At 38.3% G+C, this 115,343-nt stretch carries 116 protein-coding genes, 1 pseudogene, 1 riboswitch and 1 other annotated feature (1 of these 119 running past the window's edge); of the genes and pseudogenes, 76 read left to right on the forward strand and 41 right to left on the reverse strand.

Annotated features, from left to right (window positions below; all coding sequences use genetic code 11):
- Positions 1-411 precede the first annotated feature (411 nt).
- On the reverse strand, positions 412-1,260 hold the full coding sequence (locus tag ACI48O_RS10900; protein WP_435561834.1) for a pentapeptide repeat-containing protein: 849 nt from the start codon (positions 1,258-1,260) through the stop codon (positions 412-414).
- Positions 1,261-1,474: 214 nt separating this feature from the next.
- Here ACI48O_RS10900 and ACI48O_RS10905 point away from each other — a divergent pair, with 214 nt between their 5' ends.
- From ACI48O_RS10905 to ACI48O_RS10915, 3 genes are all read left to right on the forward strand, one after another.
- Positions 1,475-2,245 (forward strand): ABC transporter ATP-binding protein, encoded by a 771-nt coding sequence (locus ACI48O_RS10905; RefSeq protein WP_435561835.1) that lies wholly within the window; start codon positions 1,475-1,477, stop codon positions 2,243-2,245.
- On the forward strand, positions 2,220-4,160 hold the full coding sequence (locus ACI48O_RS10910; RefSeq protein ID WP_435561836.1) for an ABC transporter permease: 1,941 nt from the start codon (positions 2,220-2,222) through the stop codon (positions 4,158-4,160). Before ACI48O_RS10905 ends, ACI48O_RS10910 begins: the two co-directional genes overlap by 26 nt.
- A gap of 372 nt (positions 4,161-4,532) precedes the next feature.
- Positions 4,533-4,901, forward strand: a complete 369-nt coding sequence (locus ACI48O_RS10915; RefSeq protein WP_435561837.1) for a YbaN family protein — start codon at positions 4,533-4,535, stop codon at positions 4,899-4,901.
- Position 4,902: 1 nt separating this feature from the next.
- Here ACI48O_RS10915 and ACI48O_RS10920 read toward each other — a convergent pair whose 3' ends face one another.
- The 3 genes from ACI48O_RS10920 to ACI48O_RS10930 all read right to left on the reverse strand — a co-directional run bounded on the left by ACI48O_RS10920 (position 4,903) and on the right by ACI48O_RS10930 (position 7,992).
- Positions 4,903-5,673, reverse strand: a complete 771-nt coding sequence (locus tag ACI48O_RS10920) for an alpha/beta fold hydrolase (protein ID WP_435561838.1) — start codon at positions 5,671-5,673, stop codon at positions 4,903-4,905.
- Between the two features lie 170 nt (positions 5,674-5,843).
- Positions 5,844-6,983: a sensor domain-containing diguanylate cyclase gene (locus tag ACI48O_RS10925; protein ID WP_435561839.1), complete on the reverse strand. Its 1,140-nt coding sequence runs from the start codon at positions 6,981-6,983 to the stop codon at positions 5,844-5,846.
- 190 nt (positions 6,984-7,173) lie between these two features.
- Complete coding sequence (locus ACI48O_RS10930; RefSeq protein ID WP_435561840.1) at positions 7,174-7,992, reverse strand: hypothetical protein; 819 nt, start codon at positions 7,990-7,992, stop codon at positions 7,174-7,176.
- Positions 7,993-8,221: 229 nt separating this feature from the next.
- On the opposite strand from ACI48O_RS10930, the gene ACI48O_RS10935 reads away from it, so the two are divergent.
- Both ACI48O_RS10935 and bluB read left to right on the forward strand, forming a co-directional pair.
- Positions 8,222-9,313: a metallophosphoesterase gene (locus ACI48O_RS10935; protein WP_435561841.1), complete on the forward strand. Its 1,092-nt coding sequence runs from the start codon at positions 8,222-8,224 to the stop codon at positions 9,311-9,313.
- A 14-nt stretch (positions 9,314-9,327) separates the two neighbouring features.
- Entirely contained in the window at positions 9,328-9,975 is a 648-nt protein-coding gene (bluB, locus tag ACI48O_RS10940) for a 5,6-dimethylbenzimidazole synthase (RefSeq protein WP_435561842.1), read from the forward strand.
- A 98-nt stretch (positions 9,976-10,073) separates the two neighbouring features.
- Here bluB and ACI48O_RS10945 read toward each other — a convergent pair whose 3' ends face one another.
- Positions 10,074-10,295 (reverse strand): hypothetical protein, encoded by a 222-nt coding sequence (locus ACI48O_RS10945; protein ID WP_435561843.1) that lies wholly within the window; start codon positions 10,293-10,295, stop codon positions 10,074-10,076.
- 211 nt (positions 10,296-10,506) lie between these two features.
- Between ACI48O_RS10945 and ACI48O_RS10950 the strand changes: the two genes are divergently transcribed.
- Positions 10,507-11,877: a TrkH family potassium uptake protein gene (locus ACI48O_RS10950; RefSeq protein WP_435561844.1), complete on the forward strand. Its 1,371-nt coding sequence runs from the start codon at positions 10,507-10,509 to the stop codon at positions 11,875-11,877.
- Between the two features lie 453 nt (positions 11,878-12,330).
- On the opposite strand, the gene ACI48O_RS10955 is transcribed toward ACI48O_RS10950, so the two are convergent.
- From ACI48O_RS10955 to ACI48O_RS10970, 4 genes are all read right to left on the reverse strand, one after another.
- Positions 12,331-13,308: a glycerophosphodiester phosphodiesterase family protein gene (locus ACI48O_RS10955; RefSeq protein WP_435561845.1), complete on the reverse strand. Its 978-nt coding sequence runs from the start codon at positions 13,306-13,308 to the stop codon at positions 12,331-12,333.
- Positions 13,309-13,383: 75 nt separating this feature from the next.
- Entirely contained in the window at positions 13,384-13,599 is a 216-nt protein-coding gene (locus ACI48O_RS10960; protein ID WP_435561846.1) for a hypothetical protein, read from the reverse strand.
- 66 nt (positions 13,600-13,665) lie between these two features.
- On the reverse strand, positions 13,666-14,523 hold the full coding sequence (locus ACI48O_RS10965; RefSeq protein WP_435561847.1) for an SDR family oxidoreductase: 858 nt from the start codon (positions 14,521-14,523) through the stop codon (positions 13,666-13,668).
- A gap of 432 nt (positions 14,524-14,955) precedes the next feature.
- Complete coding sequence (locus tag ACI48O_RS10970) at positions 14,956-15,150, reverse strand: small, acid-soluble spore protein, alpha/beta type (RefSeq protein WP_435561848.1); 195 nt, start codon at positions 15,148-15,150, stop codon at positions 14,956-14,958.
- Between the two features lie 277 nt (positions 15,151-15,427).
- On the opposite strand from ACI48O_RS10970, the gene bioB reads away from it, so the two are divergent.
- Positions 15,428-16,423 (forward strand): biotin synthase BioB, encoded by a 996-nt coding sequence (gene bioB, locus ACI48O_RS10975; protein WP_435561849.1) that lies wholly within the window; start codon positions 15,428-15,430, stop codon positions 16,421-16,423.
- A 60-nt stretch (positions 16,424-16,483) separates the two neighbouring features.
- Here bioB and ACI48O_RS10980 read toward each other — a convergent pair whose 3' ends face one another.
- Complete coding sequence (locus ACI48O_RS10980; protein WP_435561850.1) at positions 16,484-16,873, reverse strand: hypothetical protein; 390 nt, start codon at positions 16,871-16,873, stop codon at positions 16,484-16,486.
- A 185-nt stretch (positions 16,874-17,058) separates the two neighbouring features.
- Between ACI48O_RS10980 and ACI48O_RS10985 the strand changes: the two genes are divergently transcribed.
- From ACI48O_RS10985 to ACI48O_RS10995, 3 genes are read left to right on the forward strand one after another with little or no spacing between them, the layout of a single operon-like run.
- Positions 17,059-18,207, forward strand: coding sequence for an iron-containing alcohol dehydrogenase (locus tag ACI48O_RS10985; RefSeq protein ID WP_435561851.1), 1,149 nt, complete (start codon positions 17,059-17,061; stop codon positions 18,205-18,207).
- A gap of 12 nt (positions 18,208-18,219) precedes the next feature.
- Positions 18,220-19,857, forward strand: a complete 1,638-nt coding sequence (locus ACI48O_RS10990) for a sensor histidine kinase (protein ID WP_435561852.1) — start codon at positions 18,220-18,222, stop codon at positions 19,855-19,857.
- The gene (locus ACI48O_RS10995) at positions 19,854-21,296 is read left to right on the forward strand and encodes a sigma-54-dependent transcriptional regulator (RefSeq protein ID WP_435561853.1); all 1,443 of its coding nucleotides are present in this window, start codon (positions 19,854-19,856) and stop codon (positions 21,294-21,296) included. The genes ACI48O_RS10990 and ACI48O_RS10995 overlap by 4 nt, the downstream gene beginning before the upstream one ends.
- Before the next feature lie 71 nt (positions 21,297-21,367).
- Here ACI48O_RS10995 and adhP read toward each other — a convergent pair whose 3' ends face one another.
- Positions 21,368-22,381, reverse strand: coding sequence for an alcohol dehydrogenase AdhP (adhP, locus tag ACI48O_RS11000; RefSeq protein WP_435561993.1), 1,014 nt, complete (start codon positions 22,379-22,381; stop codon positions 21,368-21,370).
- Positions 22,382-22,726: 345 nt separating this feature from the next.
- Positions 22,727-22,769, forward strand: a riboswitch (PreQ1 riboswitch).
- A 42-nt stretch (positions 22,770-22,811) separates the two neighbouring features.
- Between adhP and queC the strand changes: the two genes are divergently transcribed.
- The 6 genes from queC to ACI48O_RS11030 all read left to right on the forward strand — a co-directional run bounded on the left by queC (position 22,812) and on the right by ACI48O_RS11030 (position 27,193).
- The gene (gene queC, locus ACI48O_RS11005) at positions 22,812-23,480 is read left to right on the forward strand and encodes a 7-cyano-7-deazaguanine synthase QueC (protein WP_435561854.1); all 669 of its coding nucleotides are present in this window, start codon (positions 22,812-22,814) and stop codon (positions 23,478-23,480) included.
- A gap of 3 nt (positions 23,481-23,483) precedes the next feature.
- Positions 23,484-23,966, forward strand: a complete 483-nt coding sequence (gene queD, locus ACI48O_RS11010) for a 6-carboxytetrahydropterin synthase QueD (RefSeq protein WP_435561855.1) — start codon at positions 23,484-23,486, stop codon at positions 23,964-23,966.
- Positions 23,959-24,687: a 7-carboxy-7-deazaguanine synthase QueE gene (queE, locus tag ACI48O_RS11015; protein WP_435561856.1), complete on the forward strand. Its 729-nt coding sequence runs from the start codon at positions 23,959-23,961 to the stop codon at positions 24,685-24,687. Before queD ends, queE begins: the two co-directional genes overlap by 8 nt.
- Positions 24,688-24,783: 96 nt before the next feature.
- Entirely contained in the window at positions 24,784-25,350 is a 567-nt protein-coding gene (gene folE / locus ACI48O_RS11020; protein WP_435561857.1) for a GTP cyclohydrolase I FolE, read from the forward strand.
- Between the two features lie 131 nt (positions 25,351-25,481).
- On the forward strand, positions 25,482-26,270 hold the full coding sequence (locus tag ACI48O_RS11025) for a divergent polysaccharide deacetylase family protein (RefSeq protein ID WP_435561858.1): 789 nt from the start codon (positions 25,482-25,484) through the stop codon (positions 26,268-26,270).
- Positions 26,271-26,383: 113 nt separating this feature from the next.
- Entirely contained in the window at positions 26,384-27,193 is an 810-nt protein-coding gene (locus ACI48O_RS11030) for a Cof-type HAD-IIB family hydrolase (protein ID WP_435561859.1), read from the forward strand.
- A 547-nt stretch (positions 27,194-27,740) separates the two neighbouring features.
- On the opposite strand, the gene ACI48O_RS11035 is transcribed toward ACI48O_RS11030, so the two are convergent.
- A complete protein-coding gene (locus ACI48O_RS11035; protein WP_435561860.1) occupies positions 27,741-28,877 on the reverse strand; it encodes a CAP domain-containing protein in 1,137 nt (378 codons plus the stop codon).
- A gap of 329 nt (positions 28,878-29,206) precedes the next feature.
- Between ACI48O_RS11035 and purT the strand changes: the two genes are divergently transcribed.
- Both purT and ACI48O_RS11045 read left to right on the forward strand, forming a co-directional pair.
- Positions 29,207-30,385, forward strand: a complete 1,179-nt coding sequence (gene purT, locus ACI48O_RS11040) for a formate-dependent phosphoribosylglycinamide formyltransferase (protein ID WP_435561861.1) — start codon at positions 29,207-29,209, stop codon at positions 30,383-30,385.
- A 103-nt stretch (positions 30,386-30,488) separates the two neighbouring features.
- Complete coding sequence (locus ACI48O_RS11045; protein ID WP_435561862.1) at positions 30,489-31,298, forward strand: YitT family protein; 810 nt, start codon at positions 30,489-30,491, stop codon at positions 31,296-31,298.
- Positions 31,299-31,363: 65 nt separating this feature from the next.
- Here the strand turns inward: ACI48O_RS11045 and ACI48O_RS11050 are convergent, their stop codons facing one another.
- The 3 genes from ACI48O_RS11050 to ACI48O_RS11060 all read right to left on the reverse strand — a co-directional run bounded on the left by ACI48O_RS11050 (position 31,364) and on the right by ACI48O_RS11060 (position 34,082).
- The gene (locus ACI48O_RS11050; RefSeq protein ID WP_435561863.1) at positions 31,364-32,281 is read right to left on the reverse strand and encodes a polysaccharide deacetylase family protein; all 918 of its coding nucleotides are present in this window, start codon (positions 32,279-32,281) and stop codon (positions 31,364-31,366) included.
- A gap of 148 nt (positions 32,282-32,429) precedes the next feature.
- Complete coding sequence (locus ACI48O_RS11055) at positions 32,430-32,957, reverse strand: MerR family transcriptional regulator (protein WP_435561864.1); 528 nt, start codon at positions 32,955-32,957, stop codon at positions 32,430-32,432.
- A 30-nt stretch (positions 32,958-32,987) separates the two neighbouring features.
- The gene (locus ACI48O_RS11060) at positions 32,988-34,082 is read right to left on the reverse strand and encodes a MerR family transcriptional regulator (protein ID WP_435561865.1); all 1,095 of its coding nucleotides are present in this window, start codon (positions 34,080-34,082) and stop codon (positions 32,988-32,990) included.
- Between the two features lie 287 nt (positions 34,083-34,369).
- Between ACI48O_RS11060 and ACI48O_RS11065 the strand changes: the two genes are divergently transcribed.
- Complete coding sequence (locus ACI48O_RS11065; RefSeq protein ID WP_435561994.1) at positions 34,370-34,792, forward strand: ferritin-like domain-containing protein; 423 nt, start codon at positions 34,370-34,372, stop codon at positions 34,790-34,792.
- Between the two features lie 98 nt (positions 34,793-34,890).
- On the opposite strand, the gene ACI48O_RS11070 is transcribed toward ACI48O_RS11065, so the two are convergent.
- A complete protein-coding gene (locus ACI48O_RS11070; RefSeq protein WP_435561866.1) occupies positions 34,891-35,991 on the reverse strand; it encodes an AbrB family transcriptional regulator in 1,101 nt (366 codons plus the stop codon).
- A 188-nt stretch (positions 35,992-36,179) separates the two neighbouring features.
- Between ACI48O_RS11070 and ACI48O_RS11075 the strand changes: the two genes are divergently transcribed.
- From ACI48O_RS11075 to ACI48O_RS11095, 5 genes are all read left to right on the forward strand, one after another.
- The gene (locus ACI48O_RS11075; RefSeq protein ID WP_435561867.1) at positions 36,180-36,806 is read left to right on the forward strand and encodes an NAD(P)-binding protein; all 627 of its coding nucleotides are present in this window, start codon (positions 36,180-36,182) and stop codon (positions 36,804-36,806) included.
- Positions 36,807-37,033: 227 nt separating this feature from the next.
- Positions 37,034-37,453 carry a hypothetical protein gene (locus tag ACI48O_RS11080; protein ID WP_435561868.1) on the forward strand — a complete coding sequence of 140 codons (420 nt, stop codon included), beginning with the start codon at positions 37,034-37,036 and terminating at the stop codon, positions 37,451-37,453.
- Between the two features lie 189 nt (positions 37,454-37,642).
- Positions 37,643-39,004 carry an aspartate kinase gene (locus ACI48O_RS11085; RefSeq protein ID WP_435561869.1) on the forward strand — a complete coding sequence of 454 codons (1,362 nt, stop codon included), beginning with the start codon at positions 37,643-37,645 and terminating at the stop codon, positions 39,002-39,004.
- 75 nt (positions 39,005-39,079) lie between these two features.
- Positions 39,080-39,299 (forward strand) — a binding site (T-box leader).
- Between the two features lie 103 nt (positions 39,300-39,402).
- Positions 39,403-40,494: a glutamate 5-kinase gene (proB, locus tag ACI48O_RS11090; RefSeq protein ID WP_435561870.1), complete on the forward strand. Its 1,092-nt coding sequence runs from the start codon at positions 39,403-39,405 to the stop codon at positions 40,492-40,494.
- 15 nt (positions 40,495-40,509) lie between these two features.
- Positions 40,510-41,757 carry a glutamate-5-semialdehyde dehydrogenase gene (locus ACI48O_RS11095; protein WP_435561871.1) on the forward strand — a complete coding sequence of 416 codons (1,248 nt, stop codon included), beginning with the start codon at positions 40,510-40,512 and terminating at the stop codon, positions 41,755-41,757.
- Positions 41,758-42,065: 308 nt separating this feature from the next.
- On the opposite strand, the gene ACI48O_RS11100 is transcribed toward ACI48O_RS11095, so the two are convergent.
- Positions 42,066-42,500: a DUF1284 domain-containing protein gene (locus ACI48O_RS11100; protein WP_435561872.1), complete on the reverse strand. Its 435-nt coding sequence runs from the start codon at positions 42,498-42,500 to the stop codon at positions 42,066-42,068.
- Between the two features lie 250 nt (positions 42,501-42,750).
- Here ACI48O_RS11100 and ACI48O_RS11105 point away from each other — a divergent pair, with 250 nt between their 5' ends.
- Positions 42,751-44,820 carry a bifunctional 2',3'-cyclic-nucleotide 2'-phosphodiesterase/3'-nucleotidase gene (locus ACI48O_RS11105; protein WP_435561995.1) on the forward strand — a complete coding sequence of 690 codons (2,070 nt, stop codon included), beginning with the start codon at positions 42,751-42,753 and terminating at the stop codon, positions 44,818-44,820.
- Between the two features lie 320 nt (positions 44,821-45,140).
- Entirely contained in the window at positions 45,141-45,917 is a 777-nt protein-coding gene (locus ACI48O_RS11110) for an enoyl-CoA hydratase/isomerase family protein (protein ID WP_435561873.1), read from the forward strand.
- 58 nt (positions 45,918-45,975) lie between these two features.
- Here the strand turns inward: ACI48O_RS11110 and ACI48O_RS11115 are convergent, their stop codons facing one another.
- Positions 45,976-46,764 (reverse strand): Cof-type HAD-IIB family hydrolase, encoded by a 789-nt coding sequence (locus tag ACI48O_RS11115; protein ID WP_435561874.1) that lies wholly within the window; start codon positions 46,762-46,764, stop codon positions 45,976-45,978.
- A gap of 566 nt (positions 46,765-47,330) precedes the next feature.
- Positions 47,331-47,978 carry a glycoside hydrolase domain-containing protein gene (locus ACI48O_RS11120; protein WP_435561875.1) on the reverse strand — a complete coding sequence of 216 codons (648 nt, stop codon included), beginning with the start codon at positions 47,976-47,978 and terminating at the stop codon, positions 47,331-47,333.
- A 196-nt stretch (positions 47,979-48,174) separates the two neighbouring features.
- On the opposite strand from ACI48O_RS11120, the gene ACI48O_RS11125 reads away from it, so the two are divergent.
- Complete coding sequence (locus tag ACI48O_RS11125) at positions 48,175-48,783, forward strand: LysE/ArgO family amino acid transporter (RefSeq protein ID WP_435561876.1); 609 nt, start codon at positions 48,175-48,177, stop codon at positions 48,781-48,783.
- Between the two features lie 49 nt (positions 48,784-48,832).
- Here the strand turns inward: ACI48O_RS11125 and ilvA are convergent, their stop codons facing one another.
- From ilvA to ACI48O_RS11140, 3 genes are all read right to left on the reverse strand, one after another.
- Entirely contained in the window at positions 48,833-50,035 is a 1,203-nt protein-coding gene (ilvA, locus tag ACI48O_RS11130; protein ID WP_435561877.1) for a threonine ammonia-lyase, read from the reverse strand.
- Between the two features lie 298 nt (positions 50,036-50,333).
- Positions 50,334-50,468, reverse strand: a complete 135-nt coding sequence (locus ACI48O_RS11135; RefSeq protein ID WP_435561878.1) for a BA3454 family stress response protein — start codon at positions 50,466-50,468, stop codon at positions 50,334-50,336.
- Positions 50,469-50,917: 449 nt separating this feature from the next.
- Positions 50,918-51,271, reverse strand: a complete 354-nt coding sequence (locus ACI48O_RS11140) for a YqzG/YhdC family protein (RefSeq protein ID WP_435561879.1) — start codon at positions 51,269-51,271, stop codon at positions 50,918-50,920.
- 219 nt (positions 51,272-51,490) lie between these two features.
- On the opposite strand from ACI48O_RS11140, the gene ACI48O_RS11145 reads away from it, so the two are divergent.
- The 5 genes from ACI48O_RS11145 to ACI48O_RS11165 all read left to right on the forward strand — a co-directional run bounded on the left by ACI48O_RS11145 (position 51,491) and on the right by ACI48O_RS11165 (position 56,361).
- Entirely contained in the window at positions 51,491-52,051 is a 561-nt protein-coding gene (locus ACI48O_RS11145) for a spore coat protein (protein ID WP_435561880.1), read from the forward strand.
- Positions 52,052-52,070: 19 nt separating this feature from the next.
- Positions 52,071-52,430, forward strand: a complete 360-nt coding sequence (locus ACI48O_RS11150; protein WP_435561881.1) for a hypothetical protein — start codon at positions 52,071-52,073, stop codon at positions 52,428-52,430.
- Positions 52,431-52,568: 138 nt separating this feature from the next.
- Positions 52,569-52,982 carry a hypothetical protein gene (locus ACI48O_RS11155; protein ID WP_435561882.1) on the forward strand — a complete coding sequence of 138 codons (414 nt, stop codon included), beginning with the start codon at positions 52,569-52,571 and terminating at the stop codon, positions 52,980-52,982.
- A 449-nt stretch (positions 52,983-53,431) separates the two neighbouring features.
- The gene (locus tag ACI48O_RS11160; RefSeq protein WP_435561883.1) at positions 53,432-54,394 is read left to right on the forward strand and encodes a carbohydrate kinase family protein; all 963 of its coding nucleotides are present in this window, start codon (positions 53,432-53,434) and stop codon (positions 54,392-54,394) included.
- Positions 54,395-55,005: 611 nt separating this feature from the next.
- Positions 55,006-56,361, forward strand: coding sequence for an amino acid permease (locus ACI48O_RS11165; protein ID WP_435561884.1), 1,356 nt, complete (start codon positions 55,006-55,008; stop codon positions 56,359-56,361).
- Here the strand turns inward: ACI48O_RS11165 and ACI48O_RS11170 are convergent.
- Positions 56,354-56,986, reverse strand: a complete 633-nt coding sequence (locus ACI48O_RS11170; protein ID WP_435561885.1) for a LysE family transporter — start codon at positions 56,984-56,986, stop codon at positions 56,354-56,356. The two genes, ACI48O_RS11165 and ACI48O_RS11170, sit on opposite strands and share 8 nt — an antisense overlap.
- 158 nt (positions 56,987-57,144) lie before the next feature.
- Here ACI48O_RS11170 and ACI48O_RS11175 point away from each other — a divergent pair, with 158 nt between their 5' ends.
- The 3 genes from ACI48O_RS11175 to ACI48O_RS11185 all read left to right on the forward strand — a co-directional run bounded on the left by ACI48O_RS11175 (position 57,145) and on the right by ACI48O_RS11185 (position 60,895).
- Entirely contained in the window at positions 57,145-57,987 is an 843-nt protein-coding gene (locus ACI48O_RS11175) for a tyrosine-type recombinase/integrase (RefSeq protein ID WP_435561886.1), read from the forward strand.
- A 179-nt stretch (positions 57,988-58,166) separates the two neighbouring features.
- The gene (locus ACI48O_RS11180) at positions 58,167-59,834 is read left to right on the forward strand and encodes a DUF6044 family protein (RefSeq protein ID WP_435561996.1); all 1,668 of its coding nucleotides are present in this window, start codon (positions 58,167-58,169) and stop codon (positions 59,832-59,834) included.
- Positions 59,835-59,854: 20 nt separating this feature from the next.
- A complete protein-coding gene (locus tag ACI48O_RS11185; RefSeq protein WP_435561887.1) occupies positions 59,855-60,895 on the forward strand; it encodes a glycosyltransferase family 2 protein in 1,041 nt (346 codons plus the stop codon).
- Positions 60,896-60,912: 17 nt separating this feature from the next.
- Here the strand turns inward: ACI48O_RS11185 and ACI48O_RS11190 are convergent, their stop codons facing one another.
- Complete coding sequence (locus ACI48O_RS11190; protein WP_435561888.1) at positions 60,913-61,188, reverse strand: YqhV family protein; 276 nt, start codon at positions 61,186-61,188, stop codon at positions 60,913-60,915.
- Positions 61,189-61,307: 119 nt separating this feature from the next.
- On the opposite strand from ACI48O_RS11190, the gene ACI48O_RS11195 reads away from it, so the two are divergent.
- Positions 61,308-61,478 carry a hypothetical protein gene (locus ACI48O_RS11195; protein WP_435561889.1) on the forward strand — a complete coding sequence of 57 codons (171 nt, stop codon included), beginning with the start codon at positions 61,308-61,310 and terminating at the stop codon, positions 61,476-61,478.
- Positions 61,479-61,611: 133 nt separating this feature from the next.
- Positions 61,612-62,229 (forward strand): NUDIX hydrolase, encoded by a 618-nt coding sequence (locus ACI48O_RS11200; protein WP_435561890.1) that lies wholly within the window; start codon positions 61,612-61,614, stop codon positions 62,227-62,229.
- Positions 62,230-62,385: 156 nt separating this feature from the next.
- Here the strand turns inward: ACI48O_RS11200 and ACI48O_RS11205 are convergent, their stop codons facing one another.
- Entirely contained in the window at positions 62,386-62,481 is a 96-nt protein-coding gene (locus ACI48O_RS11205) for a YjcZ family sporulation protein (protein WP_435561891.1), read from the reverse strand.
- A gap of 207 nt (positions 62,482-62,688) precedes the next feature.
- Here ACI48O_RS11205 and ACI48O_RS11210 point away from each other — a divergent pair, with 207 nt between their 5' ends.
- The 5 genes from ACI48O_RS11210 (at position 62,689) to ACI48O_RS11230 (ending at position 67,834) form a co-directional block, all read left to right on the forward strand.
- On the forward strand, positions 62,689-62,916 hold the full coding sequence (locus ACI48O_RS11210) for an IDEAL domain-containing protein (protein ID WP_435561892.1): 228 nt from the start codon (positions 62,689-62,691) through the stop codon (positions 62,914-62,916).
- Positions 62,917-63,293: 377 nt separating this feature from the next.
- Positions 63,294-64,973, forward strand: coding sequence for a dihydroxy-acid dehydratase (gene ilvD / locus ACI48O_RS11215; RefSeq protein WP_435561893.1), 1,680 nt, complete (start codon positions 63,294-63,296; stop codon positions 64,971-64,973).
- Between the two features lie 187 nt (positions 64,974-65,160).
- Positions 65,161-65,937, forward strand: coding sequence for an SGNH/GDSL hydrolase family protein (locus ACI48O_RS11220; RefSeq protein WP_435561894.1), 777 nt, complete (start codon positions 65,161-65,163; stop codon positions 65,935-65,937).
- A 12-nt stretch (positions 65,938-65,949) separates the two neighbouring features.
- Positions 65,950-66,861, forward strand: coding sequence for an ABC transporter ATP-binding protein (locus ACI48O_RS11225; protein ID WP_435561895.1), 912 nt, complete (start codon positions 65,950-65,952; stop codon positions 66,859-66,861).
- Entirely contained in the window at positions 66,854-67,834 is a 981-nt protein-coding gene (locus ACI48O_RS11230) for an ABC transporter permease subunit (RefSeq protein ID WP_435561896.1), read from the forward strand. Before ACI48O_RS11225 ends, ACI48O_RS11230 begins: the two co-directional genes overlap by 8 nt.
- A gap of 88 nt (positions 67,835-67,922) precedes the next feature.
- Here the strand turns inward: ACI48O_RS11230 and ACI48O_RS11235 are convergent, their stop codons facing one another.
- Complete coding sequence (locus tag ACI48O_RS11235; protein ID WP_435561997.1) at positions 67,923-69,083, reverse strand: MFS transporter; 1,161 nt, start codon at positions 69,081-69,083, stop codon at positions 67,923-67,925.
- Between the two features lie 495 nt (positions 69,084-69,578).
- Between ACI48O_RS11235 and ppnP the strand changes: the two genes are divergently transcribed.
- Positions 69,579-69,890 (forward strand): pyrimidine/purine nucleoside phosphorylase, encoded by a 312-nt coding sequence (gene ppnP, locus ACI48O_RS11240; protein WP_435561897.1) that lies wholly within the window; start codon positions 69,579-69,581, stop codon positions 69,888-69,890.
- Positions 69,891-69,954: 64 nt separating this feature from the next.
- Here ppnP and ACI48O_RS11245 read toward each other — a convergent pair whose 3' ends face one another.
- Positions 69,955-70,437, reverse strand: a complete 483-nt coding sequence (locus tag ACI48O_RS11245; protein ID WP_435561898.1) for a hypothetical protein — start codon at positions 70,435-70,437, stop codon at positions 69,955-69,957.
- 258 nt (positions 70,438-70,695) lie between these two features.
- On the opposite strand from ACI48O_RS11245, the gene ACI48O_RS11250 reads away from it, so the two are divergent.
- From ACI48O_RS11250 to ACI48O_RS11265, 4 genes are all read left to right on the forward strand, one after another.
- Positions 70,696-71,415 carry a YebC/PmpR family DNA-binding transcriptional regulator gene (locus ACI48O_RS11250; protein WP_435561899.1) on the forward strand — a complete coding sequence of 240 codons (720 nt, stop codon included), beginning with the start codon at positions 70,696-70,698 and terminating at the stop codon, positions 71,413-71,415.
- A 217-nt stretch (positions 71,416-71,632) separates the two neighbouring features.
- Complete coding sequence (locus ACI48O_RS11255; RefSeq protein WP_435561900.1) at positions 71,633-71,773, forward strand: hypothetical protein; 141 nt, start codon at positions 71,633-71,635, stop codon at positions 71,771-71,773.
- A 186-nt stretch (positions 71,774-71,959) separates the two neighbouring features.
- The gene (locus ACI48O_RS11260) at positions 71,960-72,757 is read left to right on the forward strand and encodes a hypothetical protein (RefSeq protein WP_435561901.1); all 798 of its coding nucleotides are present in this window, start codon (positions 71,960-71,962) and stop codon (positions 72,755-72,757) included.
- Between the two features lie 86 nt (positions 72,758-72,843).
- Positions 72,844-73,455: a class I SAM-dependent methyltransferase gene (locus ACI48O_RS11265; protein ID WP_435561902.1), complete on the forward strand. Its 612-nt coding sequence runs from the start codon at positions 72,844-72,846 to the stop codon at positions 73,453-73,455.
- A gap of 60 nt (positions 73,456-73,515) precedes the next feature.
- Here the strand turns inward: ACI48O_RS11265 and ACI48O_RS11270 are convergent, their stop codons facing one another.
- Complete coding sequence (locus tag ACI48O_RS11270) at positions 73,516-73,815, reverse strand: spore coat protein (protein WP_435561903.1); 300 nt, start codon at positions 73,813-73,815, stop codon at positions 73,516-73,518.
- Entirely contained in the window at positions 73,812-74,018 is a 207-nt protein-coding gene (locus ACI48O_RS11275) for a hypothetical protein (RefSeq protein ID WP_435561904.1), read from the reverse strand. Before ACI48O_RS11275 ends, ACI48O_RS11270 begins: the two co-directional genes overlap by 4 nt.
- Before the next feature lie 325 nt (positions 74,019-74,343).
- Here ACI48O_RS11275 and ACI48O_RS11280 point away from each other — a divergent pair, with 325 nt between their 5' ends.
- From ACI48O_RS11280 to ACI48O_RS11305, 6 genes are all read left to right on the forward strand, one after another.
- Entirely contained in the window at positions 74,344-74,553 is a 210-nt protein-coding gene (locus ACI48O_RS11280) for a spore coat protein (protein ID WP_435561905.1), read from the forward strand.
- 14 nt (positions 74,554-74,567) lie between these two features.
- Positions 74,568-74,927 carry a spore coat protein gene (locus ACI48O_RS11285; protein WP_435561906.1) on the forward strand — a complete coding sequence of 120 codons (360 nt, stop codon included), beginning with the start codon at positions 74,568-74,570 and terminating at the stop codon, positions 74,925-74,927.
- A 17-nt stretch (positions 74,928-74,944) separates the two neighbouring features.
- Positions 74,945-76,081: a zinc-dependent alcohol dehydrogenase gene (locus tag ACI48O_RS11290; RefSeq protein WP_435561907.1), complete on the forward strand. Its 1,137-nt coding sequence runs from the start codon at positions 74,945-74,947 to the stop codon at positions 76,079-76,081.
- Positions 76,082-76,189: 108 nt separating this feature from the next.
- The gene (locus ACI48O_RS11295; protein WP_435561908.1) at positions 76,190-77,209 is read left to right on the forward strand and encodes a DUF3231 family protein; all 1,020 of its coding nucleotides are present in this window, start codon (positions 76,190-76,192) and stop codon (positions 77,207-77,209) included.
- Between the two features lie 304 nt (positions 77,210-77,513).
- Entirely contained in the window at positions 77,514-79,832 is a 2,319-nt protein-coding gene (gene helD, locus ACI48O_RS11300) for an RNA polymerase recycling motor HelD (RefSeq protein WP_435561909.1), read from the forward strand.
- Positions 79,833-80,012: 180 nt separating this feature from the next.
- The gene (locus tag ACI48O_RS11305; RefSeq protein ID WP_435561910.1) at positions 80,013-80,372 is read left to right on the forward strand and encodes a hypothetical protein; all 360 of its coding nucleotides are present in this window, start codon (positions 80,013-80,015) and stop codon (positions 80,370-80,372) included.
- 52 nt (positions 80,373-80,424) lie between these two features.
- On the opposite strand, the gene ACI48O_RS11310 is transcribed toward ACI48O_RS11305, so the two are convergent.
- Entirely contained in the window at positions 80,425-82,218 is a 1,794-nt protein-coding gene (locus ACI48O_RS11310) for a TIGR04190 family B12-binding domain/radical SAM domain protein (protein WP_435561911.1), read from the reverse strand.
- 327 nt (positions 82,219-82,545) lie between these two features.
- On the opposite strand from ACI48O_RS11310, the gene ACI48O_RS11315 reads away from it, so the two are divergent.
- Entirely contained in the window at positions 82,546-85,989 is a 3,444-nt protein-coding gene (locus tag ACI48O_RS11315; RefSeq protein WP_435561912.1) for a hypothetical protein, read from the forward strand.
- A gap of 180 nt (positions 85,990-86,169) precedes the next feature.
- On the forward strand, positions 86,170-87,276 hold the full coding sequence (locus ACI48O_RS11320) for a phosphatidylglycerol lysyltransferase domain-containing protein (protein ID WP_435561913.1): 1,107 nt from the start codon (positions 86,170-86,172) through the stop codon (positions 87,274-87,276).
- A gap of 236 nt (positions 87,277-87,512) precedes the next feature.
- Here the strand turns inward: ACI48O_RS11320 and ACI48O_RS11325 are convergent, their stop codons facing one another.
- The 3 genes from ACI48O_RS11325 to ACI48O_RS11335 are packed head-to-tail and all read right to left on the reverse strand — an operon-like array spanning position 87,513 to position 89,921.
- A complete protein-coding gene (locus ACI48O_RS11325; protein ID WP_435561914.1) occupies positions 87,513-88,370 on the reverse strand; it encodes a PhnE/PtxC family ABC transporter permease in 858 nt (285 codons plus the stop codon).
- Entirely contained in the window at positions 88,367-89,167 is an 801-nt protein-coding gene (locus tag ACI48O_RS11330) for a PhnE/PtxC family ABC transporter permease (protein ID WP_435561915.1), read from the reverse strand. The genes ACI48O_RS11325 and ACI48O_RS11330 overlap by 4 nt, the downstream gene beginning before the upstream one ends.
- 1 nt (position 89,168) lies before the next feature.
- Positions 89,169-89,921 carry a phosphonate ABC transporter ATP-binding protein gene (locus ACI48O_RS11335; RefSeq protein ID WP_435561916.1) on the reverse strand — a complete coding sequence of 251 codons (753 nt, stop codon included), beginning with the start codon at positions 89,919-89,921 and terminating at the stop codon, positions 89,169-89,171.
- Positions 89,922-90,201: 280 nt separating this feature from the next.
- On the opposite strand from ACI48O_RS11335, the gene ACI48O_RS11340 reads away from it, so the two are divergent.
- The 9 genes from ACI48O_RS11340 (at position 90,202) to ACI48O_RS11380 (ending at position 99,120) form a co-directional block, all read left to right on the forward strand.
- On the forward strand, positions 90,202-91,392 hold the full coding sequence (locus ACI48O_RS11340) for a glycine C-acetyltransferase (protein ID WP_435561917.1): 1,191 nt from the start codon (positions 90,202-90,204) through the stop codon (positions 91,390-91,392).
- Between the two features lie 62 nt (positions 91,393-91,454).
- Positions 91,455-92,408: an L-threonine 3-dehydrogenase gene (locus ACI48O_RS11345; protein ID WP_435561918.1), complete on the forward strand. Its 954-nt coding sequence runs from the start codon at positions 91,455-91,457 to the stop codon at positions 92,406-92,408.
- A gap of 164 nt (positions 92,409-92,572) precedes the next feature.
- A complete protein-coding gene (locus ACI48O_RS11350) occupies positions 92,573-93,454 on the forward strand; it encodes a peptidylprolyl isomerase (protein WP_435561919.1) in 882 nt (293 codons plus the stop codon).
- Between the two features lie 81 nt (positions 93,455-93,535).
- Positions 93,536-93,997 carry a hypothetical protein gene (locus ACI48O_RS11355; RefSeq protein ID WP_435561920.1) on the forward strand — a complete coding sequence of 154 codons (462 nt, stop codon included), beginning with the start codon at positions 93,536-93,538 and terminating at the stop codon, positions 93,995-93,997.
- A gap of 292 nt (positions 93,998-94,289) precedes the next feature.
- Positions 94,290-95,000, forward strand: coding sequence for a winged helix-turn-helix domain-containing protein (locus tag ACI48O_RS11360; RefSeq protein WP_435561921.1), 711 nt, complete (start codon positions 94,290-94,292; stop codon positions 94,998-95,000).
- Positions 94,990-96,399, forward strand: coding sequence for an ATP-binding protein (locus ACI48O_RS11365; protein ID WP_435561922.1), 1,410 nt, complete (start codon positions 94,990-94,992; stop codon positions 96,397-96,399). The genes ACI48O_RS11360 and ACI48O_RS11365 overlap by 11 nt, the downstream gene beginning before the upstream one ends.
- Before the next feature lie 242 nt (positions 96,400-96,641).
- Positions 96,642-97,868 carry a S1C family serine protease gene (locus tag ACI48O_RS11370; protein WP_435561923.1) on the forward strand — a complete coding sequence of 409 codons (1,227 nt, stop codon included), beginning with the start codon at positions 96,642-96,644 and terminating at the stop codon, positions 97,866-97,868.
- A gap of 33 nt (positions 97,869-97,901) precedes the next feature.
- The gene (locus ACI48O_RS11375; RefSeq protein ID WP_435561924.1) at positions 97,902-98,447 is read left to right on the forward strand and encodes a hypothetical protein; all 546 of its coding nucleotides are present in this window, start codon (positions 97,902-97,904) and stop codon (positions 98,445-98,447) included.
- A gap of 1 nt (position 98,448) precedes the next feature.
- Positions 98,449-99,120 carry a PspA/IM30 family protein gene (locus ACI48O_RS11380; protein ID WP_435561925.1) on the forward strand — a complete coding sequence of 224 codons (672 nt, stop codon included), beginning with the start codon at positions 98,449-98,451 and terminating at the stop codon, positions 99,118-99,120.
- Between the two features lie 217 nt (positions 99,121-99,337).
- On the opposite strand, the gene selD is transcribed toward ACI48O_RS11380, so the two are convergent.
- Positions 99,338-100,390, reverse strand: a complete 1,053-nt coding sequence (selD, locus tag ACI48O_RS11385; protein WP_435561926.1) for a selenide, water dikinase SelD — start codon at positions 100,388-100,390, stop codon at positions 99,338-99,340.
- A 219-nt stretch (positions 100,391-100,609) separates the two neighbouring features.
- On the opposite strand from selD, the pseudogene ACI48O_RS11390 reads away from it, so the two are divergent.
- A pseudogene (locus ACI48O_RS11390) lies at positions 100,610-100,795 on the forward strand (Rdx family protein); the annotation flags it as partial.
- 137 nt (positions 100,796-100,932) lie between these two features.
- Complete coding sequence (selA, locus tag ACI48O_RS11395; RefSeq protein ID WP_435561927.1) at positions 100,933-102,333, forward strand: L-seryl-tRNA(Sec) selenium transferase; 1,401 nt, start codon at positions 100,933-100,935, stop codon at positions 102,331-102,333.
- Between the two features lie 385 nt (positions 102,334-102,718).
- On the opposite strand, the gene ACI48O_RS11400 is transcribed toward selA, so the two are convergent.
- Positions 102,719-102,862: a small acid-soluble spore protein P gene (locus tag ACI48O_RS11400; RefSeq protein ID WP_435561928.1), complete on the reverse strand. Its 144-nt coding sequence runs from the start codon at positions 102,860-102,862 to the stop codon at positions 102,719-102,721.
- A gap of 107 nt (positions 102,863-102,969) precedes the next feature.
- Between ACI48O_RS11400 and ACI48O_RS11405 the strand changes: the two genes are divergently transcribed.
- Positions 102,970-103,230, forward strand: coding sequence for a hypothetical protein (locus ACI48O_RS11405; RefSeq protein WP_435561929.1), 261 nt, complete (start codon positions 102,970-102,972; stop codon positions 103,228-103,230).
- 64 nt (positions 103,231-103,294) lie between these two features.
- On the opposite strand, the gene sspO is transcribed toward ACI48O_RS11405, so the two are convergent.
- Positions 103,295-103,444 (reverse strand): small acid-soluble spore protein O, encoded by a 150-nt coding sequence (sspO, locus tag ACI48O_RS11410; protein ID WP_435561930.1) that lies wholly within the window; start codon positions 103,442-103,444, stop codon positions 103,295-103,297.
- Positions 103,445-103,791: 347 nt separating this feature from the next.
- On the opposite strand from sspO, the gene acnA reads away from it, so the two are divergent.
- The 7 genes from acnA to ACI48O_RS11445 all read left to right on the forward strand — a co-directional run bounded on the left by acnA (position 103,792) and on the right by ACI48O_RS11445 (position 109,125).
- The gene (gene acnA / locus ACI48O_RS11415; RefSeq protein WP_435561998.1) at positions 103,792-106,500 is read left to right on the forward strand and encodes an aconitate hydratase AcnA; all 2,709 of its coding nucleotides are present in this window, start codon (positions 103,792-103,794) and stop codon (positions 106,498-106,500) included.
- Positions 106,501-106,753: 253 nt separating this feature from the next.
- Positions 106,754-107,263 carry a peroxiredoxin family protein gene (locus ACI48O_RS11420; RefSeq protein WP_435561931.1) on the forward strand — a complete coding sequence of 170 codons (510 nt, stop codon included), beginning with the start codon at positions 106,754-106,756 and terminating at the stop codon, positions 107,261-107,263.
- A gap of 190 nt (positions 107,264-107,453) precedes the next feature.
- Positions 107,454-107,585, forward strand: coding sequence for an FbpB family small basic protein (locus tag ACI48O_RS11425; RefSeq protein WP_435561932.1), 132 nt, complete (start codon positions 107,454-107,456; stop codon positions 107,583-107,585).
- 67 nt (positions 107,586-107,652) lie between these two features.
- Positions 107,653-107,796, forward strand: coding sequence for an acid-soluble spore protein N (locus tag ACI48O_RS11430; protein WP_435561933.1), 144 nt, complete (start codon positions 107,653-107,655; stop codon positions 107,794-107,796).
- A gap of 175 nt (positions 107,797-107,971) precedes the next feature.
- Positions 107,972-108,199: a small acid-soluble spore protein Tlp gene (tlp, locus tag ACI48O_RS11435; protein ID WP_435561934.1), complete on the forward strand. Its 228-nt coding sequence runs from the start codon at positions 107,972-107,974 to the stop codon at positions 108,197-108,199.
- A gap of 188 nt (positions 108,200-108,387) precedes the next feature.
- Positions 108,388-108,810: an acyl-CoA thioesterase gene (locus tag ACI48O_RS11440; RefSeq protein WP_435561935.1), complete on the forward strand. Its 423-nt coding sequence runs from the start codon at positions 108,388-108,390 to the stop codon at positions 108,808-108,810.
- A 24-nt stretch (positions 108,811-108,834) separates the two neighbouring features.
- Positions 108,835-109,125, forward strand: a complete 291-nt coding sequence (locus ACI48O_RS11445) for a hypothetical protein (protein WP_435561936.1) — start codon at positions 108,835-108,837, stop codon at positions 109,123-109,125.
- 99 nt (positions 109,126-109,224) lie between these two features.
- Here ACI48O_RS11445 and ACI48O_RS11450 read toward each other — a convergent pair whose 3' ends face one another.
- Together ACI48O_RS11450 and ACI48O_RS11455 are read right to left on the reverse strand one after the other, a co-directional pair.
- Positions 109,225-109,512, reverse strand: coding sequence for a HesB/YadR/YfhF family protein (locus ACI48O_RS11450; protein WP_435561937.1), 288 nt, complete (start codon positions 109,510-109,512; stop codon positions 109,225-109,227).
- Between the two features lie 184 nt (positions 109,513-109,696).
- On the reverse strand, positions 109,697-110,848 hold the full coding sequence (locus ACI48O_RS11455; RefSeq protein WP_435561938.1) for a CapA family protein: 1,152 nt from the start codon (positions 110,846-110,848) through the stop codon (positions 109,697-109,699).
- A 281-nt stretch (positions 110,849-111,129) separates the two neighbouring features.
- Between ACI48O_RS11455 and ACI48O_RS11460 the strand changes: the two genes are divergently transcribed.
- The gene (locus ACI48O_RS11460) at positions 111,130-111,291 is read left to right on the forward strand and encodes a hypothetical protein (protein ID WP_435561939.1); all 162 of its coding nucleotides are present in this window, start codon (positions 111,130-111,132) and stop codon (positions 111,289-111,291) included.
- Positions 111,292-111,417: 126 nt separating this feature from the next.
- Here ACI48O_RS11460 and ACI48O_RS11465 read toward each other — a convergent pair whose 3' ends face one another.
- The 3 genes from ACI48O_RS11465 to plsY all read right to left on the reverse strand — a co-directional run bounded on the left by ACI48O_RS11465 (position 111,418) and on the right by plsY (position 114,317).
- Complete coding sequence (locus ACI48O_RS11465; protein ID WP_435561940.1) at positions 111,418-111,606, reverse strand: hypothetical protein; 189 nt, start codon at positions 111,604-111,606, stop codon at positions 111,418-111,420.
- 82 nt (positions 111,607-111,688) lie between these two features.
- Positions 111,689-112,804 carry an ATP-binding protein gene (locus ACI48O_RS11470; protein ID WP_435561941.1) on the reverse strand — a complete coding sequence of 372 codons (1,116 nt, stop codon included), beginning with the start codon at positions 112,802-112,804 and terminating at the stop codon, positions 111,689-111,691.
- Positions 112,805-113,732: 928 nt separating this feature from the next.
- Positions 113,733-114,317, reverse strand: a complete 585-nt coding sequence (gene plsY, locus ACI48O_RS11475) for a glycerol-3-phosphate 1-O-acyltransferase PlsY (RefSeq protein WP_435561942.1) — start codon at positions 114,315-114,317, stop codon at positions 113,733-113,735.
- A 167-nt stretch (positions 114,318-114,484) separates the two neighbouring features.
- Between plsY and ACI48O_RS11480 the strand changes: the two genes are divergently transcribed.
- Positions 114,485-115,343: the beginning of a glycosyl hydrolase family 18 protein gene (locus tag ACI48O_RS11480; protein WP_435561943.1), read on the forward strand. The gene runs 878 nt beyond the window's last position; only the first 859 of its 1,737 coding nucleotides appear in the window; its start codon is at positions 114,485-114,487; the stop codon falls past the right edge of the window.

Here is a 115,343-nt window from a genome sequence, read left to right on the forward strand (position 1 = left end):
GTTATGAAATTTTACGTCAATCTTAATAGAACCGCCGTATACCGAACGGTACGTACGGTGGTGTGAGAGGTCGGGGGTTAGTCACCCCCTCCTACTCGATTGGCTCTGTTAATTGGGCTGTTGATTTCCACTCCAGGTGCTCAGCGACCCAGCGGGGGAGTCCGGGAACCTGTCTAGCTGCAGCGGCTAGGGGCTCGGGGTCATAAGCCAATCCGTCAAGAAGGTCAAAGAACGACCTTCATGCCGGCTCGTCTTATGCCTGTCGCCTCTGGGCAAGCCGCTTCCTCTTTCCTTCTCCTCGGCGCAAGCGCCTGCGGGGTCTCCCGTGACACCTTCTCCCGCAGGAGTCTCGCACCTTCCGCTCCAATCAACAGAGTGTACAGAATCAACACAGATTTTTAGTTATTTTATTTAATCAATATCCTTCCAATGTAAAGGCATTTTTAAAGAGGGTGGCAGCTTCGTGTTTTGATTACCTTTTGCAGCATTTACTTGTGCTTGAGTAAGAAAGATGCTGTTGGTAAGATTAGCACCAGAGAGGTCTGCGTCTCTAAAATCTGCACCAATAAGGTCTGCCATTCTTAGATCAGCTTGTCTAAGATCGGCAGCTATGAGTAAGGCCCCTCTAAGGTTAGCTCCCTTAAGATCCGCCCCTTTGAGCTTAGCTCCAATCAGGTCACTGCCTGGTCCTACTTTTTTTGGTTGCTTCTTATTGCGATAGTCAGCCCGTACTAGTTCGCTTGTATGCAAAAGTAACCGGTTTACGCTCGTTCGATGGTCCGGAACATTGATTTGTAAAATGAACTCTGGGCTCTGTAAAGTGAGACGTTCCGTTTTTTCAAATGCTTCTTTTAAATCTGCATGAATAGCTTTGGCTGCTCCTAATGTAAGAGCTTCATGAATATACATAAGCATCTCGTGAAGTTGTTGGATAATCGGGAAAACAGCAAACATTTCCTTTGCTAAAATGGAATTGTTCCGCCAATCGTTTCCTTGATAAGTGAGTTGGGACACCTTTTGACCAGCACCAAAACATTCATAGGCGGTGCAACCTCGAAATCCTTTGGTTCTAAGGTCATTATGAATACTGCATAAATAATTGGTTTGTAAGTTTTGACAAGGAACACCCCCGTCTTTATTAAATGCAAAATCGGCTGATTTCGCATATGGTAAAGCTACACAGCATAAACCAAAACAATTTTCACAATCCGAACTTAAATGTTTGGGAATATTGTCTTTATTAGTATATTTAGTAGTCAACTTAAACACTTCCTTGTAATAACTTGCTTGAAAAAAAGAAAAATAATTGTAAATTTTAGCATTAAAACTTATCCGTAACAATTCTTATTTATTAGGGTTAATCATAATCTTACATGATTGTAAGGAAACTGACAGGTAAATCGATAGGTGAATGAGGATCATTTGGTTACACTTAGCTTAGATTTTAGGAAATGAAAGAGAGGGGACCAAATCTATGGAAATCCTTAAGGTTCAAAAATTAACGAAAATATACAACGGGAAAGTTTCCTATAAGGCATTATCCGGTATTGATCTTTCGATTAAAAAGGGTGAGTTTGTTGGGGTTATGGGGCCTTCAGGGAGCGGGAAAACAACTCTGCTAAATGTCATTTCGACCATTGATACACCAACATCAGGGGAAGTTATTATTAATGGACAAAATCCACATGCTTTAAAACCTGAAAAGTTAGCTATGTTCAGACGTCAGCAGTTGGGATTTGTATTTCAATCATTTAATCTTCTGCCTACGTTAACGGTAAAAGAAAATATTCTGCTTCCGCTGACATTAGATGGTACGAATCTAGCTGAAATGTATCGGAAATTAGAGAGTATTTCAGAAAAATTGGGAATAGCAGACATATTAAATAAACGAACCTATGAAATTTCCGGCGGACAAGCACAACGGACGGCTATTGCACGAGCAACCATACATCAACCGCAGATTTTGCTGGCGGACGAACCAACCGGAAATCTAGATTCAAAGTCAGCTCGTGATGTAATGGAGCTGTTGACCCGCCTAAACAAAGAAGAGGAAGCCACGATGATGCTTGTAACACATGATCCTCAAGCAGCGAGCTATTGCAGCCGTGTTGTTTTTATAAAAGACGGCGAGCTCTTTAATGAGATTTATAATGGTGATAATCGTCCTGTCTTTTACCAAAAAATTATTAATGTACTTTCGGTGCTGGGGGGAGACGCGCATGACTTTTCGCCAGTTCGCATTTAACAATGTCGCTAGGAATAAACGGGTCTATATTGGTCATTTTTTAAGCAGCACCTTTGCAGTGATTATCTTCTTCACCTTTGGCCTTATTGCTTATCACCCTGCATTAAAAGGGAATATAACCGAAATTAGCTCGACGATGAATACACTGGGAAAAGGTGGATTTAAAGTCTCACAATATATCATTTATATCTTTTCTATCTTTTTCATATTATATTCGGTTAGCTCGTTTTTAAAAAAAAGAAAGAAAGAATTCGGAATTCTGATGATTCTGGGCTTATCACCCCGGCAGTTTAATCGACTCGTCTTTTTTGAAAATATTATCATCGGGATTACGGCAACTGTCGTTGGGATTGGATTTGGGTTGGTTTTTTCAAAGCTAATCCTGTTAATCAGTGCCACCGTTTTAACACTTGATAAGGGATTGCCTTTTTATTTCCCGCTTAAAGCCATCGTGACAACAGGAATAGCTTTTATCGTTTTGTTTCTTCTAATCTCGCTATTTACTTCAAAAACGGTTAGAGTGACGCGACTGGTTGAGTTAATTAAATCAGAAGAAAAACCGAAGCCGGCGCCAAAGGCTTCTATCTTGCTGTCCATCCTTGCCCTTCTTTTCATTGGAGCTGGTTATGGAGTTGTTTTCTACTTTGCAAATCATATCAAACATGTGGGACCCGAGGAGTTCTTCGGCACAATTGGTGCAGGAGTTGGACTGGTCATCGCAGGCACATACTTCTTGTTTACCCAATTAAGTGTCTATTTGTTAAAAGCACTCCAACAAAGAGAACTGTTATTTTTTTTTAAAACAAATATGTTATCGATTTCTGATCTTATTTATCGAATTAAGGACAATTCGATTACCTTTTTCTTGGTTGCAATCATATCTGCAGTAGCATTTACGGCAATCGGGACTTCAGCAGCAGTAGGAGATGTATTATTAAGTCAGTTGGATAAAACTTTTGCGATAAAATATGAATCAACTGTCAAAAATCCGTTGGAGCAAAAGCATTTATCAGAAATTAACAAGCAATTAAACGATGCAAATATTCAATACACATCTATGTCTACTTCCTATAAAACGCTTGAAACCCGACAACAAATAATGAAACTTTCCGATTATAACAAATATGCAAAGAAACTGGGATACAAGCCCTTGGTATTAAGCGGTGATCGTGCAGCAGTTGTAATTAAGTCATTTGTACGGACGGATGCACCGAAAAAGGGGTCAACAGTAACGCTAATAAATAATAGCACTGTAACGATTGATCGAGTGGTCACCAATAAATACTACTCAGATTACTTCTACGGAATGGTTATTGATGATTCACTCTACACAAACATTAATATCGTTCAAGGCCCTGACGGTTCCGCGAATACTGACGAACAACATCGTCACGGTTTCATCATTAAAGATTGGCAGGAAACGAGGGAGGTTTCCGAAAAACTAGCCACTTTGCTTAAATATGATCAAGATCATCCTGATTATTATGTTGGATTTTTGAGTTTGGAGTGGCAGTTTATGAAACAGCTTAATGGAATCTTTTCGATTCTGACGGTATTAGTTGGGATTGTATTCTTTGTCTTTGCTTCGAGCTTTCTTTATTTCAGGTTGTTCACTGATTTGGAAAAAGATCAGGAGAAGTACAGTATGCTGTCTAAACTGGGAATTACGAAAAAGGAATTAAACCGTGTGGTGACACAGGAGATGGCCGTTTTATTTTTTCTTCCTTTTATCGTAGCTGTGATCCATAGCAGTGTCGCTTATGTTGCATTGCAGCAATTAGTAGTAAGAACAGTTGGTCCCATTTCGCTTGTTCACAACTCTATTATTGTGCTCGCAAGCTTTTTGTCATTCCATATCATATATTTTTTCATTATGCGAAGAACCTATTTAACGCAGTTATACCGAACGATATAATAAAAAAAGGAGCAGCGTTTTAGAGGGTGTTTACGAGGTAATTGTGCATTATCATGCAGTTATTAGGAGACGGACATAGGTTCCGCTATTTTCACAAAAAGCGTTGTTTTTATAGGCTAAGCGGACAACAGGTTCCTTATTTTATAATAAATTGGCATTTTTTAGTGGTTTTTATGTAAATAAGGTACCCTGTGTCCTCTTAAGTCTAGAAAAATGGTTATTTTAGCTAAATAAGGGCCTCTGTGTCCGGTAAATATCTTCGCCTAGTATTCAATGATGGTAAAAACGTTATGAAAAATAGTAAGGCAAAACATACTAACTATAATGATTTTTTATGGAGGACTTGTCCTTGCTTTGAAAGGATTGAAATGAATGAACATCATCGCGCGAGCTTTGTTAATTGTAATTGGGACCGTTGCAATTGTACTTGGAATTATTGGAATTATTGTGCCACTTTTGCCTACGACCCCATTAATTTTGATGGGAGCTGCTTGTTATGTAAAGTCTTCAGACAAGCTGTACCGTCTGCTTTTGAGAAATAAATGGCTCGGTGGCTATATAGAAGATTTTCAAAAGCGAAAGGGAATCACGCTTAAAAATAAAATAGTAAGCATTTCGATTTTGTGGATATCCTTAGGGATTTCATTGTACATGGCCATAAAGAGTTTGTGGTTAAGTATGATTATTGTTCTTATCGCAGCTTCTGTAACGATAGTTATTCTTTCCTTTAAGACGTTGTAATTTATGATTGTTTATTAATAAATTCCTTTATCAGATGATTAATTTCAACTGCCCATTTTGTAGGGAGCTGATGTTTCGCATTTTTTACAAAAACGAGTTCTTGGTTCGGCAACCTTTTACTAATTAAATCAGCATAGCGATGAAACTGCTTATCCTTTTCCCCATATAACAATAAAACGGGGTGGCTAATATTGTCTAACTGGGTCGTACAATTATAAATCAAACTGTATTTATAATATTGCTCAATATTTTTTACATTTCCTTTTTTAGCCTCCTGATATAAATCCCGGAACGTTGTTTTCTTATTCGAATTCCCATAACATATTGCCAAAGCAAGAGTGGTCACCAATTTATGTTTTGAAAGCATGGCAGCTAAAGAAATTTTATTTTTTAACATCCAGTCATTCACTTCTGACATCGGGCCTAAAAGGATCGCTCCACTTGATCGTTCAGGATAGTTAATTAAAAAATCAAGTGCAATTGAACCTCCAGTTGAATAACCACATAGGTATGCTTTATCAATTTTTATATGATCTAAAATATGTACCATATCTTTAGAAATGAGGGGATAGGTTAACGATTCTTCAGAGTAAGAACTGTTTCCGTGGCCGCGTATATCAAATATAATCGTTTGGAAGTCCTTGGATAGCTGCTCCACTTGGTATTTAAAATTTATACTCGTTAGCAATGGGGGATGGATGAAGATAATGGGGATTCCTTTCCCTTGAACCTCATAATAAATGTTCACTCCATCAATATTTACAGTTGGCAAAGGGGAACACCTCCTATTGATTGGTCAAACGAGTAGATGCTTGTAGTTATTTTTAGTCGGTTTGTTTAAATGATTTTCCAGTTATAATATTTCACATATCGATTAGGGTAATACATTTTTTGCGTCTTCAATCATTCCAAAATAAAAAAAACGACTAAACTGGAGTCAGTTTAATCGTTTTTTATTTTTTCAGGAAGATTGATGACAAAACTACAAACTCGATTACGACCTTCTAGTTTTGCCTGGTATAGTGCTTTATCAGCAGCATCAATTAAATCTTCCTGACTTGAATCTGAATGGGGAATGAGCGTCGCTACACCAATACTTATCGTAACAAACTGACTAACCAGTGAATGTTCATGAGGTAATTGCATGGATTCTACCGCTATACGTAACTCTTCAGCTAGACTACAGGCATTTTTTGCTTCCTGCCCGGATAAAATAACCGCAAATTCTTCTCCACCATACCTAGCTACCAAACGATCAGGAAAGGCTGTATATCGATTAAGAATTTCTGATGTATTCTTAAGACAAATGTCACCAACAAGATGACCATATGTATCATTAAATGCTTTAAAAAAATCAAAATCAAACATAATTAATGAGATTGGTTCTAAGTGGGTTTTAGCTTTTTCCCACTCTTGAACAAGATGCTGGTCAAAATAACGGCGGTTGGCTATTCCTGTTAAACCGTCTATATTTGACAATAGTTCTAACTGTTGATTTACTTTGAGCAGCTTTTCTTCTGCATTCTTTCGTTCAGTTATGTCGATGATCAAACCGATTACATAGGAGAGCTCCCCGTCATTATATGGAAAAAGGGAAGAGGTAACTTGCCCCCAAACGGTTGTCCCATCCTTTCGATAATAGCGCTTTTCTAATTGATAGGACTCAATTTTTCGGTCGGTTAATTGGTTTAAAAGATCATAATTAATTTTTGCATCATCCGGATAACTAAAATCACTGAGGGTCATTTTCTTCAACTCATTTTCAGTGTATCCGAGCATTTCCTGTAGTTTTGGATTGACCATAATGGGTCTGCCGTTATGATCAATAACAGTAATCCCTATTCCTGCTTTTTCAAAAATAGTTTGAAACCATTCATTACTCGTTTTTAATTCATTTGTTTGAATTTTATAATTGTCGTAAATTTTTCCTAACCACCAAAAGAAAGGCAAGCAAAGAAGGGGGAAAAATATTTTAAAAGCTACTGCTCCTTTTTGATCAAGATCAAGATGTTCATGAAAAATCCAAATTAATGAATTGGTTATAACAAGAAATAATCCAAACACTCTACCTTTATATCTCATGTTTCACCGGTCCAAATTTTATTAATATCATATTGTTCTTTAATAAAAGCATTCTATCATTTAACGAGAAGGAAATATTATCCTATTTCGAAACATTATTTGAATTTTTTCTGATAAATTTAAAGGCTGCAATCCAAAAGATTGCAGCACAAAATAATTATTGACTTTGCCAATTACGATAAATTGGTGTTTATTGTTTAGATAGCTTCGAAGGATTGTTAATTTTATAAGGAACAGATCCATTGATTAGCAAAGCCTCGTCTTCAACGTCTTTCCCTTTTGGCAAGGTCTTTTTGACGATTTTTCCGTCAAATTCGAGGGCTTCACCAGGACTAAGCTCAAATTTCTTTAATGTTTTACTGTGAGCACACCATGCAAGACCAACATCAATCGGCTCATCTAACTCAATCCGTACGTTTTCAAGAACTACGACCTCGTCATTTTCTTCGTTGAAGTGGTTCCAGCTTAGCGCAAATTGTTTCACTTTTGCAGTAAAGTGAACCTTTTCTTCGGGCAATACAAGCTTTGGAGCCTTTTCCTTTTTTTCTTTAACGGGTTTCGCTTTTGTTGCAACAGGTGAAACAGGTTTAACTGTTTCTAATTGGTCATTCAAGTTTGTCATATTTTTTTCATTATCATTTTCAGATTCAGTTATTTCAGGGGTGCTTGCTTCTAATTTCACGATTGTTTCTTTGCCATAGTTAGAGGACTGCATCTCTTTTAACAGGGCAGGGTGGATGCAGGACAAATGCCCATCCTTGAATTCAATGATGACCGTATTGTATTCACCTGTTATACCATAGGATTCATATCCTTTAATCGTTATGATACGTTGGTGTGTACGCTCCTTGTACCAGAATTCCTTCTTAACTTCCTTTGTGCCGCCGAGGCCCCATTCTCTTATTTTCTCAGCATAATCGGCCTCATCTATAAATTGTATGTATTCACCTTTTGGAGGAATATAGTGTGTCGTATTTGCATCCTCGATATGAGGTAATATAATCGCCATCGTTCCACTTCCTTTCTTGTTCATTTTACAACCTTAACAGTAAGAAAAAAAGTCCATCCACTGTTTTCAAGCTTAAAGTTCGAATAATTCCTCATTTGAAATAAAACTATCGTGTTAGTAAGATATATGTATATACTAAACATTCATTTTAACAATCTTTTGAAAAGCGGCCTTACATCGGTCCTTTTGGCAGAAAAAAATACAAAATAAAACGAGGTAGCTAACTTATATGACATCAATCATCGTCATTTCTATTATTATTGGACTGTTAATTTATAGTTTGATTTCTTTTTACATTGGTTATAATGGCTGGGCATGGCTTAAGTCTACTTTTTTAGCAAAATATAAAAAAACCTATATTTGTGTAATGATTCTTCTATCTCTGTCCCTTTTTGCAGGAAGATTATTACCTTTTGCTTTTTTGGAATGGATCAGTGGATATTGGATGGCTGTTTTTGGCTATAGCTTAATGATTCTTCCTTTGGCCAATATCATCTATTTTATCCTTAAAAAGAACCATAAGTTTTGGATCGGAATAGGGGTTATAGTCCTTTATTCATTCATTTTTATCTATGGTACTTACAATGCCTGGACCCCAGTGGTAAGAACGTATGAGATTGAAATCGATAAGAAAACAAATCTAAAAGACTTAAAGATTTTCATGGCCTCGGATATTCATTTGAGTGGTGTAGTTGGAACTAAGCATTTAGAGCGGTTAGTAAAGCTCGTTGATGCGGAAGACCCGGATATTGTTTTACTGCCGGGTGATATCATTAATGACAATATCGAACAATATCAAAAACAAAATATGAGCGATGTCTTTAAAAAAATTGATGCTCCGCTAGGTGTTTACGCTGTTCTTGGCAATCACGATTATTATGGAAATGATGATCAGAAGATTCTAGCGGAAATGGAAAAAATCGGTGTTGGTGTTCTAATGGATGAATTTATCAATATTGGCGATTATTTTTATTTAGCCGGCAGGAAGGAACATACCGATAATAGTCGAAAAGAACTAAGTAAGTATTTTAAAGGCTTGGATAAAAGCAAGCCGATTATTATGATGGACCATCAGCCGAAGGATTTAACTGAAGCCAAGGAAAATGGGGTGGATCTTCTTGTCTCAGGACATACACACCGTGGTCAAATCGCTCCTGCTAATTTCATTACGGATCGAATTTATGAAAATGATTGGGGACATATGCAAAAAGGAAGCTTTCATTCAATCGTCTCCTCCGGGTTTGGGTTATGGGGTCCTCCGCTTAGAATTGGTACTCAGGCTGAAGTGATGGTTATAAATGTTAAGTTTGTAGGGAAATAATTAGGGGGGATTATATGTTTAGTCATGGTGAAAGAGAATCTATTTACAAAGTCATTTATCACAGAAGGGATATTCGCAGTTTTTTACCAGATCCGATTCCTGATGAGACGATAAATCGAATTCTTAATGCTGCTCATCATGCGCCATCAGTTGGATTCAGCCAACCTTGGAATTTTATTTTAGTTACTTCAGCGGAAACAAAAGAACGATTAGCATGGGCAGCCGATAAAGAAAGAAGAGCTCTAGCGATTCATTATGAAGCGGAGGGAGAAAAAGAAACGAAATTCCTCGGTTTAAAAATTGAAGGACTAAAAGAGGCGCCGTTAACCATTTGTGTGACGTGTGACCCGACGAGAGGCGGATCCCATGTATTAGGACGAAATTCCATTCCGGAGACCGACGCTCTTTCCACGGCGTGCGCCATTCAAAACATGTGGCTCGCAGCTACTGCTGAAGGACTTGCTATGGGCTGGGTAAGCTTTTATAAAAAGAATGATGTTCGCGACATTCTTGAAATCCCGCCGCATATTGACCCATTAGCACTTATTTCAATTGGCTATACAGATCAATATCCAGCTAAACCATTATTAGAGTTGGCAAATTGGGAAAAACGTCATGAATTAGAACCGCTAATTTTTAATAATAAATGGGGAGAAAAATAAGTTTATCCTTTGTGATCGTCTTAGACGATTCAAAAAACCGTCATAAGTGGATGACGGTTTTTTGAACTTTCTTCTTTGGAACAATGGCTTGTCTTATATTATGAAGTTCTTTCTTCTTGCTCATCAATATAAATAAGCGAGCTTCTTTTAATCCAATATTGGAAATTATCGACGGGAAAAACACCTCTGCATGTAGAATTTTGCATTTGGACGACGATGCTTCCAGGTGTAACTTCTACAATCTTTAATTTTTCCGCGTTGCTTAAGTTTGGCACAAAGCTGCTTTTTATTTCAAACTCCATATCGTTCACTAAATCCATTATTTGCAATCCCCCTGAATGATAATATACTTTAACAGAATGCCATTATTATTTTCTCCAATATTTAAAGGTTTATCCATTTATTGGATGGATCTTAATGACATTATTCAACAAGTATATTATCATTTTGACAAAAGGGCAAAGTAATAGAAGCTATACAAAACTCTAAAAGGTTACATCTACTCATTCTAATGTCAGGAGCATAATACAAATGGAAAAAGGTTTACCGTTAGAACGCAGTTTTAAGAGTTCTTCTAAGTTGATCCGAATTAATCCGGCTCAAACATTGTCACTAGGATTTTTAGGTCTTATCGGAATTGGCACGTTTTTACTCATGTTGCCATTCGCTACGAAAGACAGACATCATTTATCATTTATTGATGCCTTATTCGAGGCTACATCAGCCGTTTGTGTGACTGGTTTGGTTGTTACGGATACTGAAACGACGTTTACGATATTCGGTCAAATTGTTTTAATGGTGCTAATTCAAATTGGCGGGCTTGGTTTTATGACAATCGGAATCCTGATTGCTCTTTTTCTAGGGAAAAATATCGGTTTACAAGGAAGACTAATGATTCAGGAATCGTTAAACCAGCTAACATTAGCGGGTATGGTTAGATTGGTTAAATTCGTAGTCGGTTTTACGTTTATAGTCGAAGGAATTGGAGCAGTGATTTTAGCAGCACGCTGGGCAAGTGATTTTGGACTTCCTAAGGCTCTTTATCTAGGTTTGTTTCATTCGATTTCCGCTTTTAATAATGCCGGCTTTGACATTATGGGAGATTTTCGCAGCTTGACCGAATATGTCGGTGATTTCACTGTGATAATGACGATTAGTTCGTTGCTGATTATCGGTGGAATCGGTTATACAGTTATTTTGGATATTTTGAGAAAAAAATCTTTAAAGAAGCTTTCCTTACATACGAAATTGGTCTTGATTATGACTTTGATACTTAATGTGGTTGGTACGGTCCTCATTTTGATCTTAGAATATAACAATCCTGGGACACTTGGTGGATTAGGGTTAAAGGATAAAATCTTAGGAGCTTATTTCCATGGTGTTGTTCCGAGGACGGCTGGTTTTAATTCTTTGAATACTGCTGAATTAAGCTTGAGTTCTCAATTTGTTACAATGGTGCTGATGTTTATTGGCGGGGGCTCAGGAGGAACTGCGGGTGGAATTAAAGTATCAACCTTTGTGATTATTATCCTAGCCGTTTGGACCTTAATTAGAGGAAAAGAAGAGGTCAATATCATGGAAAGGCGGATTCCTAAGGAACTTATCTTTAGAGCCTTTTCGATAACAGTATATTCTTTATTTGTTGTCTTTTTAATTTTATTTATTTTAACAATAACCGAAAACGCACCTTTAAATGTGCTGATATTTGAAGTGATTTCTGCGTTTGGTACGGTTGGTATGTCGATGGGGCTGACTCCGGATCTTAGCTTGCCTGGCAAGGTGATTATTGCCTTTTTAATGTTTATTGGTAGGGTAGGACCGCTTACGATTGCCTTTGCGCTCGCAAAAGCAAAAAAGAAAGTGCCGCTTAAATATGTGGAAGAGAAGATTATGATTGGGTAACGGTTTGGAAGTTTGCGACGGCAATCGACTCTTGGAATTAAGCGGACATACGATCTGTTATTTTGCCTAAAAATCGCCATTTCGCTTTTTAGCGGACATACATTCCGTTATATGCTTTAAAAATCGCCATTTCGCTTTTTAGCGGACATACGTTCCGTAATATGCCTTAAAAATCGCCATTTCGCTTTTTAACGGACATACGTTCCGTTATTTAGCAAAAAGCAGCTCATTTTGCTTCAGATTTTCACAAATAACGTACTTGATGTCCGGATAATGTTTCCTAACAAGCATTTTTAAGAAAATAACGGATTTAATGTCCGCAAAAAAAATTATCCAAACAAAATTGTATAGATTTTACACAAAAAAAGCATGGACTTACATTATCCATGCATTTTTTGTGCGCTTTTTATATACTTAATCGGAATTACTTAAAGCAACTCAGAAAGTCTTTTTTCATTTTTGAAAAATCGGTCCAATTTTATCAATTCGATTGGTCCAAATGCCTCCCGAATAGTGAGGAGGGAGCCGTTTTAGATCTTTGGCATTATCAAAACCTTCCGACCACCCGCCATCGCCAGCAACGACCATAACTCGAGTGTCCGCAGCCTCCATTCGATTAAGGAATTTGTTTGGCCAACCCCATAACCATGGTGCAATCGTTTCGGGAATATGTAATTGAGTACGCTCACAAGCGGAAGGTACGTATCCGGTCCAGCCGACAGCCATATAAGGAATTAAACAGCTTTTCATCGTGGATTTTGACATTACTCGAAGATGTGGCAGCTTTTCCTTAACCGCTTCAACCGGTTCATCTCCACCATATACAGTTAGGTGACTTAAGCGTTTATCGGGGAGTTTAGTCAAAGCTTGAGCAAGAAGCTTACCTTCCTCTGGATCGTTACTTTTCACATGAATTAAAAATTCTTGTTCAGGAAAATAGTCGAAAACCTCATCTAGAGAAGGGATAAGCCCAATTCCTTGCCCGCGAAACGGGTATGTTTTCCCTTTATCAGCAGTGTATCCGAACCCAATATCTAATTGCTTCAGCTCTGCCATTGTTTTTTCTCTTGTTATTCCTTTGCCGTCCGTTCTGCAATCGAGGGTCCAATCATGAAAAACGGCAATATTTCCGTCGGTAGTTGGTTGGATATCGAATTCAACAATTTCAGCACCTGATTTAAAGGCTGCTTCCATTGAAGGAATGGTGTTTTCTAAAAATGAATGTTCCGGCTTATAGATTCTCTCCGCAGTGCATGTTTCTCCGGTGATTCCTGACATCGGAAACGTTTGGGCCATCCCCCGATGTGCTAATAATAAAGGAGCTTTATTGTTTTCCTTCGATAACAGGGAGCTGTTATTTAAATAAATAAAAGCTATTAAAAGAATCAAAAAGTAGAATAATCTTTTGCTAAATTTCTTAAATCTTTTCATGGGGCCTCCAAGCACGGTTTGAAAAATAAATTCTAATAATAGCTTAACATAAAAAAATAGCGTAGGTTAGCTACGCTAAAGTTTTTGCATCTCCGCATCAAATAATTGTTTTTGGCGCGTAATAATATTAATCGCCTGATCCGAAATATGACTTAATTCTTGATACAAGGATTTAGAAGACTGGTTATCTCCTTCTTGTACCTCCTCAAATATTTGTTCGGCTAGTTGTCGTCTTTTATGGCCAATTTCCCTTAATTCATCTCCAAGTTGCTCGAGTTGTTCGCGATCCATTGAGTAACCTCCTCGAAACGAAATGGTTCACTACCTTCTTGCTTATTATGAACGGACAAATATGTATTATTCTTTTGGACCCGAAACTGTTTTCGAAATTTTATTTAATATAATCGATTCAAGCATCTTCCACGGAAGAATGGATTTCAAAAATAGGTTCATTTTTACCCCTTTGCCGATTGGATATCTAAGCTTAGGGCGGTTCGATTGTAAGGCAATTTGTGCAACCAACCGAGCAACCTCCTGAGGGTCACCATGTTTTGTTTTTCCTGCTTTAATTTCTTCCACAATTCCGTTTAAATAGGAGCGATAGGGGGAATCTGCTTTCATTTCGATCGCATCGACACTCGCCCAAATATTCGTTTGATAGGAACCCGGTTCCACAAGGACGACATCGATTCCGTAGGGACGTAATTCGAGCCTTAGACTTTCGCTGTAACCCTCAAGTGCATGCTTTGAGGCTGTGTAAGGGGATAAGCCAGGAAACCCAAATCTGCCGCTAATACTGCTCATATTAATAATTCGACCATGACCTTGTGCACGCATGATCGGGAGGATTGCCTGTGTAACGGCAATAACACCAAAAAAGTTTGTTTCAAATTGGCTTCGGTATTCTTCAATCGGGATTTCCTCGCTAAATCCTCCAAGCGCGAATCCGGCATTATTTAATAGCATATCAACATTTCGATAGTGAGACAGTGCCTTTTTCAATTGATGGATTGAATCACGTGAAGTAACATCGAGTGGATGTAGTGTGATGAGGTTAAAAACATCATTTTTCTTTGCCAGGTTTATAAGAGTTTCAGCGCTTTCTACATTTCGCATTGTGGCGATTACATGAAAGCCTGCCTTTGCAAGCTCGATCGTACAAAACATTCCGAAACCTCTGGATGCTCCGGTAACAATTGCTGTTTTCCTGCTCATTTATTTCTCCTTCACATGCTCTTTTTCTATATTCTAAACTGGAAGCTTGGGTATTCGCAACGAAATAACATGCAGAAAAGGGGGTGAAGAGAAGGATAAAATGTAAAGCGGTCTAACATTCATTTGACCGCTTTTATTGTTCAATCGAGGTAAAGAAACTGAAGCATAATGTGTAATATCTATTTTTTCTTCAAATTTTTTTGGAGATCCTTTTTTGTTATTTCGCTTCTAATATTCGTTTCGCTATCGAATTCAGTGTTATGTTTTATGTTGTTAGGATATTTACTTCTTCGTTCACGGTTATCATTTTTATTGGTCACTTGATAAAACCTCCTTTCACGAACTATATTTTGTTCATCGTTTATTTTTTATTCTCATGAAGCTTTTCAATGAAAGAGACCCAAAAAAGGGTCTCTTCGATAAGAATCAACGTTATTGCCCTTGTTGATTTCTTAATGATTGTTCTGCGTAGGCGATCAAACGTTTTGTCATCTCGCCACCGACAGAACCGTTAGCTCGTGCGGTCGTATCAGCACCAAGTTGAACTCCAAACTCGTTGGCAATTTCCTCTTTCATCTGCTCAAGAGCATTTTCCGATCCTGGAACCAAAAGTTTGTTTCTTGCCATGATACATCACTCCCGACGAATAGGATTGAGCTATTTTAAGACATAGCTCTTTTTTAATTTGGTTTGAATGAACTAGGAACATGAAAGGTAAATAGTTACAAAAAACAAATTATCGGATAAAAATTTCGCCTTTATGAAAATTCACAATTGTAATACTTGTTATTTTATGGTACTTTTTCTTTATGTTAACTAAAATAGAGTTAAGGTTAACGAAACTCGAAAATTTAGTGCAAAAGGTTAACATCTTACTTTTTAGAGAAGAAAAGGGGAAACAAACATGGAAGTTTTATCAAAGAAAGACTGGAGAAAATTAGCGGAAGACATTATTGGTGGTTACCAAATAAGTGAGGAAGAGGCACTGGCAATTGTTCAGGCAGGGGATGATGAAGTGCTAGAAATATTGAACGCTGCGTTTATCATTCGGAAGCACTATTTTGGTAAAAAAGTAAAATTAAACATGATCATTAATACAAAATCAGGACTTTGTGCGGAGGATTGTGGTTATTGCTCGCAGTCCATTGTTTCGGATGCACCAATTGAAAAATACGGTTGGTTAACGAAGGAAGAAATTATTGATGGTGCGCAGGAGTCGATTCGCCGAAAAGCAGGTACATACTGTATTGTTGCCTCTGGTCGCCGTCCAACCGATAAGGAAATTGATCACGTCGTTGAAGCGGTTGAAGAAATCCGCAAAACGACCGATCTTAAAATATGCTGCTGTTTAGGTTTCCTTAATGAGGAACATGCGAAAAAGCTATCAGAAGCCGGTGTCCATCGCTACAATCATAACCTTAATACAAGTAAGGGAAATTACGAAAATGTTTGCTCTACTCATACATATGAGGATCGTGTTGATACAGTAGAAACCGCAAAAGGAGCCGGGATGTCACCTTGTTCCGGTGCTATTTTTGGAATGGGTGAATCTGATGTGGAAGCGGTACAGGTTGCCATGACATTACGTCAATTAGATACCGATTCTATTCCGTGTAACTTTTTAAATGCGATTGATGGGACGCCTTTAGAAGGTCAGAAGCATTTGAATCCGCGTAGATGCTTAAAGCTCCTTTCGATGATGAGATTTGTAAATCCTGCAAAGGAAATTCGTATGGCCGGGGGACGGGAGGTCAATCTTCGTTCAATGCAAGTCATGGGTCTCTATGCAGCAAATTCCATTTTTGTTGGAGATTATTTAACCACTGCGGGTCAGGAGCCTACAGCTGACTGGGGCATGATTGAAGATTTAGGCTTTGAAATTGAGGAATGTGCTCTTTAATTTATATTCTAGCCTAAATGAAAAACCGCCAGGCCCTATAGCATTGGCGGTTTTTCCCCATTAATAATAATAAGGGTATGGGAAGATAAACGGATAGACGAAAATGTTATATGGGAAGCGGCGCCGTCGGAACCGTCGGAATCTTCTTCTTCCGTAACCACCACCATATCCTCCATATCCACCATACCCACCATCGAAGCCGCCATATGGATCCAAGCCAAACTGGCGAGAATCATCTCCATCTTCTACCATTTCAGGTACAAGCATGGTGACATTTTGATCATCCATATCTTCTACGATCCCTTCGACTTGCGACCCGTCTGCCATTTGTCCAACTACATAATAATTCATATAGCGTTGACATGCTGATTTTACGTCTCTAAAATCTTGATCTGCTGAAAGTTGTTGGTCCGGATTATGGACCGGGTACATTCCGAATTGATGATACATATTAAATCCCTCCTCTATGGAAACAGATTATTCTTATAGGCTTATGTTTGTTCTGACCTTCTTTTTTTCTTCTTCTAATAGATTGAAAATAAATAATATTTTGAAAAAAATTGAAAATTAGACAGGAATATTCCTTATTAATCGAGTAATTAAAACGTAATAAATAATTAATATAGGTGAAAATCATGCATATAAGTAAATTTGTCGCACCCGAAATCATCTTTGGAAAACATTCTATTCAACAAGCGGGAGAAGCCTGTCTTCGCTTGGGGGCAAAAAAAGTATTGATTGTTAGTGATTACGGTGTAGCTAAAGCAGGGTGGCTAGAAAAGGTAATTTCTATTTGTCAGGAATCCCATCTTCCAGTGGCCACGTTTATAGAGGTTACTGAAAACCCAAAGGATCATGACGTCGTATCGGGGTGTCGGGTTTATATCGAGAATGAATGTGATGCCATTATCGGCTTAGGTGGTGGAAGTGCGTTAGACACCGCGAAAGCGATTGCGATTCTAGCTGTTAACGGAGGGGAAATTAGTGATTATGAAGGCGTTGATAAAATTGAAAAACCTCTCCCGCCATTAATAATGATTGCAACAACTGCAGGATCGGGTTCTGAGGTATCACAATTTTCCGTTATTGTTGATTCAGAACGGCAAAAGAAAATGACGATTATTTCAAAATCGCTCGTACCTGATATAGCCATCGTTGACCCGATTACTTTAGTGACAAAGGATTCCTTTTTAACGGCGACCACAGGCATGGATGTACTTTCCCATTCAGTAGAGGCCTTTGTCAGTATGGCAGCCACACCGCTGACAGATGTTCAGGCAAAGAATGCTCTATCGCTTGTGTGTAAATATTTGCGTCCATCTGTTGCTTCAAAGGCAAACGAGGAAGCGAAAGAAGGGATGGCAATGGCAAGTCTTCAAGCGGGATTAGCTTTTTCCAATGCTATATTAGGGGCTGTTCATGCCATATCACATGCAATCGGAGGGAAGTTGCTTATATCTCATGGAGAGATTAATGCAGTTTTGCTTCCCTATATTATGGATTTTAATTTTATCGCTGTCCCAGACCGATATATGAAGATAGCTGAATACATGGGGATTGATACGAGGGGATTGAACGAAAGACAAGCAGGAAATGAAGCGATTCAATTTGTTCGGGATTTAGCATCCGATATTGGGGTTCCACTTGGATTAAGTGAGCTGGGCTTCACTGAGGATATGATTGATACAATGAGTACCCTCGCTTTACAGGATGCTTGCATGATTACCAATCCAAGGGATATTTCACTAGATCAAATGAAAAAGTTATTGAGAAGTACATTGTAATGAGGTGGACAAATGGTTGAGGGAAAACAAGAAATGATTGCTCTCTTAACAGGGGTTAAATCCTCGAAAAGGAATTATTATACCGAGTTAAAAAGCACAGTGGAGCAACTACGTAAAAAAAATATGCAATTAGAAATCATAAATGACGTGATGAAAAGTATTAAAGTGGATATGTCGCTGAATGATGTATTAAAGAATGTTATTGATAAATTAACCGTTTTCATGAAATGTGATCGGATCTGTTTATTGGTGTTGAAAAACGAAGAGCTAGTTTTATCTAATGTGTATCCTGAGAAAAGTCACTGTTCTAAAGTTTATTCAACTGTTTTTGTTGAAAATTCTCTTTACTGGTCATCCTTAAAAAACAAAGAAACAATCCACCTGCAATTTGAGCAAACAGATGATGAGTTTTTCGAAAAACAATTTTTACTTGAAGCTAAAATAAATAGTATTCTTGTCCTTCCTATTTTTATAAAAAATAAAGGAATTGGAATTTTAAGTATCGGACGTAAGGATGGAGCCTGCTGGAGTGACGAGGATGTTTCCTTTTTAGAGAATCTTGCAGACCATCTGGCGGTTAGTATTGAAAATACCCAGCTTTATACCGAGGTGGTTCGCAGCAAACAACATTGGGAAGACACGTTTAAGGCTGTTGATGATATGATCGTTATTTTTGATAAAAATTTGCACATACTCCAATCTAATGATGCTGCGAAAAACGTTTTTAACTGTGAACCTGAAGAGGTGGATGAAAGGCTTAAAACCCTTCTTCAAACTACGCTGCAATCTTTAAAGCCGGAATATAGTGATCTGTATTTCGATAATCAGTCTATTTTTGAAGCCTATACTTACCCGATTCAAAACAACCAAAACCAAGTATATGGAGTCATTTTGTATGCAAAGGATGTTACGGGGAAACGGAAATTGGAAGCGCAATTGCTTCATTCAGGAAAGCTCGCAGCGATTGGGGAAATGGCGGCTGGTATTGCCCATGAACTAAATAGTCCATTAACAGCCATTCTAGGGAATTCTCAAATACTATTAAGAAATAGTCAAGAGGAAGATCCCGCTTACTCATTATTAACGGATATAAAAAACTGTGGTGATCGCAGTAAAAAAATAATTAAAAGCCTGTTAACGTTTTCCCGCCAGGATGAATATCTATTTGAGTTATTTTCTTTAAATGAAGCGGTTAACCAAGTACTGCATCTATTAAAATATCAATTGCAAAAAAGCGAGGTCGATGTGAATTTAGAACTATCCGATCGATTACCAAAATTACTTGGAAGCCAACAGCAAATTGAACAAATTATCGTAAATCTCATTTTAAATGCCCGTGATGCACTTGAAATTTCAGACCATATCAACAAGGAAATCGTTATTAAAACGTTGCTTGTTGGAAATAAAATTGTGTTAACGGTTCAGGATAATGGAATTGGGATCCACGAAAATATGTTATCCGATATTTTTTTACCATTTTATACAACGAAGGAAATGGAAAAGGGGACTGGACTGGGACTTTCCGTAAGCTTCGGGATTGCGAAAGCTCACGGTGGTACCATCGAAGTAAAGAGTAAGCTAAATCAGGGAAGTACTTTTACGCTTAAACTTCCGTTACAGCCCCCAAGGGTAATTGAGGTGAGCTCATGATCCATTTGCTCATAGTAGATGATGAAAAAGAAGTTGGAAATTTCTTATCCCATTTGTTTAGTGCAAAAGGTTATAAGGTTACCGTGGCAAATAGCGGTGAGGAATTTTTACGGCTTAATCTAACAAAACAAATTTTTCAAGCTGCGCTAATCGATCTAAAGCTTCCTGACACAGACGGTTTGTCGTTACTAGCAATTCTAAAAAAGCAGCAGCCAGGGTGTAAAGCGGTGGCGATGACAGGATACAGTACCATTCACACCGCTGTAGAAGCAATGAAGCTAGGCGCTTCTGATTATATTGAAAAACCTTTTGATGATATTGATGTGCTAGAGAAACAGATCGAGCACCTTATAGGGAACACCACCAATACATCAGACCAAAATATTCATGAGATCGCTGAAAGAATGGGATTCATTATCGGAAAAAACGACCATATGAATCGTCTCATTCAAACAGCTTATAAAGTGGCAGGCAAAAATATTAATGTATTAATAGAAGGTGAGACAGGAACTGGAAAAGAAGTATTGGCACGATTTATTCACGAAGCGAGTCTCCGTTGTGAAGAACCGTTTGTAGGCGTGAATTGTGGAGCCATTTCAGAAACCTTATTAGAAAGCGAATTGTTTGGTCATGAAAAAGGAGCCTTTACGGGAGCAATTCAACAGAGAAAAGGATTATTTGAGATTGCCAGTAAAGGTACTCTGTTTTTAGATGAAATTGCTGAAGCATCCCATTCAATCCAGGTTAAACTGCTCCGAATCCTTGAAACCCGGGAATATATGCGGGTTGGAAGCGAAAAGATGATTCAAACGAATACACGTCTTGTCGCAGCTTCTAACGAAAACCTGTTTGAGGCAGTTGAAAAAAAGAAATTTCGCGAGGATTTGCTCTATCGCTTAAATGTCGTCCATCTAAAAATCCCCCCTTTAAGAGAACGAAAGGAGGATATCCCGCTATTGGTCGATCACGTCATTCAACGCCAGGGGGGAGAACCAATTACCTTCACAGAAGAGGCGCTGGAGGCCCTTCAGGCTTATTCATGGCCTGGAAATATTCGTGAGCTTGCTAATTTCGTGATGAGAGTGATGACGTTATCAGATTGTAGAAATGGATGGATAACGGCTTCGGACCTTCCATTATTTAATCAAGGTAATCCTGCGGTTACGGTCACTTTACCTGAAAAGAAGGATCATACTGATCTAGAAAGGTATATTAAAGAATGGTCGAACAACCTATTAACCGTTTTTGAGCAAAAAGAAGAAATCAACTTGGAAAATATTCTTGGTCAAATGAAAGATCTCGAATCTCAAGTTGGGAAAGCATTCATTTATAAAACGTTAAAGGATACACTTGGAAATCGAAAGGAAGCCGCTAAGAGATTACAAATCACGATGCGTAAGCTTCGCTACTTATTGAATGAGAAGAAAATTGAAGCTTAAATTTCTGTATCAACAAAGGTCAACGGGGAGATTCCCGTTGACCTTTGTTATGTCTTTGTTCAATTGTGGGTTTATTCTAATGTTAACACGACACGCCCGTTAATGTTTCCTTTTTCCATTCTCTCAAATACTTCATTTATTTGATCGATAGACTGTACCTCGATATTGGTGCGAACTTTACCTTGTGCGGCGAACTCAATGGCTTCTTGCAAATCTTTTCTTGTTCCAACAATCGATCCCTTTACGGTAACTCCATTTAATACCGTGTCAAAGATTGGGATTGGCAAATCAGCATTTGGAAGTCCAACCACTACTAATGTACCGCCTCTTTTTACAGAACCGTACGCCTGTTCAAACGCTTTCTTCGTTACGGCAACACTGACCGCAGCTTGTACACCGCCAACCTGGTTTTGGATTTCTTCAATCGGATTTGTCCGTAATCCATTTACTGTTAGATCCGCTCCCAACTGTTTGGCTAACTGAAGTTTATCATCTTGAATGTCTACCGCCACGACATTAAATCCCATCGCTTTTGCATATTGCAAGGCCACATGTCCAAGACCGCCAATTCCATAAATGGCAACCCAGTCACCAGGCTTAGCATCAGAAACTTTTAACGCTTTATAGGTAGTCACACCAGCACAAAAAATAGGGGAGACTTCGTGCAAATCTAAGCCGTCTGGAATTTTCACCACATAGTTAGCTGGTGCTTTACAATATTCTGCGTATCCGCCATCGACTGAATACCCCGCGTTTAATTGGTGAGGACAAAGCGTTTCGCGTCCCGTTAAGCAGTATTCACATTCACCACAAGCCGAATAAAGCCAAGGAATCCCAACGCGGTCGCCCACTTTAATGGATGTAACACCTTCTGCTACTTCCTCAACGATTCCAACACCTTCGTGCCCAGGAATCAGTGGTAATTTAGGTTTTACAGGCCAGTCTCCATGTGCAGCATGAAGGTCAGTGTGGCAAACACCACACGCTTTAATTTTTACTAAAACTTCACCATAATTTAGTTCAGGTACAGGCACTTCTTTGATTTCAAGCTTTTGTTTAAACTCGTTAATGACTGCCGCTTTCATTAGTTTAGTGCCCCGATTGTTTTCCTGTACTAAAACGTTTCTGATTTGATTTTCATTGTTCCCCATAAAATCCATCTCCTTTGTAAACGTATTCATTTAACTAATATGCAAAAAGCGTGCCAACTTTTAAAGCGCTTACAACCACCTGGAAATACGGTAATAACAGGAGGATAAGCCGTAAACTCGGCACGTTTTGCCAAATGAACGGCAAAAACATACCGAATTCATGTCACGCCTTATTTTGATAAAGATTTAAATTAATCTCTAATTTTTTTAACCATTGCATAAGGTTTATGGTATAATGAATTGGTTTTCAAGTTATGTTAAAATACTAATGATAAATTTTATAAAGAGGTTCTAGCTACCCTCTCAAAAAAACTAAGGAAAACAGGACTGCTTTCTTAGTAGTGCTGTTTTTTTGTGGGAAGGAATGTGTCAGATGAAAAACGAAAAAGCGGTTGTTGTTTTCAGTGGTGGCCAGGATAGCACAACATGTTTATTTTGGGCTAAAAAACAGTTTAAAGAAATAGAAGCCGTAACATTTAATTACAACCAAAGACACAAATCGGAAATTGAATGTGCGAAAAATATAGCTAATGAATTAGGGATCAAGCATCATATTTTGGATATGTCACTATTAAATCAATTAGCACCAAACGCTTTGACTCGAGACGATATAGATGTGAAGGACGGGGTCGATGGCGGGCTTCCATCCACCTTTGTTCCAGGACGCAACTTATTGTTTATGTCCTTTGCAGGTGTACTTGCGCGTCAAATTGGAGCAAGACATATTGTAACAGGTGTCTGTGAGACAGACTTTAGTGGCTATCCTGACTGCCGCGATGTGTTTATTAAATCGCTCAATGTTACATTAAACCTTTCAATGGATTATCAATTTGTTATTCATACACCTTTGATGTGGTTAAATAAAGCGGAAACATGGGAACTGGCCGATGATTTAGGGGCGTTCGAATTTGTCCGCGAAAAGACATTAACTTGCTACAACGGCATTGTTGCCGATGGATGCGGTGAGTGCCCGGCTTGCAAGCTTCGTCAAAAGGGACATGACGACTACTTGATGGTAAGAAAGGAGCGCTAATGCATGTATGGTTTTCGAATTGTTGATAAGCTCCAGAAAATAGATGAAGATATCCGTCGTGATCAACTAAAATATCATTCTAAACGCGTCATGATCAGCAAGGAATTTACTTTTGACGCTGCTCATCATCTTCATGAGTATGATGGAAAATGTATGAACCTTCACGGTCATACGTATAAGGTCATTTTTGGGATTAGCGGATTCCCTGATAAACGCGGGCTAATGATGGATTTTGCAGATTTGAAGGAAATTTGGAAGCAGGAAATCGAGATCTTCCTCGATCACCGATATTTAAATGAAACATTGCCACCAATGAACACAACAGCAGAAAATATGGTCGTTTGGATTTATAAAAAAATGAAAGAAGCATTGCAACGAGAAGATAGACAGAAGCAGTACCTTGGTGCTCGTGTGGAATTTGTTCGTCTATATGAAACTCCGACAAGCTATGCAGAAGCTAGACGGGAGTGGATGGAGATTGACTAAAATTCCAGTAATGGAAATTTTCGGACCAACCATTCAAGGTGAAGGAATGGTAATCGGACAAAAAACAATGTTCGTCAGAACGGCGGGCTGTGATTACTCCTGCTCGTGGTGTGATTCAGCGTTTACATGGGATGGATCAGGTAAGGATTTAATAAAACAAATGGAAGCAGAAGAAATCTGGTCGGAGCTTACAGCACTTGGTGGAGATGGTTTTTCCTTTGTGACGATTTCCGGCGGGAATCCAGCTTTATTAAAAAATTTAAGCGAATTAATCGACTTATTAAAAAAGAAAAACATTAAAATTGGTTTGGAAACACAAGGCAGTAAGTGGCAGGACTGGTTTTATGAAATTGATGAACTGACCATTTCTCCGAAGCCGCCTAGCTCCAAAATGAAAACAGATTTTCAGGCGCTTGATTCAATTATTGGAAATTTAAGAAGTGCTGATGCATCGCATCACACAAGCTTGAAGGTCGTTGTGTTTGACGATCAAGATTATCAATTTGCAAAAGAGGTTTATCTTCGTTATCCAAACATTCCATTTTTCCTGCAAGTAGGGAATGATGATATTAATACAACTGAAAATGCGCAGCTTATAGCTTTGCTTTTACAAAAATATGAATGGCTGATTAACAAAGTGATGGAAGATAACGAATTTAAGGATGTCAAAGTCCTGCCTCAGTTGCACACCTATATTTGGGGTAATAAACGAGGCGTGTAGGATAGGTTTAATGGTTGAAATCAACCTGATAATGTTGAGCAGAGGCAGAGACGAAAGGCCTCTCATTTAAAATAGTTAACCGTAGGGGGAAGCAATATGTCAAAGGTAAATCGTGCCCAAATTGAAGAGGGGATACGTTTAATTTTAGAAGCAGTTGGAGAGGACCCGAACAGGGAAGGACTACTTGACACTCCAAAGCGGGTTGCGAAAATGTACGAAGAGGTTTTTGCTGGATTAACGATTGATCCAAAGGAGTATTTTGAGACGATTTTTAGTGAAAATCATGAAGAACTTGTACTTGTAAAGGATATTCCGTTTTATTCTATGTGTGAACATCACCTTGTTCCGTTTTACGGAGTGGCTCATGTTGCGTATATTCCAAGAAATGGCCGTGTCGCCGGGTTAAGCAAGCTGGCTCGTGCCGTTGAGGCAGTATCGCGCCGTCCGCAATTACAGGAAAGAATTACTGCGACCGTGGCTGATACAATTTTGGAAACCCTTGAACCGCATGGCGTAATGGTTGTCGTGGAAGCAGAGCATATGTGTATGACGATGCGTGGTGTCAATAAGCCCGGTGCGAAAACCGTTACTTCTGCCGTTCGTGGTGTCTTTGCTGAGGATGCAACAAAACGCTCAGAAGTATTAGCATTTATTAAAAATTAATTTACGGCATAAGACCACTTCCAGTTTGGAGGTGGTTTTATTTTTTTCGGGGATTTATATATTTTAATCATTCGAATCTCTCGTTGATTATTTGGATATATTAACTCCAAATAGTATTTGGGAGGATAAATATGAGAAAAATCTTCCGGTTTCTAATTTCACTTATGCTAATAGGATTTGTTTTTTCTCCAAGCCATGGAGAAGCAAAGGAATTAAAAGCAGCGATTATCATCGATGATTTTGGTGGTGGTATTGGTGGTGTCAGAGAATTTCTTGAAGGAGATATTAAAATTACCGCCGCGGTCATGCCTTTTACCAATAATTCGAAGAAGCATGCGAAGTGGGCTCATAAAAATGGATTCGAAGTGATGGTTCATCTCCCTATGCAACCGAAAAAAGGTAAACGTTCATGGCTTGGTCCAAAGCCAATTACAGTTGATCTAACAAAAAATGAAGTAAAGCAACGTGTTAAAGCCGCAATTAAAAGTGTTCCGCACGCTAGAGGAATAAATAACCATATGGGTTCATTGGCCATTGAGAATGAGGAAATTGTTCGAGCGATTGTTGAAGTAGCGAAAGAAAAAAAACTCTACATTGTTGACAGTGGAACAAGTCCAAATTCAAAAATACCTAAGATTGCAACAGAATTAGGCGTTCCTTTTTTAAAAAGAGATATTTTCTTAGATGATATTTCTTCTCCTTCATACGTGGCAAAACAAATGAGGAAATTGGCCGAAATTACCGAAGAAAATGGCAAAGGTATCGCGATTGGTCATGTTGGGGTAACAGGTAAGGTTTGTTCGATTGGTATTGTACATTCGGTAAAGCAGGAACGGTATAAGAAAATAAAAATTGTTCCCGTATCGGAACTAATTTGGGATGACATGAGTGACAAATATTTTAAATTTCAAAATTTATAAACTGAACTGGGAAGCGCTACTTTTATGGTGAAGTAGTGCTTTTTCCTTTTGACGTAAAGTTGGAGATGAAATAGAATGGGTATTATGTTTTTATAATAATATTAATGAGGTGTATGAGCAGCGTGAAATGTGTATCACTTGATCTGGACGGAACGTTATTAAATTCAAATTCGGAAATAACGGCAGCAAGTAAGGAAACGATCCTCAGCCTTCAAGAAAATGGGATCGAGGTTATTATTAATACTGGAAGGGCGTATCAGGATGTCATTAAAGTACCAGGCATACAAGACCTGAATTGCCCGATTGTTTGTGTAAATGGCTCGATTTTGTTTTCAAAGACAGGGGAATTGCTCTTTGAGGCTACATTGGATCCTTCTATCTATGGACCAATCTTTACTATATTAAAAGAATTAAATGTTGGGATTCTTGTCTACACGAATCAGGGTGGCTTTCCATCTACCTTGCCACCTTTGCATCATAAAACTAAGGAAGAACTCAATTTATTATTTAGAGATTTTGATTACGATGAGTTGTTTGAAAAACAAGACCTAAAAGTCTATAAGCTGATTGCATTAGTTCACCCTTCAGATCTAGACAAAATAGAGGTAGTGAAAAATGCTCTAGCTCATGTTCAAAACATCTCCATGGCATCTTCTTTCCCTAATAACGTTGAAATCACGTCAAGTGAAGCGCATAAGGGGAAGGCATTATTACGTTATGCTGATTTAACAAATATCCATTTCGATGAAATTTATGCCTTCGGTGATGGTGGTAATGATTTATCACAATTTGAAGTGGCAACTGTGGCCATTGCAATGGACAACGCCCCACAATCGATTAAAGATGCAGCGACATACGTTACAAAGAGCAATGATGAAGACGGGGTTACGGATGCTATAAAGAATTATTTAAAGTTAATATAGGTGGTGGCGGTCGGAGAGAATCCAAACAGTTATTTGCTGGGAAACGTAAAAGTGGCCAGTAAGGGAGTTCTTACTGGCCAAAACCAAGCAGGGAAAACGCAAAAGTGGCCAATAGAAGGTTCCCACTGGCCAAAAGTAAGCAGGAAAAACGCAAAAGTGGCCAATAGAAGGTTCCCACTGGGCAAAACCAAGGTAACAAACTCAAAAAGTGGCCAATAGAAGGCTCCTACTGGCCAAAACCAAGGTAACAAACTCAAAAAGTGGCCAATAGAAGGCTCCCACTGGCCAAAACCAAGCTAACAAACCCAAAAAGTGGCCAATAGAAGGTTCCTACTGGCCAAAACCAAGCTAACAAACCCAAAAAGTTGCCAGTAGAAGGTTCCTACTGGCCAAAACCAAGCTAACAAACCCAAAAAGTGGCCAGTAGAAGGTTCCCGCTGGCCAAAACTAAGCAAAAAAACCAAAAAAGTGGCCAGTAAAAGGCTCTAACTGTCTAACCATACTTCTTGTAAAAAATCCACAGACGCTAATACCATTTCTATAACTATTAATCCGCATAAAAATTTTCCGTGTAATACGGCTGTGACTTCGCATTAAACGCTACACCGACCCCAAGAAATTCAAATTCTGACTTTAAAATGTTTTCCCTGTGTCCTAGTGAGTTCATTAAACCTTCATGCGCAAAAATACTGCTGAACTGACCATAGGCCAAGTTTTCTCCAGCATACGTGAATACGACGTGATCCTCCTGCATTCGATCAAATGGAGATTCTCCGTCAAGGTTTGTGTGGTCAAAATAATTATTTTCAGCCATGTCTGCACTATGTTTACGGGCTGTACCTCTTACATGGCCATTCCAGGTAAGGATGGAAAGTCCATGATTAACCCTTGTTGCATTCGTTAAGTCAAATAATTGGTATTCAAATCCCTCGATTAAGGGCGGACTAGGATCTACATAAAAATCCTGTTTTTTATTTTCAAGCGTTTTATTGATGATTTGCACTGCCGTAACGGTGTTGTTTTGATGTTTATCATAGAAGATGGTAATATAGCTGTCACCCATTAAATAAACGTCGTAATCTTGATCTTTTTTTAGTTGAATATATACAGTCTCTTTTTCTATTTTTGTTAGTGGTTCGCCGAGTTGCTGTCTTACAAAGGACTTTAAGCTTCCACGGGTGATGCCTTTAACGGATGAAATTAAATCTTGATTCGTATACAATCCAACTACTTTATTATTTTGATCATAAGCTGCCATGAAAAAGTTTTGATAGTTTTCGTGATAGGTGTACCAATTTAGTCCATATTCATTATACGAAGCTCGTTTTTCAACCCCAGCGAAGGCTTCAACCTTTTGCTTATTATCACCCATTTCAATATTATTGATTGAGAACAATTGCGATGCCGGCGGGTTCAGTTCTGGCTTCTCAATCTGTTTAGGCGGTTTGGGTGATTCCTTTGGAACGGATTCAATCGACGAATCGAGCGAGACCAGAAATTGGTGAATTTCTTCGAAAAATCCATCAATAGCTGATGAATATTTAGATTTCTCGTCCCCGTACAATTCAGAGTTTATTTTTTCAATAATTGGTCCAAATTCGGTTTTGCCAATCTGATTAATAAAAATAGGCCAGGACATATATATAAAGAATAAGAATAGTATTGTTAGAAAAAATCGCCTCAAATGAAAACCTCCATTCAAATAAAATTGTAGCCAATATATTTAATTTGTAAAAGTGGAATGCTCAAGTACGTTCAATCTTTTGTAAACGCACTTTAAATGGTTGAATTCAAAAAGTCACCGAATCCGAATCGGACAAGCGGCTTTTCCCAGTTTATAAAGAAAGGTTTTTGCATAAAAATGATGATTTTGTAATTAGAAATCATTTTGAAAACCGAATTATTGTTATAATATGAATGATAATATTCGGTTTTAGTAGAGATTTCATTCTTTAAACATGCTAAAATGTAAGGTGGAATCAACAAATAACAGACATTGAGGGAGGATTTAATATGGTAGGTGCACCATTTGGGAATTATGCAAAAAAAATGATGTTGCTTGGTTCGGGGGAATTAGGCAAAGAGGTCGTAATTGAAGCGCAACGCTTGGGAGTTGAAACAATTGCGGTTGATCGGTACGAAAATGCTCCTGCAATGCAAGTAGCACATCGCTCTTATAGTATTGACATGCTTGATGGAAGCGAGCTTCGCCGTGTGATTGAGCAAGAAAAACCGGATTTAATTGTTCCAGAAATTGAAGCTATTGCAACAGAAACGTTAATTGAGCTTGAAAAAGAGGGATTTAGGGTAGTGCCAACAGCCAATGCTGCCAATTTAACGATGGACCGAGAAGGAATTCGTCGTCTTGCTAGTGAAACACTTGGCTTACCTACGGCAAAATATGCTTTCGCGAACACTCTTGAAGAATTACAAGCAGCTGTTGAGGAGATTGGTACTCCTTGTGTCATTAAACCGGTGATGAGTTCTTCTGGTAAGGGGCAAACCGTGTGCCGCTCTATAGATGATGTAGAAAACTCCTGGAATGCAGCAATGGAAGGCGGAAGAGGCAAGAAAACAAGAGTCATCGTCGAGGAGTTTATTCATTTCGACTCGGAAATTACTTTACTAACTGTAAGGTCAGTTTCTGGTACAACGTTTTGTGCACCTATTGGACATATTCAGAAAGATGGGGATTACATTGAGTCTTGGCAGCCCCACCCAATGTCTGAAAAGCAAATTGCTGAGGCTCAAGAGGTCGCTAAAAAAATTACCGATGCCCTTGGCGGATATGGCTTATTTGGAGTGGAACTGTTCTTAGCTCCAGACCGTGTTTACTTTAGTGAAGTTTCTCCTCGTCCACATGATACAGGGATGGTTACATTAGTTACACAAGATCTTTCTGAATTTGCTCTTCACGTTCGAGCTATATTAGGATACCCGATTCCGCAAATCCAGCTGTTAAGCCCTGGTGCCAGCAGAACCGTGAAAGCGTGGCAAGAAAGCAAAGAATATCAAATTAAGGGGATCGAAGAAAGTTTCGCTGTCCCTAATACCCAGGTTCGTGTCTTTGGAAAACCGGAAACAAAGATGGGGCGCCGGATGGCTGTTGCGCTAAACTCAGCAGAGACAGTTGAGGAGGCACGCAAACGAGCAGAAGAAGCGGTATCCAAAATAACGGTCGAGTACAATTAATAGTGAATAAACCCGCAAGAGGTATTTTCAGAAATTACTATTAAATCCAATATTCCAACTTTCTACCCTATAATGAAGGAAGTAATTCTTAAGGGGTGAAGGTATGAATAGAATGATCGTTATTGTGATCGGATCGATTATTGTCGGTGCAGCATTTAATTTATTTTTAATCCCACATCAAATTTTAAGTGGCGGACTTAGTGGGATTGCGATATTATTAGGGATCATTACTCCCCTTAATACAGGGCTTTTGAATTTTTTGCTAAACCTTCCGTTATTAATCATCGGCTTTTATAAGTTAGGAAGACAATTCATTATATATACCATATTATCGGTAATCGTTTTATCGATTAGCTTATATTTTATTCCGGTTACCCCTTTATCCTCAGAACCAATTTTATCTTCCCTTTTTGGGGGAGTGATTTCTGGAATTGGGATCGGCTTAGTGTTTCGGGCTTCTGGCTCAACTGGTGGATTCGACATCATCGCGATGCTCATTGCCAAAAAGCGGGATTTCCCACTAGGGACGCTATTTTCTGCGCTAAACGGTATTGTTGTGATTATTTCCGGGTTTGTCTTTAATTGGGATGCCGCCTTAAATACATTGTTGGGCATTTACGCTTCCGGTAAAGTAATTGATGCGATTCACACGAAACATATCAAGCTAACGTTAATGATTGTGACAAAAAAAGGGGAGGAGCTAAAAGAAAAGCTTCTGGCTAATTTGTATCGCGGCATAACCATGATGGATGGTGAAGGTGCGTATACGGGAGAGAAACGGAAAATCTTGATGACCGTAATTACACGCTATCAACTTTCAGAAGTTAAGGCCATCATTAATGAAGTAGATCCTAATTCCTTTGTTAATATTACCGAAACGACAGAAGTAATGGGTTTTTTTCATCGGAATTAAAGAAAAACACATTTAGTTTATGTAGGGTATGATCCAGAATTATGGACCATACCCTTTTGTTTAAATTAAAATTGGATCGGCGCCATTGTTGGATCAATCGCAGCCAAGAAATAATGCTGACTGGTTAAATAATTTAATAAGACAGGCAATTGGGCAGCAGTTTCATCATTTTCGTGTAAAAGTATAACGAGTGGATCATTCGAGTTCTTAAGAGCTTCAATTTGTGAGATAGTGGTCTCGACGAAACGATAATCACGGTAATACCAGTCTTTGCTATCAATATTCCAATCCCACAAAATATAACCATATTCCTTCACAACTTGCATATATTCATCGGTCATGTACGGTGAGCTGCCATAAGGAGTTCGAATCAAGTAAGAGTCTACACCGGTAATCTCTTTAATCGTATTTCGAGTTTGCTCCAATTCCGATAAGACCGCATCTTTAGATTGATAGAATGCATGGCGTTGATGTGATACACCATGTGATGCTACAGTATGACCGCTAGCAACCAATTGTTTAACAACATCAGGATAGGACCTAATATTCCCATCAATCATAAAAAATGTTGCTTTTGCTTGATATTGCTCTAGTATAGTGAGGATTTGCGTTGTTATATTCTTTGGGCCATCATCAAAAGTTAAATAAACGGGTCTTCTTTCGGTTTGAGCCGCTTCAGGACCAGAATTAATGACAGAAGGTGTGATGTTTGATGAGGTCGTGCGCATCAAATTTTGAACTGTTGGATGGGCAGATGCAATATGGGCATTAAGTTGACCCTGATCTAATAAGGAAATACCTGTTTTCTTTTCAGGGTGATTCGCTGACACGAACTTTCTATCTTCTTTACTGTCATTATGTATTCGACCCATTAGTTTAACATCGTTAGAAATAGCTAAAAAGCTAATCAAAAAAATAACAAAATAGGAAAACAGACAAGCGCTTATAATTTTGGTAATCTTTCTTTTTTTATCCTTCATCATTTCATGTCCCTCTCAGCTGGGAATATTCGTTCAAGTTAAACTGACCACCTTACAAGTTTATTCAAAATTTTGGAAAAATTCCAGGAATATTCCAAAAAAATTCACAAAAAAAGACATAACATAAAAAAACCAGCGAGATCCGCTGGTTTTAAAATCCAAATAAACTGCTGAGAATGTTCTTTTTTTTAATATTCTTTAATTTTTTGTGCTGCCCAAAATCATCGGATAGATCCGTTTCAGTATTGTTTTTCAGCTCAAGTAGTTCACCTTCTAAGCTCTCAATTTGAGCGGACAAAGTTTTGACTTGGTTTGTTAAATCCTCAATTTCACGACGATGCTGCAGGAGTTGGTATGAGGCAACGGAATCAGCTTTTTCATTCAATCTTCTTTCGAGCGTTTCAATTTTTGCAGCCAATTCATCGATATGCGGCTCTTTTTCATTGACGAATTTAACCGTTCCTTTTCGGATTACCTTTTCTTGTAATGGGGCGATTTCATGGAGAAGAATCCCTGCGTTAATCTGGTTTTGGACTGATTTTAAATGGTCGATTGTCTCATTGTTAAACAGATAGTGACCGCGTTCATTGCGTTCCATTGGCAAATCTAATTGCTTCACCCAACGTTTTATTGTGCTTGTTGAAACACCCAATAACTTTGCAACTTCACTTGTGTTCAAAATGAGATCCTCCTTTTAGGTTTTCGTTTTTTACTTCCAAAACATCCACCATTTTTTATTATCTTTTGGGTCTTTTGAGGCAGCGGTATTTCGGAAACTCGAGACTAAATCCTGAAACATGGCTTCTCTAGAGCGGATTTCTTGGTTAAAATGGAGCCTCTCCTGATGTAAGGTTTGAATGTATAGTTCTCTATCTTTATTTATTGAGTCTACTAAGTTACTTAACTCATGATGGGTAATATCTGCAGCCATGGAAATGGATCTAGATAATGAATCAATTTTTTCCGTAGTGTTGATTGAAACATTTTCAATTTCTTCTGAAAGAGTCTTAATGGAAGCGGTCGTATTTCCTGAAGTTGCGGCAATTCTTTGTGAAATGGCATTGAGGCTTTCTAATGTGTTCTCTGAATTAGCAGCAACTCGATTTGATAGGTTCTCAATCGTTCCACTCGTGTGTTCTGAGGTTGCTGTAATTATGTGTGATAAAGTAACGATGTTTTCAGTTGTGTTTTCAGATGATTCGTTAATCATGTTAGACAGTTCTTGAAGGTCAGATTTTGTGTTTTCACTTAATTTATATAACGAGCTGGAGAGGGTCTTTACAGTTTGGAGCTGGCCTTTTGAGATCTCCTTTTTCACTTCATCGATTACTTCCTTTCGGATCCCATTCCGAATTTCAGATTTAACCTCATCCAGTAAGTTTTGCTTATAAATGTCCATAACCTTGAAGAAATCCTCAATATTAGGCTCATTTGTTTGAGCATGTAGATCGTTTGAAGGGGAAACGGTAACGATGGACGTTTCAAATTCCTCTCGATTAAGCTTTTTCACTTCCGTTGTTTCCATTGTCCCGTTTTCTTCCTCTAATGAATCGGCTTTTCCTTCAGCTTGACTTAAAAAGGTTTCCTTTATTTTTTCGATACTAGTGTTCGCATCCCGTAATTCTTTTATTTTTTTGATGAAGGTTATTTCTAATTCGGTAAAATATCTAGCTCCTTGTTTCGTTCTTGGAACAATAAGGAGTCCAGCTAAGTCTTTTTCAAAACGTTTTATTGTCCCGACTGGAATATTTAATAGTTTAGAAACTTCTTGGATGGTATATGTTTTCAATTTTGGACTATTCATGTATATGCCAACCCTTTCTATATGTTTAATAGTCAATTTACTATAATGGTCTATTAAAAATACTCTTTTGATAGTATTCATCATGTCCTACCTGTTTTTCCTGCCTCTTGACAAAAGCTATCAAAACAAGACGGAATTCAGCAGAAGATGGGAAAAAAATCAGCAAAGTGAGAAACATGTCGCCGTTCAAAATGGAATTAAACTGAAAGGAAGGCAACATTATGTACATTTTTCCATAAAATATCTGTGACCAAAAAAAAGGGGAGTAGATTATGGATTATTCGTATATGTATGGATTGAATGAACGTCAAACTGGAAAGCTTGTACAGGATATTGCTAAGGCGATAAATGGGGAATACTCGGCGGTTTTATGTTATGAGCGGATTGCACGAATGTCTCGAGATGAAACAGTACGACAACAAATTTTGGAAATACGCCAAGATGAAGTTCGTCATTATCAGGAGTTTTTACAAATATATCAAAGATTGACGGGTCAAAACCCGCATATTCAGCCAACGGAGGAATGTCCTAATACGTATCGCGAGGGGTTAGAGTTTGCGCTTATCGATGAGCAAAAAACGGTAGACTTCTATTTGGAAATTGCAAGAGAAACAACTGATCCGGTTATTAAAGAAGTATTTAAAAACGCAGCCGCTGATGAACAGAATCATGCTGTTTGGTTTTTGTACTACTTATCTATGAATAAATAGGGAGCGGAACCCGTTAGATGATTGGGAATGGGAGAGCTTTACGCAAGAATGGGGGCACCCAATATCGGTTCCCCCTTGATTTTTGATATGATTGAAAATTAGCCAGTTCTCCTGTCAAGACGCTTAGTAAAAAGTGAACGCAGGAGCGGTGGAACAGCAAAGTAAATAAATAAGAGGCGGAACATCTGAAATCCAGCGACAAAGGACAAGTTTGCTTTTACCTCATGAGCGATGATTCCCATTTGATCCATACCTCCAGGCGCTAAGCTAAGAAAACTCGTCGCAGGAGATACCGAATAAAAGTGCTGCAGAATGATACTTAACATAAGTGAACTACTAACTAAAATGATTCCACTAAGTAAGGATAACCAAAGTAAATTTTTGTTTTCTGCTAATCTATCTGGTTTCATAATTAATCCGATATGAACGCTAATCATAAGCTGGGATAGGTCAATAATAACAGATGGAAGCTCAGAACCGTGCAAGCCTGAAAGGTTTAATATGATTGTCCCAATGATTGGCCCAAGTAAAAAGGGAGTTGGCGAGTTTAGTTTTTTTCCTAAAAACGCGAATAGAAGGGCTATAGCAATATACAAGATCACTTCTGGAAAGGCTTTAGAAAAAAACTCCCAATCATGCTCTTGAATTGCTCCAGCAGTGTTGGAGTGCGATCCACCAAATACTGGACTAAATACGAGTAAAGGAATAACAAAAATAATAACTAATAATCTAATTACCTGTAAAAAGGTAACGATTGAAACATCGATCCCTTTTGTTTCCTCAGCAAAATAAACCATTTGGGTTAAACCACCAGGGATGCTACCTGTCAAAACAGTTGGATAATCCAACCGAGATAGCTTTGAAACGATATATGCCAATAAGGCACAAATCAATAGCGTTATAAACGTAAACAAAAACATAATGGGAAGCTGAAACACCATTTTCATTAAAGCATCTTTCGTAAATGAGAGCCCAATTGAATAACCGAAAATAAGTAAACCAGTGTCGCGGATTTTAACCGGCCAAAAAAATGCGATTCTTGTTAACTTGGAGCCGATTAAAATAGCTGCCATTGGCCCGAGCAACCATGGAACTGGTATATGAAGGGCTGAAAAGATCCTGCCTCCGATAATAGCTGTAAGAAGAGTAAGAATGAATCGTAAATATTTTGATTGTGTATTCATTGTAAAAGTACCCATATTTCCTCCTAATCATCCTAGTATTCAGTCTAGCATAAGAAGGAACCTACTGGTATTAATCGACCAAAATTGGCAGATGGACAGATGAACATTTATAGGGCACAATGAAAGGAAAAGACTGGTTAAAATACTCTAACTATCGTTATCAGGGTATATATGAAAGTTTTAAGAGAAATGGTTGTGGTTAAATGAATGCCTATTATCCGATTTGTTTACATATTACAGGAAAACTGGTTGTGATTATTGGTGGAGGAAAAATAGCGGAACGAAAAATAAAAAATTTATACGATACTGGAGCAAGGATTGAAGTGGTTAGCCCGGATTTAACGAGTGAACTGCAAAAAATGGTTGAAATGCAGCAGATAGTCTGGAAAAGAAAAGCATTTTCAATTGAGGACATCGATAATGCTTTAATGGTCATTGCTGCCACGAACGATCCAGCTGTCAATCGTATGGTTAAAACATACGCAAATAATAGTCAGCTTATTTCATTAGTTGACGATCATGAGAACTCTGATTTTCATATTCCTTCCGTTTTAAGAAGGGGGAGACTTACGTTTGCTATTTCAACCTCTGGTGCCAGTCCAATTCTGGCAAAAAAAATCAAAAACAAGCTAGAACAGGATTTTGATGACCGATATGATGACTATCTTGAATTCCTTCATCGTGCACGCAGAACCATTTTACGAACTATTCAAGAACCTGACAAGAAAAAAGGGCTCCTAACCGCAATCGTGAGTGATTATTTTTTAGAAAGCGATAATCGTGAAGCAGAATTTCAAGCTCTTTTAGAACAGGAAATGGGGAACATCTAGAAAAAGTTGACAAAAAATCGTTGAAAAAGTTAGGAAAATATAATATTTCATTTTGATTATTTTGTGAAGTTGAGTACAAATCTTTTTGGGAATGTTAAAATAAAAGTGAATTATTTGTTTCTTTGAAAATTTCACCCTTTTTTGAGTATATTTGAAACGCTTTCATTCATTAAAATCACCAAGTACTTTTACATAATTAAGTAAAAAATAAATTGGGGGAAAAAAGAATGAGCGAAGAACTCAAATCTTTAATACGTGAAGTAATAAAGGAAGAACTTTCAGATTTTCGAAGGACTATAACGGAACTTCAAAATGATTTGATTGAGTTAAGAACAGATGCAGCAGACCGCTATGAAAAATTGAAATATGTGCTGGAAAATCTTGATCAACGCATGGAAGCGTTGGAAAAAAACAACGATGAAATGGGTAAAAATCTAGAGAAAATTGAACATGATCATGATAGACGAGACCGGAAAATTAGCAGTATTATTGTTCAATATCAGCATTTAGAATCGTTTATAAGCAAGGAGATTAAACGACTTGGATCCTTGCAAAACAATCAAAAGACGATTGACCTTTTATCGGCTCGTTCGATACAGCATGAGGCAGAATTGAAAGAGCTCAATCGTGTCGTTATGCAGCATTAATTATGTAAACATAGGTTAGGTGCAGCGTAAAAGCGCATCTAACCTTTTTCGTTTTTGATTCGGAAAAAGTCCTTTTCAGGAAAACAATTGTACATCTAGAGAAGAAAGTCCTTGATTCTTTTTGAATAAAGAGTAATAATAGTATATAAATTTATTTGACATAGAATTTAGAGATCAGGGGTTGTTGCTATGAAAGTCGTGAAATTTGGTGGTTCTTCTTTAGCATCGGGAGAACAGGTTGAAAAGGTATTTAAAATTGTCGTATCCGATCCGGAGCGGAAAATTGTTGTCGTTTCTGCACCAGGTAAACGGTACGCTGACGATATAAAAGTTACCGATCTTTTAATTGCTTGTGCAGAGCGCTATTTGGAGCTTGGAGAAGCAAATGAGTTAGTTGATAAAATTGTAGAAAGATATTCTACTATTGCTAATGAATTAAATATTCCTGCTGATATTATTAATACAATCCGAGAGGACCTCTTAGCCTTGCTAAATGGGGATCAAAGCTCACCTGAGCGTTATCTTGATGCGATTAAAGCAAGTGGCGAGGATAATAATGCGAAGCTGGTCGCAGCTTATTTCCAACATCAGGGTGTAGAAGCATCCTATGTTAGCCCGAAAGAAGCAGGACTCCTAGTAAGTAATGAACCAGGGAATGCACAGGTCCTACCGGAGTCGTATGCTCGTCTTTATTCTCTGCGTGAACGATCTGGAATCATTATTTTCCCAGGATTCTTTGGATATAACGAGTTTGGGCAAGTACTCACTTTCTCTCGAAGTGGTTCGGATATTACCGGTTCGATTTTGGCTAATGCCATTAAAGCAGATGTATATGAAAATTTCACTGATGTTGATGCAGTCTATTCTGTTAATCCAAGTATTGTTCAAAATCCAAAAGAAATCAAAGAGATGACTTATCGCGAAATGCGGGAGTTGTCTTACGGTGGTTTTTCCGTTTTTCATGAGGAAGCACTTCTTCCTGCATTCAGAGCTGGAATCCCGGTTAATGTAAGGAATACGAATAATCCAGGCGCACCTGGTACAAGAATTGTAAACAAACGAAGCAGTTCTGCAGGACCTGTGGTTGGAATCGCTAGTGACGGAGGATTTTGCAGCATTTACGTAAGCAAATACTTAATGAATCGTGAAATCGGGTTTGGTCGTAAATTATTGCAAATCTTAGAGGATTATGGCTTTTCCTACGAGCATCTTCCATCTGGTATTGATGATATTTCCATTATCTTAAGTCAAGGTCAAATGACAGAAGCCGTGGAAAATAAAATTATTGAGCGAATTCATAATGAGCTCCATGCTGATGAAGTGAAGGTGGAGCACGATTTAGCATTGATCATGGTTGTTGGTGAAGGAATGCGACACAATGTTGGTACAACTGCTCGTGCAGCCAAAGCATTAGCGAAGGCCCAAGTGAATATTGAAATGATAAACCAAGGATCCTCCGAGGTAAGCATGATGTTTGCTGTTAAGGAAGATTTAGAGAAGCGTGCCGTTAAAGCACTTTATGAGGAATTCTTTGTTGGAGTACCAGTATAGGAGTTTTTGTAGTTTAAAAAAAATCTGAACAATCTTGACTTTTTTTCAGACTATCTGCCATAATGAATTAAAATCAAATGAACGTTGAAGAAGGACTAGTATGCGTGTACTTTATGTGCCAGAGAGCGGTGTTTATTAGCTGGAAGACCCGCCACGATAAAGCCGTTGAACCTGCCTTCTGAGTCCTATGTTAAAGCATAGGCGCAATCTTGCGTTATCAGTTAAAGTGGGATGTATTTACTGTTACATCCAATCAAGGTGGTACCACGGAAGCAAAGCCCTTTTCGTCCTTATTATTAAGACGAAAAGGGCTTTTTTTATTGAAAACAGACAAAATATTTTTTAGAACAAGTGTTAGTGTCTATCTTCACGCTTTTCTAATTTACGGAGGATTAAAAATGGAAAAACAGCGGGTTGTTGTCAAAATAGGCAGTAGTTCATTAACAAACGCAAAAGGTGAAATCGATTATGAAAAATTCACCGACCATATTCAGGCAATCGCAGCATTACGAGAGGACGGACATGAAGTTGTGCTAGTATCCTCCGGTGCTGTTGCGGCAGGCTTTTCCCGCCTCGGTTATCCTTCTAGACCCGTTACGTTAAAGGGTAAGCAGGCTGCTGCAGCTGTTGGACAGAGCTTATTAATTCAATCGTACATGGAGCACTTAGGCAAGTTTAACATTGTCCCTGCGCAAATCCTGTTAACGAGAAATGACTTCTCAAAAAAAGGCCGGTATCGAAATGCGTATTCAACCATTACTGAACTGCTTGAGAGAGGGATTTTACCAATCATAAATGAGAATGATACCGTTTCAGTTGAAGAATTAACCTTTGGTGATAATGATATGTTGTCTGCACTAGTAAGTGGACTCGTTCATGCAGAGCATTTGATCATTTTGACTGATATTAACGGATTATATGATGCCAATCCACGCACCAATCCAGATGCAAAGAGATTCGATTTTCTTGACGAAGTAACTGACGAAATGCTTGGTGTCGCGGATGGAACGGGTTCAAACGTTGGTACAGGCGGTATGCTGTCCAAGCTGATTGCTGCTAAAACCGCGCTTTCGCTTGGAGTTCGTGTCTTTATTGGGCATGGAAACGGGCGTCAGAAATTGCTGGAAATTTTAGAAGGCAATGGTGATGGAACATATATCGGAAGTGATCAATTGACAACTGTAACAAATAATAAGCAGTGGATTGCCCTTCATTCAAAGGTTTCTGGTAAAATTTATGTTGATAAAGGGGCCGAGGATGCGCTTCTATTATACGGAAGAAGCTTACTACCTGCTGGCATTTATGATGTGGAGGGGACATTTGAAAAAGGCGAAGTTGTCGAGGTGATTGGTTCATCAGGGTTACTCGGCAAAGGGGAAGTACTCTATTCTTCCGCAGAATTGCTAAATGTAATGGGGAAACGTACAGATGAATTATCAAGTGTTGTAACAATTGAAGTAATTCATCGTGATAAATGGGTAAAAGCATAAAGGGGAGGATTGTATATGAGTGAGATTAGCAGAAAGGGAGAGGCAGCAAAAAAAGCTAGCTTTGCCTTAATCGGAGTGACGACGGAACAAAAAAATGATGCGTTAGAAAAAATTGCACAGCAGTTGTTGTTGGATCAAGCTGACATTATTAACGAGAATGCAAAGGACATAGAGCAGGGAAAACAGAATGGCTTAAATGACTCGGTTCTTGATCGAATTCTTTTAAATGAAAAAAGGATTGCAGATATGGCGGATGCAATCCGTCTTTTGGTCAAGCTTAACGATCCGATCGGTGAAAGGCTTGAATCAATTGAAAAAGAAAACGGGTTAAAAATTGTCAAAAGGAGAGTACCAATCGGCGTAATCGGCATGATATATGAAGCAAGACCAAATGTAACGATTGATGCGGCAACTCTTTCTTTAAAAACAGGAAATGCGGTTATTTTACGAGGGAGTTCTTCGGCCCAGTATTCCAATACGGCATTGGTTCAAACCATTCATCGTGCTTTAGAAAAGACAGACCTGCCTTTGGAAGCTGTTCAGTTAATTGAAGATACTAGCCGTGAAGCAGCAAAAGAATTGTTTCACTTAAACGAGTATTTAGATGTATTGATTCCTCGCGGAGGTAAAAATCTAATTGATACGGTCGTTCGTGAGGCATCTGTACCGGTATTGGAAACTGGGGCCGGCAATTGCCATATTTTTATTGACGAAACAGCTGACAAGGGAATGGCAGAGCGGATTGCCATTAATGGAAAAACGCAACGTCCATCAGTTTGCAACGCAATTGAGACCATTTTGATTCATGAAAAATGGTTTGATGAAAATGGCGAGCAATTATTAAAATCCCTTCACGATCATACAGTGGAAATCTATGGGGATGAAAAGGTCTGTCGTGTATTTAGTGCTGCCAAGCAGGCAACGGAAGAGGATTGGTACACTGAATATTTAGCACTTAAGGTAAGCGTTAAAGTTGTGAAGGATGTTGAGGAAGCCGTTGATCATATTAATCAATATGGCACAAAGCATTCTGAGGCGATTATTACTGAAAATGTGGCGAACGCGGATTTGTTTTTAACAAAAGTTGATGCTGCTGCAGTTTATCATAACGCGTCGACTCGATTTACGGATGGTTTCGAATTCGGTTACGGAGCCGAGATTGGCATTAGTACTCAAAAGCTCCATGCGCGTGGACCGATGGGACTGCCAGCTCTTACTTCGAGCAAGTATTATATTTATGGTACAGGACAAGTGCGCGGGTAAAAATAAGAGGCTGGCCTATGCTGGTGTGCCAATATATAAAAGCAGAGCGAATTCAATTAGTACTTGAATTCGCTCTGCTTTTTTTATGATTGGCTGTGTTAAACTTGACTGTTGATTTCCGCTCCAGGCGCTTGCTTTCCGCGGGGCGGGCGTTGAGCCTCCTCGGAGCTAAAGCTCCTGTGGGGTCTCACCTGTCCCGCTGCTCCCGCAGGAGTCAAGCGCCTTCCGCTCCAATCAACATTGTGTAAAAAATCAACACTGAGCTTTAACACAGCCTTATGATCAAAATTTATTGCTGTTTTTTGATATTAATTAAGTTGGCGAAAATTTTCTTTCATTTCTGCAATTCCTTCTTTACACACACCGTATTGAAGCCAAGAACAACCTTTGCATAGTTCATCTAAGTCAGCCGGCTCTACTTTAGTAGCTACAACCTCATAAAGTGTTGATTTTTGATAAATTCTTCCTGATGTTAACCCCAGATGTTTAATTACTTTTTGATCCATGGATAGTACATGTTTTTGCGATCCTTCATTTGCTTCACATATACGCTCACCGCGATGCGGGCAGGCCATACAGGCATTATCAAAGCCTACTAATACTTTGATCGGGAAATCAAGTTCCTCATTACGGAATTCTGCCACAATTTCTTTCATATTTTCAACGAATTCTTCACTATAACCCGCCCCACGAAATCCTTGGATACACAAAAGATGATGTCCCCGTAAAAACAAATCTACCACTCCCTTTACTAAGTATAATCAACACGCCAGTTACGGCTTGGATAAAATGTTAACTTTTTAATTATAAAGTTAACATAAAGGTTGGAACAAGAAAAGAAAAAAATCCCAAGGCCGATTCTTACCCGAACTTTTTTGGTATTTTACCAAGATTTTGGAAACAATAAGGAGCAATTCCCTTTCTTACATAGGTGGTAATCAATCACTTTACGAAAGTGATTATACAAATACATAAGGAGAGATCTTTTTGGAAATGCATCGTGTAAAAAAACTTCTATCAGCTTCTCTCATATTTACTATGTTAATGTGGTCATTCTATTTTCTAGGAACGGAAAAAGCAGTTGCACAGGAGGTGATCTCTGCCATAAAAGATCAGGAATTCAAAAGCCCATTATTAAACTTAAGGATAATGGAAACAACAGACGTTCATGCCAACATTTTGAGCTATGACTACAATAAAGATGAACCTTACCATAAAGTAGGCCTTGCTAAAACAGCTACACTAATTAAAAAAGCTCGGAAAGAAGTGAAAAACAGTATCCTCGTTGACAATGGAGATTTGATTCAAGGTACTCAGCTTGCTGCCTATAAAGTCAAATATGATCCTTTAAAACCTGGAGAGGTCCATCCAGTGATGAAGGCAATGAACTTGATGGGATATGACATTGCAACAATTGGAAATCACGAGTTTAATTATGGATTAGATTTTCTTGCGGAAACCTACAATGACGCAAATTTTCCATTTGTGAATGCAAATGTTTATATCGATGACCATGATGAGATTGCTGGTAATGAGAAAAATAAATACCAGCCCTATAAAATAATTAAAAAGAAAGTAATCGATCATAAAGGAAAAAAACATGTGTTAAAACTCGGATTCATTGGAATTCTTCCACCACAAGCAAATGATTGGGATAAAAAAAATCTTAAGGGGAAAGTAATCGTTAAGGATATGGTTGAATCAGCCAAAAAATTTATTCCGGAAATTCGAAGCAAGGGAGCAGATTTAGTCATTGTCCTGGCTCACTCAGGTTTCAGAGCAAATAAGGCTGATACGGAGAATGTTGTCTATGCTTTGAGTGAAATTCCGGGGATTGATGCGATTACGTTTTCCCATACCCATAAACTCTTCCCGATTAAAGGTACGGTACTAGACAACATCCTGCTTGGCCCTGATATGCAGCCTTTACCCGGGATTGATAACCGAAAAGGGACCATCAATGGGGTTCCTGTTGTCCAAGCTGGTTTTGGAGGAGGATCATTAGGGATTATTGACTTAAAGCTTGATAAAGTAAATGGAAAGTGGGAAGTTGTTGATTCCATCTCGTTTACTCGAGAAACTTGGATGGAACAAAAGGATCCGGTTTCTGGAAAGCTCGTAATCCATAGTACCGTGGAGCCAGATGAGGAAATAGTCAATGCAGTACTCCATGAACATAATGCGACAATTAAATACATTAATACTCCTATTGGAAGAACGACAGATGACATTCAAAGTTATTTTGCGTTAATTCAGGATGATCCTTCCATTCAAGTCGTAACAAATGCACAAAAATGGTACGTCGAGAATGTTATCAAAAAAGAAAAACCAGAATATAAGAATTTGCCAATATTATCGGTTAGTGCTCCATTTAAAGCTGGAAGAAACGGCTTTGAGGATTACACTGAAATTAAAAAAGGCGATTTAACGATTCGCAGCACAGGTGACTTGTATTTATATGATAATACGTTACAAGCCATAAAAGTAAAGGGGGCAGTGTTAAAGGAATGGCTTGAAATGTCGGCAGGACAGTTTAATACCATCGACCCAGCTAAACTTGAGGTTCAATCATTATTGAATCCAATTTATCCTGTATACAATTTTGATGTAATAGACGGGGTGCAATATCAGTTTGATATAACGAAGCCGGCAAAATATGATGTGACCGGCAAGTTAGTTCATCCAAACTCGAGTCGAGTGATTAACCTATCCTACAAAAATAAGCCAATTGACCCGAACGCAGATTTTATTGTTGTTACGAATAATTATCGCGCCAGTGGTGGTGGGAATTTCCCTGGTGTGAAGGGCAGTGAAGTATTGGTAGATTCAATCGATGAAAATCGCCAAATCCTTATGAAATATATTTACGATTTAAAAGAAATTACACCAACTGCTGATCAAAACTGGTCGATTGCTCCAATTAACAGTAATGTTAAAATTAGTTTTACTTCTTCTCCAAAAGGGGAAATGTATATTAAAGCGGGAAGCAGAATCTCCTTTACAAAAGAAATTGATAGCCAAGGTTATGGAATATATAAGTTGGATTTAAGTAAAAACGATTAAAGAAGGATAACGCACTTTATTGGTGCGTTATCCTTCTTAATTTTTGACTTTGTAATATTTGGGCATTGATTTCCGCTCCGACCAACAGAATTTACACGTTCATATAGTATTGTATAGTAGGAAACGTAAAGATAGTGGAAATATTTGACATAAAGTTGTAAGAAATTATCGCAGAATAGGACAGGAATAAATTATTATGAATGGAACTTTATTATGTACTAGGAAAATGTCTCCCATGGGAATGTGTATATTAGTTTTAAATGTCTATCAATGTACTTGGCCTATTAAACGTTTTTTAATAGTGGAAGGGAGCGATAAAAATGTCAAGTCCGGTACTTTTCAGAGTTGAAGACCATATAGGTCACATTGTTTTAAATCGTCCTAATAAATTAAATGCGCTTTCAGAGGCTCTCGTTGAACGCGTGGTTGAAGCGTTAAGAGTTGCTGAAGATGATCCCGATGTTAAAGTGATTATCCTTTCAGGGGAAGGCAGTTCTTTTTGCGCAGGTACTGATTTAGATGCGATGATAGAGTTAGAAACGGCAAGTGAAACTTCAAAATGGATCGAAATGACTGCATCATTAGCAAAAACGATCGTTGACTTAGATAAATATGTAGTTGCCGCAGTACAAGGATTTGCTGCGGGTGCCGGTTTCAGTATTGCTCTTGCTGCGGATTTCATTATTGCGGAAAGATCGGCCAAGTTTGCGTTAAGCTTTGCAAATTTAGGACTAATTCCAGACCTCGGATTGACGAAACATCTAGTTGACCACCTGCCATTACCAATTGCGAAGGAGTGGATTTCTTCTGGCAAGGTTATTACAGCAGAGGAAGCTTTTGCAAGAGGAATGATCAATCGCTTAACAGACCATAATGTCCTTCAAGAAGCCGTTGATTTCTCCAAGTTTATTATCAATGGTGCACCTTTATGCAATAAGTATTTAAAGCATTTGTTAAATCGTGCTGGGTCTATAAATTTGGATGTTGCCCTGATGAATGAAAATATGGTGCAAACGGTTTTGCTTCAAACAGAAGACCACAAAGAAGGAATACGTGCATTAATTGAAAAAAGAGCACCACACTTTACTGGGAATTAAATGGTATATTTTTAGTAAAAAAAAAGGCCATAGCGGCCCCTTTTTTTGTAAAAAATCATTATGATAACAGTCCTAACATTTTTAAACCATTATATATTCCTGAGTTGTCTACATCAGTTGTCGTGTGCTTAGCGTAAGAAAATAACTCGGGGTGACCATTTCCCATTGCGACGCCTTCCCCAACATAGGATAGCATTTCTTTATCATTAAGTCCGTCCCCAAAGGCAATCGCAAGCTCACGCGGTATATTTAAGTGTTGAAGCATTGAATGCACAGCGACCCCTTTATTGACTTTTTCCATAAGTACATCAAAGCAGTGTTCCATACCGTGGACGTGAACTTGTGAAAAATGAACTCCTTCATATGGAGGATAATGTTTAATTTCACTAGGATGGTTCGCTATAACGGTTAACGATAAAATATTCCCGATATCGTCAGGAGTATAGGATTGATTCTTTGTCAGACCAAAGAGATCAAAAAAATGAGTTGTTCTTTTCGACTCAAGGTTCGTCGAAAGGTTATGAGTATTGGTAAATAAAATTAATTCATGATTTCTTTCTTCAGCTACATTTATATAGGTGCTGAGAATGTTTTCATCGACTTGCTCTTTGAAAATTTCATTGCCTTTATAGATTGCGTAAGCTCCATTGTAGGAAATAAACGAATCAATTTCCAGTTCTGAAGCGATATCCTGTAATTCATGAAGCGGCCTTCCCGTTGCTAAGATCACTTCAATACCTTTTAATTTCATCTTTGAAATGGCTTCTTTAGTGGAATCCTCAATGGTGTGATCTGTTCGCAAAATGGTTCCGTCAATATCTAAGAATATAATTTTATAATCCTTCATTCATGAAACTCCTTACTTTATGTTTACTCCTATTAAATGAAGTAGATGATTTGCATAATATCAGAATAGCATACTTAAACCAAAAATCGTCTATTTTTGATCACAATCTGTCGCCATTATATATTTTTGTTAAATATCATACTTAAAAATAGGCTCTGGTAAATTTGCCTGTTGATTGCAGAGAGAGGTGCTCCCGCACCTTAGGGGGAGTCCGGGAGCCTGTCTAGCTGCAGCGGCAAGGGGCTCGGGGTCATAAGCCAATCCGACAAGAAGGTCAAAGAACGACCTTCTTGTCGGCTCGTCTTATGCCTGTCGCCCCTGGGCAAGCCGCTTCCGCTTTTCTTTCTCCTCGGCGCTAGCGCCTGTGGGGTCTCCCGTGACACCTTCTCCCGCAGGAGTCTCGCACCTGCAACGAAGATCAACAGAGTTCTCAAAACCAACATTGTTCTTTAACACAGCCCAAAAATAAACAGCTTAACAACTAAAAAAGGCTCTCCGTTAATAAACGGAAGCCATCTTCATTCGAGTCCTCAAGTTTTTGAATAAGGAGATCCCGGGGTACTTTACTACCATAAGAGTTCAAACAGACTTTGATTAATGAGGTTCGTATCAATTGGGCATTCTGAGGCATCACGCCCATATTGCCAGCCCCAAACATTTGACTTACAAGGTGGCTTAGAAGGTCTAAATCTAGGAGTGTTTCTTGCCTTTGAAACACCTGTTTCCGGTCGGGCACTCCATAAAACAACATGATTTGCCAAGTTGCTGTTATTTGCAATCGCTTCACCATACCCTTGTTGGAACTTTCTCTCGATCGGATCAAAATAAATACCAGCTTTATAGTCACTATTAAACATTGTATTAATAAAAGCGGTAATCCAAGCTGCATCAACGGAAAAATGCCGCTCGACATTAGCAAATAAGATTTTGCCTTTTGGAATCCCAAGTCTTTTCGCTTGGTAGATCATATTATTAGCAACAGTCCGGCCTTGCCGCTCTCCAATTGCGCTTGTAAAATTACTATAAATCGGCAATATTTTCGTGCCGCTGTTACGAATTAATCGAACCTCATCTCTTGTTAATCCTTCTGCTGCATTCGGGACAGTAACGATATAACGGCCCCAATAGGAGGGCTTTCCAAACTGATTTAACACACGATCATATAACTCTTTATTCACCATCGCTGCCGAGTCAACACCCCAGAAGTAACTCAATCGATTCAGTCTCCTTTCCAGATTAAACTGTAATCATACAATATATGTGTTAAGACTGAATTGAATTCTCTGTTAAGTGAAATGGGTAAAAATTGGCCCCGTTTAAGAGGATTTTATGTTACGATTTCATAATGGAAAGATGAAGAATTGAAGGAATTAAGATATGAATTTTTAACACCATTTTAAGGAGACATAGATGATTAGTGCAGCGATACACGGGTTTATTTTAGCCTTAGGATTAATTCTCCCTTTAGGAGTTCAAAATGTATTTGTATTTAACCAGGGAGCTTCTCATAAAAAATTAGTGAATGCTCTTCCAGTAGTGATTACAGCAGCAATTTGTGATACATTTCTTATCACATTAGCAGTATTAGGGTTTTCCGTTGTGGTGTTGGGAATACAGTGGATTAAACTAACATTACTAATTGGGGGAATCGTTTTTTTATTTTACATGGGTTTTGTTATATGGAAAAGCAAACCTAGTCTACAGACTGACATATCAAAAATTATGACTCCTAGAAAACAAATGCTATTTGCAGCATCTGTTTCACTTTTAAATCCACATGCTATTATGGATACGATCGGAGTGATCGGGACTAGTTCAATATCCTATATTGGTCAAGGAAAAATTGTTTTTACTCTATCATGTATATTCGTTTCATGGATTTGGTTTTTCGGGTTAGCTATCGCAGGTAGAGCTGTAGGAAACTTCGACCGAAAGGGCAAATTTTTAACCGCCCTTAACAAAATATCAGCCATTATTATGTGGGGGACAGCTATCTACTTGATTTTTACTATTAATTAAATAACCTAGAAGGCATTAAATCCGCCCAATCATCAAGGCGGATTTAATGCTATTTTTGAATTTCATAACCTTTTTTCGTTAGTTCTTGAATAATATGTTCAACGTGATTATGGTCCTTTGTTTCTACCGATAGGTTTAATAATGCATAGCCAGGGAAAATTTTTTCCCCAATATGCTCCAGGGAAAGGTTTAAAACATTTGCTTCGAGTGTAGTAATAATTCCGAGGAGTTTCTCCAGCTCCCCTGGCTTGTCTTTTAAAGAAAGGGACAAATGGACAAATCTCCCAGCTTCAACCATTCCACGTTCAATGATCCTCGAGATAAAACTAACATCGACATTCCCACCACTAATAACGGCAATGGTCTTCTTATTCACAATCGGGATTTTATGATACAACAGTGAGGCAAGGGAACTTGCACCGGAGCCTTCAACGAGTAGCTTGTTTCGTTCAAGCACCATTAACATCGTTCTGGCAATTTCCATTTCATCTACACAGAAAACTTCATCTACGTATTTTTGCACCATTTTGAAGGTAAGCTCCCCTGGTTTTTTAACAGCAATTCCGTCGGCCATCGTCGGCATCGAATCAATCGACAATGCTTTCTTTGCCTGTAACGACTGTTTCATACTGGGACAGGCAAGTGCTTCAACTCCATAAACCTTCACATCTGGTTTTTGCTCTTTTATTGCCATAGCAAGTCCTGCTATAAGACCTCCGCCACCGACAGGGCAGACAACAGCCTCAACGTCTGGTAGCTGTTCAAGTATTTCAAGACCGACTGTTCCTTGACCGGCGATAACGTATTGATCATCAAAGGGATGAACAAACGCCGCGCCTGTTTGTTCCTTTAACTCAAGTGCATAATCAAGTGCTTCGTCAAATACGGTACCATGTAATTCAACCTCAGCTCCGTATCGCCTTGTAGCTTGAATTTTACTTAATGGTGCCCCTTTTGGCATTACAATTGTACATGGAATACCTAGTAAGCTTGAGGAAAAAGCAACACCTTGGGCATGATTTCCAGCGGAGGCCGCTATTACCCCTTTATTCAGTTCACCCATTTTTAGTGAGATCATTTTGTTGAAAGATCCTCGAACTTTAAAGGACCCGGTTTTTTGCAGGTTTTCGAGCTTTAAGTAAACTTCATTATTGGCAAGAGAACTAAAGGTTTTTGAAAAGTCGAGAGGAGTTTGATGAATCATCCCCCTCATTTTTTCCCTAGCAACGAAAATATCATCCAATGAAATCATAAAAAAAATGCCTCCTCCATCATATTCTTTACGATCCATTGCGGTTTATTCGTCACCTGGATTTGGATGGAGGAGAGCATACTGTTTTTAAATTTTGGCTGTGTTAAAGCTCAGTGTTGATTTTTTACACATGTTGATTGGAGTGGAAGGCGCTTGACTCCTGCGGGAGCAGCGGGACAGGTGAGACCCCACAGGAGCTTTAGCTCCGAGGAGGCTCACCGCCCGCCCCGCGGAAAGCAAGCGCCTGAAGCGGAAATCAACAGTCAAGTTTAAGCACAGCCTAAATTTTATATGTTTTTTAATGTGACCATTGTTTTTTTACTTGCTCAAAGGCCATTTGTCTGATGGTATCTTCGCAAGTCTCTTTTTCTGTTAGAACATTAGTTACATAGTTTTTACCCCGATAATTAATAGTAACAGTTACTTTGATCATAAAATTACTCCCTTCTCATTTTAAATAGTAAATTGGTTAGCATGGATTAAAAGATTTTTTGCGAAAATAAAATCTTCTTAGGGTTGCGGAGTTATTCCGCTGAAATTGAGGAAAACTTCTTAGGCTTTTTCAAGCTGATTAAGGGTTGTTAGGGTGGCTTACGTTTGATGAAGATCACTATTCTTTGAATAGAAATCAAGGAAATAAGCGGCACATCCAGATATATTGTTTCTAGTATATGACCATATAAGAGGATAATCAAGAACATACGCTCGACAAATTACTACTGTGTTAACGCTTGCAATTCGTGTTTTGTCGGATGGGCAGAATTTTCATTTTATTTTGTCGGAAAAATATTATTTGGTTATAAAATAAAAAACACTGGAAAAGATCCAGTGTAAAACAGTGGGAAATGTATATTCGGTTCAATAACGGAATAGGTAAGATGGTTATTTTGTTGTTTCTTTGTAAAAAATATTGCGAATTTTTTCGGTTTTTGTCTCAAATTCGATCGTAATAAAAAGGCCGAATTCTCGGTTATTTTCTCTTAACCAAAGTTTAAACGTTTCTGTAGTGAATTCGTTTTTTTCATTCCTGCCCACATGCAGGTAATCGACAACCGCTGCATTAGGATATTTTTCTTTAGCTTTCTTTACGGCGAGTTGACCCCATTTTGCATATGCTGGAACGGGTTTTTGTACATCCTCAGCAACTTTCGCGAACGTGACCTGTTCGGCGGGGTACTGGAGGATTGTATATAAAAAACATGCAAACAGAATGGGGAATAGTTTTTTGGAGGACATATTTACACCTCTTTTAAATCATTTATTTCAATTAGTATGACTACTTTGTCGGTCCTTCATTAATTTAAACACTGCACAATTTATGGAGATTTACATTGCAGTACAATTATCAAAGAGTGAGTGGATTTGCCAATTTTCAATGAGAATAAGTTCAATGCAAAAGGATGAATCTAAAAGTGGAATTGAAAAATTCCAATCATGTTTTGTAAGGGGTATAAGATGAAACATCAATTAGGTGCTCACGAGGTATTAGAGCTTCATGAGATTTTATCTCATTCCATAAATGGAATCCACATGTTTCATTTATATGAACCGTATATCCGTGATCAAGAGCTCAGAAGTATTTTAGAAAATCAACTGCATTTTATGATGGATGAATATAACCAGCTTGCGTCTAATCCACAGTTGCATCATCTCTTTAGAGAATATCCTGCAAGTTCTGAATTCGAACCAAGATATGGATTAGATTCTCCACCGCAGTTCTATCCAAAGGTATCAAATCGGCAGTTAACGGATCAAGATATCGCTTCGGGGATTCTTGGCTGGCACAAAACGGCTGCGATAAAAAAAATGACAGCAGCTTTAGAATGTGCAGATTTTTCTTTACGTCAAGCATTCATTCAAGGTGCAAATAATTGTGCTGATCAAGCATTTGAATTGTTTCAGTACATGAATATAAAAGGCTATTACCAGGTGCCCAAGCTTACAAACCAGGATGATGTAATCCACCAATTCCAAGAAGCACCTGACCCTGCATTGTTCAATATCCAATACCAATAAAATGTGGAGGGATTATTCCATGAATACAATTCAACATTCAACAATGCATATTAATCAATGCAGACAAATGGCTCAACAATTAATTCAACAAACACAACAAGCAAACCAAATGTACAAGCAAATGCTTCAGCAGGAGCAACAAAATGCGCAAATGTTAGAACAAATCATTCAGCGCGAACGTCATGCGGTCCAAACAATCCAACAAAGTTTACAAGGCCATGATATGGCAATTCAGAGATGCCAAGAGTTAATTGGTATTTGTAATCAATTGGAGCACGAATTGTCAGGTCAAGCCTCAGTTGGAGTACAATCCTTTGCAAATACGAATCCATCGTTTAATATTCCTGTTTATCAGTCCCAATTTGGACAAGTTCGTTAAAATCAACTAACGTTAAAGGATGCCACCCAAAAGCGGCATCCTTTTTGTATTGACAGATATTTTTAATAAGCGGAAAATAAGTTGTGGATCCAGTTGAATTCATGCATCAAACCGACTTTTACATAGGAGGAAAATTCGGTGTTAAATACTAAACGAGAGCTTGTCAATGCGGATAAGGTTTATTCAATTTTACAGAAAATAATTAATCAATCCTTTGAAAGCCTTAAAGGGGAAGAAGTGCTATTGTGTTTGGAATGTCTGGACGTTGACCTATATATTGCAGCAAATAATCATGAAGAATTTGAAGAAGCAATAAAGGAAAACTTCAAGCTTGACGAGGAGGGTGAAATTATCGATTATGATGGCTACCGGGAGTTAATGAATGATCTAAATGATCAATTCATTTTACTTCACAGTACAAGTGGACTTTTTGACTATTTCCCTCCAGGAGACTATACCGTAAACGGAGAAAATCGCTATCAAGAAAATGAATATCTAGCTCCAAGTGGGGTATTCTATGCACCTTTTGAAGATGCGGTCAATAAGGGATAAATAAAAAAACTTCAGTTTTAAAATAAAAAAAGATCGGGAAAGTATTGACTTTTCAAACTTTATTTCTCGGGAAAGCGCAAAAACAGACATTTTTCCTATTTCATCGTCGGAAAATGTCTGTTTTTGCTATATTTTGAAACTATATTGATTATTTTGTCCTATGAATAAAACATTTTACTCTCAAACCAACCATTTTCCTATGAGAAAAGCGGCTGGATAAATTCACCATTTATACGCCATTATTTATGATATATGAAAAACTTTATGATGTAAAGACAAACTGACTAGGAGCATGGAAAAAACCCCTATTTTAGGAGAGATTTATATTAATTAAGAATATTTCCAAGTGTTTCAGTAAAATTCATTTTTTATAAATGGACAAATGGCATTTCAAACAGTTAAATGGATTATAGAGTATTAGAAAACAGTCGAATTCTTGAGGTGACAAGATGGGGAAATTGTTTGCAATTGGTGAAGTATTAATTGATTTTATCCCACTAGAAAAAGGTATCGCATTAAAAGATGTACGTGCTTTCGAGAGGGCTCCGGGCGGGGCTCCTGCTAATGTTGCAGCCGCTGTTGCTAAGTATGGCCAAAAATCTGCCATGCTCTCAAAACTAGGAACGGATGCGTTCGGTGATTTTTTAGTAGAGCAACTCCAGAATGTTGGAGTCGATACCGATAAAATCCTAAGAACAGACGTAGCCAATACTGCCCTTGCGTTTGTTTCACTTAAGTCAGATGGAGAACGTGATTTTTCGTTTTACCGTAATCCTTCGGCTGATTTGTTAATGGACTCCGGAGAAATTGACCCTTTATGGTTTCAGGGGAATGATATCCTTCATTTTTGTTCAGTTGACCTCGTTGAAAGCCCGATGAAACAGGCACATAGAAAAGCGATTGATTCGATCACGAATGCCGGAGGTCTTGTAAGCTTTGATCCGAACGTTAGACTTCCTCTTTGGAAGAATAAACAAGACTGTCGCAATGCAATCCAGGAGTTTCTTCCATTTGCAGATATCGTAAAAGTATCCGATGAGGAGCTTGAATTTATTACAGGTGTCGAAAATGAGGCTAAAGCCCTAGAAGCTTTGTTTGTTGGGAAAGTGAAAGCAGTTGTTTTTACTAAGGGACCAGAGGGAGCAGTATTAATAACAAAAAATGGAGAATATCAGTCTCCAGGTTTTTGTGTGGAAGTAAAGGATACAACAGGAGCTGGAGATGCTTTTATTGGTGGGTTCTTATATAAGCTGCTTGAATTTGGAGCAAATCCAAAAAATCTTGAGGAAATCCTTGATTCAAATCATAAAGAAATTTTAAGTTTTGCAAATGCAAGCGGAGCGTTAACTACTACAGGTAGTGGTGCAATTTCCGCCTTACCAACAAGAGAGCAGGTATTGTCCTTTCTATAAAGGCTCTGTTATATTTGGCTGTTGATTTCCGCTGCAGGTGCTCCCTTTCCGCGGGGGAGTCCGGGAGCCTCCTCGGCGCCGTAGCGCCTGTGGGGTCTCCCGTGACACCTTCTCCCGCAGGAGTCTCACACCTTCCGCTCCAATCAACAGAGTGCTTAAGATCAACATTGCTCTTTAACATAGCCTATTAAAAAAGATTACGTATAAAGGTTTTGATACGGACATATAATCCGTTATTTTGCCAAAAAGTGTTGTTTTGACAGGCTATCCGGACATAGAGTACCTTATTCGTGGATTTTCGAGGTTGATTCACGTGTTTTTGAGTAAATAAGGGATCCTATGTCCGTGAAAAGTTGAAAATAGGGTAATACAACTAAAATAAGGGATTCCATGTCCGGATAAATAGGATTAACTTATGATAAGGGGATTTCAAGCGAAGTCCTCCTTTTTGTTTATTTAACATAATAAGGTTATGTAAACACCAGTGGCATCATCCATCCTCAACCCAGACTATTTTAATGTTTAAACGCAGAATAGTACCAGCATTAAAACACAAAATAATGAGGTCTAATAAACAGAGGTTTTCAACATCTGGGTTTAGGAGGTCTCATATGGCAGAGCAAAGCAATCAGCAAGAGGAGAAAAAATTGGAGTGGTGGCAGCTCTCGTTAATCGGGGTTGGATGTATTATCGGAACCGGGTATTTTTTAGGATCTGGGCTCGGGATAAGAATGACCGGTCCTTCCATGCTTATAGCGTTTATTTTAGCCGCAATCGGCACCTATGTAGTATTTGATTCATTGTCAAAAATGTACGCCAAGGATCCTCAAAAGGGCTCTTTTCGTTCGTATGCGAAAAAGGCATTTGGAAGGTGGGCCGGTTTTAGCAGCGGATGGGTTTATTGGTTTTCAGAAATGTTGATCATGGGGAGTCAATTAACGGCATTATCAATTTTTACTAAATTCTGGTTTCCAAATTTACCTTTATGGGTTTTTGCCTCAGTATATGCTGTACTGGGAATTGCCGTAGTGTTAACAGGAACAAGAGGATTTGAAAGAATGGAAAATGTTTTTGCGGTTATTAAAATTGCAGCCATTCTTATGTTTATTATTCTCGCCGGAGCAGGGTTATTTGGGCTGATTGGAGAAGGGAAAGATGTTTTCAACTTTCCTAATCGTACTGTTGATTTTTTTCCGGGCGGGATTAAAGGACTGTGGTCTGCATTAATTTTTGCCTTTTATGCTTTTGGTGGGATTGAAATTATGGGAATTATGTCTGTACGTCTCAGAAATAAGGATGATGCCGGAAAAGCAGGGAAAATAATGATTCTATTGTTAACGACTATTTATCTCCTATCCATCGGTTTTGCTGTGTTTATGGTATCATGGCAAGATTTCACTGCAAAGGAGAGCCCCTTTGTCATCGCGATGGGAAATTATCAGTTAGCATTTTTCCCTCACGTGTTTAATGGGGCATTAATTATTGCAGGTTTCTCGACAATGTCAGCATCCTTATTTGCTGTCACAAGTATGCTGGTTACACTAGCTGAAGACGGTGATGCACCGAGTTTTTTTGCGAAAGGAGGAATGCTTAAAGTACCGATGTATGCGCTTTCCTTAACAGTGGGAGGATTAATAACGTCAATTATTCTTGCGCTGGTAATGCCAGACAAAATTTATGAGTATATAACAACTGCAGCAGGGCTTATGCTTCTTTACAATTGGTTATTTGTTCTCATTTCTGTAAAAAGGTTAATTGAGCTATCAATGATTGATAAAGTAAAGCGTTGGGTAGGAATTATACTCATCCTTTTGGCGGTAAGCGGAACGCTCTTTCAAGATTCAATTCGTCCCGGCTTTTTTGTCAGCATTGGCTTTGTAGTAGTAGTTGGAATCGTTTCCCTGATCATTCATTTAAAGAAAAAGCCCAGCGGTAATCCGAAGCCAGTATTTGAAAGGTTTAATTAAAGAAAAATAGGGATTTGATCGCTTCATATCCAAAATAAAATCCAAATCCAATGAGTGATAGTCCGGAAATATAAGCGATTGAAGTTAACAGTGATCGGGACAAAAATCTGCGGAAAATACTTGCCAACAAAGCCATGGAAATGTCCCAAATTAATAAACCACAGAACATGGCGCCACTATATAGTAATAATTGGTCCGTATTATAGCTGGATGCCGTTTTTGCAAGAACAGATCCGTAGATTCCTAGCCAAAATAAGATCGTTAGTGGATTTGAAATAGACATGAAAAATCCTGAAAAAAATGATTTCAGTAATGGTTCGGAGTTCCGTGTATTGTTTGTAGTTATTTTTCCAGCACCGATTAAGCTTTCCACACCTGTATAAATTAACACAAAACTCCCAAAAGACCAGAGGAAAGACTGAATAATGGGTTTTTCCAGAAAATGGACAAAACCTAGGTAGACGAGCATCATGTAGCACGCATCGGCAACCATTGCACCTAATCCAACAAACCAGGAATGAAAAAAGCCGTTTTTTATTCCTTTTTCTAACTGAGCAGCATTTACGGGGCCAATCGGTGCTGCCAAAGATAAACCGAGAAATAAATAGCTAATAAATGTAGACATATAAAAATTCCTCCTGCTCTTATCATTGCTCGTACAGTTTATTCAACGATTTCTGCTTGTACAACCATACAGGCGAATTTTTTTAATTTCGCAGAAATTTACTTTTTAGAAATAAACTGATAAAATAGAATAAAGCTGATAATAAAGGAGGCTGCCCCTTGGAAAACGCCGAAACAATCTTAAATGAGTTTCGTATGTGGTTAGTCAATAAGGGAAAGTCAAACAATACTGTAAAAACCTATGTTGGAGTGCTTGAGTCTTTTAATGAATGGTTATTGTCAAATGAAGCTTCATTAAAGGATTTACAAGCTGTTCAGATTCAAAACTATCTTTACTTTTTGGAACAAAAACAAATGAGTGCAGGTACAATTGACAAAGTTTATGCCGTTATCAGTGTTTATACAAAATTTCTTCAAAAACCACAATTGATGGTTAATATTGTAAAAAAAGAAGTGATTCGGACTGAGGAAGCACCTCAATGTTTAAGTGATTCCGAAAAAGCCTCTTTGCTTAAAGAAGTTCTTCTAGATGGAAACTTACGAAACCAAGTGATTGTTTATACCCTGTTACAAACCGGGATTAGAGTGTCGGAGCTTTGCGCTCTGAATGTTTCGGATGTAAAAATTGCTAATGATAGCGGAAGCTTAGTGATTCGTAATGAAAAAGGCGAAGTTGATCGAGTAATTCCGATTTCAAAGGAATTAAAAAAACTATTCCTTGTTTATTTTGAAAAAGAAAAAAAGAATGCGGCTTTAGATCCTTTGTTTTGTTCGAGTGTAAAAAGGCGTATGACAACGAGGTCGGTACAATACATGCTTCAAAAATATCATGTCCATCCTCATAAGCTTCGCCACACCTTTTGCCAAGATTTAATAAATCATGGCGTAGACATTCAGACAGTAGCAAAGTTAGCTGGACACCGGGATATTAATATTACGAAACGCTATTTCAAACATATTGAAGTCAATTTAGAAAGAGCGATTAACCAGACGTTTGCGTAAACCCAATAAAGTTGATTTATTATGAATGCTGCCTATATTGAGGCAGCATTTTTTGTATTGAAAAGGTGTGGATCTTCCGAAAAAAAGGAATAATTTTTCTCTTTTAGCAAACCTTAAGACCAATCCTTTAATCCAACTAGTGATGAGAGTTTAATGATGAGGTGTAACAAGTGAGGAGAATCTTTCGAAACGAAGAAGACATCTTAATCTTAGTAGCGTGCCTTGTCATCACGATCTATTTGTCTCCGCTATTTATTCTAGGCGAGAATGCCCATATTCGTGTTCATGACAATTTGGATTCCAATATCGCCTGGTATAAGGTGTTAGCCCGTAGCGGTGAGCTTTTTGGAAGGTTTGATGCAACGATTCCGCAAATCATTAATGGTTTACCTAGAAATGCTTTCAGTTCAGAATTTAGTGGAATTGTCTGGCTTTACGCAATATTCCCGACCATGATTGCTTACGGGGTAAGTCAAGCGATTACTCGTTTTTTTGCGTTTATCGGCATGTTTATGCTGTTGAAAGACCATTTCTTACTGGAAAATAAGCATCGATATATTCGTGTCGGGGTAGCGTTGGCTTTTTCGTTAACGCCATTTTGGCCGTCCGGTATGCTTAGTACGTTAGGGATGCCGTTAGCTCTATGGTCCTTTCTAAATATTAGAAAGGGAATCAAAAAGTGGAAAAACATGCTGGTGCTTAGCTTATTACCGTTTTACTCCAGTATCGTACTAGGATTTTTCTTTTTTTTATCCGGGATGGGTGTTCTATGGATTATAGATGTACTTAAGACGAAGCGTGCGAATCTCCGGTTTATTTTTGCGCTCATGTATATGACTTTTGTTTATATGCTAGTTGAATATAGACTGGTATATTCTTTTTTATTTTCAACCGAACCAAACAGCCGAGATGAGTATTTTCATGCTGAATTACCATTATGGAGAGTAATTAGACTAGCGTTTAAAAATTATATTTTAGGGCATACGCATGTGATGACGGTTCACGCTCTGTTTATTTTACCTGTTCTATTTTTCGCGCTTTTTTTGATTATAAAAAATAAACGGATGAAGCAAGAAAAAGTTTTTCTATTTTTATTTTTCCTTAATTTCGGTTTGTCCGTCTGGTATGCATTTTGGTTTTATGAAGGCTGGCTTCCTCTGACGAAACGTCTTCATTTTTTGGATACATTCAACTTTGCTCGGTATCATTTTTTAAGACCACTTATTATTTATGTAAGCTTTGGGCTGGGCTTGAAAATTCTTTGGGAACAAAGTAAGTCTTGGAGGCCTGCGGCCCAATTTCTTTTGATCAGTCAGGTCCTGCTGTTATTTGCATTTAATGATGAAATTATTTATCAAAAGAAACCAACAGTGAAAGAATTCTATGCAGAAAACCTTTTTCTAGATATTAAAGATTATATTAACAAACCAGTCGAAGACTATCGGGTAGCCAGTATTGGACTTCACCCTGCCATTGCCCAGTACAATGGTTTTTTTACCCTTGATACGTATAACAATTTTTATCCGCTAAAGTATAAGCATCAGTTTCGCACGATAATTGAAAATGAGTTAGGTAAAAACAAGAAAATCCGGAAATATTTTGATAAGTGGGGCGGGAGATGTTATTTTTTTACAGATGAACTCGGAAAATCGTACATGTTTAAAAAGCACTCAAATAAGAAGTTGAAGAATGTAAAACTTAATTTGGAGCCGTTTAAGAAAATGGGAGGGCAATATTTATTTTCAGGCGTTCCGATTTTAAATGCTGGAGAAAACGGGCTTATTCTTGAAAAAGTTTTTGAATCAAAAACGTCTGCTTGGAAAATTTATTTATATAAAGTGACGTAACCATCTGGGAGGAAGCAAACATGATCGAACCGACCCTTACAATCGTCATACCTTGCTACAATGAGGAAGAAGTATTACCGGAAACGATGTCACGCTTGGAACTTTTAATGAATGATTTAATGCACCAGGAGCTCATTTCAAACAGGAGTATGCTTTTATTTGTCGATGATGGGAGTAAAGATCGAACATGGTCTATCATTTATAAAGCAGGTTTGAAAAATGAGCGGATAAAAGGGTTAAAATTATCACGTAATGTAGGGCATCAAAATGCTTTGTTGGCAGGCTTACTAACCGCTAAAGAACGATCGGATTGTGTCATTTCAATAGACGCTGATCTCCAGGATGATATTGAAGTTATTCGCTCATTCTTAAGCAAATTTCAAGAAGGTTATGAAATTGTCTATGGAGTTCGTGATAATCGGGAGACAGATACGTTTTTTAAGCGAACGACTGCACAAGGATTTTATCGTTTGATGGAAAAAATGGGTGTCAATCTTGTCTACAATCATGCAGACTATCGTTTAATGAGCAAAAAGGCACTTGAGGAATTAGCTCGATTTGAGGAAGTAAATCTTTTCCTGCGTGGGATTATTCCACTCATTGGGTTCCGCTCAACGACTGTAACCTATACTCGGCAAGAGAGGCTTGCAGGAGTTTCTAAATACCCTTTGAAAAAGATGCTCGCTTTTGCCTTTGATGGAATCACCTCTTTTTCTGTCACACCGATTAGGCTTGTTCTTTTCACAGGTTTTATCTCTTTTTTCATCAGTCTTATATTTGGATTGTATTTCTTTTTGTTAAAGTTTTTCGGGACAACCGTTACTGGGTGGACGTCATTAATTACTTCCATTTGGCTAATTGGCGGACTACAGCTCATTGCGATTGGTTTAATCGGGGAATATATTGGTAAATTATACAAAGAGGCGAAGCGGCGCCCGAAATATATTATTGACATTAATACTTTTCAATTACCTAGTGTTCCGTTTTCATTGCCAGTAAATCAAAGAGTTCCGGACGAACAGTACAAGCTGGAGTTAGGTCAATACCCCGAAATTAACTAGACTAATGAATGGGACAACTAGTTACTCTTAATACCATATAAAATACACGCTACACCTGAAAAAATCCAAATGATCTTTGCAAAGGAAATTTTTTCGGCAATCCCAAACAGTCCAATCGTTGTCGTAAGAATAAGGATAATAGGTCCGACAAGGGCTAAGCTTGTGTTTAATACTAAAGCTTTTTCGATGCTGTTTGATTTAAGGATGAGAAAAGCAACAATGATTTCGATACTGCCGGATAACATACGTAAAAGAGACATACCGATAATTGCTTTTTCTAAAAATGAAAACATAGAGTTCCTCCTTGCATTAGAAAGTTCTCAACAGTATATGCAAATGTAGAAAAAGATAGGACAGGTTGATGCAAAAGAGGAAAAACATATGTAAGACTAATAATCAGGAGGGATGAAAAATGCCAAGAGGAAAAGAGCTTGAACAATTGCCTATGTCTCATATTGCACCAGGAGTAGGGGAGGACTCTATGTCTAAAGATAGAGAGATTTTATCAAGCGTCCCGATAGAAGAACGTCCAATGCCAAGTGAAATTCAAAATGAAAGCAAGAAAAAGCAGGAAAGACAATAATTTTATCGAAGAATAAATATTATGGTGTCGGGTTAGTTGCATCTCGATAGTAGAAAATATATGATTTGTCATATCGAGTATATAGATAGATGTATAATAGGGATAAAAGCAGATTCATTGCGGGGGAGAATACATGGAGATTAATCAAATTTTGAAAAGAATGCAAAACCGAGACTCAACGATGTTAGACAGCTCAAAGTTTACAAAATTCGCTGTTCTTTTGCCTCTTATTGAAAAGGATGATGGTCTGCATATATTGTTTGAGGTAAGAGCTTATAATATGAGGCGACAGCCGGGCGAGATTTGTTTTCCTGGGGGAAAGGTCGATCCTGATGATATAAATGAACAATTTACTGCAATAAGAGAAACGTCTGAGGAGCTTGGAATCCATCCAAGTAGCATACGTCACGTTTTTCCATTAGATTATATGGTAACACCTTTCGGAACGATCATTTATCCCTTTTTAGGTGTGATGGAGAATGAGCAACAAATCCAACCGAATCATGCAGAAGTGGCTGAAGTGTTTACAGTACCGCTGGAATTTTTTCAAAACGTAAAGCCTGAGATATTTAAGGTTCACTTTTCTGCTAAACCTGAGCAAGATTTTCCGTTTGATTTGATTATTGGCGGAGAAAATTATAATTGGCAAACTAGACATATTGATGAATATTTTTATAAATATGGAGATAAGGTAATTTGGGGTTTGACCGCAAGAATCTTAAGTCATTTTCTCGAAGAACTCGAAATATAAGGCAAGGACCATTCAAAAGAAAACGATTCGGTTTGAATGGTCTTTTTTTTTTGCCTTTTAGTAAAATCTTTTATTCAAAATATATTTAAATAATAAAAACACGTAAGACTAACAAGGTTTACTCAGATAGCCTTACGTATTTCTGTTTAGTGATGATTAGTAACCATAGTAACTTGCACCAACAATGACTAAAAGGATAAACAATACGACAATTAACACAAAGTTCGAACCTTTTCCGCCTTTATAACTCATTTCCTCACCCCCTAGGACAATCTATGGTATTATATGCGCATCTTCTCAAGTGTTGTGGGACATTGACGGGGTCTAATGCCTATATTTCAAAGAAATTTGTTAAAAGTTCAGAAAATTTTCAGATTTTTAATATAAATAACATATAAAAGTATTTAAATTATCAAAAAAATATACTATAATAGAAAAAAGGACAAGGAGTTGATTTCTATGGATCATAAGATGCAAAATTTTATGAGACAGAACCAGCAAAGGGCTCCACGACAATTTGAACGAAAAGTAAATCCAACCGATGCACTGATTGCCGAAATGTTTCTTGAAAAGTCCCTGATTGATTTTAAAATTGCTAAAATCAAAAAAGAAATCGACGTCTCCTTAGCCGAAAGAAATAAAGAAGAATTTCACCGATTAGTGAAAGAACTAGAAAGTCTTACGTAATTGAATAAAATGGAAAAAACCTAGTAATTTTACTAGGTTTTATATTTTTTAATAAACAATAATTTCAAAGTCGTGCATAACTTTTGTACAGTTAGACTCGTCCAGCTCCAGCGCCCAGCTCCTAGTGGACTTCGCCCACCTCCCTACGATAAGTCAACATCGAAGAGCTAACGCTCTTCGTGTTTCCTTTATCTCAGTCGATGTGCTCCAGTCCTGTCGTGAGCTTACGGGGCACTTGCGCTTTTGTTCTTTGTCCTGAAAAAAATGTTGAAAAGTCAAAGAATTGTCGTAAAATCTATAAATATATTAAAAATAATGATACAATAATAAAAACTTAAAATTAACTGAATAAAGTAACAATAGTGGAGGTAATTAATTTGGCTGAATTACGTAGTAATATGATTAAACAAGGTTTTGACCGTGCACCACATCGCAGCTTGCTTCGTGCAGCTGGCGTTAAAGAAGAGGATTTCAACAAACCGTTTATCGCTGTTGTTAACTCATATATTGATATTGTCCCAGGACATGTTCACCTTCAAGAGTTTGGTAAAATCGTTAAAGACGCAATTAGAGAAGCGGGTGGAGTTCCGTTTGAAATGAACACGATTGGTGTTGATGATGGTATCGCGATGGGACATATCGGGATGCGCTATTCATTACCAAGCCGCGAGATTATAGCCGATTCCGTAGAAACAGTTGTCAATGCTCACTGGTTTGATGGAATGGTTTGTATTCCGAACTGCGACAAAATCACTCCTGGGATGATGATGGCGGCACTTCGCATCAACATTCCTACTATTTTTGTCAGCGGTGGGCCAATGAAGGCTGGGAAGGATTCAGAAGGCAAAGCCCTTAATTTGAACTCTGTTTTTGAAGGAGTTGGAGCTTTACAATCTGGTCTTATTGATGAAGCGAGATTAACAGAGATTGAGCAAGTTGCCTGTCCAACATGCGGTTCTTGTTCAGGAATGTTTACAGCAAACTCAATGAACTGCTTAGCTGAAGGACTTGGACTTGCTTTACCAGGAAACGGTACAATATTAGCAGTATCTGAAGAGCGCAAAGAATTCGTTAAGCGCTCCGCAACTCAATTGATGGAGCTTATTAAAAAGGATATAAAACCACGTGATATTGTAACAATTGATGCAATTGATAATGCTTTTGCTTTAGATATGGCAATGGGTGGATCAACGAATACGGTTCTACATACATTGGCATTAGCTCATGAAGCAGAAATTGATTATTCATTGGAACGCATTAATGAAGTTGCTTCCCGGGTACCGCATCTAGCAAAAATTGCACCTGCTTCCGATTATCATATTGAAGATGTACACAATGCCGGCGGGGTTAGTGCCATCATCAATGAAATTCTAAAAATACCTGGAGCAATTAACGGAGACTGCTTAACTGTATCTGGTAAAACATTAAAAGAGAATGTTGCAGGGGCGGAGATTTTAGATAAACAAGTAATTCGTCCTTTGGAAAATCCTTATTCAGAACGCGGGGGTCTTGCTGTATTGTTTGGAAATCTAGCTCCGGACGGTGCTGTTATCAAAGTAGGTGCAGTAGATCCAGCTGTTGGCGGCTATCACCGCGGACCAGCTATTTGCTTTGATTCTCAAGAGGAAGCTTTATCAGGAATCATTACTGGCAAAGTTAAAGAAGGACATGTTGTCGTTATTCGCTACGAGGGTCCAAAAGGCGGACCGGGAATGCCGGAAATGCTTGCACCGACTTCACAAATCGTCGGTCGCGGTCTTGGAGCTAAAGTTGGTTTAATCACGGATGGACGTTTCTCCGGAGCATCCAGAGGAATTTCCATCGGTCATATTTCACCGGAAGCTGCAGAAGGCGGTCCGATTGCGTTCGTTGAAGATGGAGATATTATTGAGCTTGATTTAAATAATCGTAAAATAACACTGGAAATTTCTGATGAAGAGATGAGCGCACGTAAAGCCAACTGGAAAGGCTTTGAACCTAAAGTGAAGAAGGGCTATTTAGCTCGCTATTCAAAGCTTGTAACATCTGCAAATACTGGCGGGGTTATGAAAATTTAATTACTTATTTTTATGAAGCTGAAGAAATTGGGTTTTAATCCCCGGTTTCTTCAGCTTTTTTTGTTTTTATATAAAAAATAACTAAAATTGCCAGTATTTACTCATCATTACGTTGGACAAAAGGATATAATGTTTCTATTAGCAATTGTACAAGTTTAAAACTTTTTAATCTAAAGGTGGGATTGATTTGCGGAAGACTCCAGTAATATTTGTAGCGATCTCATCGGTGATCGCTAGTCTCATATGTGTAATTGGACTGGGATTGACACTTTATGATTATTTTGACACCCCAACGAAACCAAAAATAGAAACAACTGTAAAACGTGAATCGGAAACAGAAGAGAAGCGAACAAAAATAGTGGCATTAGGTGATTCACTCACTAGAGGTACCGGGGACGCTGAGGGGAAAGGATATGTTGGTTATTTAGTTGCTAATCTTGAAGAAAAGTCGAAGCAGAAGCTTACCTTGTCAAATTTGGGCATAAGAGGACTGACCTCCGTCCAATTAGCAAGTCAAGTAAAGGAAAAGGAAATTCAAAGACAAGCGGAAACAGCTGACATTATTCTTATTACGATTGGTGGAAATGACTTATTCCGACGGGGAGAAGGGTTAGCTGATTTAAGTCCTGAAAGCTTATTGCCAATTGAGGCTGCATTCGATGAAAACTTAAATACAATCCTGACGGAACTTAGGGCTGTGAATTCAAATGCTGATATATTTTTAATCGGCTTATACAATCCATTTATAGAATTAGAAAATGCGGAGCAAACATCTAAAATAGTCCGCGCGTGGAATTACAAAAGTGCAGAAATCACCGCTAAATATCCAAAAACAGTGTTTGTCCCAACATTCGATCTATTTCAGTTAAATGTGAATCAGTACTTATATACCGATCAATTTCATCCTAATACAGAAGGCTATCAGCTCATTGCTGAGCGGGTTGCTTCATTAATTACCATGTAAAGGAGGGAAAATATGAGCGAAATTACGATGTCTGTCGAGGGACTTCGCAAGGTCATCGGCAGAAAAGAGATAATAAAAGGAATCGACTTTGAATTAAAGAAAGGTGAGGTATTTGGTTTCTTAGGACCAAACGGAGCGGGAAAAACAACTACCATCCGGATGCTTGTGGGCTTAATAAGACCAACCTCCGGTTCCATACAAATATGTGGATATAACGTGGCTAAGGATTTCACAAAGGCGATGACGAACTTGGGTTGTATTGTTGAAAATCCAGAAATGTATCCTTATTTGACAGGATGGGAAAATTTAGAGCATTTTGCTGTTATGCTCCCCAATATTAAAAAGGATCGAATTCAATATGTTGTTGAACTTGTCGGGCTGCAGGAGCGAATCCATGACAGGGTTAAAACCTATTCATTAGGAATGAGACAGCGACTTGGAATTGCCCAAGCATTACTAGGTCATCCGAAGGTTCTTATTTTGGATGAACCAACAAATGGTCTAGATCCATCGGGTATTCGTGATATGCGAAAATTTATCCGCTTTTTGGCTGAAGAGGAAGGACTAAGTGTTCTTGTTTCGAGTCATTTATTAAGTGAGGTTCAGCTCATGTGCGACAGGGTTGCGATTATTTCTAAGGGGCAAATTATCGCAACGGACTCGGTAAATAAGCTGTTAACGAAGCAGGAACGCCTAATTTGGAGATTATCCCCGATGGATAAAGGGATCGACATGTTGAGCGGTTTTACCGAAATTATTGATCATGATGAAGAAACGGTAATAACTCCCTATGTAGAGAACGAGGTTGGAGATTGGAATCAAAAGCTGGTGGAAGAAAACGTAATCGTAAAAGAAATGAATCGAAAACTTCCTTCATTAGAAGATTTATTTTTAGAAATGACAGGAGGGGACTCGATTGATTAAGCTTATTGAAAATGAATTGTTAAAGATTGTTCGAAAAAGAAAAATGGTTGTAGTCATACTCATTATGGCAGTGCTTATATCGATGTTTACTTATGCTCAATACCGTGAACAGGAACGGATTCAAGAAACGCTTGGAACAAGAGATTGGCGCACAACTCTACAGCAAGATATCATTAACAAACAAAATCGACTTAGCAGTACAGGGATTTCAGAGGAGTGGCGGAAACAGCTGAAAATTTCGGTCGAACAGCAGCAGTACTATTTGGATCATGATATTAATCCAACAGAACCAGGGGCTCCAACCTTTGTCCGTGAATTCTTACAGCACGCCATTCAGCTTTTGCTGCCATTATTGGTGATGATTATTTCAGCTGACATTGTTTCATCTGAGCATAGTGCGGGGACAGTTAAGCTTTTGCTGACAAGGCCCGTGAAAAGATGGAGAATCCTGTTAAGCAAATACATAACACTTATTCTTTCAGTTTCATTTTTGATTATGTCATTTGCTGTTTTATCTTACCTTATTTCCGGTTTAGTGTTTGGATTTAGCGGCTGGTCTGCGCCGGTATTAACCGGTTTTTTAGTTGAAAATGGAGAGCTGAGTACGGAAGCTGTTCATTTAGTTCCACAGTGGGAATTTCTGTTGATGGTATTTGGACTGGCGTGGTTTGTTTCCCTTGTGGTTGGAACTTTATCCTTTATGCTATCCAGTTTGATCAAAAGCACGGCTGCTGGAATGGGCGTTATGCTGGCCTGCCTAATAGCGGGAATGATTCTTACTAATATGGTTTCTTCTTGGGAGTCAGCTAAGTATTTGTTCATGGTCAATTTGACACCTACTATCTATTTAACAGGCGGTACGCCCCCAATTGAAGGAATGACTCTAGGTTTTTCGCTAATGGTCCTGTTAATTTGGGGTGTTGCAGGAATAGCGATTTCCTTTATTACTTTTACAAGGAAGGATATTTTCTAAGGTTAAATAAAACACCTTTTAAAAGTAAGGTGTTTTTAACATCGTCAATATAAAGGTTGAGTGAGGCGGACTTATAGTCCGCCTCTTGTTATACAGTCTCCATTTGTCTTGCTTTTATCGCATAAACCCGATAAAGGACAAAGGCAAGAACGGAAAGAATCGTTCCTGATATATATGGAAGGCCAATTGATAGTGAATATAGCCAACCGCCAAGTGGAGGACCTACGATTCGTCCAAAGGAATCGAATGAAGATAAAAGTCCAGTTGCACTTCCATGTCCCACCGTTGAGGTTTTCGTTAGCAAGGAAGAAATACTAGGCCGAATCACGCCATTGCCAATTCCGAAAATAGTTAAAAATATCGCTGCGGTTATAAAATCATTCACGAGTAAAATTAATGCAAATCCCACAGCCGATACAAGAATGCCCCCTTGAATAACAGGGCCCTCACCGTACTTCCTCGTTAACTTGCCCATTAACCCGCCTTGAACAAAAGCACCGGCAAGCCCCATGATCATAAATACATAACCCATTTCCGTAATATTCATCCCGGCTCTTTTTGCAGCAAAATAGGCAAACGTTGCTTCTAAGCCTGATAATGAGAGAGAAATAAACCATTGCAAAATAAATAAAATTGATAAGTTTCCACTGAAAGCTTTCCAAATGGATGTATCATTCTTAGCATTCCCGAGTCTACTTTCTGCCGTTGAAGATTCTTTTAAGAAAAATAAAACTAACATTAAAGTGATTAAGGAAGAAAAGCCTGCCAAATAAAATGGTAAACTTAAGCTTGTTTTTGAGAAAACGCCGCCGATGGCGGGACCAAATACGAATCCCAGACCAATCGCTGCACCGATTATTCCCATCCCCTTTCCGCGATCTTCAGGAGTGGTGATATCTGCAACATAGGCCATTGTCGTTGGCATATTAGCTGAGGATAAAAATCCGCCAATAATCCGTGCTAGAAACAGCATCAATAGACTTTTTGCACCAGCCATCATAAAGAACGAAATGGCTAGTCCGACAATTCCAAGCAACATTACCGGTTTACGGCCAATTCGATCAGAGATTTTGCCCCACATAGGCGCAAATAAAAGTTGCATTAATGAGTACACAGACATTAATAGCCCTAGTTCCGTAGGGGTTGCGCCAATTTCTTCGGCATAAAACGGGAGGACGGGAATGATAATTCCGAATCCAATCATGACGAGAAACATGACGAAGAACAAGATGAGCAAAGGATTTCTCATATTCAATTTTCGTTCACTTCCTAACTTTCCGATAAATATCAATTAAATTTACCATATTTATAGCCATTTTGTGAATTGACTTGCTTATTTAAAAATTCATTGTTAATTCGGTAGTTGATTTCCGCTCCAGGTGCTCGCTTTCCGCGGGGGAGTCCGGGAGCCTGTCTAGCTGCAGCGGCTAGGGGCTCGGGGTCATAAGCCAATCCGTCAAGAAGGTCAAAGAACGACCTTCATGCCGGCTCGTCTTATGCCTGTCGCCCCTGGGCAAGCCGCTTCCGCTTTTCCTTCTCCTCGGCGCCATAGCGCCTGTGGGGTCTCCCGTGACAACTTCTCCCGCAGAAGTCTCGCACCTTCCGCTCCAATCAACAGAGTGTCCAATATCAACATTGCATTTTTACAAAACAAAATAAAGAAGTACTTTGTGTATTTTAATAAAATAATAATTTAAAATATTTGTCTATTATGATAAATTAGAAAAATGAAAGGGTGAGTGGAATGGAATTTACAAATGTTAGTATTATTAAAAAGGCCAATATTTATTTTGATGGGAAAGTAACGAGCAGAACGGTAATTTTTGAAGATGGTACAAAGAAAACGTTGGGAATTATGCTGCCTGGAGAATATGAATTTTCAACTTCGCAGAAGGAGGAAATGGAAATCCTTGCTGGAACCTTACAATACAAATTAAAGGGGCAGGATTGGCAAGTTATTGAAGGCAGTGGAATTTTCTTTGTTCCAGCTAATGAGAGTTTTCAATTAAAAGTACAAACCGTTGCAGACTATTGTTGTTCGTATCATAACGAATAAACTAGGAAGTACATATAAATTTCTGGAATCAGAGTCACCGTTAATGGGGGACTCTGATTTTTCTTTAATAACTAAAACGAACAATTCCATACAGGGCATCAAGAACGGTTTCTGCTTCCTGTTCCTTTCCGTGCGGGATTGGAACTTGGAATTCAGCAATCGTTTCAGTTTCTCCTGCGGAAAATTCTATTTTAAAAAGGATGCAGGCCGGGCTTTCTGAGATTATTTCTAATTGTTTAAAATAGGCAAAGCGATTCCAACTATAAAAAATGACATCACCAATTAATACTCCGTCAGGACAAATATAAACCTCCTTTACATCAGTTAATTTCTTTTTGTACCATGATAACGCACTGCCCCTGCCTTGAAAGGAGGCAAAATTAATCGTACCATCGTACTGCCAATGGGCTAAAAAAGATTTATCACCACTAAGGATTTTTTTTCGTACCGAGTTTGTTTTTTGTTTAGTAAACCAAAAAAGAGAATAAATTGTAATTCCGATTAACAAAATGATTCCAATTAAAAAAGGGAGATAAAAACTCATCATTTACACCGCCCTTCATCTTAATAGTCATTATTTATCATATTTGTAACTCTATTGTTTCATGCCACTATCCCTTTTTAGAAAATAATTTCGGATCGCATTATTAATGTTGCGAGAAACGGAATATGATATGTTTTCCTCATTACTTTGACTATTTTTGATGATCAAACACTTAACAAATGGTGTAATTAAGGTATAATATTATCTAGTGTCATATTTATCAAAGTAGTGTAGATTCAAAGTTGAAAGTGAGTGTTCATTATGGGCCGTAAATGGAATAATATTAAGGACAAAAAAGCGTCAAAAGATGCCAATACAAGTCGTATCTATGCAAAGTTTGGCGTTGAAATTTATGTAGCTGCAAAACAAGGCGAACCAAATCCTGAAGCTAACCAGGCACTAAAATTTGTTCTGGAACGTGCAAAAACATACAATGTACCAAAGCACATTATTGATCGTGCGATTGATAAAGCAAAAGGAGGTTCTGAGGAAAACTACTCTGAACTTCGCTACGAAGGCTTTGGGCCAAATGGATCAATGGTTATCGTGGATGCTTTAACAAATAATGTAAATCGGACTGCTTCAGATGTTCGTGCCGCTTTTGGTAAAAACGGCGGGAACATGGGAGTAAGCGGATCTGTTGCCTATATGTTTGATGCAACAGCTGTTATCGGTCTTGAAGGAAAAACAGCAGATGATGTACTTGAAATATTAATGGAATCCGATATAGATGTACGGGACATCATCGAAGAAGATGAAGCGGTAATCGTTTATGCTGAGCCAGAACAATTCCATGCTGTACAGGAAGCATTAAAAAATGCTGGCGTTACGGAATTTTCGGTTGCTGAGCTTACGATGCTAGCACAAAATGATGTAACTCTTCCTGAAGATGCACAAGCAAAATTCGAGAAAATGATCGATGCATTGGAAGACTTAGATGACGTTCAACGTGTATATCACAATGTTGACCTAGGTGAATAATACATAAAGAAGAAGACCATGGAGCTTTTTTAAGCGCTATGGTCTCTTTTTTTGGAAAAAGCAGAACGTAAAAGCCTTTGTAATCTAATTTGCGTTAATTTTTTTTTGCAAAATTACGTAAATTTTTAAAAAATAGATTGACGAAGTCACAAAACTGTCATATATTAATATTAAATTAAATACATTGTTATATAACAGTTGAAGAGGAGGAAACAAAATGGAAATTTATCGTGAGGCATATGAGAATTACAAAACAGCTTGTGAAAATTATGGAATGGAGTCAATGACGTTTAATCATTTTATTAAGCATTTAACCAATGAACAATTACATGAACTGAGTAAACAATCTACTTTTTAAGGATGTGATTATTACGGAATCTCATGTGGAACTCAAACCTTAAAACCCTGCCGGTAAGAAACTCAAACTTGGCAGGGTTTTTTGTGCGTTAGAAAACAGCGGAAGTTTCTTTTCGAACACTGGGAGCTTGTCTATAACAAGCTAGCTTACGCCGAATATGATGTATTAAAAAGGCAGGTGAGAGAAATGTATATGGTTGGATTTTATTCACCAAAAGCAAAATCAGGGGTAACTGAACTTTCTCTGTCGATCTTTAACTGGCTGAAACAGAACACAAACTTAACAGCTGCATTTATTTCGTATGGGACACTAGAAAAAGAAGAAATCTCGAAAGAGTTGATACATGAGTTCTCAAAATTATCGATAACCGAGCAAAAGCGAAAAATTAAAAGGATGAAGATGGATTACAACATTATTATTTACGATGCCTCTAGTCAGCTTTCCGAGGGTGTCCTGAAGCTATTGCCGATTGTCGACCGACTTTACGTTGTGGGTGAAGAGCACAAAGAATTTGCAGTAAAGCTTCATCAAATCATTCAATTTAATAAAATATTTGATAAAAGCGTGAAAAATTTTATTAAACATTTAAAAGGAAATAAAACGTTTATTATTCGCGAAAATAAGGAAGACCGGATTATTGGGTTTAATCATTCAAAAAAAGGAACAAATGATATTGGCCAAATGGTCTATACAGATTATATCACGCACTATCTTGAGGAAAAATTTATTGAAAAAAATGAAAAAATCTATAAAAAAATTAAAAAAATTCCATTAGAGGAACTGGACATAGGCTTGTATAATCTAGGTATTGATTTCGAGAAAGCCCTGCTATTTCAAAAATACATTATCGTTCGCGGCGCGTTAGGGCAGACTTATGTTGAAGCGCTTGAAAACCTCTTTCCCCTCTTAATTAATTCCTCCTATGATGAACTTTTGGAGAAATTCCAAAGTGAAATTTCCTTTATAACTAAATTTAATAAATAGAGATATAGATTGAAGCGTTTCCCTTTATAGACGGGTTCATTTGTGGTAAAAATCATAATATATAAAGTAATAAGGAGAAATAGCAATTGAGCCATTGGAATAATCGCTTTCAATCAGAACACTATGTTTATGGAACGAAACCAAATGAATTTTTGCAAGATGTGATCGAAAAAGTTACATTAACAGGTAATGTATTGGCAATCGCAGAAGGGGAAGGACGTAATGCCGTTTATTTAGCTGAGCAAGGGCTGAATGTGACAGCCTGGGACTATGCAGAATCAGGCCTTGCAAAAACTAAAAAGCTTGCAGAAAGCCGCGGCGTTTCGGTAAAAACTGAATTGGTAGACTTAAATGATGTGAACTGGAAGCCGGAGCAATGGGATCATCTTACTTGTATATTTGGACACTTCCCAACACCATTAAGACAGAAAACACTTCTTGGTGTAAAAGATGCGATAAAGCCTGGCGGATATTTTGTTACGGAAGTCTATTCGATTCATCAGCTTCCTTATCAAAGCGGAGGCCCAAAAGAAATGGATTTTCTATATCGTCCTGAGGAATTTTTACAAACCTTTTCAGATTGGCGAATTGTTCACTTTTTCATGGGTGAAACGGTTCGGCATGAAGGAGAACTTCATAATGGTTTGTGTCATGTCATCCAATTTGTCGGACAAAAGCCAGAAAATGAACCGGAATAAAGTACTACTGAAAAAAATAAAACAGTCCTCAATCCAAAGCGAATTGGCTTGAGGACTGTTTTATTTTTGAGCAAGGTTAAGCGCTGTATCGGCGGCCGTTAAATCAACATTTAATTGTTCGCTCAGTTCATGTGGATGGTAATATCCTTTTGCGATCATGAAATTGGTTATTCTCTCATGTGTTTCAACTGCCGCTTTTAGCTGCTCCCTTAAAGCCATTCTTAGTTCCGGTGTGGCTGTTTCGGTTATTGCAGCAGCATAATTTCTAATTCCTGATTTTGCTGAAATTAAGAAATCAGTAGCGATTACTTGATCAGTCATACCGCCCATTCCAGTAAGGTTTTGGATTAGTTGATTCATTGTTGGTCCTCCCGCTTTGTTAAAAACTGTTGCAGCTGATGTATATGGGCCGTACCCGTTGCGACATCATTTTCTAGGATGGCTTTTAGCTCTTCGTCCTGTGCCAACGCACTCATAGTGGTGGATTTGGTTAAACAAATGTTTTTAAATGATAACAATTCGTGAATTTCAAGAGTTTCATGCAAAGCTAAATACTTGATCATATCACCACTCCTTTTACTTGGTTTGCTTTCTTATAATTACAAAGTCTCGACCCGATTATTCATCTATTAAGCTAGATTTGATGGCTAATAAACCTGAATGTTGATTTCCGCTACAGGCGCTCGCTTTCCGCGGGCGATCCGGGAGCCTCCTCGACGCTTGCGCGTCTGCGGGGTCTCCCGTGATCAGCTTCTCCCGCAGGAGTCTCCCGCCTTCCGCTCCAATCAACACCGTTAAAAACAATAACGAACTTTAACAAGCGTGATAAATAGAAATAATATATTTGGAAAAAATACCTTTGTCAGTACTTAAGCGGAGGTGTTTTTAGTGAATAAGGAGACATTAGCATTTCATGAGACGGTTGATACACATGAAATTCTTAATTTTAAAACGGTTTGTTTACTTAGATCTAAATTAATACAAGGGTTATGCTTTGATAATGAGTTGAAAAAACTTATGGAAAAGGACGTACAGCAATCAATTCAAGATATTCACGAACTTATTAGTCTGTATCAACAGAGTCAAATCTTACACTAAATGGAGGTGGGAAAATGCAAGATTACTTAGATCCGCGAAATGCGGAGGGAATGCCAAATTTAGCTGATTCTGCTTTTGCGATGGACTTTTTATTGGCAGTAAAGAACGGGATTAAGAATTACAGTTTTGCAATTACGGAAACGGCCAGTCCTGAGCTGAGGCGGGTTTTGTATAAACAGATGGAAGCGGCTATGGATTTACACGCAGAAATTTCAGACCTGATGATAAAAAAAGAATGGCTTCATCCATATGATTTTAAAAAACAATTCCCAGTAGACTTAAAGTCTGCAGAGACTGCTGTTCAAATTGCACAATTGAATCTATACCCTATAGATACAGACAGACAAGGAATGTTTGCCACACCAAATCAATAAAAAGGAGGGATGGTCAAATGAAAGCAGTAACGTACCAAGGGATTAAAAATGTGGAAGTAAGAGAGGTTAAAGATCCTGAAATACAAAACCCTGAAGATATAATCATAAAAGTGACTACCTCCGCCATTTGCGGTTCTGATTTACATTTAATTCATGCGATGATTCCGGATACCCCAACAGATTTTGTTATCGGTCATGAACCGATGGGAATTGTAGAGGAGGTAGGATCGAGCGTTACTAAAGTAAAAAAAGGAGACCGTGTGATCATCCCATTTAATGTGGCATGCGGTCACTGTTGGTATTGTCAACACGATTTGACAAGTCAATGTGATAATGGAAATCCTCATGGTGAAATTGGTGGATTCCTTGGCTATTCTGAATTAACGGGAGGATTTGCCGGAGGGCAAGCCGAGTATCTACGGGTCCCTTATGGTAATTTTACTCCCTTTAAAATACCTGAAAGTTGTGAAGTTGAAGATGAAAAGCTGGTGCTAATTGCAGATGCCGCTGCCACAGCCTACTGGAGTGTGGACAATGCAGGGGTGAAAGCGGGTGATACTGTCATTGTTCTTGGTTGTGGGCCTGTAGGGCTATTAGCGCAAAAGTTCGCCTGGTTTAAAGGTGCAAAGAGGGTGATTGCTGTTGATTACATTGACTACCGCCTTCAGCATGCGAAAAGAACGAATCAAGTCGAGATCGTAAATTTTGAACAACATGATAACACTGGGGACTATTTAAGGGAACTTACCCAGGGCGGAGCCGATATTGTGATAGATGCTGTAGGAATGGATGGTAAGTTTACGCCGATGGAATTCCTCGCTACAGGATTAAAGCTACAAGGCGGGTCTATGGGCGCCATTGTGATAGCAAGTCAAGCTGTCCGAAAAGCTGGAACGATACAACTAACCGGTGTGTATGGCGGGAGATACAATGCATTTCCGCTAGGGGATATTTTTCAGCGCAACGTCAATCTTAAAGCGGGACAAGCGCCAGTAATACCTTATATGTCGTTCCTATATAATTTGCTTAATGAAAGAAAGATTGATATCGGAGACATTATAACGCATGTCCTTCCTTTGGACCAAGCCAAACATGGATATGAAGTCTTTGATTCAAAAACAGAGGATTGTATAAAGGTTGTTTTAAAACCATAATTTCAATGGCACCCAGGCTTTATCTGGGTGCTCTTTTTTATAAATCATATTATAGGTGGATGCTGGGAAACATAGAAATAATATTTTGTGTATCAGGGGGTAGCGGATATGGAAATGGGTGGAAAAGGACCGAAATTGACCTCAGCAGAGATCAGTTCTCTTTGGGGGATCTATATGAATGATAGTGCAGTTAAATGTAAGTTTGGACATTTTTTAGCAAAGGCGGAAGACCAACAAATTAAACCATTAATTCAACATGCTTTAGACGTTGCTAATGGGAATTTAACGACGATAACGGAAATTTTTAATAAAGAACAATATCCGATCCCATATTCTTTTAAATTAAACGAAGATGTAGAGATTGATGCTCCAAGATTATATTCTGATACATATGTGTTACATTATCTTCACCTGTCTGCACAAATTGCTTTACAAGCGTACAGTGCAAATTTGGCCTTAGCTGTTAGAGCAGATGTTTATAGTTTTTTTAATGAATGTATTTCACAATTAACTCGGTTCATTAGAGAAATTAAGGAACTATTATTATCAAAAGGACTCTATATAAAATCACCCTACTTACCAACACCTGATCAGATCGGTTTCGTCAAAAGTCAAAGTTTTCTTACTGGTTACTTTGGTAAGAGGAGAGCTTTAACGGGAGTAGAAATCTCAAATCTATATGCAAATTACCAAAGAAATGCTTTTGGAGTAGCTACATTAATCGGGTTTAGTCAAGTAGCTCAATCAAAAGAGGTGGTGGAATATCTGATAAGGGGAAAAGAAATCGCAGGCAAGCATTGTGAAGTGTTTAGTTCCATTCTAAAAGAAGATGATATTCCTGTTCCAACAACTTGGGATACAGAAGTAACCGATTCTACAGATTATACTTTTTCGGACAAACTTATGATGTACTTTACAACGGCTTTAATTGCTTTAAGCATTGGTTTTTATGGATCAAGCATGGCAACAAGCCCAAGAAGAGATTTGGGCAGTCATTATGAACGGTTAATGTTGGAAATTGTAAAATACGCTGAGGATGGTGCGAATATTATGATTAATAATGGATGGTTGGAACAGCCCCCTATGGCCCTTGATCGTGATGAGTTAGCGAAGAAAAGTCATTTGTGAATCGCATTCAGCATGTAGCTGGGAGGACCAAGGCTTGCAAAATATCCAAGGTAAAATTAACGGCTTGGGGTAATAAACAGGAAGACCTCCTTCTGAGTGAAGGAGGTCTTCCTGTTATAAAATAAAAAATGCCATATACGGGCGTTAAAAATTAAATTCTTGATTTAGTTCGTTGCTAATGATACCATTAAAAATGGTCGAAAACTATTCATTTTTGTACAATTAGAATAACTCTATAATAACATTAACACAAACAAGTGTAAATGTCAACACTTTGCTTAAATTAATTTTGGAGAGTGATAAAATGAGTGCTGAGCAAAACAAGGAATGGCACAGAGAGCAGGCCCGAGTTAAGGAGATTATTAAAGAAGTTGAGAATAAAATGGGAGCACTCATAGAAAAAGGCGGTCATATCGTTCATGATGTCCGAGAGCTCCGTGAGACGTTTTGGAATGATGTTACCGTCAATTTAGATGAGCCGGACGATGTGATTGAAACACATACGAGTCTCAGACAACAAGCAGAATTACTGTCTGAGAGAGAACGAAGCCACAGTCAAATTGAGCGGCAAATGAATACGTTAGTAAGATTAAAAAATACACCTTATTTTGGACGGATTGATTTTTTAGAAGAAGGAGAAATACGGGCAGAATCGATCTATATTGGAATATCTTCCTTCATGGATAAAGAGGAGCAAAACTTTCTTATCTATGATTGGCGTGCCCCTATTTCAAGCTTGTATTATGACTATCCACCAGGCCCAGCCCATTATTCTACTCCTTCAGGTATGATCTCCGGTGAGATGGAATTAAAGCGGCAATTTATTATCAAGTTTGGAACGATTACGGGGATGTTTGATACGGGAATTACGATACGAGATGAAATGCTGCAAGCCGTTCTCGGTAATAATACGGATACGCAAATGAAGAGCATCGTTGCGACAATCCAAAAGGAACAAAATCAAATCATTCGTAATGAAAAAAGTAAGATTGTGATCGTGCAAGGTGTTGCCGGAAGCGGGAAAACTTCAGCGGCCTTACAGCGCGTGGCCTATTTGTTATACCGGTACCGGGAATCATTACTACCCGAGAATATTATTTTATTTTCTCCAAACCCGTTATTTAATAGTTATGTCTCTACAGTATTACCGGAGCTGGGCGAGGAGAATATGCAGCAAAGCACTTTCCAGGAGTATCTTGACCGTCGCTTAAGTAAAGAGTTTAAGCTGGAAGATTCATTTGATCAAATGGAATACGTGCTAACATCAAGTAAGGATCCGGCATATGAAGCAAGATTAAACAATATTCAATTTAAGAGCGGTATCAAGTTTAAAGACATCATTGATGCTTATGTTCAAAAGCTTGCGAATCAGGGACTTATTTTTAACAATTTTACCTTTAGAAGGCGAATCATCATTTCCGAAGAGCAAATCAATCAATACTTTTACAATCTTGATCGTTCCTATTCTATCCCGAATCGAATTCAAATTGTAAAGGAATGGCTTTTTAAAGAGTTGAAGAAAAGAATTAAGCTGGAACAAAAGAAAAAATGGGTGGAGGAAGAGATACAGTATCTAGATAAGGATGATTTTATTGAAGTGTACCAACAGCTTGAGGAAAAAGGCGGTTTTTCAGAAAATACGTTTGATGATTTTGAACGGGAGCAAGAGCTATTAGCTGAAATGTACGTAAAACAAAAATTTAAGCCGTTATTTAACCGCGTGAAAAACTTGAATTTTGTTAATATGAAAGAGAATTACCTGCGACTGTTCGATAAGAATCTTGAGGATACTCCCAGCAACTGGGAAGGTATTTGTGATCTTACTATTGATTCCGTAAAAAATAATACAATTTTATATGAGGATGCAACTCCGTTTGTGTATTTGCAGGATTTACTTTTAGGTAGAAGGACAAACAATTCCATTCGTCATATTTTTATTGACGAAGCTCAGGATTATTCACCATTTCAATTTGCGTTTATCAAACAGATGTTCCCTTATAGTAAAATGACTTTACTAGGTGACATTAATCAGGCCATTTATACTCATTCGGAAGGATCTGATATGTCCTTGCCAAACCGGATTGATCATACAGAGTTAGTGGAAACCTATAATTTAAATACGACATACCGCTCGACAAAGGAGATTGTCGATTTCACTAGTTGTTTAATTGTGGGCGGGGATAAGATCGAACCGTTTAATCGGAGTGGTAGTAAACCTTCAATTGAGGTCGTTCAAACGAGGGATGAATTGCATCTTCACCTTGTCGAACAAATTCATCTATATTTGGAAAATGGGCATAATACGATTGCAATCATTTGCAAAACAGCCAAAGAATGCCAAATGGCCTTTAACGCTCTAAAGGATAAACTCTCTTTACGATTAATTGGGAAAGGGACCATTGCATTTGAAACAGGAGTTGTCGTCATACCGGCTTATCTAGCTAAAGGAATTGAATTTGATGCGGTAATTATTTATGATAGTTCCCAGTATGCAAAGGAAAGTGAACGCAAACTATTTTACACTGCCTGTACAAGAGCCATGCATGACCTTCATATAGCAGCAGTTGAAGAAATCAGTGCTTTAATGGGGGACGTTCCAAAAGAAAAGTATACAGTAGGGTAAATGAGTCATAATAAAGCTAAAAGACTGTCTGATTGGAAAATCGGCAGTTTTTTTATATCAATAGATCTATTTCGGTTTTTATATTTGTTATAGTGAAAAAAGTAGAAAAATATCCACATATTTTACCGGTACAGAAATGATAAAATAGCTTAAACGATTATACAGATTGGAGAGACATCAATGGAGGAATTGTTGAAGCAATTAATCGAAAACGTAAAGGAAATAAAACAAAATGTTGCGCACATCGATGATTCGATTAAACATTTAGAAAATCGGCTTTCCAGGTTGGAAAAAGTGGATAGTATTGAGCATAGAGTTTCCGTCAATCAAATTGATCTTTCAGACATAAAGGATATCGTCGAGAAGGTAGAGGAATTTCAAAGGGAACAGGTTCTTCCAATGGCCAAACAAATTAAAGATTTTCGAAGCAGCATTGATCTAGAACTTATAAATAAACGCCTTGATGCTCAGTTAACAAAGATTGCCCAAAATGAAGAAGCGATCTTAATGCTAAAGGGAAATGGTAAAAATCGTAATTAAATAAAAAAAATCACACGATTTGAGCGTGTGATTTTTTTGTAGTATATATTATTTAGTTATCCAATTTCACTTGAGTGCGAGTTTTGAAGGATAATTGCTTTTTTAAGTTAACCGAAATATCCTCTAACAAAAGCTCCATTCCTACCATTGTGAGAGAGAAGAAGTTTGCATAGTGCTTCTTAACCTCCCATTTTAATTCATGCTCACCACAGATACTGTATTCATTGATTCCTTCAATATCCTTTTTAATTTTTGCCAATGCAACCGTTCTTTCCGCTTCAGGAAGAGACATTAATTGGTCTATTTTTTCAATATACTTCATTGAGGCCTCAATTTTGCTATTAACATCCTCATACGTAAAGTGGTCGATTAGATTATATTTAAGTTTAAATTCATTTAGTAGTTGAGCAGATTCATAGGTTGAATTAACAATATCGTCTCTTGTCATTTTGTTTGTTTCATAGCTTAACATGTACTTCCAAGAAGGTGCTTTAATCGCCTCGCGGTGATCCTCAAGTGTATGACAGAATTTTTTGTAGCCATACAAATCAGGATTTTCAAACGCAGGGCTGGCAGGGTCTAAGAATGGTGCTAATGGCGCCACAAAGTAAGCTAAGCGGCGGTCTTGATTACATGCATTGTGAATTTCTTCAACAAAATCGATATTTTTTAAGGCGCTTGCATAATCTTGATCTGGAATACCTACCATGAAGAATAAGTCAATTTTTGCGCAGCCATGCTTAAGAGCATAGTTAAGAGTGTCAATAACCTTCTTGTTCGTACAACGGAATTTTCCGTTAAAGCGTCTAATTGCTTCGTCATGTGTCTCGAGAGTTAGCTCCATACTATACTTAGGAACGGATTCGTTAATTTTCTGAAAGAATTCCTCGTCTGCATATTGGAACAGTTCAAAAACCAATTCATTTTTAAGATTAATTTTCTTCAAGCGTCCTAAGAAATCATCGACATATTCTTTTCCGCCTTGACGAATGTCATGGAGGATAAAAATTGGCGCACGGCTAAACCGCTGGATAAATTGAATATCCTCAACCAATTTTGCCGGGGATCTTAAGGCTAGTCCAGGGCGATTACAGTTTTGCTCATAGGACAGCTTTGATCCGCCACAAATCAAGCAGCCTTGAGTACAACCACGTGCGGTTAAGATAGCTGTATTTGGATACTGTAACCAACCATTATAAGGAAGCGGATCTTTAAAGTTAAAGTACTTAAATACAGATTTGATAGAATAGCGGTATCCAGGCACATCAAATTCATCTAAGCTGTCTGGAACATACGTAAGCGGATTGCAAACGACTTCGCCATTTTCTTTTCTCCACGTTAAATTTGGGATATCAGAAAAGTTCTTTTTACCAAACTTAATTTCTTCGATTAGCATGAGCATTAACTTTTCGGTTGAGTCGCCCCGCATAACGAAATCAATAAATGGATATTTCAACAAGTCTTCATGATAGTAAGTTGCCGACAATCCACCAAAAATGATCGGTTTAGTAGGATGTAGTTTTTTAACAATTTTAGCTAATTCAATACTTCCGTGTGCATGTGGTAGCCAGTGTAGATCAATTCCAAATGCAGCAGCATTAATGCCTTTTAATTTTTTCTCAACATCAAAGGATGAATTCATTAACATCCGGTTTGCAATGTTAATAATTTTCACACGCATACCGTAGCGCTCTAAATAATCCGCGATACTGGTTAATCCAATCGGATACATTTCAAATACTGGAGAGGAAGGAACTACGTCACTTATCGGTCCAGCTAGTAAGGAGTTCTCACGAAAATCGTAAACACTCGGTGCGTGTAATAAAACTAAATCATATTTCACCATTTATTGTCACCTCTAAAGTTAATGTCTTTGTTAGCATTAAAAAGTTTTTTCTATTGTGATGTTAATAACATAATCATGTGTTTATCGTATAAAAAAAGGAACATGAAAGCTATAACTTGGTAATTGTGTCATTAAACGTTCGAAAAGCTGTTTCAAAATATTGTCTAAATGTGACGAATGGCACATAAATAGGCGTTTTTTTAGGGGAAATTAGCGTGTTTTGTTGTATTAAAATACTTTCAGAACTTATTGAATTTTTATGCGAATAGTGTAAAATTACACTAAAGGGAAATTTTGGGCAGTTGACTATAAGAGGTGGTGGAAAAAGTGGATAGGCTGACGAAGGATGAACGAAAAAAGGTGTTTATCTCAGAGCTGCATTTATTACTTGAAGAAGACTATATTAACGGAAGGCAATTTAATGAAATCGCCAGGGCGCATCATCGATTTTACGCCGATCAGCCATTAGAAAAAGAAATTGCATTTGAACCAGTCGATCAAAAGGCTCCATTACAGCCGCAGATTCAGAACAAAAAACCAGCAGTTGTTATGACTCCAAAGAAAAAACCAGAAAAGAAGAAATTGACTGGAGAAGAAATCAGAGAAAGAAATATCACCTGGTCTTTAAATCTTGGTGTGATCTTGTTGTTAATTGGCGGTTTATTTGTCGCTACCAGTAACTGGGCGACCATGCCAGACTGGTTGAAAAGCGGATTAGTTGGTCTCGTATCATTATTGTTCTTCGGGATTTCCTTCTTATCAAAAAAGGTGTTAAAAATCGAAAAAACGGAGTTGGCTTTTACCGTACTGGGCAGTTTATTTTTACCGATTTTCCTATTATCAATTGGCTGGTTTCATTTGCTTGGGGAATATTTGTCGGTATCAGGTGAAGGTCGATTCATTTTTGGTTTTTTAAGCAGTCTTGTTATCATACCAGTTTATATTAGCATTGCGGTAAAATTGTCCTCGCGATTATTTGTATGGTTTGCTTATTTAGCAGTGACTGCAGGAATGGCATTTTTCATCGCCACCTTTAAGTTAGAGCAGGATTGGTTTTATTTTGCCTTCATGCTCTACAATGTATTGACGGTTCTTTTGTTTCATCGCCTCAAAAAAAGAGAAACACTCAAGCTGTTTACGGAAGAACTAGTTGCCTTTGCGCAGATCCAACTAATCTTATCGTCCCTGTTAACGATGGTGTTTTTTGAAAATCACATCGTGAATGGGGTTAATATTATCTTGACAGCTTCAGCGTATTTAGCCATGGTGTATGTGAGTGGAAGAAAGGAATATCATTTCGTCTTTAGCGCCATGATTGTGTATGGTGCTTATCAGTTGATCGAACACTCTGTGCTTGATTATTTCAGTGAGGTATTATTTGTTCTCGTTGGAGTTGGATTTTTAGCAATTCCAAAATTTTTGGATGATCAATATCATTGGAAGAACATTTTTCAATTTACAAGTGCGCTCGTATCTATGGCTGCATTTCTTTATATTAGTTTAGAGGCACTTTATACGAACCTTACAATAACTGAACCTTCCTGGGGACTTATCTTGTCCTATTTGTTGTTAGCTGGACAATTTATCTATTTAGCTAATGAGAGGGGTTCTCGATTATTCAGTTATCTGAGCCCGATCTTTATGACTGCATCTTTATATGAAGTAGTGATGATGCTAGATCAAAAGGTTCAATTTGAAGCTTTGAATCTACCGATTTTTTTAATTGGCTTCGCCTTGTTTATTTTGTTCGGATATTTTATTAAAGTGAAATATCTTTCTATCATTCAAAATAGCTCTCGAGACATTGGAATAGCAGTGATGTGTTTTTCAATATTTTTCACTCTGTTAGTATCAAATTGTCTTGAGTTGGGTCTGATGCTTTGTCTGTTTAGTATCAATGTATATTTATTGATCCAGGTGGAGCGCCGCATCGTTTATCAAGTGTTAGCCCCCTGGTTACTACCGCTTTGTCTTGCCGTTGCATTCTCAGCTTTTAGTGAGGAATGGCGTGTTAACTCTGCTTTTTATTATAATAATTTAGGATTAAGCATGAATGCTTTGCTTGGAAGCGTGGTATCGTTTCTTGCCTTCTTTGGCTGGAAAAAAGTAAACCAAGAAAGATTATCAGCGCATTCCTTTGTGATCGCTCAAATCTTCTATTCTGTTGCAATTGTTTTTGCACTTACTTTACATGTTAATGAGCTTTGGATGCGTCCGCTTGTATTACTGGGTGGAATTGGTGTTTATTTGGCTTTATATTTTGTGAAAAAACTCCGGTGGGTTCCATATTTAGTCGGTTCCATCTCATTAATCACTTATTTTACGATTGTACAATCGTTTCATATGCAGCTTCAGGTTCCACTTTTAGTGCAGTACGTAGAGTATTCTTTTGCGAGCGCCGTTTTGCTTTTGATTTCATACTCATTGAAAAATAAACGTACGGGTCTAGCAAGTGGCTATGCATGGGTTGGCCATTTGTTTCTACCAATATCCTTGCTGTTTAGTTTCTTTCTATATGGCGAAAAATCGATTTGGAGCTTTTTATTAGCAGCAATTTTATATTTCGCGAGCACTTATCTTGTCCATTTAGAATGGAAAATTAAAACCTTTTTATATAGTGGTTTTACAGCCGTATTTCTTATGATGTTAACGGGTATCATGAATTTTCAAATTGATGTGAAGCTTCAATATTCTTTTCTGATCACGAGTATTTTGATTGCAGTGTATTGGCTTTTGGAAAAGCCAAGCTTTAAACAACGAATTGTATTTTTCTTTGTTCCATTCTCAATATTAGGAATCGTTGTGTTTATCGGAATTTACCCGTATTCACTTACCGAGTTTTTGGTTACTGTTGGCTATTGTTCGGGTCTGTTATGGTTCATGTCCGTTAATAAGTGGAAAGTTATGCACGTTATTCCTCTATTATTAGTCTTTGCGGCAACGATGCAATTTTTACAATTAGCCGCATGGAGCGAACAAGCAAAATTATTATTGGTGAGTTTGGCAGGAATCACCCTGTTGTTTGTAGGAAAACTCGTCTATAGCAGCTTTCATCAAGCAGATGGAAAAGGTGGACTGAAGGAGCTGGACGGGTACACGATTATCGCTTTTCTTTACTTTGCTTCCTGTTACATATATCGACCAGAGCTTATTTGGACGAATTTAGTTCCCGGACTTTTTATATCGTTTGGTTTTTGGTTGCAAATCGCTCGAGTTCCAAAGGATATGTCGGTATGGGTGAAAATAGGTGCAGGAATTTATCTGCTCGAACCGTATTATTCTTTCATTTCTGACTTGAATATACCGGAGCTTTTTGAACGGGAGACCCTGGTTATCCCTTGGGTGGCGGCAGTCATTTATTTGCAACGCTGCTTAAATGGAAAATACAAGAAAGTCATGAGTCAAATTCAATGGGCCGTTTTAATAATCGTTTCATTATTTCTTATTCAGGATGGGTTAGAAAGCTCAACCATATATGATGCCCTAATTTTAGGGACACTTTCGCTGATTTCGATGCTGGCAGGAATTGCGCTCAAGGTGAAATCCTATTTTGTTGTCGGTTCAGGCGTTTTATTGTTAAATGTGTTTTTACAAACACGGCCATTTTGGGGCAATTTACCTTGGTGGGCTTATTTATTAATCAGCGGCTCCATCTTAATTACAGTTGCCAGCTATAACGAATGGCATAAACAAAAAACGGCAAAAGGGGAAACAACGGCTTTCACGATTATCAAGCAGAAGATTCTATTATGGATCAACAAATGGGATTAAGAAAATGTAAAGGCTGACGAACTTAAGTCAGCCTTTAGGCTTTAACAAGCCTGCATTAGCTGATGAAACCCTTGCTAAGAGTAGATTTCTTTCAATGAATCTGAAAAAATAATATCGCTTACTTTTTCATTCTATGGTATGATTTTTATGCTTTTGGTATTTTTCTGCAGGGAGGGTATTATGGCCGCAATTTTTTTATCGCTTTTTGGACTACTAATTTTTGCTATTATCATTTTTATATTAAAATCGAATCAATTTATTGGACTTGAAGAGAGTTTAGATGAAGTACAAGCATTCATTGACAATAATGGGGGAACCCATCTGTCCCATTTAACATTCCTTAATGATAAAGAAGTGTATCGAACTTCTAATAATAAAGTGTTAGTTGTTTTTCAAAAAATCGGGAGTAAGCTTATCGTTCTAGGAGATCCGATCGGAAAAGAAGAGTTTATTAGAGAAGGAATAAAAGAGTTTAAGGAATATTGTAAAGTATTGAAAAAAACCCCGGTATTTTATCAAGTTTCAGAACGATTCTTACTATACTATTGTGATTTTGATTATCGTTTGTTTAAATTGGGTGAAGAGGCGAAGGTTGACCTACATGATTTCACATTGGCTGGGAAAAAAGGAGCCAAATTACGGACTAGAAAAAATAAATTTGAACGCAACGGTTTCCATTATTGTGTCTCGTACCCACCGCATTCTAATGAACTATATTCGAAGATTGAAGCAATTTCCGAGTCATGGCTTGACAGGAGGCAAGAGAAAGGATATTCCGTTGGCTTTTTTTGCAAGGACTATCTTTCCCGTTTTCCAATCGCCACGTTAACGAATCCTGATGGGGATGTTATTGCCTTTGCATCGTTAGCGTGTAATAAACAAACTCCAAAACGGACGATCACGATCGATTTAATGAGACACGTAAAAAATTGCCCGCATGGAACGATGGATTTCTTATTTTTGTCCATTTTCCAATGGTGTAAGGAGCAAGGCTACGACTATTGTAGTTTAGGAATGTCACCGCTTGCTAATGTTGGTGTCTCGAACAAAGCATCGCTATACGAAAAGCTTGCTCGCTTTGTTTTTGAACATGGGGATTCGTTTTACAAGTTCAAAGGATTACATGAATATAAGAACAAGTTTGCCCCGCAGTGGGAGTCGAGATATTTAGCCTATAAAAAATCATTCCTTCCGTTTTTGTTTATCCAATTAGTCTTGTTAATCCACCAAAAACATACAAAGATAGTGGATGGAAGGGTCTTAAAAGGTTTGAGAAGGGTAAGTTAATGATTTTATTTCAAGGCTGTGTTAAATTTGACTGTTGATTGCAGCGAGAGGCGCTTGCTTTCCGCGGGGCGGGCGGTGAGCCTCCTCGGAGCTAAAGCTCCTGTGGGGTCTCACCTGTCCCGCTGCTCCCGCAGGAGTCAAGCGCCTTCCGCTCCAATCAACATTGTATAAAAAAATCAATAATGAGCTTTAACACAGCCTATTTCAAAAAAGCCGCATTTTTGTGAATGCGGCTTTTATTTTACTGCTTTTCTAGAGGCTTCAGAGAAGAAATCAGCTAAAAGTACGAGAACTAGATAACAAATCAACAATAATGTGATTTGGGTATAGTCAAAATAACTCATACTGAGCTTAAACTGCTGACCGAGCCCACCGGCGCCTACGAAGCCAACAACGATCGTTGTTCTCATAATGACTTCCCAGCGATATAAAATATAGGATAAAAACTGCGGCAAAACACTTGGGATGACACCGTAAAGAAAGATTTGACTTTTGCTTGCACCACTTGAGGATAGGTTGCGAACCGGTCTTTCGTCAAGGTCCTCAATCACCTCGGCACAAAGCTTGCCAAGGATCCCAAAATTGTGGAGCGCCAGTGCTAATGCACCTGGCAGGATGCCCGGCTTAAAAATGAATACGATAATCATAGCCCAAAGCAGTTCAGGGACAGCACGGCTAAAAATATAGAAAATCCGGATGATTCCAAATAAGATCCAGCGATACCATTTTTTTGTAAGCGTCAAAGAACCATCCGCAACATTTCGGGCTGCTGGAATCACCGTAAATAGAGTAATGATGGTAGCAATACCAATGGCAATAATACTCATTTGCAATGTTTCAAAGGTCAGTTTTATCGATTCCTTCCAGCTGTTAGGATCAGTAAAGGCAATATGATCCTGCCCAAGACCGATCAAGCCGCCAAAGAACTTTTTGGCATACTGAGCATTCGTTTCATTAAATAGTCCGAAAAAATCAGCATTCTCGCCAATGATAATATAACCCCATGAACCGGCAATAAGGACGATTGCCATAACGATTGAAAAAGTATTGATGTTTAGGATGTTTTTTTTGCGGGTGTTTTTTTTGTCCATCATGAGATCATTCTCTTTCTTAGCAGGTTGCTCCAAAGGTCGATCAGTACAACTAGAATAATTAAGAAAAACATGAATGTCCAAACTTCATTGTAATTTAATTCATCTAATGAAAGCTGGATTTGGTATCCGAGACCGCCCAATCCTACAAAGCTCATAATAGCGGAAGAGCGAATGGCGCATTCAAATCGATACATCGTATAGCTGATAATATTGGCTTTAACGATGGGAAAATAACCGTAAATGAGGCATTGGAGCTTTGACGCTCCTGCACTTTTTAATGCGTCTATCGGTTCTTTACGAACGTCCGCAATCATATCAGCAAAGATTCTCCCCAGCATACCCCCATATGGGATCCCAAGCGCAAAAATAGCAGCGTAAGGTGATAAACCGAAAGCAGCGACAAACATCCAGGCCCACACAAGTTCGTGAATCGCACGGATAAATCCTAACATACTGCGGAAAAATCCCTTTGTTAACAGCATACTTGTTTTTCCAGAAGAAAGGACTCCGGATGCTAGAATTCCGAGCACAAAGGCAATTAAAAGGGCTACTGTCATCCCCGCTACAGCATAGGCAAGGGTAATCCATGAGGATGAAAGTGCGAGAAGGATGATTTTTATTGATAATTCAGGCCGGAAAAAGGCACTAACGATCTGTTTAATTGTAACAGCTCCACCGGCATGGACGAGGTCATCACCCCACGGAACGGCGAACAAACTCCAAATAAAGACTAGCAATAGCAACAGGGACAAAATGGTGCGTTTATGAAATTCGTAAAAGAGCGCTACTTGCTTCATGCTAAGCCTGCTCCTTTAGTTCATAAAGACTTTGTAAATGATGTTCACTAACCTCAGCCGTCGGTAAGTCAAAAAAGATTTCTCCATCTTTTAGGGCAATCATTCTTGTAAAATATTTTTTTGCATACTCTACCGAGTGGAGCGTGGTGATCAGGGTCTGGTGCTCCTCTCTAGCAAGGTTCGTTAGAATGGAAAGAATATCTTCAGCACGGGCGGGATCGAGTGATGCCACCGGCTCGTCCGCTAAAATAATTTCTGGTTTTTGGGTTAATAATCTGGCCATGGCAACACGCTGTTGTTCGCCACCTGACAGATTGGCAGTTTGTTCGTACATTTTGTCCAGTAAACCAACCCGTTGCAGTGAATTTGCTGCAACTTGTTTTTCTTGCGGAAATACTAAAGACAGCAGTGATTTGAAGAACCCCCAGTCTGCCAATCTTCCGGCAAGGACATTATGAATAACCGGGAGCTGTCCAACGAGATCAAATTGCTGCCGAATAATCCCGATTTTTTTTGCCAATTTCTTTCCGTCGGTAAATTGGGCAGATGGCTCCCCGTCGATCAAGAGATTCCCTTCATCAGGCTTTACTACCGTGGCGATTATATTTAGAAGCGTGGATTTACCTGCGCCGCTAGGCCCAATTAAAGCAACGATTTCTCCTTTTTTGATCGAAAAAGAAAGGGAAGATAAAGCTATCTTCCGCTCATAGTGTTTCGATACATTTTTAATTTCGATGATAAATTCTGATGTCATGCAACTTCACCTACTAGTCTTGATGATCACTTGCTCTATTTTAGGATTTTAAGGATTCAAATTTAGGCACGTCTACTCTCCATCATACTAAAAATCAGCTCTGAAAACTAGCAAATTACCAACAATCTTTAATTCACCACACTAACGCACCGGGGGACAGTCCCCCGGTGCGTTAGTGTGGTGAAGAGGGATTGGGTTATTTTTTTGCTTGATTGATGATTTGTTCGCTAACGATGAACCGTGTCATCGCATATCATAATGGGTAACGGGAGGTTTGAGAATGACCAGTAATCATTTGAAAATTTTTTTGTCTACCCACTTAAACGATTTAAAAAGTAAAGGGCTTTATAATGTAATCGATCCGTTAGAAAGTCCAAATGGACCGATTATTTCGATCAATGGAAAATCACTCATTAATCTTTCATCCAATAACTATTTAGGGCTGGCGACAGACCAGCGGTTGAAGGATGCAGCAAGCAACGCCCTACATCGGTTTGGCGTCGGTTCAGGAGCAGTCCGGACCATTAACGGGACATTTAAGCTTCATGTTGAGCTTGAGGAAAAGCTGGCAAAGTTCAAACAAACGGAAGCAGCAATCGCCTATCAATCAGGCTTTAATTGTAATATGGCGGCCATTTCTGCTGTGATGGACGAAAACGATGCGATCCTTTCTGATGAATTAAACCATGCATCCATCATCGATGGCTGCCGATTATCGAGAGCAAAGATTATCCGGTTCGGCCATTCAGACATGAACGACTTACGTGTGAAAGCAAAAGCGCTAACGGAATCGGGACAATATAACAAAATAATGGTGATTACAGATGGTGTTTTTTCAATGGATGGAGATATCGCTAAGCTTCCAGAAATCGTAGAAATTGCCGATAAATACGATCTGATCACCTATGTAGATGATGCACACGGCTCCGGAGTGTTAGGCAATGGCGCAGGGACAGTCAAGCATTTCGGCCTTTCAGATCATATAGACTTTCAGATTGGTACTCTATCAAAAGCCATTGGGGTTGTCGGAGGTTATGTTGCCGGAAAACAGGCGTTAATTAATTGGCTAAAAGTCCGCAGCCGCCCGTTTCTATTTTCTACGGCGATGACGCCAGCTGATACAGCTGCCTGCATTAAAGCAATAAGTATTTTGACAGAGAGCACAGAATTACATGATCGCCTTTGGGATAATGGGAACTATTTGAAGCATGGTTTGAAGGAACTCGGCTTTAACATTGGAAATAGCGAAACACCCATCACCCCTTGCATCATTGGAAATGAAGTTCAAACACAGAAGTTTAGTCAACGTCTTTACGAAGAAGGGGTCTATGCAAAAGCAATCGTCTTTCCTACCGTACCAAAAGGGACAGGAAGGGTCCGAAATATGCCGACAGCATCTCACACAACAGAAATGCTGGATCGTGCTATAGCCTCCTATGCTAAGGTTGGCAAGGAAATGGGGATCATCTAGCGGCTCTATCAAATCGAGTCGCTAATTTAGTAGTTTTTAGAGATGAATGTGGAGGAACAACGATGAAGAAAATTTTGATTACCGGTGCATTAGGTCAAATCGGGTCAGAATTAACAGCCAGGCTTAGAAATGTGTACGGCACGGACCGTGTGATTGCTACTGATATAAGAAAATTGGTAAACGAAACGACAGAAGCTGGTCCCTTCGAACTCTTGGATGTTACAAATGGAGAATTACTCCTCCAAATTGCTAATCGTTATCAAGTTGATACGATTATTCATTTGGCGGCCATTTTATCGGCAAAAGCAGAGGCTAACCCGACTTTAGCTTGGCATTTAAACATGGGTGGGCTGGTTAATGCACTCGAGACCGCAAAAGAGCTGCAATGTCAATTCTTCACCCCAAGCTCGATTGCAGCATTTGGCTCTACAACCCCAAAGAAGCAAACCCCACAAAACACTTTGATGCGTCCAACAACGATGTATGGGATTAATAAAGTTGCTGGAGAGTTGTTAGCAGATTACTATCATATTCGATTCGGAGTCGATACGCGCGGGCTCCGCTTTCCAGGGTTAATTTCCTATTTAACGCAGCCAGGCGGTGGAACAACCGACTATGCAGTCGAAATTTTCGAAGAAGCATTTAACAGTGGTGAATACACCTGTTATTTAAAAAAAGGGACTTATCTGGATATGATGTATATGCCGGATGCACTGAATGCGATTATTGATTTAATGGAGGCTGACCCCTCAACATTAAAACATCGAAATTCGTATAATGTTACGTCGATGAGTTTTGACCCCGAAGAAATAGCTGCCGAAATAAGGAAGCATCTCCCCGGCTTTACATTGAACTATAGCGTGGATCCAATCCGGCAAAGAATTGCCGACAGCTGGCCGGACTCGATTGATCCCACCACAGCCAAGCAAGAATGGGGCTTTAAGACAAGCTACGATTTACCTGCGATGACGGTAGATATGCTAGAAAAATTAAGGAAAAAACGGACGGCAAGTTAACGATATGACTCTAACCATAACGAGCGGCTCCCATTTGAAGCTAGCTCGTTTGTTTTCATTTAAAACGAAATTCGTATTTAATATCCCTTTCACGATTCAGTAATAAATTGTTCATATTTTGCATCTAAGATATAGAAAGGTTAAAAAAACAAAGGAGATGAACCATGTTATCTAACTTAAAAACTCGAAAAGGGATGTTTATTCTATCAGGTGCAGTTTTAGCTGCTGCTACGATAATTTTGCTCGGCTTTAATATTTTTAAAGACAATGCTGCTGCCAAGGTAAATGGCGAAATGATCAGTAAAGAGGAACTAAACCAAGTATTAAATGACCAATATGGTGAGGAAGTTTTAGATTCCCTCATTTCTGAAAAATTAATTGAACAAGAAGCGAAGAACAAGAAAATTACGGTTGCTGACAGTGAAATTAAGGCAGAGTTAAAAACGCTTCAAGATTCATATGGCGGAGCGGATGCTTTTGAGGAAGCGATGAAATCGAGCGGAGTTTCAATGGATCGAGTCAATAAAGACCTTAAAACCTATATTCTGACGAGAAAAATCCTTGAGCCAAGAATCAACATTACCGATGACGAAATGAAAACGTATTTCGAAGAAAATAAAACCTCCTTCGAAGAAGGGGAACAAGTAAAGGCCAGCCATATTTTGGTGGAAGACGAAAAAACGGCAAATGAAATAAAGGACAAGCTGGCTAATGGTGCAGATTTTGCAGAGCTCGCCAAAGAGTATTCTACTGATACGGGATCAAAGGACAATGGTGGAGATCTCGGCTTCTTCGTTAAAGGAGAAATGGTTGCCGAATTTGAAGAGGCAGCTTTTTCAATGGCAGTTAATGAGATTAGCGCGCCTATTAAGACGGATTATGGCTACCACATTATTAAGGTAGTTGAAAAGAAAGCAGCATCAGAAGCAAAATTTGACGATCATAAAGATGAAATTAAAGAAACGTTACTAAGTGAAAAAATGCAATCCGAATACACCACATGGTTAGAAGAAGCGAAAAAGGACGCTGAGATAAAAACGTATTAATTTCTGGATTTTGAAAACAATCCCCCCTTCTATCAGAAAAGAGACAAGCATATATTGATAAAAACGTATGGGGGGACGCCAGTGAAAGAATTAAATCTTCATACAAAAAACCGAGTTCGCTTACTATATATAGTTCTAACGAGTGTTTTCATCATTTTTATAATAAGGGTCGGATATATGCAGTTGATTTATCAAAACAATATCGTGACCTTTGCGCAAATGGATCAAAACGTTAAGGAACTGAACGCGCCAATTATAGAAGAGGTGAAGGCTAGCTTTGATGTGAATTTAGACAACTATAATGAGGTATCGACAGAGGATATTATTAATAGCGGGAAAACGGATGTTGGCTCGTTATCTTTGTTGGATATTGTCTATACGAGCTGTCAAGATGGATGTTATGGGCGGCCGGCTGTCTACCTTCAAAAATCAAAAGGGTTTGTTTTTTATAAAAATAAGGATGGCGAGGACACACTGGCAGAAATTCAAAGAGAATATTCACGATGGGCGATTTCAAAAATCAACAAAGCTGGCAGTGAGTAAACAATAAAACATTTTGCCTTTCATCATGTTCCAAGGGATGCTTTTTGCATCTCTTTTTCTATTGCAATAAAATGTAAAAATATCGATTTTACCAAGATAAATGAACAAATTATTAACAAACTATTTCAGCCCGATTAAATATTTGGTATATATTGAAAAAACGGTTGAACCTGATTGGATTTCGTTTTAATTTGGATTAAAGAAGATATTTTTAGGAATTGTCGATCCAAGATGGCAAGACTGTCTTAATAACTTAACTAATTGGAATCAAGTAAAACAGGATGGTGCTTTTATGAAAATATTGATGATAGAGGATAACGAAAGTGTTTGTTCAATGGTAGAAATGTTTTTTATCAAGGAGGGCATTCAAGGCGAATTTGTACATGATGGCAAGGATGGGTTACAGCGCTATAAGGATGGAGAATGGGATTTATTGATTATTGATTGGATGCTGCCAAGTATGGATGGTGTGACAATTTGTCGGAGGATCCGTGAAGATAATAAATCGATCCCGATCATTATGTTAACGGCAAAGGATACAGAATCGGATCAAGTTCTTGGCCTTGAAATGGGCGCTGACGATTATGTTACAAAGCCGTTTAGTCCATTAGCCTTAATGGCGCGAATAAAGGCAGTCGCAAGACGTTCACTACAGTCTGGAAAAGAGGAAGAGACAAACGTATCCCATTACTTAGAAACTCAGTGTTTTAAAATTAGCAAAGAGACCCGTGAGGTATTTTTGAAAAATGAACCGATTTCGAATCTAACACCAAAGGAATTTGATTTACTTTACTATTTCATCGAACATCCGCGCCAGGTTTTTTCCCGGGAGCAGCTACTGGAACGAGTTTGGGGGTATCAGTTTTATGGAGATGAACGGACCGTTGATGTTCATATTAAACGTCTCCGCAGTAAAATTGGTACACCGAATCAGCCTTTTTTACACACGGTATGGGGTGTAGGCTATAAGTTTGATGAGTCGGTGGTGGAAGATGAAGCTTAAATATATTTACCAGCTCTTTATTAGCCATATTAGCATCCTGATTGTTGCATTCTTAATATTGAGCGTTGTTTTTACAAATTTAGTGGAAGACTTTGTCTATCGTTCCAAAGGAGAAGAGTTGACAAACTATGGCGAAAATATTTTGCATCAATTTGAACGAATTCAGATGGGACGAGAGCAAATTCTCAATCAATATAGCTCTGTCTTAAAAGCAAGAAACATTAATTTCATTCTTTTTGATGACCATGCGACTGTTGTTTATCCAGTTGTAGGCAAAATCCCAAGGATTGAACTCAAGGAAGATGAATGGGAGCAGATAACAAAAGGGAATAAGCTCGTTGTAAAACGTGATACTCGTTATGATCAAGACGTATCCCTTGTGGCGGTTCCTTATTTTGAGGGTGGGAGATTTCTCGGTGGTATTTTACTCATTTCTCCGGTAAGTGGTACACGTGATATGATCAGTGAAATTAATCAGTACCTCCTGTATACCGTTTTCATTGCCTTATCCGTAACACTCTTATTAAGTTGGATTTTGTCTAAGGTGCATGTACGGAGAATTCAAGGGATCCGCGATGCAACCGCAATGGTATCGACTGGAAATTATGATGTGAAGTTGCCTTCCTCAGAATTTGATGAAATTGGCGAGCTGGCCAATGATTTTAATAATATGGTGATGAAATTAAAAGGCTCAATGGATGAGATTGATAGCTTAGAAAATCGCAGACGACAGTTTATGGCCGATGTCTCACACGAAATGAGGACCCCTTTAACAACGATTAGCGGTGTGATTGAGGGGATGCGGAACAAAATGATTTCGGAAGAGGATAAAGAAAAAGGAATCAGCCTTGTTAGCAAAGAAACAAAGCGGTTGATTCGTTTAGTTAATGAAAATTTGGATTATGAGAAAATCCGCTCCAATCAAATAAAACTTTTCAAAGAAGATATTCAGCTCGAAGAATTACTTGAGATTATTAAAGAAACGTTACTTTTCCAGGCAGAAGAAAAACACAATCAAATTACCGTTGAGGTAGAGAAAGGTACCATCGTTCATGCTGATTATGATCGATTGATTCAAATTCTAATCAATATTACAAAAAACAGCATTCAATTTACATCAGAAGGGACGATTTGGCTACGAGGCAAAACAGAGGACGGTTATTCAATTATCGAAATTGAGGACACCGGTGTTGGGATCCCTGCCAATGAGATTGAATCGATATGGCGCCGCTTCTATAAAGCCGACTTATCTCGAACAAACAACCCTTACGGGGAATTTGGACTTGGTTTGTCCATTGTAAAACAGTTGGTTCAACTTCATGATGGGGAAATTACTGTATCAAGTGAAGAAAGTAAAGGAACGAAGTTTGTGATTCGAATCCCGTTAAAGAAATTATGATTATATAAGTAAGTGAAAAAATGGCATCCATTGCGGATGCCATTTTTTTGTTTACAGTCTACGTCGTTGTCTACTTTTTAATGCTTAATAATTGTAATGATTATTTCTTTAACTATTCATTTTCTTTTACAACTTTGTTAATAAGTTTGTCATATTTTCTGGATATGATGAATTCAGATGAAAATAGTTGGTGAACTTCAACTAAATATAGAATTTTTTGTCAAATAATGGAGGGAAGAACCGTGGAAAATTATCAAGCTCCTGAACAACAAGTCATTGTTCATAAACATTCTAAAGGGAAACAGTTTGTCTCAACGGTTACAGGCGGGATTATTGGCTCCGTCTTAACTTTTGCATTCGTATTAAGTCCATATTCAGACGAGATCTTGACGAAATTAAATCTAGACAAATTAAATCAGCAAATCGTTACGACCGTCGAAAAAGCAGATTCATCTAAAACCAACACGGAAACAACACCAGTTCATGCAAAGACGACAACAAGCACTCAGAATTCTTCGATCGCCGATATGGTGGAAACCGCTTCGAAGTCGATCGTTGGCGTCGTGAACTTGCAACAATCTTCGAGAGGTTTCTCATCTCAGTCCCAAACTGTTGAAAGCGGGACAGGCTCAGGGGTTATTTTTAAAAAAGATGGTGACAGTGCCTATATAGTTACAAACAATCATGTAATAGAAAATGCAAGTCAGGTTGAAATCACTCTCTCTGATGGTCAAAAGACAACCGCCAAAATTATCGGTGCAGATGCGTTAACCGATTTGGCTGTTCTTGAAATTGATGGGAAATATGCAAGTGACGTTCTAGACTTTGGGGATTCTTCAACACTTCGGGCAGGAGATCAGGTAGTAGCAATTGGGAATCCGCTTGGTCTTGATTTTGCTGGTACGGTTACGCAAGGGATTGTCAGCGGCACTGACCGCTCCATGACTGTCTCAACTTCAGATGGTCAGTGGGAGCTTACTGTAATTCAAACAGATGCAGCCATTAACCCTGGTAACAGTGGTGGTGCATTGTTAAATACGGACGGCCTTGTGATTGGAATTAACAGCTTGAAGATTTCTGAAAGCGGGGTAGAGGGATTAGGCTTTGCGATTCCAAGTAATGATGTTATCCCGATTGTCAATGAACTGATCCAAAAAGGTAAGATTACACGTCCATATTTAGGGGTTAGTCTCGCTGACCTAGAACAAATTCCAACGCAATATTTACAAAGTCTTCCTGAAAACGTGACGAAGGGAACGATGGTCACCAATGTAGATGCCAACTCACCCGCTGGTAAGGCAGGCGTTCAAGTGGAGGACGTCATTGTGTCCTTAAACGGAAGTAAAATTGAAAATGCTAGTGATCTTAGAAAAATTCTTTATTCGAATGTTGAAGTTGGAGACAAAGTGAAGTTAGAGATTTACAGAAACGGAGAATTAAAGACAATAAACATTACGTTGAGCGAGTAAAAATGGAATAACTATTGAAAGGAGGTGAAATGAATGAAAAAACGGATTATTTGGTTCGTAATCATCGCAGCGGCAGCGATGCTAATCTTCCATTTTGCAACAATGGCATTACTTAACTTCGGGATTGGACAAGCTGGACAATTTTCCCCACAGGGTCAGTCTTTTGGGTTGCATGGCATGCAAAAAGGCGGTTTTGGGCATTTCGGAGACTCATCACGACATATGATGGGCGGTCACCATAGTTTTACTGGAACTAGAGACTTTGGAGGTATGAGCAGCTTTGTTTTCCCTCTTCTATTTGAGCTTGGTCTTATCGGAGCAGGATTTGTAATTTGGAAGCTTTCAGCCAAAAACAAAGTATTAAAGTGGAGCGGAGCTGGTCTTGTTTTTATTGGGCTTTGGGCACTATTACCAAACTGGCTAGTATTATTAGCATTGATTGTCGGCGTCTATTATTGGTATAAAACTAGAAATGCGGAGGATCGTCCGATAGTAACGGGAGATTACCTCACCGTTCCAACTCAGAAACTTGATTTTCTCGATGAATGGGAACGGACCATTATGAAGGAGGAGAAATAAAGTGGGTATTTTTAAGAGATTAAAAGGGATTGCACTAGCCGATATAAATTCTGTCATTGATAAGATGGAAGATCCGATTAGTATGTTAAATCAATATTTAAGAGATCTGGAAGTTGAAATCGAAAAAGCAGAAAAGTCTCTCGCAAATCAGCTTTTTATTGAAAAGAAATATGAGTGCATTCTCACCGAAACAGAGGGAATTGTCTCAAAGCGGGCACGCCAAGCGCAGTTAGCCGTTGAAAAAAATGAAGATGAAATTGCCAAGCTTGCACTGCAGGATAAAATCACCAATGAGAAAAAATTAGCAACAACGAAAGAAGCATATGAAACAACGAAAAAGCAAACGACCACTTTGTATGGACAAGTAAAAAAATTAAAAGAAACATACGAAGAGCTACAGCGGAAAAAACTTATCCTTATTTCTAGAGCGAATGCGGCACAAGCTAGCAACCAGGTCAACCAAACGCTCGCATCTTTCTCTCCGGAAAATGCAGTAAGAGGATTTGCCCGAATGGAAGATCAAATTTTGAATCTAGAAGCAAAAGCTAGTGCTGCCCAATCGATTTACGAAATGAAGCGGCCACAGGAAGCAATCTACTTAGATAAAATCCTTCAAGAAGAAGTTCAATTAGAATTTGACAAGCTAAAACGGACACAGCCTGAAACCGTTTAAGGCGGAACTGTTCTAAAGCTGCATAGTCTGATTAGGATTTATAAGCGTTCAAGCCAATGTTAGGAAATGCATTCAATCTTTAGAAAATAAAACTCCCGACTCAATCAATTAACATAACTAAACCCCACTACCGCCTAACAGGCAGGAATGGGGTTTTCATTTTTTCGCACGAGATATGGATTAACCAATCGTTCTAACCGTATCGCTAATATGGAAATTAGCGTTTCACATAAATAAGCTTGTCTTTTTTCTCAGTCACTTTGCCAATAATTTCTGCAATTTGATGACCGCGTTGATGTAGATTGTCAATATACTGGTTTGCCTCTGTTTCATCTAAGGCAACAAGTAAACCGCCCGATGTAATAGCATCGCAAAGAACTATCTGCTCTTCCGGTGATATCGAGTCATATTCAACGTCGTTTATCAGCCATTTATGATTAGCTTTCGAACCTCCTGGTACAACCCCATCTTTGGCTAATTCAAAAGTACCTTCCAAAACGGGTACCCTAGAAAGCTTGATTTCTAAGCTTACATTGCTGCCGCGCGCCATTTCGCTTCCGTGACCTAACAATCCAAACCCAGTTACATCGGTTACAGCATATGGGTGAAGTCCGCTTAAGGCTTCGGCAGCTGTTTTGTTTAGAGCGGCCATTGTGTCGGTTACGACTTGTTCCTGTTCAGGTGACACCACGTTTCTTTTTATACCGGTGGTAAGGATTCCAACCCCAATTGGCTTTGTTAACACAAGAACATTTCCTGGCTTAGCACCGACATTTTTCCAAATTTTACTTGGGTGTACAATCCCGGTAACAGATAAACCGAACTTTGGCTCTTGGTCATCAATCGAGTGACCACCAACGGTTACAGCACCGCTTTCTTTCACTTTGTCAGCCGCCCCGCGCAGTATTTCAGCAAGAATATCAGGACCTAATTTCTTTACGGGATACCCAACGATATTTAGGACCGTTTTTGGTTCACCGCCCATCGCATAGACGTCGCTTAGCGCATTTGCAGCAGCAATTTGGCCAAACTTAAATGGATCATCTACGATAGGAGTAAAATAATCTAGCGTTTGGATTAAGGCAATCGAATCTGTTAATTGGTAAACTCCGGCATCATCAGAAGTTTCGTGCCCAACAAGCAATTCTGGAACCGGCTCTTGTTCAGGTAAGAGGCGCAACACTTGCGCCAAGTCCTCAGGACCAATTTTGCAGCCTCAGCCAGCTTTAGATGATAATGAAGTTAGGCGTATTTTTTCTTGTTCGTTCACCGTTTTCCACCTCCATTGATTAGTATACCTTTATTTGTCCATTCACGCACCAAATTGAAACAGGACATTTGCGATAGAATTCAGTTTGTACTAAAATGTCAATATTATCTTACTGTGAAACGGATATGAATCCGTTTATTAGAAGAAAGAAGGAGGATAACTACATTGAAAAAATATCAAATTGTGATTGAATTTTGCATGATGTGAAATTATGCACCGAAAGCCGCGAGTGTCGCGGAGGAATTATTTACACATTTCAGAGCCCAGATTGAAAAACTGGAGTTAATCCCATCTTCCGGTGGAGTATTTGAGGTTACGATTAATCAAGAAAAAGTTTATTCGAAAAAGGAAACTGGAAAGTTCCCACATTCAAAAGATTTAATCGAAATAATGGAAGCTTTATAAATAGACGATACAGACCGACTCATTAATGAGCGGTCTTTTATTATTATTTTTAAATAATATGAATCGCTATAACCACCTTTGTGTTGCAATAAATAATTGGTATAATAAAGGTTGACTGTTAATTTGGAGGGGTAATTTTGAAACATTTACTTCGATCATTGCCTCCTGTTCATGAGCTGCAAAAGGAAGCTAGGTTTACGAAAATATTAGCTGATAACAGCTTGGAGACAGGTTATTTAACAAATGTATTAAAAGAGAGGCTTGACCTGGTTAGAGAGGAAATACTAGCCGGAGCATGGAAGGGATCGGAGCCAGGAACTTCTATGTTTATGGATGAATTCTTCTCTCAAGTTGAAGCATTGGTGCAAAAACAAATCGGTTATACATTAAAAAGAGTGATTAATGCGACTGGGACGATTTTACATACGAACCTTGGCCGGGCCCGACTTAGTGACCGTGCCGCCCATCATGCCCTAGAAGCGGCTCAAAATTATTCAAACCTTGAATATAAGCTTGAAGAAGGAGAACGAGGTTCACGCCATAGCCATGTAGAGTCCCTAGTAAAAGATATTACTGGTGCAGAGGCAGCTATGGTGGTAAACAATAATGCTGCTGCTGTATATTTGGTGCTTCGAACGCTTGCTTTTGAAAAAGAAGTCATTGTTTCAAGAGGGCAGCTTGTTGAAATCGGCGGTTCCTTTCGGATTTCTTCTATTATGGAAGAGAGCGGTGCAAGTTTGAAAGAGGTGGGCACCACTAATAAAACTCATTTATATGATTACGAGAATGCAATAAGTCCTGAAACAGCAATGATTTTAAAGGTGCATACGAGTAATTTTAAAACGATCGGCTTTACAAAATCGGTTGAAACAGAGGAATTGGTTGAATTAACACAAAAACATGAGCAAATTATTTTCTACGAAGATCTTGGCAGCGGTGTTCTTTACGATTTCCAGAAACACGGCATCGGTGATGAACCAGTTGTTGGTGAGGTTATTAAAATGGGAGCAGATCTCGTTTCCTTTAGTGGTGACAAATTGCTCGGGGGCCCTCAGGCGGGAATCATCGCAGGGAAGAAAGTGTTGATTGATAAGTTAAAGAAACATCAGCTTGCTCGTGTATTGCGTGTTGACAAGATGACGTTAGCAGCACTTGAGGGAACGTTAATTGACTATTTAAAAGGCGGACCTGAATTGAAAAATATTCCGACGTTGCGGGACCTCCTTTATTCTTCTGAAGAAATAAAAGAACGAGCTGACAACTTTGTGAGGCGAGTGCCGGACCATTATGAGGTAAAGATTGTTGAAGGGACAAGCCAGGTTGGCGGAGGGACGATGCCTGATGTCACACTTCCGACTTTTGTGGTTTCCTTAAAACATAACGAACTGACTGCAGAACAAGCTGCAAGAAAACTTAGAATCGACTTTTCGCCATCGATCATAGTTCGAATTCAAAATGAAGAAATTCAGCTTGATTTAAGAACGGTTACAGAGGAAGAAGAGGAACAAATCCTAAATGCTTTAAAAAATTTACATTAGAATATTTTTAAAGAGGCAAAAATCGATTTCGATTTTGCCTCTTTTTTATTTGGCTGTGTTTAATTTGCTGTTGATTTACGCTGCAGGCGCTCGCTTTCCGCGGGGGAGTCCGTGAGCCTGTCTAGCTGCAGTGGCTAGGGGCTCGGGGTCATAAGCCAATCCGTCAAGAAGGTCAAAGACCGACCTTCATGCCGGCTCGTCTTATGCCTGTCGCCCCTGGGCAAGCCGCTTCCGCTTTTCCTTTTCCTCGGCGTCATAGCGCCTGCGGGGTCTCACGTGACACCTTCTCCCGCAGGAGTCTCGCACCTTCCGCTCCAATCAACAGAATGCACAAAAATCAACATTCCTCTTTAAACAGCCTATTATTTATCGATAAAGGGTTATTTTACATATCATGGTGGGAGTTGTGCTTTTGTCTTGTATGGTTCCGATTCTTTACTTTGTGAGAACCGCTAAGGGGGGCGGGTTGACCACTGTTGCCGCCTTTTGGAGCGTTTCTCCGCATATCTTTCCCATTATTTTTATTCATTTTGCATCCCTCCTAAACTTAGCTTGGATTTTTAACGGATTATTATACTGAATATTTTTCAGCAAACTGCACAATTTAACGGTATCTTGTATTAGGAGTGAAAATTCATGCCATATCATAAAAATAAACAACAGGCGTTTCAAGCTGCTCAGCAAAGTACTGAGGAAGCGCGAGGGCTATATAATGTAATCGTTGAGGATAGTTCAAGTTACGGTCACCAATTAAAGCATTTATGGGAAGAAGTAAATGAAGCGTACCAACAAATTGAAAATGCTCTAGAAGTGGCATCCGATCATCAGAGAGACCAACTCGAAAAGTTCCGATCTGACCTGGAAACCATCATTCATGAGGCAAATTTATCAGAGTAAACTCCGTCTAATAAGGCTGACTCAATTTCGGGAATTTTGCCGATGAGTCAGCCTTATTTTTATATTAGTGATTTTTCTTCCGTTTTTTGTTATTTTGTCGTTGTCTTTCTGTTAATGGTTCATTCGATAATTCCTCATTATATCCTGCACCAACTCCTTGAGACTTGGCCGCATTCATCCCAGGAATCACATGATTTGCTTTTCTTTTTGACAATATTTTCACCTCCTTGTTTATCTTTTCCTTATCATAAAAAGTCATTCAGTAGGAATTTTATTTTAGTGAAATAATACTTTGGTGGGGTAAATAATAAACGGAAGAAAATCGAGGGGCATTGTTTCTATGTTTCTTATCTAAACACATTAAAAATCATTAATACAATAAGATAAACTTATAAAAGTCAATAACTTTCTTGTTATTTACTTATAACGGATGTTGTATTAAAATTGGAATTGCAAGAAAAGTTAGGATGGGCGAGAAAATTCAAACTTTTCGACAATTTACCTTGTTTTGGTATAATTGAGTACGAATAGGGGGTAATACATATGGCAAAAAATGATGTTTTGTCAAAAAATGATGTTTTCCAATCACGTGCATCGTTTGAACTGAACGGAAAAACGTACAACTATTATCGTTTAAGCGCTTTAGAGGAAGCGGGTCTTGGTAATATTTCTAGACTACCTTATTCCATTAAAGTATTGCTTGAATCAGTGCTTCGTCAATATGACGGCCGTGTTATCACAAAAGAGCATGTTGAAAACCTTGCTAAATGGGGAACAAGTGAAGTAAAGGAAATCGACGTTCCTTTCAAACCTTCACGTGTTATCTTGCAAGATTTCACTGGTGTACCAGCTGTAGTTGACCTTGCTTCTTTACGTAAGGCAATGGCTGATATGGGTGGAGATCCAGACAAAATCAACCCTGAAAAAACGGTTGACCTTGTCATCGACCACTCTGTACAAGTTGATAACTATGGTACGGCTTCTGCTTTAGAAGCAAATATGGAATTGGAATTTGAACGTAATGCTGAGCGTTATCAATTCCTTAGCTGGGCACAAAAAGCATTCAACAACTATCGTGCTGTTCCACCAGCAACTGGTATCGTTCACCAAGTTAACCTTGAGTATCTTGCTGACGTTGTCCACGTTGCAACTACTGAAGATGGAGACCTTGAAGCATATCCTGATACATTAGTAGGTACTGACTCTCATACAACCATGATCAACGGTATCGGTGTTCTTGGATGGGGTGTTGGTGGTATCGAAGCGGAAGCAGGAATGCTTGGACAGCCTTCATACTTCCCAGTTCCAGAAGTAATCGGGGTTAAGCTTGTTGGTGAGCTTCCAAACGGTGCTACAGCTACAGACCTTGCTTTAAAAGTAACTCAAGTACTTCGCGGTGCTGGTGTAGTTGGTAAATTCGTTGAGTTCTTCGGACCTGGCGTATCTGCCCTACCATTAGCTGACCGTGCTACTGTTGCGAACATGGCTCCAGAATATGGTGCTACTTGTGGATTCTTCCCAATCGATGGTGAATCTTTAGAGTATCTACGTTTAACTGGTCGTGATGAAGAAGCAATTAAAGTAGTAGAAAAATATTGTCAAGAAAACGGCTTATTCTTAAATCCTAGCGATGAACCTGTTTATACTAAGGTTATCGAAATTGATCTTTCTGCGATTGAGGCAAATCTTTCTGGTCCTAAGCGTCCACAAGATTTAATTCCTCTTTCAAAAATGAAAGAAACTTTCGTAGCTCAAGTAAGCGCTCCACAAGGAAACCAAGGCTTTGGTTTAACTGAAGCTGAACTTGACAGAGAAATCACTGTTAAGTTTAATAGTGGTGACGAAACAGTTATGAAATCTGGTGCTATTGCAATCGCTGCAATCACTAGCTGTACAAATACTTCTAATCCATACGTTCTTGTTGGCGCTGGTTTAGTTGCTAAGAAAGCAGTGGAACTAGGACTTCAAGTTCCTAAATTCGTAAAAACTTCCTTGGCTCCTGGATCTAAGGTTGTAACTGGATATCTTCGCGATTCTGGCTTACTTCCATACCTAGAGCAATTAGGCTTTAACACTGTTGGATACGGCTGTACTACCTGTATCGGTAACTCCGGTCCATTAAAAGATGAAATCGAAAAAGCTGTTGCTGATAGCGATCTTTTAGTTACTTCTGTACTTTCAGGTAACCGTAACTTTGAAGGACGTATCCACCCGCTTGTAAAAGGTAACTACCTTGCATCACCACCACTTGTAGTGGCGTATGCTCTTGCAGGTAACGTAAACATTGACCTTCAAAAGGATCCAATTGGAAAAGGCAAAGATGGTCAAGATGTATTCTTTAATGACATTTGGCCAACTACTGCTGAAGTTAATGAAGTGGTTAAGCAAACTGTTACACCTGAATTGTTCCGCAGAGAATACGAAAACGTATTTGGCGATAATGCTCGCTGGAACGAAATTAAAACTAGCAATGAGCCTTTATACACTTGGGATGAGGATTCAACTTATATTGCGAACCCTCCATTCTTCGAAGGCTTAAAAGCTGATCCAGATGAAGTGAAGCCATTAACTGGTTTACGTGTAGTTGGTAAATTTGGTGACTCAGTAACTACTGACCACATTTCACCAGCTGGTTCTATTGGTAAAGATACTCCTGCAGGTAAATACTTGCTTGAAAAAGGCGTTTCTCCACGTGACTTCAACTCTTACGGTTCTCGCCGTGGTAACCACGAAGTTATGATGAGAGGTACATTCGCAAACATCCGTATCCGTAACCAAGTTGCTCCTGGCACTGAAGGTGGATTCACTACTTACTGGCCAACTGGCGAAGTAATGTCAATCTTTGATGCTTGTATGAAATACAAAGCTGATGGCACAGGTCTTGCCATCCTAGCTGGTAAAGATTACGGTATGGGATCTTCACGTGACTGGGCTGCTAAAGGTACAAACCTTTTAGGAATTAAAACAGTTATCGCTGAAAGCTTTGAGCGTATCCACCGTTCTAACCTAGTGTTAATGGGTGTTCTTCCACTTCAATTCAAAGAAGGCGAAAGCGCTGAAACACTTGGCTTGACTGGTAAAGAAACAATCGAAGTTCAAGTTGATGAAAACGTAAGACCACGTGATTTTGTAAAAGTTACAGCTACTGATGAAGCTGGTAACAAGAAAGAATTCGAAGTTCTTGTTCGCTTTGATTCAGAAGTTGAAATTGACTACTACCGCCATGGTGGTATCCTTCAAATGGTATTACGCGAAAAGATTAAAGGATAATTTATTCTTTACAGGCGTCCGGTCAAATTTGATCGGACGCCTTTTATTATTATTAATGTGACTAAGTCACGGTTCTTATTAGATTCAGGGAATTGTAACATATTTATTATGTTTATCTCTTTATTTTTCAGCAATAATTAGGTTAAAATACTTTTAATAAGAAACACGGAAGTGCTTACCAAGTGCTTATGACCGTGGTCCAAAAAAGCTAAAAGTGGACAAGAATTTCGGTGAAAATTAAAGGAGGCGCAGCATGGTTAAAAAAGTAATTGCTGCAGTAGTATTAGTAGCCTTGTTTGCCGTTGCCATGGTGCATGCAATGGATAAAGAGGATACGAAAGCAACTAGCCAAAAGTCCGGATTAGAAGTGGGAAATACTCCACCAGATTTTGAGTTAAAAACATTGACGGGTGAAACGGCAAAATTATCGGATTATAAAGGAAAAAAAGTGATGCTGAATTTCTGGGCAACATGGTGTCCTCCGTGTAAAGCCGAAATGCCTGAAATGCAGAAATTTTATGAAGCTAATAAGGATAACGTAGAAATATTGGCTGTCAATATGGATACGAATAACGATGTTGCAGGGTTTGTTCAAAATACTGGTCTTACGTTTCCGATATTATTGGATGAGACAAATGAAGTGAATAAAAATTATCAGATCGTTTCTATTCCAACTACTTTCTTTATTGATGAGAACGGGGTCATAACATATCGATTTACCGGTCAAATGAAATTAGAAGATATGGAAAAGTATACGAAATAACAAAAAATGGCTAACCAACTTATGATGCTGGTTAGCCTTTTTTGTTTTTAAATCTCTATATTACACTATGTTAAAATAATTAAGGTTTTTACTATTAAAAAAACTTAAAGAAATTTTCAAAAAGTTGTAATAATTGTAACCGATTACGGGCAGAATAACTGTTACAATAAGGACAAGGAAGGTGATTACAATGAGAAAACCACGGAAACGTTCCTTTGCAGAACTTGTATTAGAAAATAAACGTCAGCTGTTGAGTGATCGTGCTGCAATGGAGAAAATAGAAACTCGTATCGAGGAAAAAAGATTGGAAAAAGCTGAATAATATTGGATGCATTTCCTTACTTATATTCCTTCCTACTGGGTAAGCTAACATTTGAGGAGGGATTCAAATGGGAAAGCAGAAAAGAAGAAGTCAAGCCTTTGTTCCTGAAACCCTAGGTACGCAACCCCGTGGTTTTGGAGGCAATAAAGGGAAGAAAATGCAGGATACATCCGGACAACATGCCCAAGTCATCCAAACAAAAGGGGAGTAAATATATATTCTCAAGTTAGCTAACCCGCCGCGATGGTGGGTTTTTTTGTTTGTCTGCCGATTAGCCAAAGCCGATGGTACGTATAATGCATAAAATCTCCAGAGTTTTCCTTTATATTTTTCCTGTTTCGTTACAAACTAATTCTGTAACAAAGCAAATTTAAGGAGGACTAAGGATGGCAAACAATAGACCGAAACCCGATGATCGTAGCGATAATGTAGAAAAGCTTCAAGAAATGATCGTTCATACGATTGAAAACATGGAAGAAGCTGAAGCGGCAATGGAATTTGCAAGTGGTGAAGAAAGAGAGCAAATTGCTGCTAAGAATGACCGGCGCAGAGAGGCGATTGATGCAATGCGTTTAGAAGTAAAAGATGAGGCGCGTGCACAAAAAGACCGTTAACATGTATTGATATTTTCATTTTTGATGACCTGTCTGTAATGGATAGGTCTTTTTATTGTACCTTCGATTAACAAAAATTCAAGTTATATGTTAATAAATGAGCAGGTTGCTTTTAATCTAAGCTTGTTATGATAAGATAATTATTATGAAAACGAAGCAAAGAAGTATTAGAAAAAGGGGAGTAAACCATGCTTGTTTCAACGAAGGAAATTGAGGTAAGGTACGCAGAAACCGATCAAATGGGAGTCGTTTATCATGCGAACTATTTAGTTTGGATGGAACTAGGCCGGACAAAATTAATTCAAGACCTAGGATATAATTATGCAGAGATGGAAAAAGACGGTATTATTTCTCCCGTAATTGATATTGAAGCCTCCTATAAAAAACCTCTTCGCTACGGCGAATCTGCAACGATAAAAACATGGATAGAAGAATATGATGGTTTCCGAGTAACCTATGGCTACGAAATTTACACCGGTGGCGGTGATTTAGCTGTTACAGGGAAATCTAAACATGTATGTGTTAAACAAGAGACTTTCCGTCCAATTTCAATTAAACGTACTTATCCAGATTGGCATCAGGCCTATGAAAATGCCAAAAAAACAGAATAAACTTGCTTAGGTAGAGGTGACGATATGGCATTCGGAATTAAGCGGTCAGAATTAGTGGAGTGGAAAAGAAGGGTATCTGAAGGTCAGATTGCCTTTATTACTCATTTTTGGATTGACGATCGATTTCCGCATTGTAAAACTGTTACAAAAGTTGGCTGCAGTGATATAAATAAATTGATTGAATGGGGGAACCAATACGGCTTAAAACCGGAGTGGATTGATGGAAGGGACAAAAGCTATCCTCATTTTGATTTACTGGGTGACAAGCAAAAAACGATTCTTCAAAAAGAGGGCCTCGACCATTTAATTTGGTAGCAAAAGAGAAATCAAAACAAGCAGGCAATTAATCGCCTGCTTGTTTTTTTTAAAGAGAAATTGTTATTACCGACTAGTATCGGGTCTACTTCTTTATTATTATGAAATCCGGAATTCAGGCTCCGCATATTTTGCATTAAAATCAATATAAAGATCTTTATCGTCAAAATACCAAATATCTTTGTCTTCGATAAAAAAAGTAACACCATCGATTACTTGTTGTGCTCCGATATCCTCAGGTTTTTCTGTAGAAAGACCGAGGGAAAAACCTTGTTGAACTGTACTTACGCCTCCATAGCGGGCAAAAAAGCGAACGAAATCTCCCTCTTTTAAATACAATTCATCTTTATACCAATCTGCTGCTTCGTTACTAATGTGGATTTTCATGCTGAAAACTCCTCCCTTCGGTATGCCTTAATTATAAAAAAGGTAGGAAGGACTGTCGATGGTTCTAAGCTGCTTCCTAGCTATTTTCATGAATCCGTAATACTTTTGCCACGAAACTTATATAAAAAAATGGTTGAAATTCTTCCTCGAGTGATAAAGGTAACATATACAAAAAAGCTCCACTTTATTCGTGGAGCCATTGTGTCATATGATTCATAATTTCATCATTTTTTGCACTTGCATTCGGTAACCCGTAGTCTTCTGCCTCTTTAAGAGGAACAACTCGGTAATTTTTTAGTTTTTGGTTAGAAACGTATGTTGGCATAAATGTAGGATTGGAAAGCTCGATGGTAACACCAGATTGAAGAATCGATTTTTTAATATCGATTGTGACAAGACCACCAATATCCTTATAATCATACATTTGTCCTGACAGGAAATTACCAAGAGAGTATATAACAAATGCTTTTTGACCACTTTCGTCTGTAAGCCACTCCATTGGTTGTAAAACATGGGGATGATGGCCAATGATAATATCTGCACCTTCGTTTACAAGATATTGTGCCAGTTCCTTTTGGAGTGGCGAAGGAGTACGTTGATATTCGTTTCCCCAATGCATGCTCATAATAACTAGATCAGCCGCTTGTTTAGCCCGGTTTATTTCTTCTTTCATTTTTTCCTTATCAATTAAATTTACTAAGTAGTTCTTTCCTTCAGGAATCGGAATCCCATTTGTACCGTATGTATAAGACAAAATGGCGATCTTAATTCCATTTACATTCATAATACGCAATGTTTGTTGGTCCTTTTCATCCTTAAAAGCACCGACATAAGGAAGTCCAACCCGGTTGAAATAGTCGATTTCAGCTAAAATACCACGTTCTCCTTTATCAAGGCTATGATTGTTAGCGGTTGAAACGAAATCAACCCCAGCATCGATAAAGGCATCGCCAACCTCCTGTGGGCTGTTAAAGGTCGGATAACTGGATAGACCCATTTGGACTCCGCCGAGGATAGTTTCTTGATTGGCAATGAGAAAATCTGGCTTTTGCATAGCCCCCTTTATATTGGAAAGCATAGGTTTAAAGTCGTACGTTGACTCGGTTTTCGCATCTTCATAAACCCAATCATGGATTAAAATATCACCAATCGCGCCAATGGTTGCAGTCTGTTGCATTTCTTTTGCGGAAGCGGTAGTGTTGCGGGCTGAATGAAGGGCTACTTCAACCTGTTCTTTATTCTTGTTAGCTAATTCTTTTCCTTGAAGAAAAAAGTATGTAATGAAAACAATGATGGCTATAGCTAAACTAATAAATATTTTTACTGTGTTTTTCATGAAAATCTCCTTAATAAAAGTATATGATTTGAGCAAATTAATAAACAAATAATCCTAACCTTACTATAATACATTTAGTAAGGTTTTGGTGACATGACTTTACAGCTACAAATTAAGTGAACGAAAGTCTCTAAGAAAGCGAGGGAGTAGGGTTGATCAAAGTAACAGGAAGTGCGTATGAATTAATAGAAAAAGCGATTGAAAAAGAAAAAAAGACAGCTGATGAGCAATTATATGTAAGGTTAAGTATGGGTATCGGTTGAGGCGGACCTGAGTTAAAGTTGTCTCTGGAAGAGCAGCCGATTACAAATGATGAAATTCATACCTTTGAAAATATTCAATTTTTAATTCAACCTCGTGATGTTGTTTATTTTAATCAAACGAAACTAGATTATGTAAAAGATGTACTAGGTAATGGCAGATTTCAATTATTAAGAGTTTAACCTGTGACCGATAAAAAACTACAAAAAAAAGAGTATAACTCCACTAGTTAACGAAAATAGGTGCTACAGCCTATTTTCGTTCATACTTAGTGAGTCAGACCCTTTAAATATGAAAAATCGTTTCATTTATTCAATCGTCTCAAAAAAATCAATAAGCTCATCAAAGTTTTTAATTACTTTTTTCGGCGCACCATCGCATGACAGGGTCGGCGAGTAATCAAATAGTTCTAAAAGGAATTCATCTACTGGACCATTTGAACTGGACGCCGTAATAGAAAAGATGAAATCTTCTTCAGTCACGTTTGAACTTTTCATAATAACACCTTCCTCAATGGATTAGTTCTATTTTATCCTGTTTTTGGAAGGAATTATTTATATTTTTTGACAAATTAATGAATCATATTTTGTTTTGAAAGATGGGGAGCTCTATCTGAAAAGCGGTTCCTTGATAGGGTGTACTAGACACTTGGATCGTACCACCATGGTCTTCGATGATTTTTTTACAAACGGTTAAACCGATTCCAGTACCCGCTTCTTTTGTAGAAAAAAAAGGCATAAAGAGCTTATCGATAGTCTTTTGTTCCATACCCACCCCGTTGTCCTCGATAAATATGACCGCAAACCCGTTATTCATTTCCGTTGTAATGCGAATTTGCCCTTTTTCTGCATAGGGATTGTCTTCAATCGCTTCAATTGCATTCTTAACTATATTGACTAGGACCTGTTTTACTTGTTTTATGTCAATGTATAAACTCAGATTGTCATGAACTAATCGGGTTTCAAAATCTATTCCCCGCAAAATGGCTTCACTTTCATACAACATCATGATGTCATGTACTAATTTATTGATGTTCGTAAATTGTTTTTTGTTTTGTTGTGGTTTTGCAGCATTTAAAAATTCGTAAATGATGTCATTGGCCCGGTTAATTTCATCTAATGCAATGATTGCATATTCTTCTTTGCCGATTACAGCTAAATGGGGTTGAATGAGTTGAATAAACCCTTTTACTGTCGTTAATGGGTTCCGAATTTCATGGGCAATCCCAGCGGCAAGCTGTCCGATTGTTGCCAAATGATCTGAGAGAATCGCCGCTTCTTTAATCTCAGACACCTGTTGGTCAAAACTATATTTATTCGCTTCAAGTTCTATATTAAGATTAGATATTTTCTGCTCTACAGAGTCTAATATGTCGTGAATTTCCGGAGAAGCTGCTTCTTTTGGTATACAAAACAAATGTATATTCCCTTCATTGGAAGATAATTTATAAACTTGATAGAACTCTATTACATCTCCCATAGCTGCCAATTTTATGTCCAAAAAGGCTGTTTCATCGATATTACGAATAAAAGTAAGGAATGTGGTCCATTGTGAAGAATGGACTATGTCAATAAACGAAGCAGTAGGTGGAAATTTAACATTTGCAGATTTTGATGAGAACACAATCCGATATTCATCATCAATGATAAAGTAAGGAAAAGGTATTTGTTCAAAAAAAGAATTTTCCATATGCATAACCAACCATCCTTATATTTACCGGTTTTGAGTATACCAGTTCGATTTGTTTTTCTTTTAATCTACAAAATATATATGATGAAATGAACGAAAATATGTCGATTGTTGAAAAAATAAAACGTCGTTTAACTGTGACTATTATCACATTTACAACTATCATCATACCAAAAAAACCCATTTCAAAACAAGAATTTACAGAAAATTTGTCATTTTTTATCTCATTTTTAACACATTCGATGAAGGCAACAAAAAAAGAACCCTAAGGCTCTTCAGACTGTCAAAAAACGTTCGATAGGCTTTTTAACAAGTCTGTTGATTTGCGCTCCAGGTGCTTTGCTTTCCGCGGGGCGGGCGCTGAGCCTCCTCGACGCTAACGCTCCTGCGGGGTCTCACCTGTCCCGCTGCTCCCGCAGGAGTCTTCGCACCTTCCGCTCCAATCAACAGGTGTTATCAATAAAGACCTTCATCTTAACTATAAATAATTAAATATGAGAAGAAATCGATGTTTAAACAATAAAGTCTAGCCAAGTAAATATGGATCTGTTTCTATTGATGAATTAGTTCCAGACAACCACTCTTTTCGTTTAAATGACAAATATAGATTTTTCATTTTTTCTAAAAAATATGTGTTGTAATACTTTAGGTTGATTCCCTCCCTGTTGATTGGAGCGGAGGGCACTCGACTCCTGCGGGAAATAGAGGTCACTGGAGACCCCACAGGCGCCAAAGCGCCGAGGAGGCTCCAGGAGCTCCCCTAAGGTGCGCGAGTGCCCGCAGCGGAAATCAACAGGTCCATTTACAGAGAAGTCGATAAGTATGGTTTTTACATTCTGACCAAATAAAAATTGCCGAGAAAAATATCTTTTCTCGACAATCTGACAGAATTATATGGTTCTTTTTTATAAGGCTAAGTTAATATTCCGTTTTACTATAGCCATTTTATTTTTGGTTCGGTTTTATCGATAATCCTTTTAATATTCGCTCTATGTCGGTAAACGACGAATGCGCTCAACACTGAAACCACGATGATGAGTGGGGGATCCCATATGATAATCGAATAGGTGAGTGAGGCTACCGCTGCTAGCATGGATGATAGAGAAACATATTTGGTTATGTAAAGACTTATAAAAAATACAAGCAATAATATAATAAACATAAATGGGGCATATGCTAGTAAAATTCCACCAGACGTTGCAACTGCTTTACCGCCTCTAAATCCAGCAAAAATCGGATACATATGTCCAATTACGGCTATAACTCCTGCGATTAGCGGGTGAAAGTCATGACCAAACCATTTAACTAATAAAACAGCCAATGTTCCTTTTAAAATGTCTGATAAGGTAACAGCGATACCTGCTTTTTTTCCTAGTGTTCGAAATGAATTCGTGCCACCTAAATTTCCGCTCCCATGTTCTCGAATATCAATTCCATAAAAAACCTTCCCAATAATTAATCCAGAAGGTATAGAGCCAAGTAAGTATGCGATGATGATAAGACCTGCGTTAATTGCCATGAAAACTTCTCCTTCAAACTTAATTCATTTTATTATTGTACCATCTTTTCGAAAAAACTCCATGAGGAATCCATCGCATTTTCCTTGTATGACCATATTTGTTTTTTTAATGATCATCCTTTGATAAGATAAAATAGTATTTTAAAAGAAATTAAAACAAGGAGGAGATGTTTCTGGCACGAGTTTCCTATCATAAACAAAAATCGATTCCTACCGGTCTGAAGGTGTCGGGATTAATAGTCGGGGTGCTAATGGTGATTTCTAGCATTCTGTTATTTTTTTATCCGTTTGCTTCATCGGAAAAAACGAGCTATTTTAAGGGGGAACACCCTATTTTATTTCTAGGAAAACAAACGGGTAATGCACTTATTGAAAATGATACGATATATTTACCGTTAACGTTCTTAAAAGCGATCGATGAGACCATCTTGTTTGATGAAAAGTCGCAGTCGATTATTATTACAACTTTAAATAAAGTGGTGCAAATGCCTTCAGAATCGTTAACGTATTATGTTAACCAAAAACCAGTGAACCTTGAAATTCCTGCCTTCAAACAGAAAGACGGAGAACACTATATTGCGATTGAAACCATTTTGCCTTTTTATCCAATTCGATACGAAACCCTTGATGGAACAAAAGCCATTCTTATCCAAAGAAATGGGGAGGAGCGGAATCACGCAAGGGTTATCAATAAAGATGTACACGAAGAAAAGCTGCGCTTAAGAAGTGACTCCACATTACGGTCTCCTTATACTGCACAAACTGTTGCAAACGAAAGGGTATATGTCGAAGCAGAAAAGGGAGATTACTATTTTGTTAGAAAAGAAAATGGCATAGCAGGCTATTTAAAAAAACAGTTTGTTACAACTGAAACAACCGAGAAGATAAAGGTTGAGCATAAAATTGAAAAACCACACCTTACCCCTATAAATGGCCCGCTCCATTTGACATGGGAAGCAGTTTATACGAAAAATCCAAACACGAACACCATTTTGGAAATGCCAGGAGTTAATATCGTTTCGCCGA

Origin of the sequence: Neobacillus terrisolis (assembly GCF_051233475.1) — a bacterium.
Lineage (GTDB): Bacteria > Bacillota > Bacilli > Bacillales > Cytobacillaceae > Bacillus_BU.

Bases quoted from the DNA above. Each gene is read 5' to 3' on its own strand.
- ACI48O_RS10905 (WP_435561835.1), top strand. From the start codon at position 1,475: ATGGAAATCCTTAAGGTTCAAAAATTAACGAAAATATACAACGGGAAA.
- ACI48O_RS10910 (WP_435561836.1), top strand. From the start codon at position 2,220: ATGACTTTTCGCCAGTTCGCATTTAACAATGTCGCTAGGAATAAACGG.
- ACI48O_RS10915 (WP_435561837.1), top strand. From the start codon at position 4,533: ATGAACATCATCGCGCGAGCTTTGTTAATTGTAATTGGGACCGTTGCA.
- ACI48O_RS10925 (WP_435561839.1), bottom strand. From the start codon at position 6,983: ATGAGATATAAAGGTAGAGTGTTTGGATTATTTCTTGTTATAACCAAT.
- ACI48O_RS10930 (WP_435561840.1), bottom strand. From the start codon at position 7,992: ATGGCGATTATATTACCTCATATCGAGGATGCAAATACGACACACTAT.
- ACI48O_RS10935 (WP_435561841.1), top strand. From the start codon at position 8,222: ATGACATCAATCATCGTCATTTCTATTATTATTGGACTGTTAATTTAT.
- bluB (WP_435561842.1), top strand. From the start codon at position 9,328: ATGTTTAGTCATGGTGAAAGAGAATCTATTTACAAAGTCATTTATCAC.
- ACI48O_RS10945 (WP_435561843.1), bottom strand. From the start codon at position 10,295: ATGGATTTAGTGAACGATATGGAGTTTGAAATAAAAAGCAGCTTTGTG.
- ACI48O_RS10950 (WP_435561844.1), top strand. From the start codon at position 10,507: ATGGAAAAAGGTTTACCGTTAGAACGCAGTTTTAAGAGTTCTTCTAAG.
- ACI48O_RS10955 (WP_435561845.1), bottom strand. From the start codon at position 13,308: ATGAAAAGATTTAAGAAATTTAGCAAAAGATTATTCTACTTTTTGATT.
- ACI48O_RS10960 (WP_435561846.1), bottom strand. From the start codon at position 13,599: ATGGATCGCGAACAACTCGAGCAACTTGGAGATGAATTAAGGGAAATT.
- ACI48O_RS10965 (WP_435561847.1), bottom strand. From the start codon at position 14,523: ATGAGCAGGAAAACAGCAATTGTTACCGGAGCATCCAGAGGTTTCGGA.
- ACI48O_RS10970 (WP_435561848.1), bottom strand. From the start codon at position 15,150: ATGGCAAGAAACAAACTTTTGGTTCCAGGATCGGAAAATGCTCTTGAG.
- bioB (WP_435561849.1), top strand. From the start codon at position 15,428: ATGGAAGTTTTATCAAAGAAAGACTGGAGAAAATTAGCGGAAGACATT.
- ACI48O_RS10980 (WP_435561850.1), bottom strand. From the start codon at position 16,873: ATGTATCATCAATTCGGAATGTACCCGGTCCATAATCCGGACCAACAA.
- ACI48O_RS10985 (WP_435561851.1), top strand. From the start codon at position 17,059: ATGCATATAAGTAAATTTGTCGCACCCGAAATCATCTTTGGAAAACAT.
- ACI48O_RS10990 (WP_435561852.1), top strand. From the start codon at position 18,220: ATGGTTGAGGGAAAACAAGAAATGATTGCTCTCTTAACAGGGGTTAAA.
- ACI48O_RS10995 (WP_435561853.1), top strand. From the start codon at position 19,854: ATGATCCATTTGCTCATAGTAGATGATGAAAAAGAAGTTGGAAATTTC.
- adhP (WP_435561993.1), bottom strand. From the start codon at position 22,381: ATGAAAGCGGCAGTCATTAACGAGTTTAAACAAAAGCTTGAAATCAAA.
- queC (WP_435561854.1), top strand. From the start codon at position 22,812: ATGTGTCAGATGAAAAACGAAAAAGCGGTTGTTGTTTTCAGTGGTGGC.
- queD (WP_435561855.1), top strand. From the start codon at position 23,484: ATGTATGGTTTTCGAATTGTTGATAAGCTCCAGAAAATAGATGAAGAT.
- folE (WP_435561857.1), top strand. From the start codon at position 24,784: ATGTCAAAGGTAAATCGTGCCCAAATTGAAGAGGGGATACGTTTAATT.
- ACI48O_RS11025 (WP_435561858.1), top strand. From the start codon at position 25,482: ATGAGAAAAATCTTCCGGTTTCTAATTTCACTTATGCTAATAGGATTT.
- ACI48O_RS11030 (WP_435561859.1), top strand. From the start codon at position 26,384: ATGAGCAGCGTGAAATGTGTATCACTTGATCTGGACGGAACGTTATTA.
- purT (WP_435561861.1), top strand. From the start codon at position 29,207: ATGGTAGGTGCACCATTTGGGAATTATGCAAAAAAAATGATGTTGCTT.
- ACI48O_RS11045 (WP_435561862.1), top strand. From the start codon at position 30,489: ATGAATAGAATGATCGTTATTGTGATCGGATCGATTATTGTCGGTGCA.
- ACI48O_RS11050 (WP_435561863.1), bottom strand. From the start codon at position 32,281: ATGATGAAGGATAAAAAAAGAAAGATTACCAAAATTATAAGCGCTTGT.
- ACI48O_RS11060 (WP_435561865.1), bottom strand. From the start codon at position 34,082: ATGAATAGTCCAAAATTGAAAACATATACCATCCAAGAAGTTTCTAAA.
- ACI48O_RS11065 (WP_435561994.1), top strand. From the start codon at position 34,370: ATGTATGGATTGAATGAACGTCAAACTGGAAAGCTTGTACAGGATATT.
- ACI48O_RS11070 (WP_435561866.1), bottom strand. From the start codon at position 35,991: ATGGGTACTTTTACAATGAATACACAATCAAAATATTTACGATTCATT.
- ACI48O_RS11075 (WP_435561867.1), top strand. From the start codon at position 36,180: ATGAATGCCTATTATCCGATTTGTTTACATATTACAGGAAAACTGGTT.
- ACI48O_RS11080 (WP_435561868.1), top strand. From the start codon at position 37,034: ATGAGCGAAGAACTCAAATCTTTAATACGTGAAGTAATAAAGGAAGAA.
- ACI48O_RS11085 (WP_435561869.1), top strand. From the start codon at position 37,643: ATGAAAGTCGTGAAATTTGGTGGTTCTTCTTTAGCATCGGGAGAACAG.
- proB (WP_435561870.1), top strand. From the start codon at position 39,403: ATGGAAAAACAGCGGGTTGTTGTCAAAATAGGCAGTAGTTCATTAACA.
- ACI48O_RS11095 (WP_435561871.1), top strand. From the start codon at position 40,510: ATGAGTGAGATTAGCAGAAAGGGAGAGGCAGCAAAAAAAGCTAGCTTT.
- ACI48O_RS11105 (WP_435561995.1), top strand. From the start codon at position 42,751: ATGCATCGTGTAAAAAAACTTCTATCAGCTTCTCTCATATTTACTATG.
- ACI48O_RS11110 (WP_435561873.1), top strand. From the start codon at position 45,141: ATGTCAAGTCCGGTACTTTTCAGAGTTGAAGACCATATAGGTCACATT.
- ACI48O_RS11115 (WP_435561874.1), bottom strand. From the start codon at position 46,764: ATGAAGGATTATAAAATTATATTCTTAGATATTGACGGAACCATTTTG.
- ACI48O_RS11125 (WP_435561876.1), top strand. From the start codon at position 48,175: ATGATTAGTGCAGCGATACACGGGTTTATTTTAGCCTTAGGATTAATT.
- ilvA (WP_435561877.1), bottom strand. From the start codon at position 50,035: ATGATTTCATTGGATGATATTTTCGTTGCTAGGGAAAAAATGAGGGGG.
- ACI48O_RS11135 (WP_435561878.1), bottom strand. From the start codon at position 50,468: ATGATCAAAGTAACTGTTACTATTAATTATCGGGGTAAAAACTATGTA.
- ACI48O_RS11140 (WP_435561879.1), bottom strand. From the start codon at position 51,271: ATGTCCTCCAAAAAACTATTCCCCATTCTGTTTGCATGTTTTTTATAT.
- ACI48O_RS11145 (WP_435561880.1), top strand. From the start codon at position 51,491: ATGAAACATCAATTAGGTGCTCACGAGGTATTAGAGCTTCATGAGATT.
- ACI48O_RS11150 (WP_435561881.1), top strand. From the start codon at position 52,071: ATGAATACAATTCAACATTCAACAATGCATATTAATCAATGCAGACAA.
- ACI48O_RS11160 (WP_435561883.1), top strand. From the start codon at position 53,432: ATGGGGAAATTGTTTGCAATTGGTGAAGTATTAATTGATTTTATCCCA.
- ACI48O_RS11165 (WP_435561884.1), top strand. From the start codon at position 55,006: ATGGCAGAGCAAAGCAATCAGCAAGAGGAGAAAAAATTGGAGTGGTGG.
- ACI48O_RS11170 (WP_435561885.1), bottom strand. From the start codon at position 56,986: ATGTCTACATTTATTAGCTATTTATTTCTCGGTTTATCTTTGGCAGCA.
- ACI48O_RS11185 (WP_435561887.1), top strand. From the start codon at position 59,855: ATGATCGAACCGACCCTTACAATCGTCATACCTTGCTACAATGAGGAA.
- ACI48O_RS11190 (WP_435561888.1), bottom strand. From the start codon at position 61,188: ATGTTTTCATTTTTAGAAAAAGCAATTATCGGTATGTCTCTTTTACGT.
- ACI48O_RS11195 (WP_435561889.1), top strand. From the start codon at position 61,308: ATGCCAAGAGGAAAAGAGCTTGAACAATTGCCTATGTCTCATATTGCA.
- ACI48O_RS11200 (WP_435561890.1), top strand. From the start codon at position 61,612: ATGGAGATTAATCAAATTTTGAAAAGAATGCAAAACCGAGACTCAACG.
- ACI48O_RS11205 (WP_435561891.1), bottom strand. From the start codon at position 62,481: ATGAGTTATAAAGGCGGAAAAGGTTCGAACTTTGTGTTAATTGTCGTA.
- ACI48O_RS11210 (WP_435561892.1), top strand. From the start codon at position 62,689: ATGGATCATAAGATGCAAAATTTTATGAGACAGAACCAGCAAAGGGCT.
- ACI48O_RS11225 (WP_435561895.1), top strand. From the start codon at position 65,950: ATGAGCGAAATTACGATGTCTGTCGAGGGACTTCGCAAGGTCATCGGC.
- ACI48O_RS11235 (WP_435561997.1), bottom strand. From the start codon at position 69,083: ATGAGAAATCCTTTGCTCATCTTGTTCTTCGTCATGTTTCTCGTCATG.
- ppnP (WP_435561897.1), top strand. From the start codon at position 69,579: ATGGAATTTACAAATGTTAGTATTATTAAAAAGGCCAATATTTATTTT.
- ACI48O_RS11245 (WP_435561898.1), bottom strand. From the start codon at position 70,437: ATGATGAGTTTTTATCTCCCTTTTTTAATTGGAATCATTTTGTTAATC.
- ACI48O_RS11250 (WP_435561899.1), top strand. From the start codon at position 70,696: ATGGGCCGTAAATGGAATAATATTAAGGACAAAAAAGCGTCAAAAGAT.
- ACI48O_RS11255 (WP_435561900.1), top strand. From the start codon at position 71,633: ATGGAAATTTATCGTGAGGCATATGAGAATTACAAAACAGCTTGTGAA.
- ACI48O_RS11260 (WP_435561901.1), top strand. From the start codon at position 71,960: ATGTATATGGTTGGATTTTATTCACCAAAAGCAAAATCAGGGGTAACT.
- ACI48O_RS11270 (WP_435561903.1), bottom strand. From the start codon at position 73,815: ATGAATCAACTAATCCAAAACCTTACTGGAATGGGCGGTATGACTGAT.
- ACI48O_RS11275 (WP_435561904.1), bottom strand. From the start codon at position 74,018: ATGATCAAGTATTTAGCTTTGCATGAAACTCTTGAAATTCACGAATTG.
- ACI48O_RS11285 (WP_435561906.1), top strand. From the start codon at position 74,568: ATGCAAGATTACTTAGATCCGCGAAATGCGGAGGGAATGCCAAATTTA.
- ACI48O_RS11290 (WP_435561907.1), top strand. From the start codon at position 74,945: ATGAAAGCAGTAACGTACCAAGGGATTAAAAATGTGGAAGTAAGAGAG.
- ACI48O_RS11295 (WP_435561908.1), top strand. From the start codon at position 76,190: ATGGAAATGGGTGGAAAAGGACCGAAATTGACCTCAGCAGAGATCAGT.
- helD (WP_435561909.1), top strand. From the start codon at position 77,514: ATGAGTGCTGAGCAAAACAAGGAATGGCACAGAGAGCAGGCCCGAGTT.
- ACI48O_RS11305 (WP_435561910.1), top strand. From the start codon at position 80,013: ATGGAGGAATTGTTGAAGCAATTAATCGAAAACGTAAAGGAAATAAAA.
- ACI48O_RS11310 (WP_435561911.1), bottom strand. From the start codon at position 82,218: ATGGTGAAATATGATTTAGTTTTATTACACGCACCGAGTGTTTACGAT.
- ACI48O_RS11320 (WP_435561913.1), top strand. From the start codon at position 86,170: ATGGCCGCAATTTTTTTATCGCTTTTTGGACTACTAATTTTTGCTATT.
- ACI48O_RS11325 (WP_435561914.1), bottom strand. From the start codon at position 88,370: ATGATGGACAAAAAAAACACCCGCAAAAAAAACATCCTAAACATCAAT.
- ACI48O_RS11330 (WP_435561915.1), bottom strand. From the start codon at position 89,167: ATGAAGCAAGTAGCGCTCTTTTACGAATTTCATAAACGCACCATTTTG.
- ACI48O_RS11335 (WP_435561916.1), bottom strand. From the start codon at position 89,921: ATGACATCAGAATTTATCATCGAAATTAAAAATGTATCGAAACACTAT.
- ACI48O_RS11340 (WP_435561917.1), top strand. From the start codon at position 90,202: ATGACCAGTAATCATTTGAAAATTTTTTTGTCTACCCACTTAAACGAT.
- ACI48O_RS11345 (WP_435561918.1), top strand. From the start codon at position 91,455: ATGAAGAAAATTTTGATTACCGGTGCATTAGGTCAAATCGGGTCAGAA.
- ACI48O_RS11350 (WP_435561919.1), top strand. From the start codon at position 92,573: ATGTTATCTAACTTAAAAACTCGAAAAGGGATGTTTATTCTATCAGGT.
- ACI48O_RS11360 (WP_435561921.1), top strand. From the start codon at position 94,290: ATGAAAATATTGATGATAGAGGATAACGAAAGTGTTTGTTCAATGGTA.
- ACI48O_RS11365 (WP_435561922.1), top strand. From the start codon at position 94,990: ATGAAGCTTAAATATATTTACCAGCTCTTTATTAGCCATATTAGCATC.
- ACI48O_RS11375 (WP_435561924.1), top strand. From the start codon at position 97,902: ATGAAAAAACGGATTATTTGGTTCGTAATCATCGCAGCGGCAGCGATG.
- ACI48O_RS11400 (WP_435561928.1), bottom strand. From the start codon at position 102,862: ATGAATAAAAATAATGGGAAAGATATGCGGAGAAACGCTCCAAAAGGC.
- ACI48O_RS11405 (WP_435561929.1), top strand. From the start codon at position 102,970: ATGCCATATCATAAAAATAAACAACAGGCGTTTCAAGCTGCTCAGCAA.
- ACI48O_RS11420 (WP_435561931.1), top strand. From the start codon at position 106,754: ATGGTTAAAAAAGTAATTGCTGCAGTAGTATTAGTAGCCTTGTTTGCC.
- ACI48O_RS11425 (WP_435561932.1), top strand. From the start codon at position 107,454: ATGAGAAAACCACGGAAACGTTCCTTTGCAGAACTTGTATTAGAAAAT.
- ACI48O_RS11430 (WP_435561933.1), top strand. From the start codon at position 107,653: ATGGGAAAGCAGAAAAGAAGAAGTCAAGCCTTTGTTCCTGAAACCCTA.
- tlp (WP_435561934.1), top strand. From the start codon at position 107,972: ATGGCAAACAATAGACCGAAACCCGATGATCGTAGCGATAATGTAGAA.
- ACI48O_RS11440 (WP_435561935.1), top strand. From the start codon at position 108,388: ATGCTTGTTTCAACGAAGGAAATTGAGGTAAGGTACGCAGAAACCGAT.
- ACI48O_RS11445 (WP_435561936.1), top strand. From the start codon at position 108,835: ATGGCATTCGGAATTAAGCGGTCAGAATTAGTGGAGTGGAAAAGAAGG.
- ACI48O_RS11450 (WP_435561937.1), bottom strand. From the start codon at position 109,512: ATGAAAATCCACATTAGTAACGAAGCAGCAGATTGGTATAAAGATGAA.
- ACI48O_RS11455 (WP_435561938.1), bottom strand. From the start codon at position 110,848: ATGAAAAACACAGTAAAAATATTTATTAGTTTAGCTATAGCCATCATT.
- ACI48O_RS11465 (WP_435561940.1), bottom strand. From the start codon at position 111,606: ATGAAAAGTTCAAACGTGACTGAAGAAGATTTCATCTTTTCTATTACG.
- ACI48O_RS11470 (WP_435561941.1), bottom strand. From the start codon at position 112,804: ATGCATATGGAAAATTCTTTTTTTGAACAAATACCTTTTCCTTACTTT.
- plsY (WP_435561942.1), bottom strand. From the start codon at position 114,317: ATGGCAATTAACGCAGGTCTTATCATCATCGCATACTTACTTGGCTCT.